Consider the following 113970-nt stretch of genomic DNA (forward strand, 5'->3'; position numbering starts at 1 on the left):
ACCGCCTGCGAACAGGCAGATGGTTGCAGCAAGGAATACCAGGGAAAAACGCCGGGCAAGTTGCCGGACCCAATGCTTGAACATGAAGGCTCTCCTTTCCTGTGGATGGTCTGAGGTACCACCCCCGCCGGGGCGGCGAGGTCAGGTCAGGATAGGGGCGGGCCGCAGCGGCGGCCCATGCGGCAACAAAAGTTGACACCGGCCGCACGAAAGCGTGTCGGCCGGCTGCGCGCCGATTGTCAGCCGGCGCGTTCGATCAGCCAGCGGCAGTAGCGCGCCACGCCTTCCTCGACGCTCAGGAACGGCTCGCTGTAGCCGGCGCTGCGCAGCTTCGACACATCCGACTGCGTAAAGCACTGGTACTTGCCGCGCAGCGCATCGGGGAACTTGACGTACTCGAGCAGGCCTTCCTGCACCAGTTCATCGAGCGACAGGCGCGGCTTGCCTTCGGCCTCGCGCAGGGTGTTGACCACGGTGGCGGCGATGTCGTTGAACGGCTGCGCGCGGCCGGTGCCGAGATTGAAGATGCCGGACTTGTCCGGATGGTCGAAGAAGTGCAGGTTGACCTTGACCACGTCCTCGACCGAGATAAAGTCGCGGCTCTGCATGCCGGGGGCATAGCCACCGTACTCGCCGAACAGCTTCACCGTGCCGTCGGCGCGGAACTGGTTGAAGTTGTGGAAGGCGACCGAGGCCATGCGGCCCTTGTGCGTTTCACGCGGGCCGTACACGTTGAAGTAGCGGAAGCCCACGATCTGCGACAGCGCCGACGGCAGCCGGCGCCGCACGATCTGGTCGAACAGGAACTTGGAGTAGCCGTACACGTTCAGCGGGCGCTCAAACTCGCGGTCTTCGCGGAACACCTGCGAAGCACCGTAGGTAGCCGCCGACGACGCATACAGGAACTGCGTGCCCTGTTCCAGGCAGCTCTCCATCAGCGACAGCGTGTAACGGTAGTTGTTCTCCATCATGTAACGGCCGTCGGTCTCCATGGTGTCGGAGCACGCGCCCTCATGGAATACCGCCCGCACCTTGCCGAACTCGCCGCGGGCAAAGCGCGCGAGGAAGTCCTGCTTGTCCAGGTAGTCGGAGATCTCGCAGTCGACCAGGTTGTGGAACTTGTCGGCACGGGTCAGGTTGTCGACAGCGATGACGTTGGTCTCGCCGCGGTCATTCAGGCCTTTGACGAGGTTGCTGCCGATAAAGCCAGCGGCGCCGGTGACGATGATGGTCATGGTCGGATCAGGATGGGGGCGCCACGCCTCACGGGGCGGCGCCGAACAATTCAGAATAAGAGACGACGGCGGTACCAAGCTTGCCCACCACGATGGCGCCGGCACGATTGGCATGCTGCACGGCTTCCTTGAGCGGCACGCCGGCACCCAGCATGGTGGCGAGCGTGGCGATCACGGTATCGCCCGCACCCGATACATCATAGACCTCGCGCGCCTGGGCGGAGACGTGCAGCACCTCGGCCTCGGTGTAGAGCGTCATGCCCTCTTCCGAGCGCGTCAGCAACAGCGCCTCCAGCTGCAGCCCGCGGCGCAGGTTCTGCGCGCGGATGGTCAGGTCGGCCTCGGTCTTCCAGGCGCCGACCACGGCACGCATCTCGGCCCGGTTGGGGGTGATCAGGGTGGCGCCGCGGTAGCGCGAGTAGTCGTCGCCCTTGGGATCGATCAGCACCTTGCGCCCGGCCGCGCGGCTGGCGTCGATCATGCGCGTGACGTGGGTCAGACCGCCTTTGCCGTAATCGGACAGCACCAGCACCTGGTAGTCGTTGATCAGGGCCAGGAAGCGGTCCTGTACCGCGGCCAGCACTTCATGCGCCGGCGCGCTCTCGAAATCCACGCGCAGCAACTGCTGCTGGTGCGCCACCACGCGCAGCTTGATGGTGGTGTTGAGCTTGGGATCGCGGTGCAGGTAGGGCTGCACATGGCTCTCGCCCAGCAGCGCTTCAAGCGTGCGGGCCGGCTCGTCGTCGCCGACCACGCCCAGCATGCCCACGCGTGCGCCCAGTGCCGCGGCATTGCGGGCCACGTTGGCGGCGCCGCCCAGGCGCTCGTCGCTGCGCTTGACCTGGACCACCGGCACCGGTGCTTCCGGCGAGATGCGCTCCACATCGCCGAACCAGTAGCGGTCCAGCATCATGTCGCCGACCACCAGGATATGGGACTGCCGGATCTGCTCCTGCGGAATGACGGTCTTGTTCATGAAGATCCTTGGCAATATCGCGCCGGCCGCGGCCGCCGCGTTAGCTTATCGGTTGATGAGTCCGTTGACCCGCCGGCGCCTCATTCGTTCACGGCCTGCCGGGTCGGGCGGCCGATGGCGTGGTACTCCACGCCGGTCTCGACCATGGCCTCAGGCTCATACAGGTTGCGCCCGTCGAAGACCACCGGGGCCTTCAGGCGCCGCTTGATCTGACCGAAGTCTGGGCTGCGGAACACCTTCCATTCAGTCACGATCACCAGCGCGTCGGCGCCGTCCAGCGCATCCATCTGGTTCTCGTGGAAACTCACGCGCGCGGCGCCGCCCGGCAGGTCGGCCAGGTCGGCATCCAGCACGCGCCGGGCTTCGGCCATCGACACCGGGTCGTGCATGCGCAGCGACGCGCCGCGCGACACCAGTTCGCGTGCCAGCACCCGCGACGGTGCCTCGCGCATGTCGTCGGTGTTGGGCTTGAAGGCCAGGCCCCACACCGCAAAGGTGCGGCCAGTCAGGTCATCGCCGAAGCGGCGCACGACCTTGTCGCCCAGCACGCGCTTCTGTGCGCCGTTGACCGATTCCACCGCTTCCAGCACGCGCATCGGCTTGCCATGGTCGGCGGCGGTGCGCATCAGCGCCTGCACGTCCTTGGGGAAGCATGAACCGCCATAGCCGGCGCCGGCATACAGGAAGCTGTAGCCGATGCGCGGGTCCGATCCGATGCCCATGCGCACCAGTTCGATATCGGCGCCGACCTCGTCGGCCAGGTTGGCCAGCTCGTTCATGAACGAGATGCGCGTGGCCAGCATCGAATTGGCGGCGTATTTGGTGAACTCGGCCGAGCGCACGTCCATGTAGAAGGTGCGCTCGTGGTGCCGGTTGAACGGCGCGTAAAGCTGGCGCATGGTGGCCTGCGCGTGGCGGCCGGCGACGTCGGCGTTGCAGCCCAGCACGATGCGGTCCGGGCGCATGAAGTCCTCGACCGCGGCGCCCTCCTTCAGGAACTCGGGGTTCGACACCACCGAGAACTGCAGGTCTTCCAGGCTGCGCGCGGCCAGCTCCGCGCGGATCGTGGCGGCCACGCGGTCGCCGGTGCCAACCGGCACGGTGGACTTGTCGACCACGACCTTGAAGCCGGTCATATGGCGGCCGATATTGCGCGCCGCCGCCAACACGTACTTCAGGTCGGCAGAGCCGTCTTCGTCCGGGGGCGTGCCCACGGCGATGAACTGCACGTCGGCGTGCTCGACGCTGGCCGCCACGTCGGTGGAAAAGGTCAGCCGCCCGGCGGCCCGGTTGCGCTGGATCAGCTCCTGCAGGCCCGGCTCGTAGATCGGCACCCCGCCTGCGTTAAGCAGCGCGATCTTCTGCTCGTCCAGGTCCAGGCAGAACACGTCGTTGCCAAGTTCCGCCAGGCAGGCGCCGGTGACAAGGCCGACATAGCCGCTGCCGATGATCGTGACTTTCATAGCGTCAATTCAATTCTGTTGCACAGGCCGCCCGGGATCAGCCGAGCGTCTCGGAACGCCGCGGGGCGTAGGTTTCCCAGCGGTTGCATCCCGGGCATTGCCAATAGAAAAGCCGGGCGCGGAAGCCGCACTCGCGGCAGGTGTAGCGCGCGAGGTTGCGCGTGCGCAGCTGCAGCAGGTCACGGATGGCGGTGGTTTCCTGCGCTTGCTCGCCGTTGCCGTCGGCGCCCTCGGCACCCTCTGCCGGGGCATCGGCACCCGCCGGCTGCGCGGACGGGGCGCCGGCCGTGACCACCGCCGCCTGCGCCTCGAAATACTTGGTCAGCGCCAGCAGCGTGGGCTGGCGGCGCAGCTGTTCGCGCATCAGGCGCGCGGCGGCTTCCGGGCCGTTTACTTCCAGCTCTGCCTTGTAGGCGGTATCGAGCACCTCCGGCGCCAGCTTGCCCTTGAGCAGGCCGCGCAGCCATTCCAGTGCGGCGCCCTCCTCCTGCAGGCTGGCGTAGGCCTTGACCACGCGGTCCGCCACCAGCGGCAGAAAGGATGCATCCTGCCGTTCGATGCCAAGCCAGTGGCCAAGCGCCGCGCGGGCATCGCCCGCCGCCGCGGCCACGTCGCCCAACAGGATCGGGGCACGCACGTTGGCAGGATTCTCGGCAACGGCCTGGTTCAGCCACTTCACCGCATCTTCGGGGCGCTTGCGCTGCAGCGCGTCCTGCGCCAGCTCGCAGCAGAACTGGGCAATCTGCAGGCTGTAGCTGGTCTGCTCCAGCGTCTGCAGCTCGCGCGCAGCCTCGATCGCCTTCTGCCACTCCTTTTCCACTTCATAGAGCTCAAGCAGCACGCGCTTGGCCGACGCCGCGTAGGGGCCCGACATCAGCCGGCGCAGCGATTCCTCGGCGCGGTCCAGCAGGCCGGCGCGCAGGAAGTCCTCGCCCAGTTCAAACAAGGCATGCTCACGCTCGGGCTCGGGCAGGTCGGGGCGGGTCGCCAGGTTCTGGTGCACGCGGATGGCACGCTCGGTTTCGCCGCGGCGGCGGAACAGCGCGCCCAGCGCGAAGTGCAGCTCGGTGGTTTCCGGGTCCAGCCGCGCGACCTCGATAAAGGCGTCGATGGCCTTGTCGGGTTGCTCGTTGAGCAGGAAGTTGAGGCCCTTGAAATACGAGCGCGGCAAGGCGCCCTGCTCGCTGATCAGCTGGCGCACATCGAAGCGCGCCGCCATCCAGCCAAGGCCAAAGACAAGTGGCAGCGCCAGCAGCCACCAGGTTTCAAACATCATGGATCAGACCTTCGGGCCGACTACGTTATAGGGAACAGGTTTGCCGTCGCGCGGCGCGGCGGCGGCTGCCGACGTTGGCGACGGCGGCGATGCCGCTGACGCGCTCGCCTGCGCGCCGGCATCGGCCAGGGCGCGGCGCAGCCGGGCAAGCTCCATGCGCTGGCGCATCAGGTTGGGCGCGATCGATGCCAGTGCCGCGACCGCGCCGAGCACGAAGGCCGCGAACAGGATCAGGATCAGCGGGGCATGCCAGACGGCGTTGAAGAACAGCTGCAGCGAGGCTTCGGCGGTATTGCGCAGCGCCAGCACGAACAGCAGCACGAATACGACGATGCGGACGATCCAGGCGAACAGTTTCATGCGGTTGGCAGCGTTTCAGCGTGACGTGGAAGCGGCACCGGCGCACTCGCGCGAGGTCCGGCAAAGACCCCGGCATTGTAACGGATACGCTTCACCTATTCGGTAACCGGGCCGTAATGCGGCCCGGGCTGCGGCCCGGCGCCAGACGCCGGCAAGCCGCTTGCGCACGATGCGCCACCCGTCTCGGTGCGCACGCAAGGCCGGCAGCAATAAAAAAAGCGCCCCTAAGGGGGCGCTTTTTTCAACCACACAAGCAGCAGGCAAAACCCGGCAATCAGGAAGAGCGGACAAAATTCAGCCCACCCTCGTGCAATCCCGCCGCTGCGGCGGGAGCGCTGCCCTGGCCTACCTTGCCCGGCACGGCCTGGGCCGTGCCGGCGGCATGACCGTTGCCATTGGCGCCCGGAGGCGCCGGCTGGCTGCGGTCAACCCGTTCGCGCAATTCCTTGCCCGCCTTGAAGTGCGGCACCCGTTTTTCGGGCACCAGCACACGCTCGCCGGACTTGGGATTGCGCCCCACGCGAGGCGGACGCTTGTTCAGACCAAAACTGCCGAATCCGCGAATCTCGATGCGGTGGCCATCGGCCAACGCCTCGGACATCGCGTCGAGTATCGTTTTGACCGAGATGTCCGCGTCCCGCAGCAGCAGCTGGGGGAAGCGGGCAGCCAGTTTTTCGACGAGCTCCGACTTGGTCATGGGCATACGCGCAAGCGCGGGGGCCTGCGATTACTGGTTGTCCTGGCCGAGCTTGGCCTTCAGCAGGGCGCCGAGGTTGGTCGTGCCAGCCGTGCCAGTGTCAGCCTGGAACTTCTGCATCGCTTCTTGCTGCTCTGCGCTGTCCTTGGCCTTGATCGACAGGTTGATGTTGCGCGACTTGCGGTCGACGTTCACCACCAGGGCGGTGATCTGCTCGCCTTCCTTCAGCACGTTGCGGGCGTCTTCCACGCGGTCAGCGGAGATTTCCGAAGCACGCAGGTAGCCTTCCACATCGTCAGCCAGCTGGACCACGGCGCCCTTGGCGTCAACCGCCTTGATGGTGCCCTGAACCAGCGAACCCTTGTCGTTGGCCGAGATGAAGTTGTTGAACGGATCGCCCGACAGCTGCTTGATGCCCAGCGAGATGCGTTCCTTGTCGACGTCGATGCCCAGAACCACGGCTTCGACTTCGTCGCCCTTCTTGTACTTGCGAACGGCTTCTTCGCCAGTCTCTTGCCACGACAGGTCCGACAGGTGCACCAGGCCGTCGATGCCGCCCGGCAGGCCGATGAACACGCCGAAGTCGGTGATCGACTTGATCTGGCCGGCCAGCTTGTCGCCCTTCTTGTGGTTACGCGAGAAATCGTCCCACGGATTGGCCTTGCACTGCTTCATGCCCAGGCTGATACGACGCTTGTCTTCGTCGATATCCAGCACCATGACTTCGACTTCGTCGCCCAGCTGGACAACCTTGGACGGGGCAACGTTCTTGTTGGTCCAGTCCATTTCCGACACGTGCACCAGGCCTTCGATGCCGGCTTCGATCTCGACGAACGCGCCGTAGTCGGTCAGGTTGGTCACCTTGCCGAACAGGCGGGTGCCTTGCGGGTAGCGACGCGAGATGCCGACCCACGGATCTTCGCCCAGCTGCTTCACGCCCAGCGAGACGCGGTTCTTTTCCTGGTCGAACTTGAGGATCTTGGCGGTGATTTCCTGGCCAACCGACAGCACTTCGCTCGGGTGGCGGACACGGCGCCAGGCCAGGTCGGTGATGTGCAGCAGGCCGTCAATGCCACCCAGATCCACGAACGCGCCGTAGTCGGTGATATTCTTGACGATACCGTTGACGATGGCGCCTTCCTTCAGGGTTTCCATCAGCTTCTGGCGCTCTTCGCCCAGGGTCGCTTCGACCACGGCGCGGCGCGACAGCACCACGTTGTTGCGCTTGCGATCCAGCTTGATGACCTTGAATTCCAGGGTCTTGCCTTCGTACGGGGTGGTGTCCTTGATCGGGCGCACGTCAACCAGCGAACCCGGCAGGAACGCGCGGATGCCGTTGACCATCACCGTCAGGCCGCCCTTGACCTTGCCGGTCACGGTACCCGAGATGATCTCGCCGTCTTCCAGCGCCTTCTCGAGGTTCAGCCACGATGCCAGGCGCTTGGCCTTGTCGCGGGAGAGGATGGTGTCGCCATAGCCGTTCTCGAGCGCATCGATGGCCACGGAGACGTAGTCGCCGGCCTGCACTTCGAGTTCGCCCTGGTCGTTCAGGAACTCCTCCACCGGCACGAATGCCTCGGACTTGAGGCCGGCATTGACGACCACGAAATTGTGGTCGATGCGCACGACTTCAGCGGAGATCACTTCGCCAGCCTTCATATTGGAGCGGGCGACGGATTCCTCGAACAGTGCGGCAAAGGATTCGTTAGTTTGCAGGTCGGACATAAACGTAAGGTGAAATCCGCAATACGCTGGCCGGCGCGACTATCGCGCTCAGTCTGCCAGTGCAGCGGGGTCAGGTTTGACACAAGCCAGCCACAAGTCTTGCCCGGGCTGGCGCCATCTGGTGCCGTCGGGGTACGCCGCTTCTACTGATGCGCCCGCATGCATCTCATGCATCGGGCCGCACAGCGGCAAACCACTCCAGCACCTGCGCCACTGCCTGGTCCACCGTCATATCGGAGGTATCCAGCAGCTTTGCATCCTCGGCGGGACGAAGCGGCGCGGCGGTGCGGGTGCGATCCCGTACATCGCGCGCTTCAAGGTCACGCAAAAGGTCTTCAATATTAGCAGAAATTCCCTTATCAATCAATTGTTTATAGCGCCTGCGAGCGCGCGCCTCAACACTTGCGGTCAGGAACACCTTGAGCGGCGCATCCGGGAAGATCACGGTGCCCATGTCGCGGCCGTCGGCGACCAGCCCGGGCAGCTTGCGGAAGCTGCGCTGCAGCTGGGTCAGCGCATCGCGCACCGGCTGGTGCACGGCGATGGCCGAGGCCCGGTTGCCGATCGCCTCGGCACGGATTGCCAGGCTGACTTCCTCGCCTTGCAGCCAGACGCGGTCAGGGCCGAACTTCACATCGAGGCGGGAAGCGATCTTTGCAAGCGCGTCCACGTCCGCCAGGTCAATCCCGGCGCGGTCGCTGGCCAGCGCCACGAGCCGGTACAGGGCGCCGCTGTCGAGCAGGTGAAAGCCCACGGCGTCCGCAACCTTGTGCGCGACAGTGCCCTTGCCCGAGGCAGTCGGCCCGTCAATGGCGATGACGTTGACGATAGTCATTGTTTATAAAGCCAAAAGAAACGATTGATTGTGAATTCAATTGAGAATCATTATTATTTGATTCATGGCGCTTGACCGCAGCCGCGGCACGGTGCCCTTCCCGTCCCAGTCGCGAGGCAATCTAACATGGCAAAAACCCTGACGTTCGGCATCATGCACCTCGGCATCGCGTTCAGCGTGACGTATGCGCTGACCGGCAGCCTCGCCATCAGCGGTGCCATCACCTTCATCGAGCCGGCCGTCAATACCGTGGCCCACTACTTCTTCGACCGCTACTGGGAGAAGCGCGAGCGCCGCCAAGCCGGGACTGCCCGCAATCATGCCCCGGCGCAGCGCAACCACGCCAACCTGGCCGGCGCCTAGCCGGTCACGCCCGCAAACACGCTGAAGTAATCCGGGAACGTCTTCGCCACACAGCCCGGATCATTGATCCGCACCGGCAGCGGCCCGAAGGCTGCCAGCGAGAAGCACATCGCCATGCGATGGTCATCATAGGTGCCAATGCCGTCGGCCGGAGTCTGCCACGGCTGCGGCGGCGTCACACGCAGGTAGTCTGCCCCCTCTTCCACGACTGCGCCGAGCTTGCGCAGTTCCGTCGCCATCGCCGCGATACGGTCCGTTTCCTTGACGCGCCAGCTGGCGATATTGGTCAGCGTGGTCGTGCCTTCGGCAAACAGTGCTGCCACCGCCAGCGTCATCGCCGCATCGGGGATATGGTTGCAGTCCAGTTCGATGCCGTGCAGGCGCCCGTCGTCGCGTTCCGTGCCGCGCACTTCGATCCAGTTGTCACCTGCCATCACATTGGCGCCCATGCGGTTGAGCGCCTCGGCGAAGCGCACATCGCCCTGGATGCTGGCCATGCCCACGCCTTCCACCCGGACCGGGCCACCGCCGATCGCGCCGGCCGCCAGGAAGTAGGAAGCGGACGACGCATCGCCCTCGACAAAGATCTCGCCCGGCGAGCGGTAAGCTGCGCCGGCCGGCAGCACGAAGCGTTCCCAGCCCTGCCGCTCGATCTCGATGCCGAAGCGCGCCAGCAGGTTCAGCGTGATCTCGATATACGGCTTGGAGATCAGCTCGCCCACCACCTCGATCTCGATGCGGCCGCTGTCGGATTGCGCCATCGGCAGGCTCATCAGCAGCGCGGTCAGGAACTGGCTCGACACATCGCCGCGCACGCGGATCGGCGCATCGATGCGAATGCCGGCCGGCTGGATATGCAACGGCGGAAAGCCTTCATTGCCAAGGTAGTCGATCACGGCGCCCACCTGGCGCAGGCCGTCGACCAGGTCGCCGATTGGCCGCTCATGCATGCGCGGCACGCCCGACAGCTTGTAGTTGCCGCCCTGCAGCGCAAGCGCGGCAGTCAGCGGGCGGATCGCGGTGCCGGCATTGCCCATGAACAGTTCGGCCGACTTGTTCGGAAAATTGCCCCCGGCGCCGGTGACGATGTAGTCGTCGCCCTCCTGCCGCCACGCCACGCCGAGTGTGCGCAACGCTTGCAGCATCACGCGGGTGTCGTCGGAATCGAGCAGGTCGCGCACGCGGGTTTCGCCCGTGGCCAGTGCGGCCAGCAGCAGCACGCGGTTGGAGATGCTCTTCGAGCCCGGCAGCCGGACGGTGCCGTTGGCGCGGGTCAGGGGGCCTAGCGTCAGGTGTTCCATGGTTTTCGTAGGCGCCGGGGCGCCGCGGTCAGGCGATTGGTTCAGGGTTCGGTATGGTTGCCCGCGGCACGCTCTGCGCCCCAGGTCAGCCGGGTCTTGCTGGCGCGCGCGAAGATGCGTTCGAGCGCGTCGCCGTCGCCCTTCTCGATCTGCGTCTTCAGGTGCGCCAGCACCGACTGGTAGGTATTCAGCTCACGCAGCAGCGCGTCGCGGTTGGCCACGCAGATGTCGCGCCACATCTCGGGCGACGAGGCCGCGATGCGCGTGAAATCGCGGAAACCGCCGCCGGCGAAGCCCAGCTTCAGCGCGGCATCTTCCGCATTGGCGACCTGCGCCACCAGCGCGTACGACAGCACGTGCGGCAGGTGGCTGACCGCGGCAAACACCGCGTCGTGCTGCACTGCCGACATCACATGGCATTCTGCGCCGGCGCTTTCCCACATGGCGCGCACCGCGGCGACATCGGCGCGCGAGTTTTCCTGCAGCGGGCACAGCACGGTCTTCTTGCCGAGGTACAGGTCCGGCAGCGCCGCCTCCACGCCGTTGAGCTCGCGCCCGGCGATCGGGTGTGCCGGCACGAACTGCGCGACCTTGTCGCCGAGCGCCGTCTTGGCCGCCATGATCACGTCTGACTTGGTGCTGCCGGCATCGGTGACGATGGTGCCCGGCTGCAGGTGCGGCTCCAGCGCGTGCAGCAGCGCAAAGTTCTGCGCCACCGGCGCGCACAGCACGATCACGCTGGCGCCGCGCGCGGCATCCGCCAGCGTCGCGGCCTCGTCGATCACGCCAAGGTCCAGCGCCTTCTGCAGCGACGCCGGCGAGCGCCCCACCCCGACCACCGTGCCCACCACGCCGGCGCGCTTGAGCGCCAGCGCGAGCGAGCCGCCGATCAGGCCGACACCGACAATGACAACACGGGAAAAATGCAATGCACTCACAATCTCAGGCCGCTAGGGGCAGTGGCTCGGACCAGGCCGAGGTAAATCGATGATTGGCAACGAGGCAGGCAAGCAGCCTGCAGCGAAACGCCGCGATTGTAGCCGCGCTCACGCCAGCGCCCGCTCCAGCGCCGCGATGAAGGCCGCGTTCTCCTCGGCCAGGCCGATGGTCACGCGCAGCCAGCGCGGCAGGTTGTAGTTGCCCACCGGCCGCACGATCACGCCCTGCTTCAGCAACGCCAGGTTGACGCGCGCGCCGGCGCCGTCGTCATCGCCCACGCGCACCATCACGAAGTTGCCGGAAGACGGCACGTATTCCAGCCCGAGCCGGTCGAAGGCATCGGTCAGCTGGCGCTTGCCGGCACGGTTCAGCTCGGCGCTGCGGCGCAGGAACCCGGCATCGCCCAGCGCGGCGATGGCCGCGGCCTGCGCCACGCTGTTGACGTTGAACGGCTGGCGGATGCGGTTCAGCAGGTCCGACAGCTCCGGCTGCGCCACCGCGTAGCCGATGCGCAGGCCCGCCAGGCCATAGGCCTTGGAGAACGTGCGCGACACCATCAGGTTCGGGTAGCGGCGCACCCAGGCGAGCGAATCGTATTGCTGGTCGGCATCCAGGTATTCGTTGTACGCCTCGTCCAGCACCACCACCACATTGGCCGGCACCCGCTGCAGGAAGGCTTCGATCTGCGCGGCCGGCACGAACGTGCCGGTCGGGTTGTTCGGGTTGGCGATAAAGACCAGGCGCGTATCGGGCGCGATCGCCGCGGCCATCGCCTCCAGGTCATGGCCGTAGTCGCGCGCGGGCACTTCGATGGCGCGTGCGCCGATCTCCTGCGTGGCCAGCGCGTAGACCGCGAACGAGTACTCGGCATAGACGATCGACTGACCCGGCTCCACCAGCGCATGCGCGGCCAGCTCCAGGATGTCGTTGCTGCCATTGCCCAGCGTCAGCCAGTCGGCGGGCACGCCGAAGCGCGCCGACAGCTCGCCCTTCAACGCAAAGCCGTTGGAATCCGGGTAGCGGCCGAGTTCAGCCACCGCATCGGCCACCGCGCGGCGGGCCGACTCGGGCATGCCGAGCGGATTCTCATTGGAGGCGAGCTTGACGATGCCGGCCTCGTCCAGGCCGAACTCGCGCGCGACTTCCGAAATCGGCTTGCCGGCCACGTACGGCGAAATCGCCCGCACATAGCCGGGTCCGAACACCGTGCCGCCTTGCTTACCCTGCTCTGCCATCTCGTCTCCTTGTTCTTGCCTGGCTGCCTTACTTGCTCGACGGATACGAGCCCAGCACCTTCAGGTAAGCCGCGTTGCGCCGCAGCTCTTCGATGGCGCGCGCCACTGCCGGCTCATGCTGGTGCCCTTCCACATCGACGTAGAAGTAGTACTCCCACGCGCCGCTGCGCGCCGGGCGCGACTCGAAGCGGCACATCGACACACCGTTCTCCGCCAGCGGCGCCAGCAGCTGGTACACCGCGCCGGCCTTGTTAGGTACCGACAGGATCATCGAGGTCTGGTCGCTGCCCGACGGCTCGGTCTCATAGCGGCCAATCACGGCAAAGCGCGTGCGATTGTGCGGATCGTCCTGGATATGCGTGCGCACGATATGCAGGTGATAGCGGTTGGCGGCGGACTCGCCGGCAATCGCGGCCACGGTCGGGTCTTCGCTGGCCATGCGCGCGGCCTCGGCATTGCTCGACACCGCCTGGCGCTCCAGGTGCGGATAGTTGGCGGTCAGCCAGTGCTGGCACTGCGCCAGTGCCTGCGCATGCGCGCGCACCACCGTGACGCCCTGCATGTCGGGCGTGGATGCCATCAGGTTGTGGTGCACCTTGAGCGCGATCTCGCCGCTGATCTTCAGCGAGGTCTGCAGGAACAGGTCGAGCGTGCGCGACACCGCGCCCTCGGTGGAGTTCTCGACCGGCACCACGCCGTACTCGACCGTGCCCGCCTCGACGGCACGGAACACCTCGTCGATGCTCGGGCAAGGCACGCCCGACACCTCATGGCCGAAGTGCGCATACAGCGCCTGCTCGGAGAACGTGCCGGCCGGGCCGAGGAAAGCCACTTCCAGCGGCTTTTCCAGCCCGCGGCAGGCGGACATCACCTCGCGCCAGATCGCCGCAACGCTTTCGCCCAGCAGCGGGCCGGGGTTGGCGCCCTGCACCTTGCGGATCACCTGCAGCTCGCGCTCCGGGCGGAACACCGGCGCACCGTACTTCTTCTTGACCTCACCGACCTCGAGTGCCAGTTTGGCGCGGCGGTTCAGCATCGCCAGCAGTTCGCGGTCAACGGTGTCGATCTGCTCGCGCAGCGGGCTCAGCTCGACCGACAGCTTGCGCTCGGCTTCGCTCAGGTGGCTGTCGTTCTGCTGCTCGTTGGGCGGCGTCTCCTCGCGCGCGGGGGTGCGGTCTTGGCTTGTCATTTTGTATGAATCCGGTGGGCCGCCGGGGCGCGGCGGCCGGAGAAAAACTGACCTCTGCCTGCCGGCGCACTGTGCCTGAGGTGCGCGGGCAGCCAGCGGGAATGCGCGTCAGGCGGACGTACGCTCGAACTCGCGCATGAAATCGACCAGCGCCATCACGCCTTCCAGCGGCATCGCGTTATAGATGCTGGCGCGCATGCCGCCAACGGTCTTGTGTCCCTTGAGTTGCACCAGGCCGTTGGCCCGCGCCTGTTGCAGGAACACTTCATTGCGCGATTCGTCGCCCAGGAAGAACGGCACGTTCATGCGCGAGCGGCAGCTCGGATGGATCTCGTTGCGATAGAAATCGCTCTGGTCCAGGTAGTTGTACAGCGCCGACGCCTTGGCGATATTGCGCTGCTCGATCGCGGGCACGCCGCCCTGGCGCTTGAGCCACTTGAAGACCAGGCCGGCGATATAGATCGCATAGGTCGGCGGCGTGTTGTACATCGAGTTGTGCTCGGCCACCAGGCGCCAGTTGAATGCCGACGGGCACAGCGGGTGGGCATGGCCGATCAGGTCGTCGCGCACGATCACGATGGTGACGCCGGCCGGGCCGATATTCTTCTGCGCGCCGCCGTAGACCACCTGCACGCGCGACCAGTCGATCGGGCGCGACAGGATATGGCTGGAAGCATCCGCCACCACCACGCGGTCGCCCTTGACCTGGCCGATATCGGGAATGTCCTGAAACTCCACGCCGACGATGGTCTCGTTGGTGCACAGGTGCACGTAGCCGGCATCGTCCGACAGCTTCCAGTCAGCAATGTCGGGGATGCGGTGGAATTTCTCCGCCTCGCTGGTGGCCGCGATATTGACCGCGCCATAGCGGCGGGCTTCCTGCTCGGTCTTGACCGACCAGGTGCCGGTGACGACGAAATCGGCCTTGGGCTGCTCGGCGCTGCGCAGCCGCATCAGGTTCAGCGGCACGATGGCGTTTTCGCCAATGGCGCCACCTTGCAGGAACAGCACCTTGAAATTGGCGGGGATGTGCAGCAACTCGCGCAGGTCAGCGATCGCTTCGTTATGGATGCTTTCGAATTCGCGGCTGCGGTGGCTCATTTCCATCACCGAAACCCCGGTCCCGTGCCAGGACAGCATCTCCTCGGCAGCCTGCTGCAGCACTTCGGCGGGCAGCGCCGCCGGGCCAGGGGAGAAGTTGTAGACACGTTCGGCTAATGCACGCTGCATCATGCCGGCAAGAGCGGGATTCTGGGGATCGTTCATGAGACGGGGAATGGAAAAATGGCTGCCGGTGTTACCCAAGCAGCCATTATCCCTCAAACCCGCGCCCCGTTGGGCACCCGGGGCCAGGCCCCGGGGCCGCACTTGCCTGCAAGGCTGCAGGCGGACGGCGGTCTGATTCAGTGGCGGATCACGCCAGCATCACTTCGAAGCGGCGGTGATTTCCTTCTCTGCGGCGTCGCGCATCGACTTGCCGACCTGCGGGCCGTACTTCTGCATCATCGAACCCCAGATCTCCTGGGTCGCCTTGCCCTGGTTGGCCATGAACTTCTGGCCGGTCGGCGACTTCAGGAAGGTGGTCAGGTCCTTGAGTTCCGCCGTCGAGTAGTACTTGCCGAAGGCATCGTAGTGCGCCTGGATCGCGTCCTTGCGGAAGCCATCGGTGCTGAAGGCCGAGCCGGCGCCGTCAACCATGCGCTGGACCGCGCCGTTCTTCTTCAGCTTTTCGACAGCGGCCTGCTTCTGCTTGTCGTTCAGGGTCTTGTTCTCGACCAGCACTTGTTCCAGCACCAGCGGAGCTTCCTGCTTGGCGCCTTGCTGCCAGTTTTCGGCCTGGCCCTTGACAGCCTGGTCTGCCTGCATGACGGAAAGCAGTTCCTTGATGGCTGCTGTCTTTTCCGCATCCTGCGCATGGGCGTGCTGCGCCATCATGAAGGTCGGAACGAAAGCGGCCAGAACTGCGATACGTCGATAGGTTTTGAGCATTGTGACTCCCTGGTAAATACGTCCGTTTTAGTCCGGACAGCCGCGACGCGAGTTCCGGCGGGCGTCCTATTGTTGCAACAATTTACGATTTGTCTTACGGATTAGCGTCCAAGTCGGCCCCGGCAGCACCTTCTGCACCGTCGGCGTCTTCAGCCTCGTCGCCACCGGCACCGTTATCGGCATCGCTTTCGACGATGCGCTGCAGCCCGGACAACTTGGTGCCTTCGTCAACGTTGATCAGCGTGACACCCTGCGTGGCGCGGCCCATTTCGCGGATTTCAGCCACGCGGGTACGGATCAGCACGCCACCGGTGGTGATCAGCATGATCTCATCCTCGGGCGAAACCAGTGCTGCCGCCACCACACGGCCATTGCGCTCGCTCGTCTGGATCGCAATCATGCCCTTGGTGCCGCGACCGTGTCGAGTGTACTCAGCAATGGGGGTGCGCTTGCCGTAGCCGTTCTCGGTCGCGGTCAGCACGCTGCCGCGCATGCCCGCCTCAGCCTCTTCGGCGGTCTCGGCCGGCGCCACCAGCATGGCGATCACGGTCTGGCCGTCTTCCAGGTTCATGCCGCGCACGCCGCGCGCCTGGCGGCCCATCGGACGCACGTCGTTCTCGTCGAAGCGCACGGCCTTGCCGGCATCGGAGAACAGCATCACATCGTGCTGGCCGTCGGTCACGGCCGCGCCGATCAGGTAGTCGCCCTCGTCCAGGTCGACCGCGATGATGCCGGCCTTGCGCGGATTGGAGAACTCGGTCAGCGCGGTCTTCTTGACCGTGCCGCGGGCGGTGGCCATAAAGATGAAGTGCTCGGCGTCAAACTGCTTGACCGGCAGGATCACATTGATCTTCTCGCCTTCGGACAGCGGGAACATGTTGACGATCGGGCGCCCGCGCGAGTTGCGCGAGCCCTGCGGCACCTCATACACCTTCAGCCAGTAGAGCCGGCCGCGGTTGGAGAAGCACAGGATGTAGTCGTGGGTATTGGCCACGAACAGCGTGTCAATCCAGTCGTCTTCCTTGGTCGCTGCCGCCTGCTTGCCGCGTCCGCCACGCTTTTGCGCGCGGTACTCGGAAATCGGCTGGCTCTTCATATAGCCGCTGTGCGACAGCGTGACCACCATGTCCTGCGGGGTGATCAGGTCTTCGGTGTCCAGCTCGGTCGCGTTCAGCTCGATCTGCGAACGGCGCTCATCGCCGAATTCGGCGCGGATAGCGGTGAGTTCGTCGACGATGATTGCAGTAATACGCTCCGGCCGCGCCAGGATATCCAGCAGGTCGGTGATTACCGCCATGATGTCGCGATATTCCTGGACGATCTTGTCCTGTTCGAGCCCGGTGAGGCGTTGCAGGCGCATTTGCAGGATTTCCTGCGCCTGGCCATCCGACAGGCGGTACAGGCCGTCTGCCTGCATGCCGAACACCGGCGGCAGCCCGTCCGGACGATAGGAGGCGCGGCCGCCCGGGGTCTCGCCTTCGGCGCGCGCAAGCATTTCGCGGACCAGGGCCGAATCCCATGCCTTCGCCATCAGTTCCTGCTTGGCGATCGGCGGAGTCGGTGCGGCCTTGATGATGGCGATGAATTCGTCGATGTTGGCCAGCGCGACGGCCAGGCCTTCCAGCACGTGGCCGCGCTCGCGCGCCTTGCGCAGCTCGAATACCGTGCGGCGGGTGACGACTTCTCGCCGGTGCGCCAGGAAGTACTCCAGCATCTGGCGCAGGTTCAGCAGGCGCGGCTGGCGGTCGACCAGCGCCACCATGTTCATGCCGAAGGTGTCCTGCAGCTGGGTGTTCTTATATAGGTTGTTGAGAACAACCTCGGGCACCTCGTTGCGCTTGAGCTCGATCACCACGCGCATGCCGGACTTGTCCGACTCGTCGCGGATGTCGGAAATGCCCTCGATCTTCTTTTCAGTGACCAGTTCGGCGATGCGTTCGAGCAAGGTGCGCTTGTTGACCTGGTAGGGCAGCTCGTCGACGATGATCGCCTGGCGCTGGCCGCGGTCGATGTCCTCGAAGTGCGTCTTGGCCCGCATCACCACGCGGCCGCGGCCGGTGCGATAGCCTTCGCGAACGCCCTGGATGCCATAGATAATCCCGGCGGTCGGAAAATCAGGCGCCGGAATCAATTCAATCAGTTCATCCACCGTCGCCTGCGGGTTGCGCAGCAGGTGCAGACAGCCATCGACGATTTCATTCAGGTTATGCGGCGGGATATTGGTGGCCATGCCCACCGCAATACCGGACGAACCGTTGATTAGCAGATTGGGAATACGCGCCGGCAGGATCGAAGGCTCTTTTTCAGAGCCGTCGTAGTTGCTGTCGAAATCGACGGTTTCCTTGTCGATGTCGAACAGCATCTCGTGGGCGATTTTCGCCAGGCGGATTTCGGTATAACGCATGGCCGCGGCGTTATCGCCGTCGACCGAACCGAAATTACCCTGGCCGTCGACCAGCATGTAGCGCAGCGAGAAGTCCTGCGCCATGCGGACGATGGTGTCGTAGACTGCGGTATCGCCGTGCGGGTGATACTTACCGATCACATCACCGACGATACGGGCCGACTTCTTGTAGGGTCGGTTCCAGTCGTTGTTAAGCTCGTGCATCGCAAACAGCACGCGCCGGTGCACCGGTTTCAGGCCGTCCCGCACATCAGGAAGCGCCCGGCCCACGATCACGCTCATGGCGTAATCGAGATAGGAGCGGCGCATTTCCTCTTCGAGGGAGACCGGAAGGGTTTCTTTTGCGAATGGATCCATTGCGGCGTGGTTTATGCGGCAGGTTTAAGCGAATGACAGGCCCTTTAGCGCGCGGCACAGTGGGCGCCTGACGGCTGGGCAACGTGTCATTCTAACATGCCGCCACCCCCCGCCTGCCGCTCTCCGGACAGCCCTTGCGCACACCTCCCGAGGCCCTCGCTGAAACCCGGAATCCCTGATGCCACAAGGCTTTGCGGGCGACACAAGACCTATGTTGCACAAACACCACAGGCCCAAAACCCATGCGGCGAATCGAATATATTTACTTCTTAGGAAACGACCCTTGTGGCACAATTCCCCAGCGAAGAGCCAGACATTGTTCGAAGTGGAGCATCCACCACATCGAGAATGTTATACTCCGAAGAATGTATGACTTGTTTTCGTCCATTTGCTCGCAGTAACCCTGCGGTGATCTCATCCTGAGAGGAGAAATATGAAAAAATTTGCCAAGCTCGCGCTCGTTGCAGCTACCGCAGTAATGGCTGCATCCGCTCAAGCTCAGTCCGTCCCTTATGAAAAGAAGGCAGTGAACGACAACTGGGGCAACGGTACGAGCGAGTACGTGTGGAAGAATGGCACGAACGAGCTCTGCTGGCGCGACAGCTCCTGGACCCCGGCCACCGCCAACGCGCTGTGCGACGGCGCCCTGGCCCCGGCCGCACCGGCACCGGCACCGGCTCCGGTGGCTCCTCCGGTCGTCTCGAGCGAGAAGGTCACTTTCGCTGCTGACACCCTGTTCGACTTCGACAAGGCTGTCCTGAAGCCGGAAGGCAAGGCCAAGCTGGACGACCTGGTCTCGAAGCTGCAAGGCATCACCCTGGAAGTCATCATCGCCGTTGGCCACACCGACTCGTTCGGTTCGGACAAGTACAACGATCGCCTGTCGATCCGTCGTGCTGAATCGGTCAAGGCTTACCTGGTGAGCAAGGGCGTTGAAGCCAACCGCGTCTACACCGAAGGCAAGGGCAAGCGCCAGCTGAAGGTCGATCCGAAGTCGTGCAAGGGCAACCGCAAGTCCCAGATCGCCTGCCAGCAGCCGAACCGCCGCGTGGAAGTCGAAGTGGTCGGCACCCGCAGCGCACGTTAATCGGATTCTTTCCGACGACGAAAGGCCCAGCGCAAGCTGGGCTTTTTTTTTGGTACAGTTGCCCGGACTGTCCCTCTCTTCCCTTCACACCGCCGGCGCGGCTAGTGCCGCCGGCCCCGCATACGATGACGTTGCAATCGCAAACCCTTTCCGCAGCCGGCGCCGCCAATCAGGACCTGCCGCGCGGCAATGCCGATCCGAAGGAAATCGACAAGTTCAGCGAACTGGCCCACCGCTGGTGGGACCCGGAAAGCGAGTTCAAGCCGCTGCATGAGCTGAACCCGCTGCGCCTGCGCTGGATCGACGGCATCGCCGGTCTGGCCGGCAAGCGCGTGGTCGACGTGGGTTGCGGCGGCGGCATCCTGTCCGAAAGCATGGCACGCCTGGGCGCCACGGTGCGCGGTATCGATCTCTCGACCAAGGCACTGAAGGTAGCGGACCTGCACAGCCTGGAGACCGGGGTTGCCGTGACCTATGAAGAGATCGCCGCAGAAGCGCTGGCCGCACGTGAACCGGCCAGCGTCGATGTGGTGACCTGCATGGAGATGCTGGAGCACGTGCCGGATCCGGCGTCGATCGTGCAAGCCTGTGCCACGCTGGTCAAGCCCGGCGGCTATGTGTTCTTCTCGACCATCAACCGCAACCTGAAGGCCTACCTGCTGGCCATCGTCGGCGCGGAATATGTGCTCAACATGCTGCCGCGCGGCACGCACGACTACGACAAGTTCATCACGCCGTCCGAGCTCGCGCGCTTTGCCCGCCAGGCCAGGCTGGACCTGGTGGAAATGCGCGGCATGACCTACAACCCGCTGTCGCAGGTGTATGCGCTGGGCAGCGACACCGATGTGAACTACATGATGGCGTTCCGCCGGGTGGCAGCATGAGCGCCGGCATCGCAGGGGTCTTCTTCGACCTGGACGGCACGCTGGCAGATACCGCGCCGGACCTGGCGGCGGCGGCCAACCGGCTGGTCGTCGAGCGCGGCCAGGCGCCGGTGGCCTATGAAAAACTGCGTCCCGTCGCCTCGCACGGCGCGCGTGGACTGCTGGGTGCAGCCTTCGGCCTGCGTCCGGAGGATGCAGAGTTCCCGGCGCTGCGCGATGTCTTCCTGGACTACTACGAGGCCGACATCGCGGTGCACACGCGCCTGTTCGACGGCATGCCGCAAGTGCTGGCCGCGCTCGAGGCAGCGGGCATCCCGTGGGGCATCGTCACCAACAAGATCGCCCGCTTCACCGTGCCGTTGGTCGCCGCGATCGGCCTGGCCCCGCGCGCCAGCGCGGTCGTCAGCGGCGACACCACGCCCCACGCCAAGCCGCACCCCGCCCCGCTGCTGCATGCCGCGGCAAGCGCCGGCGTCGACCCGCGCCAGTGCGTCTATGTGGGCGATGACCTGCGCGACATCCAGGCCGGCAAGGCCGCCGGCATGATCACCGTCACAGCCGCCTATGGCTATTGCGGCGACGCCGAGCCGCCCGAGACCTGGGGCGCCGACCACCTGATCCGCCACCCGGCCGAGCTGATCCCGCTGCTGTTGCCCGCCGTGGTCGCCTGATTGTGTCGCAGGGGTATCCTGGCCGTTCCCGGAACTCCCCGCGACAGCTTGCGTCCAACCGGGTACAATCCAGCTTCCTCACTGGGGCCGACCTGGTTTCGACGTGGGTTACAAAGCAGTGGAGGGCATACCGAGGACCCGTCACCTCGTTAATCAATGGGAATGCAATAACTGCTAACGACGAACGTTACGCACTGGCCGCTTAATTGCGGCCGTCCTCGCACTGGCTCGCTGACGGGCTAGGGTCGCAAGACCACGCGAGGTCATTTACGTCAGATAAGCTCCGGAAGGGTCACGAAGCCGGGGACGAAAACCTAGTGACTCGCCGTCGTAGAGCGTGTTCGTCCGCGATGCGCCGGTTAAATCAAATGACAGAACTAAGTATGTAGAACTCTCTGTGGAGGGCTTACGGACGCGGGTTCGATTCCCGCCGGCTCCACCAGTATTCAGTCCGATGCAGCACCTGCAGGTCTAGAAACCCGCGATAGCCGAAGGCTTCGCGGGTTTTTTCTTTGGCAGCGGATACCCCGCCATCTGTTTTCCAGGACGGTAACCAAATCGCACCGCAGCCTTTGCAGTTGTTTACAGTCATGTCCCCAGCCCTGGCCTACGCTGGAATCGCTGCAGGCCGGGCCATGCACGGCATCAGCATCACAGTGCTCCACAGGCGGACGCCTGGCACCGGCTCCCCGTTGCCAGGCCCTTTCTCCACGCCGGCGCGACCGCACATCGTCCACAAGAAACGGAGTTGGCGATGCCAATCAAGTCCATCGAGGTCATCCTCACCCGAGACGCGCAGTGGGCCCTCGAATACGACCCCGACAACCCGGGACCGGTCTACCCGTCACGCGATGCCGCGATTGCCGCAGGCCTGCAGCTGGCGATGACCCACGATGCCGTCCTGACCATTCATGGCATCAATGACAAATCGGACGCGTTCGATTTCAGGGAATTGCACGTCCCTTTGCTCCATTGATGGTTGGTGCTGTCAGCGCGCAGTGGAAAGCAACATCCCCAGAATTGGGGATGCCCGGATCGCGTAGCGGCGCCATCATGGTATGCGGGCGTACTGCGACTCGCCCGCTACCACTTGTGGCCCTCGTCCTCCCTGGCCGAGGGCTCTTTCTTTGGGTGACGCACCGGTACAACGCAGCGTCACCGGGAAGCGCCGCCGGCGCCGGGCGCCGCGCGCTATACCCCCAGCGCCCGGCCATCGCTGCGCGGGTCGTGCGCGCCGCTAAGCTGCCCGCCGGTATCGATCCGGATCGCGCCCGGATGACCGGCCAGCTGGCTTTGCGCAGGGATCGGGCTCAGTTGATGGCCGCGCGCGGCAAGCTCGTTGAACACCGGCAGGCCGGCATCCTGTTCCAGCTTGAGGCTGTCGCGGCTGTCCGAGAAGGTCTTGCCCAGCAGGAAGCGCGGGCGGCGCAGAGCCGTCAGCGGATCCATGCCGTAGTCGATCATCCGTGTCAGCACCGCGGCCAGTGTCTGCGGCTGGCCGTCGGCGCCTTGCGTGCCGTACAGCAGGTGCGGCCGGCCCTGCTTGAGGTAGATGCCGGGATTGAGGGTATGGAATGGCCGCTTGCCGCCGCGCAGCACGTTGGGGCTGGCGGGATCGAGGCTGAACGATGCGCCGCGGTTGTGCCAGAGCACCCCCGTGTCGCCGACGACCAGGCCGCTGCCCCAGTCGAAATAGACGGTCTGCAGCATGCTCACGCAGCGGCCCTCGCGGTCGGCGGCGCCGATGTAGACGGTGTCGCCGGGCTTGAACACATGCGGCCACGCCATGGCGCGGTCCATGCGGATGCGGCGCGCGTGGGCGTCGAGATTGGACCTGGACAACAGCCGCTCCAGCGGCACGTCGACAAAATCGGGATCGGCGACGTAGCGGTTGCGGTCCAGGAACGCCAGCTTCACGGCCTCGACCAGCAGGTGGTAATAGTCTGCGCTGCCTTCCTGGATACCGGACAGATCGAACCGGTCGAGGATGCCCATGATCTCCAGCGTGGTCACGCCTTGCGTGGGCGGACGCAGGCCGAGCAGTTCGCCGTCGCGGTAGGCCACGCGCAGCGGCACTTCTTCGCGCGCCTGGCAGCGCGCCAGGTCCTGTTCGCGCAACGGCGAGCCGGCCTTGGCCAGCCCGGCGGCAAGGCGACCGGCGAGGTCGCCCTCGTAGAATTCGCGCCCGCCCTGTGTCGCCACCCGGTCCAGGGTGCGGGCCAGCTCAGGCTGGCGGAACATTTGGCCGGGCCTGGGCATGCGCCCGTCTGGCATGAAGACCTGTCCGAAGCCATCCCAGCCTGACAGGTCCGCCGAGCGGAACTCCTGCCAGAAGCACTGTGACGGCGTGACCGGGAATCCGTTGGCGGCGTACTCGGTGGCCCGCGCCAGCAGCGCCGACCACGACTGCGTGCCGCCCCACTGGTCCCGGCTGAAGGCAAAGGCGCGGTCCCAGATCGCAACGGTGGCGGCGGCAGTGAGTGCCGCTGCCGGGCCCCGCAGCGGAATCGTGCCGGCATAGCCCGAGGTCTCGGACGCCGCCTGGCCGATGCCGGAGAACGTGCGCACATTGCCGCCGCGGTCGCTGACCACCAGGAAGGCGTCGCCCCCCAGGCCGGTAAAGTGCGGGTATGTCACGCTCAGCACCGCGCCGATGGCAATCGCCGCCTCGATGGCGTTGCCCCCGGCCTTCAATACCTCCAGCCCCGCCTGGCTGGCCAGTCCATGCGGGCTGGTGACCATGCCCGCGGACGAATGCGCCAGCCCTGCGCGCCCGGATTGCGCCGGCTCCTGCGCCAGTTCCTGGCCGACGGCAGGCAATATGGTGCTGCCCGCCAGCGCGGCCGAGCCGGCCAGGAATGCCCGGCGCGACGTGCCGGTGCCGCAAGGATCCACTTCACCCAGAAATTCCATACCCACTTCCCCCGGATACGCGCGGCCGGCCCACGCTGGCAGCCGCGATAACGATTCGATGATGGCGCCGGGTCATGCTGCGCCTGGCACGCAAACCCGGCAGGACGCGTCGGCTCAGGTCTCGGTCTTCCAGCCTTGCCATGGGCGTTCGGCAACGGATTCCGGTGCCGCGTAGTGATGCTTGATCCAGGCATAGGCCGGTCCGAGCGCATTCATGGCGATCACCGCGCCAAGCGCGACAACGGGATCGCCCGGCACCGGGCCGAAGCCGCCGAACAGCGTGGCGAAATACGAGGCAAAGCCAAAGAACATGCCGGGGATGAAGCGCAGCGTGACGAACACGCGAGCGAGATACATCATCGAAGCGTTGAGCGCGAACAGGATCACCATCTCCGCCACGATCAGCGCTGGCCCGGAGAACTGCTCGGCCGCCTGGCGGAAGCAAAGCACGATGACAAAGGCAAAGAGCGAGCCCACCGGCAGTGTCGGCCAGATCTTCTTCAGGTTCTCCGGCGTGGGACCGCCCATGGCAAAGGTCGCGGCCCAGCTGATGAAGATGGCCCATGGCGGCAGGTGCGAGGCATGCGCGGCGATGGGAACGGTTGTGATGGCAAGCAGTGAAGCCACGACTTCGGCGGGCAGCTTTCTCATGATCGACTCCTTGATGGACGGGGAACGGGCATTGCGGTCAGTGTGGGCAGCACCGGTGCCGATGGATCTCGCAGCGATGCTGCGTGACTACGGTGATCTTGCCGCGCTTGACCACCCACAGCCGCGGCGGGATGTCGATCAGCGCATCGGCCACCTGGAAGGTATCGAGCACGACCAGGTCAGCCTGGCGCCCGACCTTGAGGCCATAGGTGTCGTGCAGGCCCATCGCGCGCGCGGCGTTGTGCGTGCCCATGTCGAGCACCGCGAGCTGGTGCTCGGGCACGCCGAACTGGGCCACGTGCGCCAGCATGTTGCCGATCTGCAGCATGTCGGCCTTGCCGAACGGCGTGAAGGCGTTGCGGATATTGTTCGAGGAATACGCCACGTTGACGCCGCCGCTGTGCAGGGCCTTCACCGGCGCCAGCCCGCGGCGCTGGTTCTGGACGTCCTTGCGGCCGCCGAGATAGAGATCGGTGGCGGGCAGCGTGACGATGTTGATGCCGGCCTCGCGGATCTGCTCGATCAGCGGCTGCAGCTGCGCCGCGTCAAGCGCGCCCAGGCTCGTGACATGGCCCAGCGACACGCGCCCCTGGTAGCCGGCTTCGATGGTCTTCTGCGCGATATATGACACTGCGGCAAAGCGCTGGTCGCCGGTGTCGTCGGCAAAATCGGCATGCATGTCGACCGGCGCGTCATAGCGTTGCGCCAGTTCGAAGACCATGTCGATATGGCGCATGGTGTCGGCCCAGCTCAGCTCGTTGTACGGGCAGCCGCCGACCACATCGGCGCCCATGTCCATGGCTTCTGTCAGCAGCTCGCGGGTGCCCTGCGATTTCAGGATGCCCTCTTGCGGGAAGGCCACGATCTGCAGGTCGAGCAGATCGTGGTACTCCGATTTCAGTTCAAGCAGCGTCTCCACCCCGATCAGCCCCTGGATCAGGTCGACATCGGGATGCGCGCGGATCGCCACCGTGCCGTTCCTGACCGCCATGTCCAGCACCTGGCGCGAGCGGTCCAGCACATCCTGGCGCTGCTGCTTGCTTTTCAGGATGCCGGTGACGCGGATGGCTTCGTCCAGCGTGCCGAAGCGTGCCGGCAGGCGGCGGTGCAGCAGAGCCTTGTCCAGGTGCAGGTGCGCTTCGACCAGCCCCGGGATGACCGCGCGGCCGCCGGTCTCGATCACTTCATGCGCCGGCACGTCGATGCCGGGCTCGATGGCGGCGATACGGCCGTCGCGGATGGCGATATCGGTCAGGGGCGCGTCGTCGCGTACACAGGCGTCCCGGATCAGCAGGTCCAGCTGCATGGCTTGTCTCCTCAGGTCTTGTTATGCAGGCGAAGTCAGGGCTTCGCTACCTGAAGCGTAGGTGCCGGGGCGGCATCACTACATCAGGATTGGCTGAATTCGACCTAAGGATTTTCCTAGACGCACCGCAGCAGACTAGGCCGCGTCCCCGGCTTCGGCGAGCAGGCCGTGGCGGATGGCGTAGTGCACCAGCCCGGCCGTCGAAGCGATATCCATCTTGCCGAGAATGTTGGCCTTGTGGGTGCTTACCGTCTTGGCGCTGAGCGACAGCGCCGCGGCGACCTCGTTGATGCCCAGCCCCTCGGCCAGCATCTGGAACACCTGCAGTTCACGCGCCGTCAGGCGTGCATGCGGCAACATGGCATCGGGCTGCCGGGCCTGGCTGAGGAGCTTGTCGGCAATCGCCGGCGAGACCGCGGTACCGCCGCGCGCCACCTTGCGGATGGCACCGAGCAGCTGGTCGGACTCCACATTCTTGGTCAGGTAGCCAGCCGCGCCCGCGCGGATAGCCTGCACCGCATATTGCGACTCGCGGTACATGCTCAGCACCAGGATCGGTAGCGCCGGATAGCCGGCCCGTATCTGCTGGATCAGCAGGATGCCGCTGCGCCCCGGCATCGACATGTCCAGCAACAGCACGTCCGGCGTCTGCGCGCGCAGCAGCGCCAACACTTCGCAGCCGTCGGCGGCTTCGGCCACCACCTGCATGTCGGGCACGGTGGAGAAGATCTTCTTGAGCCCGTCGCGGATGATGGTGTGGTCGTCGGCAAGCATCAGGCGGATCATCTTGCGCCTCCGTTGCCGGCAGCGCCGGCATTGGGGATCTGCGCCTCGACCCGGGTGCCGCCGCCCTTCTCGCTGGTTACCGCCAGCTTGCCGCCCAGCATCAGCGCACGCTCGCGCATCCCCAGCAAACCCAGGCTGCGGCGATGCCCGGCCCTGGACGCATCGATGCCGCGGCCGTTGTCGGCAACCACCAGCCGCAAGGTCCCGCCGGCCGCGCTCAGCTCCACCCGCACGCGATCGGCGCGGCCATGGCGGCAGGCATTGGTCAGCGCTTCCTGCGCGATGCGAAAGACCGCGGTGCTGAGTTCGGCGCTGAGCTCGCCGACGGGCTGCAGCGCCAGCTCGCAGGCGATGCCGCCGCGCTCGGAAAAAGACTCGGCCAGCCACTCGATCGCCGCGGTCAGCCCCAGCTCATCCAGCAGCGGCGGGCGCAGGTCTGCCGCGATGCGCTGCACCGCGTCCACCGTCGAATCCGCGATCTGCTTGAGCATCTGCAAATGCTTGCGGCACGCGTCGCCGGCATCGGGGCCCTGCTGCGCTTCGATAAAGCTGAGTCCCAGGCGCAATGCCGTCAGGGACTGCCCAAGCTCATCGTGCAGCTCGCGTGAGATCCGGGTGCGCTCCGCCTCGCGCACGGACTGCAGGTAGGCGGACAGCTCACGCAGCTGCGCGCGCGATTCCAGCAACTCCTGCTCGGAGCGCTTGCGGTCGGTAATGTCGCGCGAGATGCCAACCGTGCCGACGACCGCGCCGTCCTGGCCCCGAATCGGCATCTTGATGGTATCGAACCAGCGCAGGCTACCGTCCTGGCCGTGACGGCATTCCTCATAACGCCGGCGGATGCCGCTGGCCACCACCGCCTTGTCGGTGTCCAGGTAGACCTGTCCCCATTCCTCCGACCACACCTTGTCCGGCGTGCTGCCCAGAATCTCGGCCTCGGACCGCCCGCATGCGGCCATGAAGGCGTCATTGACCAGGACGTAGCGGGAGCCGGCGTCCTTCAACCAGGCCTGGTCCGGTATGTTGTTCAGTATGGCCCGCTGCAGGTCGACATACGTATCCATGACTTCTCCTTGCCGGGCTTTTGCCTTGTCGGCAGGCGCCCGATTCATGACGGGCAAGAATTGATTCATGCCTTGCACGCATCAGACCGCATGGCCTGCCTGCAGCCCCTCGCAGACTATAGCCAGCAACCGGCGGCAATGCGCTTGTCGTTTTCCTCAATGCCTGCACGAAAGCGGGAAGTCCGGATCACAGAGCCTTGCGACACGGTGTGGATCATGGGGTTGTTGGGCAGTTCTTCCGTTCCGGTGGCATGAAATCTCTGACCCAGATTTAAGGCAAGCCTTATTGCTGCCGGGAATGCGCCACACGTATCGTAGTAGCGCAACTTTAACCGGCATGCCGGAAAGCCGGAAAGCCGGAGGGCCGCACAACCTGGCCGTTTGTGCGCGCCGCACATGCCATCACCGCGAGCCCTGCCATGAACGGAAAACAGCTAATCAGCACCCTGCGCCACTGGCTGGTGGTACTTGCATGCTTTGCGGTCCCGCATTTGGCTCATGCGGCCTGCAGCTCCACGCCGGCGATGCCATATCTGCAGGCACTCAGCAACATGGCAGTCGCCGCCAACCTCGCCGTCGGCAGCACCATTCCCGGAACAGTGCATTACTACTCATTCAGCGGCACCTGTACCAACGTGCCGCCGTACGTGGTGGCCGGTGCTCCCATCATCTCCTGCTACTACGGCAGCGGCACTGAAGTCATGCCCGGCGTCTACTCCACCGGAGTCGCCGGCATCGGCATCCGGCTGCGCAATGCAGCGGGCCAGCCCATGACCAACGCAGCCGGCTTGAACTGCGATACCCGCAGCGCAAACCTTGGCTACCTGGACGCCAGCCTGAACTATTCGGTGTCGGTATCGGTGGAATTCGTGAAGACCGGGACGATCACTTCAGGCAATCTTGATCCCACCCAGACCCGCTTCGGCTTCGGCGTCTACAAGGGCAGCACGGCAGGGGGACTGGGTGGCGTCGACAACTATATCGGCTTCAGCGGCAACGTGACACCGCGGGAAATTGCCTGCAACACCAACTATCCCCCCGTGGTCAACCTGCCTGCAATCAGTGCCACGACGCTCGCAAACCAGGGCGCGGGCGGCAATACGCCCTTCGCCATCCAGCTGACCTGCAGTGGCGCGGCGATTGTTGGCATGACACTGGACGGGGCCATAGGCACGCCGGTAGCCTCGGCCGCGAATGGCATCCTTGGTATCGTCACTGCCGGGACGGGCGGCATGGCCAGCGGCGCAGGCGTGCAGATCGTCAATGCGAGCGGCACCGAGCCTGTACCCCTGCAGGTGCGCAATGCGATGGGCAACATCACGGCCAACGTCCCCGCCACATACCGCTTCGGCGCGCGCTACATCGGCCTTGGCGGCACGCCCTCCCCGGGGACGGTATCAAGCGCGATGATCTTTACCATGGATTATCAGTAGCGCGCACGGAAGCCGCACGGCGAAGGACTACAATAGGCGGTTGCAGTCCTTGAAGGCTTTCGCCATGTCTGACCATCCCCGCTTCACCATCAACCGTTCCATGGTCGCGCTGGTCCCGGAACAGCCGTTCCTGGACTGGATCCAGGCGGTCGATCCCCAGCCGGTGGCCGGCCTCACGCTAGAGCAGGTGCGCGAGGACCAGAGCGTGTTTCTGCTGCCGGAAGAGCTGGCCGATACGCACGACAACGCCTTGCGCTGGGTCGAGAAGCGCTGGCAGGAATTCTTTGAATTCATGCTGGGCGAGTGGTTCGATGACTCGATGTGGCCCGAGGAACTGTCGCTGCAGATGTTCCGCGAGTGGTTCAGCGTGCGCTACCACTCGATGGTGTTCGACATGGCGCCTGACGTGCCGGTCATGCACGATGACTGGGACGACGAAGACGACGCATCCGAGATGCTGCACTAGGAACAAGGATCAGGAACCCGGCCGGCAGCGCGCCGGCCCGGGTTTCGGCGTCGCCAGCGACGCCTCAGAGGAAGCGGTCGAGGATCTTGCGGCTGTGCTTGTCCAGCGCCGTCAGGTCGCGGATCAGGTAGTGGATGCCGTGCGTGTCCGATATCAGCAGCGTGCTGCCGGCCAGGCGCCGGATTGCCTCTTCGCCGCGCAGCACCAGCTCGGTCTTGCCGCGATCGGTTTGCACCGTCCACACGCTGGGCGTGGCGTAGGTCGACACGCTGACGATACGCTGGATCTCCGGCATGAACTCGCGCGAGGCGAGTTCCGCTTCGATCATGTCGCGCTCTGCCTGCGGCACATCCTCCAGCCGCGGAATCCACACCACCTCATGCCCGTCGGTGCTCATCAGGCCGATGCCGCCCTGCGGCGCGGAAATCGGGAAGGCGCGCACCGGCACCACGCCTTCGTGGACGGTGCCGTCTTCGGCGATCAGGACCAGGCGGCCAAAACGATTGCGATCTAGCGTAAACATGGGTGTCGGCGTGGTGGCGGGAACGTCATTGGGCATTGGCGGCCTCCGGCGTTTCGATCGCTTCGTCTTCGCCGTCCTCGGTGTCGACATTGCGCGCCTGCGCCTGGTACAGCTTGTAGTATGCGCCTTCGCGCAACAGCAGATCATCATGGCTGCCGACTTCGACGATCTGGCCGCGGTCCATCACCACCAGCCGGTCGGCCTTGCGCAGTGTCGACAGGCGGTGCGCGATGGCGATGGTGGTGCGGCCCTGCACCAGGTTGTCGAGCGCCTTCTGGATTTCCTTCTCGGTGGCGGTGTCGACCGACGAGGTGGCCTCGTCCATGATCAGGATGCGCGGGTTGATCAGCAGCGCGCGCGCGATCGAGATGCGCTGGCGCTCGCCGCCTGACAGCGCCTGGCCACGCTCACCGACCAGCGAGTCATAGCCGTGCGGCAGGCGCAGGATGAACTCGTGCGCATGCGCGGCGCGCGCGGCGGCGATGATCTCCTCGCGCGTGGCGTCGGGCTTGCCGTAGGCAATATTGTCGGCAATCGTGCCGAAGAACAGGAACGGCTCCTGCAGCACCAGGCCGATATGGCGGCGGTACTCCGACACCGGCAGCGAGCGGATATCGACGCCGTCGACGCGGATCGCGCCCTCGGAAACATCGTAGAAACGGCAGATCAGGTTGACCAGCGTGCTCTTGCCCGAGCCGCTGTGCCCCACCAGGCCAATCATCTCGCCCGGCTCGATCGACAGGTTCAGCCCGCGGATCACCGCGCGGTTGCCGTAGCGGAAGCCCAGGTCGCTCATGTCGATGGCGCCTTCGACCTTGTCCAGCTTCGCCGGGCGCACCGGCTCCGGCACGCTCGACACATGGTCGAGGATGTCGAAGATGCGCTTGGCGCCGGCAGCGGCCTTCTGCGTCACCGAGACGATCCGGCTCATCGAATCCAGCCGGGTATAGAAGCGGCTGATATAGGTCAGGAACGCCACCAGCACACCCACCGTGATGGCGCTGTGCGACACCTGCCAGATACCGAACACCCACACGATCAGCAGGCCGATCTCGGTCAGCAGGGTCACCGTCGGCGTGAACAGCGACCATACCGCGTTGACGCGGTCGTTGATCGCCAGGTTGTGCTTGTTGGCCTCGCGGAAGCGCGACACCTCACGCTTTTCCTGGGCAAAGGCCTTGACCACGCGGATGCCGGGGATGGTATCGGCCAGCACATTGGTGATCTCGGACCAGATCCGGTCGATCTTCTCGAAGCCGTGGCGCAGGCGGTCGCGCACCAGGTGGATCATCCAGGCGATGAACGGCAGCGGCACCAGCGTGACCAATGCCAGCCACGGGTTGATCGACACCAGGATCACCGCCGTCATGAGGATCATCAGCACGTCGGTGGCAAAGTCCAGCAGGTGCAGCGACAGGAAGACGCAGATGCGGTCGCTTTCCGAGCCGATGCGCGCCATCAGATCGCCGGTGCGCTTGCCGCCGAAGTATTCCAGCGACAGCTTTAGCAGATGTTCGTACGTGGTAGTGCGCAGATCGGCGCCGATACGCTCCGATACGCGCGCAAGCAGGTAAGTGCGCGCCCACCCCAGCGACCAGGCCACCAGCGCCGCCCCCAGCAATCCCGCGAGGTACAGACGCACCAGCCCGTAGTCGATCGGCACCCCGTTCTGGAACGGGATCAGCACCTTGTCCATCAGCGGCATGGTCAGGTACGGCGGCACCAGCGTGGCCGCGGTGGACAGCAGCGTCAGCAGGAAGCCCGCCAGCAGCTGCCACTGGTACGGCCGGGCAAAGCGCCACAGGCGCAGCAGCGCCCAGGTCGACGGCGGGGTTTCCAGCTCCCGGCTGCATTGGGGGCACTGTTCCTCGTCCGGCGGCAGCGGCGCCTTGCAGGTCGGGCACAGCACTTCGCCCGCCCCGCCCGCCGGGCGCGCGCCGGCGGCATCGCGCTGGAATTCGAACTGGTCGGCCAGCCGCAGCGCGGCCGGATTGTAACCAAGCGTGTATCGCCAGCTCGCCAGCCGGCCTTCTGGACCGCTCAGTTCCAGCGCGCCCACGCCCGCGTGGTCGGTGTGCGACAGGCACAGGGAGGTCCCGATGTTCCATTCCCGCACATTTTTTTCACCGGGAGCCCGGGCAACGATGCGCTGGTCGGTCACAACCAGCCACCCTTGGGTAAAATGCAGCTTCGCGTCGAGGTCCAGAGCCAGTCCGGCCAGGACGGTCTCGCCGGGTCGGAGCCACGATCCGGATTCGGTACGCCAGGGCTCGTCGGCAGCAGGGGCGGTAGGGACAGGCAGGGAGGACTGGGTCATGGATGGCGCGGCGTGCGTCCAGGGGGTACGGACATAACTTGAAACAAATTTAGGCCGGGCACGCTCTGGCGGCCCGCGAATTCGCCCGCAGTATACATAACGACGAACGCGCGGGTACTCCTGATGCACTGCACAATCACTTTTACACGAAGAAAGTCAACCCGCTCTGTGCTGTAACGTTACTGAAAGGTTAGGCTTCCATTTCTCGGGCGGTTCCGCCCACTGCCTCAAGCTAATTCAATGAAAAAGAAGGACATTGAGATTTTCGATGTCATGTCGCTGCGCGGCCCGAATATGTGGACATATCGGCCCGTACTGGAGGCATGGGTCGATATCGGGGAACTGGAGGACTTTCCCTCCAACACGATTCCGGGGTTCCACGAGCGCCTGTCGGCCTGGCTGCCGTCGCTGATCGAGCATCGCTGCAGTATCGGCGAGCGCGGCGGCTTCCTGCAGCGCGTGAAGGACGGCACCTGGCCCGGCCATATCCTGGAACACGTGACGCTTGAGCTGCAGAACCTGGCGGGCATGCCCGGCGGCTTCGGCAAGGCGCGCGAGACCCCGGTGCGCGGCGTCTACAAGGTGATCGTGCGCGCCTGGCACGAGCAAGTCACCCGCGTCGCCCTGTTCACCGCCCGCGACCTGGTCATGGCCGCGATCGAGGACCGTCCCTTCGACGTCCCCGCCGCCGTGGACAACCTGCGCCGCCTGGTGGACGAGCATTGCCTGGGCCCCAGCACCGCCTGCATCGTCGATGCCGCGGACGACCGCGACATCCCGGCGATCCGCCTGTCGGACGGCAACCTGGTGCAGCTGGGCTACGGCGCGCGCCAGCGCCGCATCTGGACCGCCGAGACCGACCGCACCAGCGCCATCGGCGAAAGCATTTCGCGCGACAAGGACCTGACCAAGAGCCTGCTGGAGTCCTGCGGCGTGCCGGTCCCCGAGGGCCGCATGGTCGATTCCCCGGCAGACGCCTGGGACGCCGCCGAGGACATCGGCGTGCCGGTGGTGGTCAAGCCCTATGACGGCAACCACGGCCGCGGCGTGTTCACCAACCTGATGACCCGCGAGGAAGTCGAGACCGCCTACGGCGTGGCCATCGACGAAGGCAACGGCGTCATCGTCGAACGCTTCATCCCCGGCAACGAGCACCGCCTGCTGGTGGTGGGCGGCCGCCTGGTGGCCGCCGCCATGGGCGAGACCGCGAGCGTGGTCGGCGACGGCAAGTCCACCATCGACGAGCTGATCGAGCTGCAGATCAATTCCGATCCGCGCCGCGGCACCACCGAGGATCATCCGCTGAACCGTGTGCGGCTGGACTCGGCCGCGCGCCTGGAACTGAAGCGCCAGGGCATGGACGCCAGCTCGGTACCGCCCGAAGGCCGCACCGTGCTGATCCAGCGCAACGGCAATGTCGCCTTCGACGTCACCGACCGTGTGCACCCGAGCGTCGCCGCGCATGCGGCGCTCGCCGCGCGCGTGGTCGGGCTGGACATCGCCGGCGTGGACCTGGTGGCCGAGGACATCTCGCGCCCGCTGGCCGAGCAGCGCGGCGCCATCGTCGAGGTCAACGCCGGCCCCGGCCTGCTGATGCATATCAAGCCGGCCGAAGGCACGCCGCGCCCGGTCGGCCGCGCCATCGTCAACCACCTGTTCCCTGAGTCCGATGACGACCAGGGCCGCATCCCGGTGGTGGGCGTGACCGGCACCAACGGCAAGACCGTGGTCGCGCGCCTGGTGGCGCGCCTGCTGCAGCTGTCGGGCAAGCATACCGGCCTGGCCTGCAGCGACGGGCTGTTCCTGGACCGCCGCCAGGTGGAAAGCGGCGACCGCGCCAACTGGGAATCGGGCCATCGCATCCTGATGAACCGCGCGGTCGAGGCCGCCGTGTTCGAGAACGACAGCGGCAGCATCCTCTCCGAAGGCCTGGCCTATGACCGCTGCCAGGTCGGCGTGGTCACCAATTTCGACCAGCCCGACCACCTCGGCGACTACTACGTCGAGGACGAGGACCGCATGTACAACGTGCTGCGCACGCAGGTCGACGTGGTGCTGGAGACCGGCGCGGCCGTGCTCAACGCGCGCGACGAACGCCTGGTGGAGATGGCCGGGCTGTGCGACGGCGACGTGATCTTCTTCGGCCTGACGCCGGAACTGCCTGCTATCGTGTCGCACCGCGCCGCCGGCAAGCGCGCGGTGTACCTGCGCGAAGGCAAGATCGTGCTGGCCACCGGCAGCAGCGAGACCGCGCTGGTGGACGTGGCCGCGGTGCCACTGACCTATGCCGGGCGCGTCGCGTTCCAGGTCGAGAACGTGCTGGCGGCCGTGGCCGCGGGCTGGGCGCTGGGCATTTCCAACGACCTGATCCGCGCCGGCGTGGTGACCTTCGATGTCGGCCAGGTCGACGTGCCGGGCCGCTTCACGCTGTTCGAGCGCAACGGCGCCACCGTGGTGGTCGACGACGCCCACAACGCGCCCGCGCTGGAAGCCCTGGCGACCGCGCTGGAGCGCTTCCCGGCCGAGCGCCGCATGGTGGTCTACGGCGCCGGCATGCAGCGCCGCGACGAAGACCTGGTGCGCCAGGGCATGGCGCTGGGGCAGCATTTCGACCGCGTCTTCCTGTGCGAGGACCGCAGCGTCAAGCGCGCCCTGCCCGATGCCGAGGCGCGCGCGCTGCTCAAGCAGGGCCTGTACGAAGGCCGGCGCGTGACCAAGATCATCGACGAAGGCACGCGCGCCAGCGCCATTGAAACCGCGCTCAGCCAGCTGGTGCCGGGCGACCTGCTGGTTCTGCAGTGCGACGAGGCCGCCACCGGCGCCACCGTCGACCTGGTGCACCACTGGATGGGCCAGCCTGCGCGCCGCGCCTGACGCGGCCCCAAGCTCAACCGCGCATAGAAGACACGGAAACCGTTCTATGGAAGTCTCACGTATCCGGGCCCTGCGGGGCCCGAACCTGTGGTGCCGCCACACCGCCATCGAGGCGATCGTGGCCTGCCAGGATGCCACCAACATGCTGTCGGCGCTGCCCGGTTTTGAAGACCGGCTGCGCGCCCGTTTCCCCGAAATCGGGCCGCTGCGCCCGGACGAGGAGTCGGGTGAGCTGTCGCTGGCCCACGTGCTGGAAGTGACCGCGCTGCGCCTGCAGGCCGCCGCCGGCTGCCCGGTCACCTTCAGCCGCACCGCGCAGACGGTCGAGCCCGGCACCTACCAGGTGATCGTGCAATACAGCGAGGAAGAAGTCGGCCGGCTTGCGTTCGAGCTGGCCGAGGCCCTGTGCCGCGCCGCGCGCAACGACACCCCGTTCGACCTGGCAGACGCGCTGCACCGCCTGCGCGAGCTGGACGAGGACGTGCGCCTGGGGCCCAGCACCGGCTCCATCGTCTACGCCGCCGTGGCGCGCGGCATCCCCTACCGGCGCCTGACGCAGGGCTCGATGGTGCAGTTCGGCTGGGGCAGCAAGCAGCGCCGTATCCAGGCCGCAGAGACCGACCGCACCAGCGCCGTGGCCGAATCGATCGCGCAGGACAAGGACCTGACCAAGACCCTGCTGCACGCCGCCGGCGTGCCGGTGCCGCTGGGCCGCTCGGTGCGCAGCGCCGAAGAGGCCTGGGCCGCAGCGCAGGAAATCGACGCCCCGGTGGTGGTCAAGCCGCGCGACGGCAACCAGGGCAAGGGTGTGGCGGTGCGCATCCGCACCCGCGAGGAAGTGATGACGGCCTACGAGGTCGCCTCGGACATCAGCTCGGACGTAATCGTCGAGCGCTATATCCCGGGCCATGACTTCCGCCTGCTGGTGGTCGGCAAGCAGCTGGTGGCGGCCGCGCGCCGCGACCCGCCGCAGGTCATCGGCGACGGCGTGCATACCGTGCGCCAGCTGGTCGAGGAAGTGAACCGCGACCCGCGCCGCGGTGAAGGCCATGCGACCTCGTTGACCAAGATCCGCTTTGACGACATCGCGCTGGCCACGCTGGCCAAGCAGAACCTGACCGCCGATTCCGTGCCGGCCAACGGCACGCGCGTGGTGTTGCGCAACAACGCCAACCTGTCCACCGGCGGCAGCGCCACCGACGTCACCGATGACGTCCACCCGGACATCGCCGCGCGTGCCGTGGCGGCGGCGCAGATGGTGGGCCTGGACATCGCCGGCGTCGACGCCGTGTGCGAGACCATGCTCAAGCCGTTCGAGGAACAGGCCGGCGGCATCGTCGAGGTCAACGCCGCGCCGGGCCTGCGCATGCACCTGCAGCCGTCGTACGGCAAGGGCCGCGCGGTCGGTGAAGCCATTGTCTCGACCATGTTCTCCGATGGCGACGATGGCCGCATCCCGGTGGTGGCCGTGTCCGGCACCAACGGCAAGACCACCACGGTCCGGCTGATCACCCACATCATGGCCACCAGCGGCCTGCGCATGGGCATGACCGGCACCGACGGCGTGTATATCCAGGGCGAGCGCATCGACACCGGCGACTGCAGCGGCCCGCGCAGCGCGCGCAACGTGCTGTTGCACCCGGACGTGGACGCCGCCGTGTTTGAAACCGCGCGCGGCGGCCTGCTGCGCGAAGGCCTGGCCTTCGACCGCTGCGACGTGGCGGTGGTGACCAACGTGGGCGAAGGCGACCACCTGGGCCTGTCCTACATCAATTCGGTGGAAGACCTGGCGGTGCTCAAGAGCGTGATCGTGCAGAACGTCGCGCCGCACGGCATGGCGGTCCTGAACGCAGCCGACCCGATGGTGGTGCGCATGGCCGACGCCTGCCCCGGCAGCGTCACCTTCTTCGCCCACGATCCCAACCAGCCGGCCATGGCCACGCACCGCGCGCAGGGCAAGCGCGTGGTGTTCGTGGACGGCGCCGACATCGTGGCGTCCGAAGGCGATACTGAAGTGCGCATCGCGGTAGCCGAGATCCCGCTGACGCGCAACGGCACCATCGGCTTCCAGGTCGATAACGCGATGTCGTCGATTGCCGCCGCGTGGGCGCTGGGCATCGACTGGCCGACCATCCGCCGCGGCCTGGCCACCTTCGTCAACGACGCGCAGACCGCCCCGGGACGCTTCAACGTGTTCGACTACCGCGGCGCCACGCTGATCGCCGACTACGGCCACAACCCGGATGCCATCCTGGCGCTGTGCAACGCTGTCGAGACCATCCCGGCCAAGCGGCGCATGGTGGTGATCAGCGGCGCGGGCGACCGCCGCGACGACGACATCCGCCGCCAGACCCAGATCCTGGGCGGCGTGTTCGATGAAGTCATCCTGTACCAGGACCAGTGCCAGCGCGGCCGCGCCGACGGCGAGGTGCTGGCGCTGCTGCGCGAAGGCCTGCAGGGCGCGCAACGCGCCGGCCAGGTCGAGGAGATCCGTGGCGAGTTCCTCGCCATCGATACCGCGCTGTCGCACCTGCAGCCGGGCGACCTGTGCCTGGTCCTGGTGGACCAGGTGGAAGAGGCGCTGGGGCATATCGCCAGCCGCATCGCGCAGGGCTGACCGGCCCGGCGATAAAAAAAGGCCAGCTCCGCAGAGCTGGCCTTTTTCTTTGCGCGCCGATCAGTGGCGTCCGGGCAGCGACAAGCGCCGCTCCAGCATATGCTGCACCCCCGACAGCCCCGTGCTCAGCACCCAGTAGATCGCCGCCACCGCCAGGTACAGAGGCAGCGGCTGGTAGGTGGCCGCGATCACCTCCTGCGCCGTGCGCAGCAGCTCGGTCACGGTGATGACCGATACCAGCGAGGTGTCCTTGATCAGGCTGATCAGGCTGTTGGACAGGCTTGGCACCGCCAGCCGCAGCGCCTGCGGGCCGATCACGTAGCGCAGTGCCTGCGCCGGCGTCAGGCCCAGGCTGTAGGCTGCCAGCCATTGGCCGCGCGACACGCCCAGGATGGCCCCGCGCATGCTCTCGGACAGGTAGGCGCCGACGTTCAGGCTCAGCGTCAGCACGCCCGCGGGCGTGGGCTCCAGCGCGATGCCGATGCCCGGCAGCCCGTAGTAGACGACAAAGATCTGCACCAGCAGCGGCGTGCCGCGCATGATGCTGACGTAGGTGCGCGCCGCCGCCTTGAGCACACGGCTATGGCTGATGCCCATCAGCGCCACCACCGTGCCCAGCATCAGCCCGAACACCATCGACCACAACGCGAACTTGATGGTCAGCAGCGTGCCCTGCAGCAGCACTGGCAGGGAATCGGTGACAAGCTGGAGAGCGGACATGGGCGTGGCGGCGGCAGAAGAATGAAAAAGAAAACGGCGCGGCAGCCATGCAGACCGCGGCGCCGCGACATGATACCGCCCGGCTTGCTGGCCGGCTTACCTGACTGGCTTACTTGATTGGCTTACCGGCGGGCCTGGTCACGTCGGTGCCGAACCACTTCACCGAGAGCTTGCCAAGCGTGCCGTCCTTGCCCAGGTCATCCAGCGCGTGGTTGATGGCCTGCGCGAACTTGGGGTTGTCCTTGCGGAACGGGATGGCCACCTGCGTGGTGGCACCCGCCACGATCGCGCCCGGTCGCAGCGGCAGGTTGGCGGTCTTGACCAGGTAGGCGACCATCAGCCGGTCGTTCAGCGCGGCGTCGACGCGCTGTGCCGCGAGGTCGCGCAGGTACTCAGGCGCGCCGGGATAGGTCTTGACGTCGATGCCCGGCACCGACTTGGCCAGGTCGTTGAAATTGCTGCCCAGGCTGACGCCGAGCTTGTGGCCCTTCAGGTCTTCCAGCGACTTGAACTGGCGCTTGTCGTCCTTGCGCTGGATCAGCTGCGCATCCGAGTAGACGTAGGGCGTGGAGAAGTCCAGCACTTGCTGGCGCTGAGCCGTGACGTTGACCTGGTTGACGATCACGTCGAACTTGCCCGCCTGCAGGCCGGCAATGATGCCGCTCCACTCGGTGGTGACGAACTCCGGCTTCACCCCCAGCTTGCCCGCCACCGCACGCGCCACGTCCACGTCAAACCCTTCCAGCTCGTTCTTCGCGCCGCGGAAGCCGAACGGCGGATACGTGCCCTCCAGGCCGATCTTTAGCACGCCGGCCTGCTTGACGGTATCGAGCAGGTCGGCGGCCTGCGCCGCGGTGGACGCCAGCCCGGCGCCGGCAAGCAGCGAGGCAGCCAGCAGGGATTTGAGCCAGCCAGTACGAATCGATCGCATATGTTCTCCAGTGGATGCGGATAAGCAGTGTGGGGGGCAGACAGCGCCGGAGGCCGCTTGTGAGGGCCGCCGGCCAGTTGTGCTGCTATGAGCCTATATCGGGCTCAACACTACCGCAAACACTATCGAGCGCTAAATACTGATTCATTATGGCTAAATAACCGCCGGACCTGATACGGCCCGGCCGTGGCGCCCTGCCCTTACTGGTAGGCCTTGTCGTTGGGCGCCGCGAACAGCGCCTTCATGTCGGCCGAGAGCGGGTAGTTCATGTTGATGCCGCGCGGCGGGATCGGCGACATGAACCACTTGTTGTACAGCTTCTCGGCACGGCCGCTGGTCTGCAGGTCTGCGATCACGCCGTCGGCCAGCTTCTTGAACGAGGGATCGTCCTTGCGGAACATGCAGGCGTAGTTCTCGGTCTGCAGCGGCACGCCGACCACCACCCAGTCGGCCGCGCTCTTGGCCTTGGTGCGCTCGCCGTACAGCAGCGGCTCGTCCATGACGAAGGCAGCGGCGCGGCCGGTCTCCAGGATCAGGAAGGACTGGCCGTGGTCCTTGGTGCTGATCAGGTTCATGTTCATGGCCTTCTCGCCGTTCATCTTGACCAGCAGGCGCTCGCCGGTGGTGCCGGCGGTGGTGACCACATTGCGGTCCTTCAGGTCGGTGAACTCCTTCACGCCCGAATCCTTCCTGGTCAGCATCTTGATGCCGTAGACGAACATGCTGTTCGAGAACGCCACCTGCTTCTGGCGCTCCAGGTTGTTGGTGGTGCTGCCGCATTCGATGTCGATGGTGCCGTTCTGCACCAGCGGGATGCGGTTCTGCGAGGTGATCGGGGTCAGGCGCATCTGCAGGCCGGGCATCTTCAGTTCGCTCTTCACCTTGTCGACAATCTGCAGCAGGATCTCGTGCGAATAGCCCATGACCTCCTTGCCGTCGGTGTATGAGAACGGGATCGACGATTCGCGATAGCCAAGCGAGATCACGCCGCTGTCCTTGATCTTCTTCAGCGTGTCGCCATCGGCGGCATGGGCGCCGGCGGCGGCCAGCAGCAGCGTGGCGGCCGCAAGCGCGCGGCGGGTGGCGGATCGGTGGGGGTGCAGTGATTGCATGTGGCGCTCCTTGTAGTGGGGCTTGGTCATTGAGGCATGTTTCGTGGACGGCGTCGTGGCTTGCGGACGCACGGGTACGGCATGAGCCAACACTTGCCTGCGGCGCTAGCGGGACAGGACGCTAGGCGCACGCAGCATCAAAATCCTCTGCTTCGATGGCCGGACGGCGCCCTGCCAGCCGGTCGGCCAGCAGGCCGGCGCTGCCCATTGCCAGCGTAAAACCGAGCGCGCCATGGCCCAGGTTCAGCCATAGCCCGGACACCCGCGACGGCCCCACCAGCGGCAGGCCGTCCGGCGTGGCCGGGCGCAGCCCGGCCCACGGCTGCAGCTGCGCCAGCGGCAGCTCGGGCACGATGCCCTCGAACAGCGCGCGTGTCTGTGCCACCAGCGTGCCGACCCGCTCCGGGTCGATGCGGGTGCCGCCGCGCACCAGGTCGGCCATGCCCGCCACCCGCAGTGTATTGCCGATGCGCGCGTAGACGATCTTGTTGGCAAAGTCCGTCACGCTGATATGCGGCGCGCGCGTGCCGCTGGCCAGCGGCACCGTGATGCTGTAGCCCTTGAGCGGCCACAGCATCGGCCGCACGCCCAGCGGGCGCAGCAGCGGCACGCTGCCGATGCCGCCGGCCACGATCACTACGTCGGCCGGCACCACGCCGCTGGCGGTCCGCACGCCGGTCACGCGCCCACCCTGCTGCACCAGCTCTTGCACGACGGTGCCGAAGCGCATCGACACCCCGGCGTGCGCCCCGTCTTGCAGCAACCGTGCCAGCGACAGGCAGAAGCGGTGGCAGTCGCCCACTTCCTCGCTCGGCGTGTAGATGGCGCCGGCAATCTCGTTGCGGATGCCGGCCAGCGCGGGCTCCAGCGCCACGCAGGCATCGCGGTCCAGCGCCTGCTGCTCGCAACCCAGGCTGGCCTGGTAGTCCAGCAGCCGGCAGGCCGCATCGAACGCCGCCGCATCGCGGTGCACAACCAGTTTGCCGCGCCGCGCAAAATCGAAACCGGCGCCAACATCGTCATGCTGGTGCCGGGCCACGAAAGCCTGCATCAGGTCGCGTGAATAGAACCCCAGCCGCAGCAGCTTGCGCGTGGTGGCTTCACTGGTGGCGGCATTGCAGGCGCCCATGAAGGCTGCCAGCCAGCGCCACTGCGCCGGGTCGGCCGCGGGCCGGAAGCGCATCGGCGAATCGCGCCGCAGCAGCCAGCCCGGCACCTTGGCCATCACGCCCGGCCCGGCCAGTGGCGCCACATAGCTGTAGCTGAGCTGCCCGCCATTGGCAAAGCTGGTCTCCTCGGCCGGCCCGTCGTGGCGCTCCAGCACCATCACCTGGTGGCCGTCCTCGGCCAGGCGCCACGCCGTCGTCATGCCGACCACGCCGGCGCCCACGATCACTACCTGCATTGCCATCCCTTGATTGCTTTTTCCCGATCCGGCAAAGCGTAGTGCAGGCGGCGCGGATTGCCCAATGCGAATACGTGCCAGAATATGTCATCAGGCTATGGATGCCTGCCCGCTTCCCGGATTGCCATGCGCTTGCGCCAGATCGAAGTCTTCCGCGCCGTGATGCTGACCGGCACCGTCAGCGAGGCCGCGCGCCTGCTGCACGTGTCCCAGCCGGTGGTCACGCGCGTGCTGCAGCACGCCGAGGCCTCGCTCGGCTTTCGCCTGTTCGAGCGGGTGCGCGGCCGGCTGCAGGCCACGCCCGAGGCCAATGCGCTCTATGGCGATGTCGAAAGGCTATATGGCGAGATCGAGCGCGTGCGCCGGGTCTCGGAAAGCCTGCGCCACAAGGGCGCCGGGCGGCTGCGCGTGGCCGCCACCCCCAGCCTGGCCAACCCGCTGCTGGTGCCGGCGGTGCGGCGCTTCTGCGCGCGCCACCCGGACACGCAGGTGCAGGTGCTGACCCACCATACCGACGAGATCGTCGGGGCGCTGCTGGCCAACCAGATCGACCTGGGCTTTGCCTTTGCGCCGCCGGGCCACGAGGCCATCGCCAGCGAGCCGGTGGCCAGCGGCCGCATGCTGCTGGCGGTGCCGCGCGGCCAGCCGCTGCCCGCCGGCGGGCGCCGCCAGGTGGTGCCGATGCAGCGGCTGATGGAGCGCGCCTTCATCGGCTATGACGACAACAGCTCGCTCGGGCTGCTGGTGCGCCAGACCCTGGCCCGGCACGCGCTGGAGCCGCGCTCGACGCTGGAGGTGCAGACCTATTCGCTGGCGCTGGCCCTGGTCGATGCGGGGCTGGGCGTGACCCTGCTGGACCAGTACACCGCGCTCAGCGCCAGCCCCGAGCGGGTCGCGCTGCACGACGTGGCGCCAGTGCTGCCGTTCGAGGTCCAGATGCTGCGCGCCAGCCATCGCGCCGGCTCCAGCCTGGCCGACGACCTGCGCGCGCAGTTTGCGCTGGCCGCCGCGGAACTGGCCGCAACGCTGCCGCAGCGGCTGGAAGCGCCAGCCGCCAGCTTTGACGCCACGCCCCGGAGCCGCGATCGAGGTCCGCCTGATGTCTGACTGATGTCCGATTGACAGCCGCGCGCGGCGTGCACCATCATCAAGCCGCCTGCAGGCACAACCTGCGTGCGCCAAACCGCCTATGTTCGTCCTGACCCTGATCGCCCTTGTCCTTGTCAGCGCCTTTTTCTCGGTCTCCGAGATCGCGCTGACCGCCGCGCGCCGCACCAAGCTGCAAGTCCTGTCGGAGCGCGGCGATGGCCGCGCCACGCGCGTACTGCGGCTCAAGGAAGAGCCCGGGAATTTCTTCACGATCGTGCAGATCGGCGTCAACAGCGTGGCCATCCTGGCCGGTATCCTCGGCGAGAAGCATGTATCGGACCTGCTGCTGGAAACGCTGTCGCCCTATATGCAGGTGGTCCACGCCCAGCGCGTGGCCAATATCGGCTCGTTCCTGATCGTGACGCTGCTGTTCATCCAGTTTGCCGACCTGATCCCCAAGCGCATCGCCATGACCTTCCCCGAGCGGTGCGCGGTGGCGGTGATCGACCCGATGCTGACGCTGCTGCGCGTGCTCAAGCCGCTGGTCTGGATCTTCAACGCCGCCGCCGATGCCACGCTGCGGCTGCTGCGCCTGCCGACCAAGCCGGTCGACCAGATCACCACCGAGGACATCGCCGCGATGGTCGATGCCGGCGCCGAAGCCGGCGTGCTGCACAAGCATGAACTCCACCTGATCGAAAACGTGTTCGAGCTCGAGTTCAAGAGCATTACCGCGATCATGACGCCGCGCGACGACGTGGTCTACCTGAGTCTCGACGAACCCGCCGACAGCGTGCGCCGCAAGCTGGTCAACCAGCCGCACGCGCAATACCCGGTGTGCGGGCACGACCTCGACGACGTGCAGGGCTATATCGATTCCAAGGACATCCTGCAGCTGCTGCTGGCCGACGAGAGCGCCACCGTGATCAACAATATCGGCCGCCACCACGACAAGAACGTGCTGGTGATCCCCGACACGCTGACCCTGTCCGAGGCGCTCACGCGCTTCCGCGAGATGCACCAGAACTTTGCCGTGGTGATGAACGAATACGGGCTGGTGGTGGGCATCGTCACGCTGGACGATATCGTCGGCGCGCTGATGGGAGACATCCTGTATTCCAGCGAGGACGAGCAGATCGTGCGGCGCGACGACAGCTCCTGGCTGGTCGACGGCCTCACCCCGCTGGTGGACCTGAAGAAGGCGCTGGATCTCGACACCCTGCCCGGCGAGGACTATGTCGACACCGCGGCCGGGCTGGTGATCTATTCGCTCAAGCGCATCCCGAAGAAATCCGAGTCGATCACCGTGGCGGGCTATCGCTTCGAAGTGCTGGACATCGACCATCACAAGATCGACCAGCTGCTGGTGTCGCGCCTGCCGCAGGCGCCGGAAGCCGAAGCGCCGCCACGGCTGGCGTAGGCGCGACGGCCTGCCGGTAGCGCTCCAGCGTATCCGGCAGCCGGAACCACGCCACATAGCTGAACGCCACCACCACCGCTGCCGCCGCCACCGCGCCCAGCCGCCATGGCGCCACCGATTCCTTCGGCGCCGGCACGTGCAGCGTGCGGTAAGCCGTGCCGAGCAGCGCGATCCATGCCAGCCCCAGCGCATAGCCTGCAGCGACATCCGACAGCCAGTGCATGCCCAGGTACAGCCGCGATACCCCGATCGCCGCCACCGCCACCACGGTCAGTGCCAGCACCGGGATGCGCACGCGCCACGGCTGGCGCAGGCACATCAGGAAGGCCAGGAAGCCATAGGTGACCATGCTGCTGGTGGCGTGCCCGCTGGGGAAGGAATACGATTCCAGGCCGCTGTAGATGCTGGCCGGGCGCATGCGCGCCATGCCCAGCTTGAGCGCCATCACGCAGGCGCGCGCCCCTAGCAGCGCGGCGGCCCAGTACAGGGCCACGGTCCAGGCGCGCCGCCAGCACAGCCACGCGAACACCGCCACGCCCACCGTCAGGGAAATGCGCGCGCCGCCCAGTTCGGTCACTGCCACCATTGCGATATCGAGCCAGTCGGTACGCAAGGCACGCAGCCATGCAAACACGATCTGGTCGATGCGCACCACGCCCCCGCTTTCTGCGACCTCGCCGGCCAGCCAGAACAGGGCGCTGCCGCAGGCCAGCAGGACCACCAGCAGCTCGGCCATGTCGCGCTCGAGCATGCGCAGCGTGAGCGTGCTCAGCCGGCGCGGCTGTGCGGCCACGCGCGCGGACAGTGCGCCGGCCCCCCACACGCGCCACCGGTCCAGCCAGCGCACCACCGGCCGCAACAGCGCCACCAGCAGCGGCACCAGGCTCAGCAGCAGCACCGTCACCAGCGTGAACAGCGCCAGCAGCCCGAGCGCCGTGCCCGGCGTGAGCCAGGCCTCGGCGAAGGCGCTCGCGCCTGCCGGCACGTCAATCACGGGACCCACCCGCGGCGCCGACGATGCGGGCGATATTGGCGCGCGCCGGCGCCTCGCAGTCGGCAAAGGCGTCGGTCAGGAATAGTCGCGGGCGCTGCGCCAGCTTGCCCAGGAACGCCGCGCGGCGGCGCATGAATTCAGTCTCCAGCGCCTCCCCCTGGAGACCGGTGCGGGCGGCCAGCATGGCGCGGTTCTCGGCGAACACATCCAGGCTGTGGGCATCGAACATTTCCGAAGCCGCGGCCAGCCTGAGCAGGTCGAGATCGAGCACGGTGTCGGCGCCGGCAATGCTCGGGCCATGGCCGCGCGTATCGAGCACGATCTGCGCGGCACGCTCCAGCACCGCGCGGTCCTCGCCGGGCGCCACCGTTTCGATCAGCGCGGCTGAGGCGGCTTCGTTGTGCTCGCACCCCGCCACATAGACCGCGTCGTGGCACAGCACCGCCAGCGCCTGCGCGCGGTCCAGCGCAATGCCGCGCGCGTGGGCGGTCTCGAACATCTCCAGGATATGGCGGCTGTCGTGGTAGTGCCGGTACGGCGTATCGTGCAGCGCCAGCACATCGAGCACCGCCTGGCGCGGCAGGAAGTCCAGGCACGCCAGCGCCGCGGGCCAGGCGGGCGCAAAGCGCGGCACCTCGCCCTGCGGCGTGGCCACCGGTTCACTGAACACATCGGCGCGGCGCACCCACAGCAATGAGGGATCGCGCATCGCGCGGTAGACCACCACGGGCGCGAGATCGGCCTCGAAGCGGCCGATGCCGACTGCCGTGTAGGCGCCGCCCTTGTAGTGCCGGTACGGCATGCCGGCGACCAGGTTGGGGTCGGCCGGCAGTTCGGCCGGATCGCCGTGGAAGGCCGGTGCTGGGGGTTGGCTGGCGGGTGGCTGTGTCATGGTGCGGCATCCTGCGTTGCGGATCGCCATGATAGTGCACCCGGCAGCGCGTCCGGTACGCGGGCCAGTGCCGCGGCCCATGCCCGCCGCATGAAAAACCGGCCGCGGAAAAAACAAAACCGACGCGCACTGTCGTGGGCGTCGGCCTGAGTTTTACTACACTGTTGTTGCCTGCCGGTGGTCGATTCCGACAGCTTCTTGTTTTGGCGGAGAGGGTGGGATTCGAACCCACGGTACCGTCGCCGGTACGCCTGATTTCGAGTCAGGTACATTCGACCACTCTGCCACCTCTCCGGTAACTTGTTGCCGTGTGGCGAAACCGAAATTATAGCCATGTCCGGCCAGCCGATGCAATAGGCTGGCAGCGGATTTTTTCGGTTCGCTTTACATCTCCGGTTCCAGGCGGGTGATGCCGCCCATGTACGGCTGCAGCGCGGCCGGCACGGTGACCGAGCCGTCTGCGTTCTGGTAGTTCTCAAGGATCGCCACCAGCGTGCGGCCCACGGCCAGCCCGGAGCCGTTGAGGGTGTGCACCAGCTCCGGCTTGCCCTGCCCCGCGCGCATGCGCGCCTGCATGCGGCGCGCCTGGAAGTCGCCCATATTCGAGCACGAGCTGATCTCGCGGTAGGTGTTCTGCGCGGGGATCCACACTTCGAGGTCGTAGGTCTTGGTGCTGCCGAAGCCCATGTCGCCGGTGCACAGCACGATGGTGCGGAACGGCAGCTCCAGCTTCTTCAGGATTGCCTCGGCGTGGCCGGTCAGTTGTTCCAGCGCCTCGAACGACTGCGCGGCCGGCACCACCTGCACCAGCTCGACCTTGTCGAACTGGTGCTGGCGAATCATGCCGCGCGTGTCCTTGCCATACGAGCCGGCCTCCGAGCGAAAGCACGGCGTATGCGCGACAAAGCGCAGCGGCAGCTTCTCGCCGGCGACGATGGCGTCGCGCACGATATTGGTCAGCGGCACCTCGGCGGTCGGGATCAGGTAGAAGTTCTCGATGCGCTCGCCGTCTTCGCTGCCGACCTTGCGCGGCACCTTGAACAGGTCTTCCTCGAACTTGGGCAGCTGGCCGGTGCCGCGCATCGAGGCGGCGTTGACCATGTACGGCACGTACATCTCGGTGTAGCCGTGTTCCTGCGTATGGGTGTCGAGCATCAGCTGGACCAGCGCGCGGTTCATGCGCGCCAGGCCGCCGCGCAGCATCGAGAAGCGCGAACCGGTGACCTTGACCGCGGTGTCGAAGTCCAGGCCCAGCTTCTCGCCCACGTCGACGTGATCGCGCACGGCGAAGTCAAACTGGCGCGGCTCGCCCACGCGGCGCACTTCAACGTTCTGGGTTTCGTCGTTGCCCACCGGCACGCTTTCATGCGGCAGGTTGGGGATGGCCAGCATCAGCTCGGCCAGGTGCGCCTGGATCTCGTCCAGCCGCGCGGCCGAGGCCTTGAGCGTGTCGCCGATGCCGCCAACTTCCGCCATCACGGCCGAGGCGTCCTCGCCCTTGCCCTTGAGCATGCCGATCTGCTTGGACAGGCTGTTGCGGCGCGCCTGCAGTTCCTCGGTCTGGGTCTGCAGTTGCTTGCGTTCGGCCTCAAGTGCCTGGAACGCCGCAACGTCGAGTTGGTAGCCGCGCGTGGCAAGGCGTTGCGCCACGGCGTCGATGTCTTTGCGGAACAGCTGGATGTCGAGCATGTTGCTTTGGTGAAGTGCAGGGCCAGCGACATGCCGGCGGACCCGCCATTTTACTGCACCGGCCCCGTCCGGCGCGAACCGGGCGATGCCAGGCCAGCGCCGTGTTGCCGGCTCACGCCACCGCTCACTCCCCGCCCTTGCCGCCGTCCTTTGGCTTGGCCACGCGCTGCTCGCGATGCCAGGCGGCATCCAGCTCGCGCAGGTGGCGCAGCTTCTCGGCGATCTTGCCCTCCAGCCCGCGCGGCACCGGCTGGTACCAGTCCTGGGCCTTGAGGTCGTCCGGGAAGTAGTGCTCGCCGGCGGCGTAGGCCTCGGGCTCGTCGTGCGCGTAGCGGTAGGCGTGGCCGTGGCCAAGCTCCTTCATCAGCTTGGTCGGCGCGTTGCGCAGGTGCACCGGCACCGCGCGCGACTTGTCCTTGGCGACGAAGGCGCGCGCCGCGTTGTAGGCGTTGTAGCCGGCGTTGGACTTGGGCGCCACGGCCAGGTAGATCAGGGCCTGGCCCAGCGCCAGCTCGCCCTCGGGCGAGCCAAGGCGCTCATAGGTCTCGGCCGCGTCCAGCGTGATGCGGGCGGCACGGGGATCGGCCAGGCCGATATCCTCCCATGCCATGCGCACGATGCGCCGCGCCAGGTAGCGCGGGTCGGCGCCGCCGTCGATCATGCGGCAGAACCAGTACAGCGCCGCGTCCGGGTCCGAGCCGCGCACGGACTTGTGCAGCGCGCTGATCTGGTCGTAGAAGGCGTCGCCGCCCTTGTCGAAGCGGCGCAGGTTTTCCGACAGCGCGCTGCCCAGCAGCGCGGTATCGATCTGCGCGGCGCCGGCGGTGCGCGCGGCACGCGCCACGATCTCGATATTGTTCAGCAGCTTGCGCCCGTCGCCATCGGCCGAGGCCACGATCAGCTGCAGCGCTTCGTCCTGCCAGCTCAGGTCGCCCGCCTGTGCGCCGAGTTCTTCGCTGGCGCGCAGCGCCAGCTGGGTCAGCTCGGCATCGTCCAGGCTCTTGAGCACATAGACCGCAGCGCGCGACAGCAAGGCGCCGTTGACTTCGAACGAGGGGTTCTCGGTGGTGGCGCCGATAAAGGTGAAGAGCCCGCTTTCCACATGCGGCAGGAAGGCATCCTGCTGGCTCTTGTTGAAACGGTGGACTTCGTCGACGAACACCAGCGTGCGCCGGCCGTGCGCGCGAAACTGCTCGGCGCGCTCGACCGCCTCGCGGATGTCCTTGACCCCCGACAGCACCGCCGACAGCGCGATGAACTCGGCGTCGAAGGCACTGGCCATCAGCCGCGCCAGCGTGGTCTTGCCCACGCCCGGAGGGCCCCACAGGATCATCGAATGCGGCTCGCCGGACTCGAACGCCACGCGCAGCGGCTTGCCCGCACCGAGCAGGTGCTGTTGCCCGATCACCTCGTCGATGGTGCGCGGGCGCAGGCGCTCGGCCAGCGGTTGCCGGGAACGGTCGGGAGTATCGGAAAACAGCGTGTCCGCCACGGTATTCAAGCCTTGTGAATGCAGAACGCCACAGTGTAGACCATCGGCGCCCTGCCCCTGCGTGGCACGCTAGGCGGCAAATGCCACCACATCCTCGATCTCGACACGGATGCCGATGCGCTCGCCCACGGCATGGTTGTGGTGGGACGGCACCAGCGCCAGTACGCGGCCGCCGCTGGCCAGGCGCAGCGTGTACAGGATCTCGGCGCCGCGGAAGGCCTTGTGGACCACCTCGGCGCGCATCGGGCTGGCGTCGTCGTGGATGATGTCATCGGGGCGCACCAGCACGTCTACGGCGGCGCCAGCGGGCAGCGCCAGCGGCGCCGCGGGGCGCAGCAGGCCCAGTTCCAGTTCAATCTCCGCGGTCTCGCGCAACCGCCCCGCCATCAGCACGCCCTGCCCGATAAAGCCCGCGACAAAGCGCGATATCGGCCGGTGGTAGAGGTCGTGCGCGCTGCCCCACTGCTCGATCACCCCGTCGTGCATGACCCCGATCTCGTCGGCCATGGCAAAGGCCTCGTGCTGGTCGTGGGTGACCAGGATCGCGGTGGTGCCCTGCGCCTTCAGGATCGCGCGCACCTCCAGGCTCAGGCGTTCGCGCAGGTCGACATCGAGGTTGGAGAACGGCTCGTCGAGCAGCAGCAGCTCCGGGCGCGGTGCCAGCGCGCGCGCCAACGCCACGCGCTGCTGCTGGCCGCCGGAAAGCTCATGCGGATATTTGCGGCCCGCGCCGGCCAGTCCGACCAGCTGCAGCACCTCGTCCACGCGCGCCGCGCGCCCGGCGCGGCTGGCGCGCACCAGGCCGAAACCCACGTTGGCCGCCACGTCCAGGTGCGGGAACAGTGCATAGTCCTGGAACACCATGCCGATGCGGCGCTGCTCCGGCGCCAGCATCGCCCCGGACGACGACACGACCTGCCCGTCCAGCACGATGCGGCCGTCCTGCAGCGGCTCGAAACCGGCGATGGCACGCAGCACCGTGGTCTTGCCGCAGCCGCTGGGCCCCAGCAGGCAGGCGATATTGCCGCGCGCCACCGAGAACGACAGCCCCTTGACCACCACATGGCGGCCAAAAGCGTGACGGATATGGTCGACCTCGATGACAGCGGCGCCAGCGCCAGTGACGTCAGCAACGCCTGCGCGAGTCGCCGGCCGGCTGCGGGCCTGGGCGCCGGACAAGCGTGAATAGGAATCGGTTCGCATGTGCGCATTATAGGGACGCGGCCGGGGGCCGTGAGCGCCTTTCGGGGCAAATGCGTGCCCCACATTGCTAGAATGCGGCAGCCCGCACGCTGTGCGCGGCACTTCCGCCCACTTTCCGACGCATGCTCCTGTCCAGCCGCCGCCGCTTCCATCCCCTGACCCTGGCCACCCTGGTGATGGCGCTGCTGATCGCCGTGCCGGTGCTGGTGATCGCCTCGGCCGTGCTGCTGCCCGCCGGCGACACCTGGCGCCACCTGATCGACACGGTGCTGGCGGAATACGTGCTCAACACCGTCTGGCTGCTGTGCGGCGTCGCCGTGGGGGTATTGCTGCTGGGGGTGACCACCGCCTGGCTGGTATCGACCTACCGTTTCCCGGGCCACGCCGTGATGGAATGGGCGCTGGTCTTGCCGATGGCGATGCCCGCCTACGTGATCGCCTATGCCTACACCGACGCGCTGCAGTTTGCCGGGCCGGTGCAGGGCTGGTTGCGCGAGCTGACCGGCTGGAAGGCGCGCGAGTACTGGTTTCCAGATATCCGCTCGCTGGGCGGCGCCATCGCCCTGTTCTCGCTGGTGCTGTATCCCTACGTCTACCTGACCGCGCGCGCCGCCTTCCTGCAGCAGACCCAGAACACGCTGGAGGCCGCGCGCCTGCTCGGCCACGGCACCTGGAGCCGGCTCTGGCGCGTGGTGCTGCCGCTGGCGCGCCCCGGCATCGTTGCCGGCACCGCGCTGGCAATGATGGAAACGCTGGCCGACTTCGGCACCGTCGCCTACTTTGCCATCCCGACTTTCTCCACTGGCATCTACCGCGCCTGGTTCTCGCTTGGCGACAAGAACGCCGCGGCGCAGCTGTCGGCATGCATGCTGCTGTTCGTCGCCGCCATCCTGCTGATGGAGCGCGCCAGCCGCGGCCGCGCGCAGGTCTACGGCAACCAGCGCCGCGCCGTGGCCTGGACGCTGGACGGCGCGCGCGGCTGGCTGGCGCTGGCCGTATGCATGGTGCCGGTGCTGCTGGGCTTCCTGATTCCCGCGCTGATGCTGTGCCGCATGGCCTTCACCGACGGCGATGCGCAGTTCGGCGCGCGCTTTGTCGGGCTGGTGCGCAACAGCTTCCTGCTGGCCAGCGCCACCGCGCTGGCTGCGGTGACGGTCGCGCTGGCGGTGGGCTACGCCGCGCGCGCGGCCAACGGCAAGCGCAGCTGGCTGATGCGCGGCCTGACGCGACTGTGCGGCATGGGTTATGCGCTGCCGGGCTCGGTCATTGCCGTGGGCGTGCTGGTGCCGGTGGCGCGGCTCGACAACGCGCTGTCGGCCTGGCTGCAGCAGCAGTTCGGGCTCTCGGTGGGGCTGCTGCTGACCGGCGGCATCGCCGCGCTGGTCTATGCGCTGCTGGTGCGCTTCCTGGGCGTGGCGCTGCAGACCGTCAATGCCGGGCTGGGCAAGATCACCCCCAGCATGGATGCGGCCGCGCGCAGCCTGGGCCACGGCCCCGGCGCCACGCTGCGGCGCGTGCATTTCCCGATGCTGCGCGGCAGCCTGCTGACCGCGGCACTGATCGTCTTTGTCGACGTGATGAAGGAGTTGCCGGCCACCTTCGTGATGCGCCCGTTCAACTTCGACACGCTGGCCGTGCAGGCCTACAACCTCGCTGCCGACGAGCGCCTGACCGAGGCCGCCACCGCCTCGCTGGTGATCGTGGCCGTGGGCCTGCTGCCGGTGATCGTGCTGTCGCGCACGATCCGGCGCGAAGCGCAGCGCTGAGCCTCCCACGCTTCTTGCCCTAAAGTCGCGCCACAACGCGCCGATAGCCTTTTATGGCCCGGCGTTCGCCCGGGAGCGAACAGCGGCATGCCTGCCGCGCAAGAACCTATGCTGCGATATCACATCCTGCTGTTCAAGTTGAACCGGCTGAGCCGCAACAAGCTGAGCGGCGTGGAAGAAGTCTCGCTGGCCGGACAGCTGGCCGAGATGGTCGATTCGGCCGACACCGCCGCGCGCGTCATCGCCGACCTGTTCGATCACGCCAACCCGCAGGTGCGACGCATCGCGCTCAACGCGATCCGCCGCGCGCGGCAGTTCTCGTCGCCCGAACTGCAGCCCGCGCTGGTGCGCCGCATGGCCGATGCCGAAGCGGTGCTGCGCCATGACGCCGTCTGGATCGTGCAGGAAACCCGGATGGATGGCGCCGAACTGCGCGCCGCGCTGCGCCGCGTTGCCGGCAAGGTGCAACTGCCGTGGGACGCCGAGCGCGCCCGCGCCAATCCCGGCGACATCGCGCTGGCCGCGCAGGTGCGCGCCCGCATGGCGCTGGACAAGCTGCTGGAAAAGAGTGCGGCCGAACGCAACCAGGCACTGGCCGCGATGGCGCTGGGCGGGACCTCGGACCAGCCTTATGCCGAAGGCACGGTCGGCCACAAGGGCCTGCTGCACCGCGCACTGGTGCGGCGACAGGCGGGGCGGCGGCTCAACAGCAGCGTGAAGCTGACGTTCCGCAAGCTGGAGCCCACGCAGGTGACTGGGAACAAGCGGTTCCTGCTGTAGCAGGAACCGCCCCTACTGCAAAGGCCGTGGCGGCTTACTTGAAACCGGCGCGGTCCACCAGCTTCTGCGCTTGCGGCTGGTACTTGCCCAGCTCGGCCACGTTGATGGTGTCGGCCTTGAACGTGCCCAGCGCTTCCAGCGCCGGGTTGCTGACCTTCACGCCCTGCACCACCGGCCATTCGTTGTTGCCGTCGGCAAAGTAGCGCTGCGCCTCGTCGCTGGCCAGGTACTCCAGGAACTTGACCGCCGCTTCCTTGTTGGGCGCATGCTTGAGCATGCCGCCGCCCGAGACGTTCATGTGCACGCCCTGGCTCGACTGGTTCGGCCACAGCACGCCCAGCTTGTCGGCCACGGCCTTGTCTTCCGGCTTGGTCGACTTCAGCAGACGCGCGATGTAATAGGTGTTGGCGATGGCCACGTCGCACTCGCCGGCGGCAACCGCCTTGAGCTGGTCGGTGTCGCCGCCCTTGGGCACGCGCGCCAGGTTGGCGGCCACGCCGCGCGCCCACTGCTCGGTGCGTGCCTCGCCATCGTGGGCGATCAGGCTGGAGACCAGCGACAGGTTGTAGACATGGCCGCTGGAACGCGTGCAGACCTTGCCCTTCCACTTGGGATCGGCCAGGTCTTCATAGCTGGCGATATCGCCGGCCTTGACCGCGGTCTTGTTGTAGGCAATCACGCGGCCGCGCGCCGAGAAGCCGAACCATTCGCCATTGGGGTCGCGATAGTTGGCCGGGATGCGCGATTCCAGCGCCTTCGACTTTACCGGCGCAAACACGCCAGCCTGCTGGGCGCGCCACAGGCGGCCGATATCCACCGTGATGAACACGTCCGCCGGGCTGTTGGCGCCTTCATTGCGGATACGCTCCAGCAGCGGGTCTTCCTGGCCTTCGATGCGGTTGATCTTGATGCCGGTCTGCTTGGTGAAGTTGGCGTACAGCGCTTCGTCCGTCTGGTAGTGACGCGCGGTGTAGAGGTTGAGCACCTTTTCCTGCGCCGCAGCGGCGAGCGGCAGGGTCAGCAGGGCCAGCGCCGCAGCGCGCGGCAGCAAGGTTCGGATAGTGGTCTTCACGCGGATGGCTCCCCAGCATGGTTTGGGCAGCCGCCGGGGACCCCGAGGCCGCCCGGTTATTGGATTCCGGTCAGCGGGAAACAATATTGATTCTTGTTCAGGCGGTCAAATTACATTTCTGTCATGTTGACGCCCGTTGACCGATCAATACCAGGGAGATGCCCGCACTAACCTAATCGCCCCCTGTGCGAAGACGAACCGGCAAGGCGGGCGCCGAAATCTCAGCCGCGGCGTACCCAGACCACCTTGCCAGCCTTGACGCCCAGCGTGCGGCGTTGCGGGTTGTAGTCCATGGTGCCGGGGAACTGCTGGCCGTCGCGCTCGCCCAGTCGCCACGCGCAGCCCTGCAGCAGGCCGATGGCTTCGGCCTCGGGCTTGCCGACCAAGGCATCGTCGGCCAGCTTGTCGGCGGCACAGCCCTCCGGCGTGCCACGCGCGCCTTGCGGGCCGGTCGGCGCGGGCGCCGCGCAAGCCGCCAGCAGGGCCCCGCCCGCCGCCAGCATGGCGGACTGGCGCAGCCAACGCCGGATGGTTCGCTTCGCAATCATGTCGTTCTCCTGATGGATTTGGCGAGTATGAGGATGCTGGGACACGCGGCACACCGCGGCGTTCAGCTTCTTTGCACACCGATATGAAACTTTTGCCAGATTACGCTGTATTGCGCACATTTTCAGTGTGGCTTCGGCTTGATCTGGATAAACCGAGCTATAAGCCATGCGTGCTATCAGTGAGTAAGCGGGCCGGCAACGTCCCGCACCACTCCACCCACCGCGCATCCCTCTGCGCCTTCCCTGGGAGCAACGCATGACCGCAATGATGAAAGCCGCCGTTTTTGTCGAGCCTGGCCGGATCGAACTGGCAGACAAGCCGATCCCGGATATCGGCCCCAACGATGCCCTGGTGCGTATCACCACCACCACCATCTGCGGCACCGACGTGCACATCCTCAAGGGTGAGTACCCGGTGGCGAAGGGCCTGACCGTGGGCCATGAGCCCGTCGGCATCATTGAAAAGCTCGGCAGCGCGGTGACGGGATACCGCGAAGGCCAGCGCGTGATCGCCGGCGCAATCTGCCCCAACTTCAACTCCTACGCGGCGCAGGACGGCGTGGCCTCGCAGGATGGCAGCTACCTGATGGCCAGCGGCCAGTGCGGCTGCCACGGCTACAAGGCGACCGCGGGCTGGCGCTTCGGCAACATGATCGACGGTACCCAGGCGGAATACGTGCTGGTGCCCGACGCCCAGGCCAACCTGACGCCAATCCCCGATGGCCTCACCGACGAGCAGGTGCTGATGTGCCCCGACATCATGTCCACCGGCTTCAAGGGCGCGGAAAACGCCAATATCCGCATCGGCGACACCGTGGCCGTGTTCGCGCAGGGCCCGATCGGGCTATGCGCGACCGCCGGCGCGCGGCTGTGCGGCGCCACCACCATCATCGCCATCGACGGCAACGACCACCGGCTGGAGATCGCGCGCAAGATGGGCGCGGACGTGGTCCTGAACTTCCGCAACTGCGACGTGGTGGACGAGGTCATGAAGCTGACCGGCGGGCGCGGCGTGGATGCCTCGATCGAGGCGCTGGGCACGCAGGCAACCTTCGAGCAGTCGCTGCGCGTGCTCAAGCCCGGCGGCACGCTGTCCAGCCTGGGGGTCTATTCAAGCGACCTGACCATTCCGCTGTCGGCTTTCGCCGCGGGGCTGGGCGACCACAAGATCAACACCGCGCTGTGCCCCGGCGGCAAGGAACGCATGCGGCGGCTGATCAATGTGATCGAGTCGGGGCGGGTCGACCTGGGAGCGCTGGTGACGCACCAGTACAGGCTGGACGACATCGTCGCGGCCTACGACCTGTTCGCCAACCAGCGCGACGGCGTGCTGAAGATCGCCATCAAGCCGCACTGACGGCGGCGCCTCGGGTTCAGCCCTTGGCCCGGGCGGCCAGCGCCTGCATGGCGTCGGCCGGCAGCGGCCCATGGCAGGTGCGCTCGCCGCCGGACTCGCTGACCACCAGCCATACCTGGTCCGGCTGGCCCTTCGGATGCAACAGCCAGGCCGGGCCGCGCGCATTGCTGCTGGGCGGCAGGTCTTCCAGCACGCCGGTGCTGGCCGACTGCAGCATCACCGCGCACTCGGTGGCGGACACGCGCGTGGCCTTGAGAAAGCCCGGATTGCCCAGCACTTCGGGCAATCCCGAGTCCGGTGCGCGCAGGAAGGAATCGACATCGAACTTGCTGGCGCCGCCGCCGCTGCTGGCACATGCCGCCAACAGCAGCGCGCCGGCACTGGCCAGCAACACGGCGTGCTGGCTGCGCCGCGAACGGATGGTGACTGCGGGACCTTCCTGCGGATCGTTCATGGCGGGCCTCACTGCTTCATCACATCGGCGCCCTTGGGCACCGTAAACCGGAATGCATCGGCCGCCAGCGGCGGGTTCTTCTGCATGCCCGTGAAGGTCAGCAGGGTGGTGTTGCCGAACGCGTCGCGCAGTTCCATGGCTTCAAGATTGCCGGCCTTGAAGCCGATGCCGATGCGCTCGAACTGCGTGTCCTTGGCCTTGGGCGTCAGCTCCAGCCACTCTACGCCGTCGCGCGTCGGGCCGTTCTTGACCACGAAGTTCTTTTCCAGGTCGTTGCTGCCGAACAGGATCGCCGCCGGGCTGGAGCCGAGTGCGCCGTCGAGCTTGCGCTCGGTGACCTGGTTCAGGTCCTTGTCATAGATGTACAGGGTCTGGCCGTCGGCCTGCAGCAGCTGGTCGTAGGGCTTGGTATAGCGCCAGGTGAACTTGCCCGGGCGCGAGAACACAAAGGTGCCGCTGGAGGTGCCGGTCACCTTGCCGTTGGCGCCCTGCCCCTTGACCTGGCGCTGCGTGAATTCGCCGCGCGCGCTCTTCACGCCGGTGACAAAGCTCTGCAACTGGTCAGTGGCTGCGGCATGGGCCGGCGCCTGGATGGCAAACATCGCCAGCGCGGCGCAGGCCGACACGATGATGCGGTTGCGCATGGTTCGGGTCCTGGTAGTTATGGAGGGCGTCGCCGCGTGTGCTGCGCCCAACGCTGTAGGCCGCTGCACGGGCAACTTGTCTGTTTAGAGCAGGCGGCAGCCGGAGGATTCCACACGGCCCGCGCTCGCGGGTAACCGGATATTACGGCAGACACCGCGGGAACCGCGCCTGTTCTGCGGCGATGTTGTCTTTTCCGTGATGACATGGCTGAATGAGACCACGCAAGACAAGGTCGACAAGGCCACCGCGCCGCTCGCCACCGGGATGACCGAGATGGACCGCCGCCTCACGGATCGCCTCGATGCGGCCGATGCGCGCATCGAGCGCCTGGAAGTGCGCTTCGACAAGCAATTTGAAACCATCAACACGAAGCTCGACGTGCTGCTCAAGCGCCGCTAGCACACATCACAGGCCGCATGGGAGGAGCGCTGGCAGCGCTCAGTCATCGTCACGCGCGGCCGCACCGCCACCCTGCGCCAGAATGTCACGATTGCCGTTGCCCGACATCGCCGACACCAGCCCTGCCTTCTCCATATCCTCCAGCAGCCGCGCGGCACGGTTGTAGCCGATGCGCAGGTGGCGCTGCACCAGCGAGATTGACGCGCGCCGGTTCTTCAGCACCACCTCGACCGCCTGGTCGTACAGCGGATCGGCCTCGCCGCCGCCGCCGCCAATGCCGGCACCGCCGCCAAACCCGTCGCCGCCGCCGGCGTCATCGGTCAGGCCGCCTTCGAGGATGCCCTCGATGTAGTTGGCTTCGCCGGATTCCTTGAGCTTTTCCACCACGCGGTGGACTTCCTCGTCCGAGACAAAGGCGCCGTGCACGCGCACCGGCAGGCCGGTGCCCGGCGCCAGGTAGAGCATGTCGCCCATGCCCAGCAGCGCTTCGGCGCCCTGCTGGTCGAGGATGGTGCGCGAGTCGATCTTGCTGCTGACCTGGAACGCGATCCGGGTCGGCACATTGGCCTTGATCAGGCCGGTGATCACGTCCACCGACGGACGCTGCGTGGCCAGCACCAGGTGCAGGCCGGCCGCGCGCGCCTTCTGCGCGATGCGGGCGATCAGCTCTTCCACCTTCTTGCCGACCACCATCATCAGGTCGGCCAGCTCGTCGATGACGATGACGATGGTGGGCAGCCGGTCCAGCGGCTCCGGGGCGTCCGGGGTCAGGCTGAACGGGTTGGGGATCTTTTCTTCGCGGGCCGCGGCCTCGTCGATCTTTTTGTTGTAGCCGGCCAGGTTGCGCACGCCCAGCTTGCTCATCAGCTTGTAGCGGCGCTCCATCTCGCCGACCGCCCAGTTCAGGGCATTGCCGGCCTGGCGCATGTCGGTCACCACCGGGCACAGCAGGTGCGGGATGCCCTCGTAGACGCTCATTTCGAGCATCTTCGGGTCGATCAGGATCAGGCGTACGCTTTCCGCCTTGGCCTTGTACAGCAGCGACAGGATCATCGCGTTGATGCCGACCGACTTGCCCGAGCCGGTGGTGCCGGCCACCATGCAGTGCGGCATGCGGGCCAGGTCGGCCACCATCGGCTTGCCGGCGATGTCCTTGCCCAGCGCCATGGTCAGGCTGGACGAACTCTCGTTGTAGACCTGCGAGCCGAGGATTTCCGACAGGCGCACGGTCTGGCGCTTCGGGTTGGGCAGCTCCAGCCCCATGTAGTTCTTGCCCGGGATGGTCTCGACCACGCGGATCGACACCAGCGACAGCGAGCGCGCCAGGTCGCGCGCCAGGTTCACCACCTGGCTGCCCTTGACGCCGGTGGCCGGCTCGATCTCATACCGCGTGATGACCGGGCCCGGGTAGGCCGCCACCACCTTGACCTCGACGCCGAAGTCCTTGAGCTTTTTTTCGATCAGGCGCGAGGTGAACTCCAGGGTCTCGGCGCTGACGGTTTCCTGGTGCGGCGGAATCGGGTCCAGCAGCGACAGCGGCGGCAGGTCCGAGTCCTGGATATCGGCAAACAGCGGCTGCTGCTTCTCACGCTCGACGCGCTCATGCTTGGGCACTGCCTGCGGGCGCACGATCTGCACCGGCGCCGCCTCTTCGATGCGCACGCGCTGCACCTCGACGGTTTCTTTGCGCTCGGTCTTGGCGGCCTCGCCGATGATGCGGTCCTGCTTGCTCTCGCGGCGGGCCTTGAAGCCCAGGAACAGGGTCTCGACAAAGCCGCCGACGTGCTCGGCCACGGTCAGCCAGGAGAAATGGAAGAACAGCGACAGCCCGATCGCCAGCAGCAGCAACAACAGCAGGGTCGCGCCGGTGAAACCCAGCGCCACCTGCAGCCAGCCGCCCAGCAGATCGCCCAGCACCCCGCCCGGCGCGCGCGGCAGCGCGGCGCGCAACGGGTACATGCGGATCGCCTCCAGGCCCATGCTGGAGAACAGGGTCAGACCAAAGCCGATCCAGCTGACGGTCACGCCCTGGCGGTGCAGGCCGGGGTCCGCGCGCTCGGGCAGCTCGGCGGTCAGCGTGCGCCAGCCGCGCCAGCAGCGGCGCACCAGCAGCACCGCCAGCCAGTAGGCGGAAAAGCCGAAGATGAAGAACAGCACGTCGGCCACCCAGGCGCCGACGCGCCCGCCCAGGTTGTGGATATCGGCCACCTGGTTGGCATGCGACCAGCCGGGATCGGTCTTGCTGTAGCTGGCCAGCACGCACAGGAAACCCAGCGTGACGGCCAGCAGCAGGAACCAGCGGACCTCTCCCAGCAGTTTGCCGATGCGGGATGGCAAGGCTGAGGGATCGGTGCGGGTGGTCGTGGTAGCTCGGGCCATGCCTGGTTAAGACTCGCGTGTAAGGTGATTCCGGATGCGTTTCGGGCCGATGCCGGCAGCGGTCAGTGGTTGCTCACCAGGTGACTGACGGTCATCGTGGCGGCCATTTTAACGTGGCCCGAGACTATCGCACTCATTGGAATTTGCAACAGTGAGCAAATGCGGCTCCTCTTATAATGTCGCTTTCGAGCAATGCCGGTGGGCAGCATGCCGCACCGGCCACAGGAACGCATCATGGCAAAACACGCAAAAGTGCTGATTCTCGGTTCTGGTCCCGCCGGCTATACCGCCGCGGTCTACGCGGCCCGCGCCAACCTGGAACCGGTGCTGATCACCGGCCTGGCACAGGGCGGCCAGCTGATGACCACCACGGACGTCGAGAACTGGCCGGGCGATGCCAAGGGCGTCCAGGGTCCTGAACTGATGCAGCGCCTGCTGGCGCACGCCGAGGAATTCAAGACCGAAATCATCTTCGATCACATCCACACCGCCAAGCTGGTGGACGACAACGGCCAGCCGGCCCGCCCCTTCCGTCTGATCGGCGACGCCGGTGAATATACGTGCGACGCGCTGATCATCGCCACCGGCGCCTCGGCGCAGTACCTGGGCCTGCCGTCCGAAGAGTCCTTCATGGGCCGCGGCGTGTCGGCCTGCGCCACCTGCGACGGCTTCTTCTACAAGAACCAGGAAGTGGCCGTGGTCGGTGGCGGCAACACCGCCGTGGAAGAGGCGCTGTACCTGTCGCATATCGCCAGCAAGGTCACCGTGATCCACCGCCGCGACAGCTTCCGCGCCGAGCCTATCCTGGTCGACCGCCTGCTGCAGCGTGAAAAGGAAGGCCGCGTGGTGATCCGCTACGACAGCGTGCTGGACGAGGTGCTGGGCGATGAATCCGGCGTGACCGGCATCCGCGTGCGCGGCACCAAGACCGGCCAGGCCGAGGACCTGAAGCTGGCGGGCGTGTTCATCGCCATCGGCCACAAGCCCAACACCGACCTGTTCGAAGGCCAGCTGGCCATGGAAAACGGCTACCTGGTGACCAAGTCGGGCCTGCAGGGCGACGCCACCGCCACCAGCGTGCCGGGCGTGTTTGCCGCCGGCGACGTGCAGGACCATGTCTACCGCCAGGCCATCACCAGCGCCGGCACGGGCTGCATGGCCGCGCTGGACGCCCAGCGCTTTGTTGAAGCCCTGAAGTAAGCACGCCCCTCCGCCGGCCGGGCCGCCACGGCCCGCCGGCGCGTCCCCTGCGGCATCTCCTGCCGCCCCGCCAGTCGATATAATCTGCGCCGAGCCCCCGGAGATTTTTCAATGACGCACGGCGCCAGCAAACCCGACCGACCGCCCCAACGTTTCGGCCTGAACGACCTTGCCAGGCTGCGCGACACCCTCAAGGCCGATACCGAGCGCCGCGAAGCCGAGCGCGTGGCCGCCGAGCAGGCCGCCCGGCGCGCCCGTGAAGAGGCCGACGTCTTCCGTACCAGCGTGGGCCAGGTCAGCCAGCTGCGCGACCGCAACCGCGCCCCCCTGCCCGCCAGCAAGCCCGCCCCGGTGCCGGTGCAGTCGCGCCGCAACGACGAAGCCGTGCTGGCGGCCTCGCTGTCCGATGATTTCGACGTGGAAAGCCTGCTGGAAACCGACGAGACCCTGTCGTTCCGCCGGCCCGGCATCGGCATGGACGTGATCCGCAAGCTGCGCCGCGGCGAATGGGTGGCGCAGGACAAGGTCGACCTGCACGGCCTGCGCAGCGACGAGGCGCGCGAGGCGCTGGCCGAGTTCCTGCGCCGCTCGGTGCGCAACGGCGTGCGCTGCGTGCGCGTGATCCACGGCAAGGGCCTGGGCTCGCCCGACAAGCTGCCAGTGCTCAAGGGCAAGGTGCGCAGCTGGCTGGTGCAGAAGGAGGAAGTGCTCGCCTTCGTGCAGGCGCGCGAGGCCGAAGGCGGCGCCGGCGCGCTGATGGTGCTGCTGCGCCAGCCGCGCACCTGACGCATCGCCACGGATGCACGTTCCGCTTGAATTGCTGATGGGGCGGCTGCCCCTGATCCTCCACATCATGGAGGTGATCGGCGTGCTCGCCTTCGCGGTCTCGGGCGTGGTCGACGCGCGCAAGCAGCGCCTGGACGTGGTCGGCACCTTCGTGGTGGCCTTTGCCACCGCCTTTGGCGGCGGCACCGTGCGCGACGTGCTGCTGGACCGGCGCCCGTTCTACTGGGTCGACCACGAAGGCTACGTGCTGCTGATCTTCGTGATGTCGTTCGGCGCCTCGTTCGTGCTGCGCGTGGTCAGCCGCGTGGCCTCGGACCGGGCCATGATCGTGGCCGACGCGATCGGGCTGGGGCTGTTCTCGGTGACCGGCGCCTCGCTGGCGCTGGTGGCGCAGATGACGCCCACCGTGGCGGTGATGATGGGCATCATCTCGGCCGTGTTCGGCGGCGTGGTGCGGGACGTGCTGTGCAACGAGGTGCCGATGATCCTGCGCGACCGCTCGCCCTACGCCACCTGCTCCTTTGTCGGCTGCTGGATCTATGTCGGCATGACCTGGCTGGCGGTGCAGCAGGAAGCGGCGCTGCTGACCGGGGCAGTGGCGATCATCGCCATGCGGCTGGTGTCGGTGCGCTACGGGTGGAAGCTGCCCAGCTGAACCGCACCCACCAATGAAAACGCCGCCCTGCAAGGCGGCGTTTCTCTATCCTGGCCCGAGGCTCAGACCGCGGCTTCGTCCTGCTCGCCGGTGCGGATGCGGATCACACGCTCGATCTCGGTGACGAAGATCTTGCCGTCGCCGATCTTGCCGGTGTGGGCGGCCTTGACGATGGCGTCCAGCACGGTGTCCAGCTGGTTCTCGGCCACCACCACTTCGATCTTGATCTTGGGCAGGAAGTCGACCACGTACTCGGCGCCACGGTAGAGCTCGGTATGCCCTTTCTGGCGGCCAAATCCCTTCACTTCGGTCACCGTCAGACCGGTCACGCCGACGTCGGCCAGGGCTTCACGCACCTCGTCGAGCTTGAACGGTTTGATGATGGCGGTAATCTGCTTCATGACTGGCCCCTGTTTATCGTTTGTTCACGCGCCTGGCGGCGCATCGCCGCGGTCGCGGCGCTCTCCGGGTGGCATTTTACCAGCCCTTGGCCGCTTGCATTTCCGCCTGCCCCACAGCCAGCGCGGCCGCAGCGTTGGCTAGCGCGCATCCGGGCAGGCCCCGGCCCTGTGGATAAACCTGTGGACAGCCACTGGAGAAACTGTGCACAAGCCGCCACCCAAGAGCCGGAGCTCGACCGGCGCTGCGCTCAGTCCGGCACCTTCTCCAGGTCCGCCAACCACACCACCGACTCTGAATCGCTCGGCGCGCGCCAGTCACCGCGCGGCGACAGCGATCCGCCCGAGCCCACCTTGGGCGCGTTCGGGATGCATGAGCGCTTGAACTGGCTGGTGCGGAAGAAACGGTCCAGGAAGATCGCCAGGTTGCGCTTGATCTCCGGCAGCCCGTACTGGTTGCGTACCACATGCGGGCCGTTGGGCCAGACGCCGCGCTCGCGGTCGCCCCAGGCATGCAGCGCCAGGAAGGCGATCTTGGACGGCGTGAAGCCGAAACGCAGCGTGTAGTAGAGGTTGAAGTCCTGCAGCTCATACGGGCCGATGGTGCTCTCGGTCTTCTGCTCGGGGCCGTGGTTGCTGTCGCCCGGGACCAGCTCGGGGCTGATGTCGGTGTCGAGCACGGCCAGCAGCACGTCGGAACCGCCCTCGCCCACCTGCCCGGTCTCGGCCACCCAGCGCACCAGGTGCGAGATCAGCGTCTTGGGCACGCTGGCATTGACGTTGTAGTGCGACATGTGGTCGCCCACGCCATAGGTGCACCAGCCCAGCGCCAGTTCGCTCAGGTCGCCGGTGCCGATCACGATGGCGTGGTGGAAATTGGCCAGCCGGAACAGGTGGTTGGTACGCTCGCCGGCCTGCACGTTCTCGAAGGTCACGTCGTAGACCTTCTCGCCGGCGGCGTATGGGTGGCCCAGGTCCTTCAGCATGGCCAGGCACGACGGCCGGATATCGATCTCGGTCGCGGTGCAGCCCACCACCTGCATCAGCTGGCGCGCCTGCAGCAGCGTGCGGTCGCTGGTGGCGAAGCCCGGCATGGTGAAGGCCAGGATATTGGCGCGCGGCAGGCCCAGGCGGTCCATCGCCTTGGCGCAGACCAGCAGCGCGTGGGTGGAATCCAGCCCGCCCGACACGCCGATCACCACCTTGCTGATCTTGCTGGCCGACAGGCGCTGCACCAGCGCCTGCACCTGGATGTTGTAGACCTCCATGCAGCGTTCGTCGCGCTGGCGCGGATCGGCCGGCACGTACGGGAAGCGCGCCACGTTGCGCGCCAGCGGCAGCGACTTTTCCAGGGTCAGGTCGAGCGGGAAGCGCACCACGCGGAACTTGTCCACTTCTGCCTTGTGCCGGCGCACCGAGTGGCCGAAGGTGACCTGGTGCATGCGCTCGCGCGACAGCCGCTCGACGTCGATATCAGCGCAGAGCAGGTGCGAGGTATCGGCAAAGCGCTCGGATTCGGCCAGCAGCTCGCCGTTCTCGCAGATCAGCGCCTGGCCGTCCCAGGCCAGGTCGGTGGAAGACTCGCCCTTGCCGGCCGAGGTGTACAGGTAGGCCGCCAGGCATCGTGCCGACTGCTGCGAGACCAGCTGGTGCCGGTACCCGGCCTTGCCGACCACGATATTCGAGGCCGACAGGTTGACCAGCACCGTGGCCCCGGCCAGCGCCGCGAACGACGACGGCGGGATCGGCACCCAGACGTCTTCGCAGATTTCTGCGTGGAAGCGGAAGTCGGGGATGTCTTCGACATCGAACAGCAGCCCGGCGCCGAACGGCACGTCCTGGCCCAGCAGCCGGATCGACTCGACCGCGGCGTTGTCGGCGGCGCTGAACTGGCGCGCCTCGTAGAACTCCCAGTAGTTCGGCAGGTAGGACTTGGGCACCACGCCCTGGATACGCCCGCGCGCGACCACCACGGCGCAGTTGAACAACTGGTGCTCGACCCGCAGCGGCATGCCGACGATCAGCGCCGCCGGCAGCTTGCGCGAGGCCTCGACGATGGTGGCCAGCGCCGCCTCGCAGGCGTCCAGCAGCGCGCGCTGGTGGAACAGGTCGTCGCAGGTGTAGGCGGAGATGCCCAGCTCCGGGAACGCAACCAGCACGGCGCCCTTCTGGGCCGCCTGCGCCGCCAGGGCAATGGTCTCGGCGGCGTTGAAGGCCGGGTCGGCCACCCGGCAGACGGGCACGCCCACCGCGACACGCGCAAAGCCGTGGGAATACAGGTTGAAAAACGGGTTCTTCATATCGGGCCTTGGTTATCGAACCATGCGGACCATGCCGCCGCCTGAAGCATCCCGGGATGCCTCGGCAAGCACTGGTGACGAGGATGCTCCATTTTACGACGCCCGCCCCTGCCGTGCGGCGCAGCAACGGCGCATCGTTTCCGGTAGACTCGATCGATCCACAGACGGGAACTGGTGCAATGCAGTCTGAATCATGCGTGCCCGGCGAGGGCAAGGACCAGCGCCAGCCGGCACGGCACAAGCGCAAGTCGGCAGGCGACCCTGCGCAGGAATACCGTACCGAAATCATCTCCGACCTGGGCGAGATCGATGCCGCCGCCTGGGACGCCCTGGTGGCGCACCACGCCGACGCCACGCCGTTCCTGAAGCATGCCTTCCTGCACGCCCTGCACACCAGCGGCAGCGCCTGCGCCGAGACCGGGTGGAACCCGCGCTACCTGACTTTGTGGGCGCCGGCCAAGGACGGCCGCCCGGAACGGCTGGCCGCGGCCATGCCGCTTTACGCCAAGGCGCATTCCTATGGCGAATATGTCTTCGACTGGGCCTGGGCCGACGCCTATGCCCGCAACGGGCTCGAGTACTACCCCAAATGGCTGGCGGCAATTCCCTTCACGCCGGTGCGCGGCGCGCGGCTGCTGGCCGAAGACGCCCATGCGCGCCGCCTGCTGCTGCAGATGGCGCTGGCGCTGGCCGCCGAAAGCCAGATGTCGTCGCTGCACATCCTGTTCCCCGACGAGGCCGAGGCCGCGCTGATGCAGCAGGCCGGCATGCTGATGCGGCACGGCGTGCAGTTCCACTGGACCAATGACGGCTATGGCAGCTTTGACGACTTCCTGGCCACGCTGTCGCAGAAAAAGCGCAAGAACATCCGCGCCGAGCGCCGCCAGGTCGCGCAGGCCGGCATCAGCTTCCGGCGCCTGCGTGGCGCGCAGATCGACGACGATGCGTGGAAGTTCTTCAACCGGTGCTATCGCCAGACTTACCGCGAGCACCATTCCACGCCCTACCTGAACCTGGACTTCTTCCGGCGCATCGGCGCCGCCATGCCGCAGCACCTGCTGCTGGTGATCGCCGAGCGCGAGGGCCAGCCTATCGCCAGCTCGCTGCTGGTCTATGACGATACGCCCGAAGTCAGCACGCTCTACGGGCGCTACTGGGGCGCACTGGAGTACCACGCCTGCCTGCACTTCGAAACCGCGTACTACCAGCCGCTGGAATTCTGCATCGAGCAAGGCATACGCACCTTCGAAGGCGGCGCCCAGGGCGAACACAAGATGGCGCGCGGCTTCCTGCCGGTGGCGACGCGCTCGGCCCACTGGCTGGCGCATCCCGCCTTTGCCGATGCCGTCGAGCGCTTCCTTGAGCGCGAGCGCCAGGGCATCGACGCCTACCTGGACGAACTGAGCGAACGCAACCCGTTCGCCCGCGCCTGAACACGCAAGCCGGCGCTCAGCGCCACATCCGCCGCAGCGTGTTGTCGCCCAGCATGTAGTGGTGGAACAGCGACGCCATCGCGTGCAGGCCGATCACCAGGTAGAAGGCGGTGCCCAGGGTCTCGTGGACCTCCTTGACGGTGTCCTTCAGCGCCGGGTCGGCCGCCACCATCGCCGGCACTTCCAGCCCCAGCGAAGGCAACGCCAGCAGGTGGCCGCCAGCGTTCATCGCCAGCAGCCCCAGCAGCGGCTGGGCCAGGATATACAAGTAAAGCACCCAGTGCATGGCCTCGCCGGCCAACTGCATCCAGCGCGCGCCCGGCTCCGGCGCGGGCGCGCCGCGCACCAGGCGCCACACCAGGCGCGGCACCGCCAGCACCAGCACCAGCGCCCCCGCCCATTCATGGACTGTCATGGCCAGCGCGCGCGGCGGCGTGCCCTTGGCAAAACTGCCCTTCAGCTCGATCGCGGAATAGGCCAGCGCCACCAGCAGGAACACCGCCCAGTGGAAGCACACCGCCAGCCGGTCATAGCGGCGCAGCGGCGACAAGGCCTGCGGCAATGCCTGGATTTCGGTGATGGGATTCATAGGGGACTCCTCTTGTCAGCACCCGCATAGCGTAGCGCAAGGCACTTGCCCGGATGCTGCCGTACATCAAGCGCGCGGCAACAAAAAACCCCGCCGGAGCGGGGCTTCTTCAGCGGCGGTTCAGCTTACTTCTTGTAGTTGGCCACGCCGTCGGTGATTTCCTTGTGGGCTTCCTCGATGCCAGCCCAGCCTTCGACCTTGACCCACTTGCCGGCTTCCAGTGCCTTGTAGTGCTCAAAGAAGTGCTTGATCTGGTCCAGCTGGTTCTGCGGCACGTCCGACAGGCCCTTCATGTAGGCCGTGGCCGGCGACAGCTTGTCCAGCGGCACGGCGACCAGCTTGGCGTCCACGCCCGACTCGTCGGTCATCTTCAGCATCCCGAGTGCACGGCAGCGCACCACGGCGCCGGCCAGGATCGGGAACGGCGACAGCACCAGCACATCCACCGGGTCGCCGTCGCCCGACAGCGTCTGCGGGATGTAGCCATAGTTGGCCGGATAGCGCATGCCGGTGCCGATAAAGCGGTCGACGAACAGCAGGCCGGTTTCCTTGTCTGCCTCGTACTTCACCGGATCGCTCTGGGCCGAGATCTCGATGATGACGTTGAAATCGTTGGGGATGTCCTTGCCCGGGGTTACGAGGTTGAAGCTCATGCGGTTCTCCAGATGCCTGCGCGGTGTTGTTGGATGGCGGGCATTATAGCGGCTCATGCCTGACCGCAGGCTGACAGCTGGGCCAGGCACGGCGCATTGCACGCTGGCCAGTGTCGGCGATAATGGCGCATTCTTCAGCCGTCACTGAAAAGCGCAGCCGCCGTGCTGCCCCCTGTTGCACCCGCTGCCCCGGAGCCACCCATGCACGCCCAGCACTTCGTCGCCAACCGCCTGATCGCGCCCGACAACGGCCTGCGCATCAAGGTCTTCGATCCGTCCAACGGCGAGCCGTTCGCCGAGATCGCACGCGGCAACGCCACCGATATCAACGTCGCCGTCCATGCGGCCCGCCAGGCCGCCGAAGGCGCCTGGGGCCAGATGGCGCCAGCGGAGCGGGTGCGCCTGCTCAACCGCGTCGCCGTGGCGCTGATCGCGCACGAGGACGAACTGGCCGCGCTCGAGGCCCGCGACACCGGCAAGCCGCTGCGCCAGGCGCGCGCCGATGCCCGCGCCGTGGCCCGCTATTTCGAGTTCTACGCCGGCGCGGTGGACAAGCTGCACGGCCAGACCATCCCCTACAACCCCGGCTACACCGTGCTGACCGTGCGCGAGCCGCACGGCGTGACCGGCCACATCATCCCGTGGAACTACCCGCTGCAGATCTTCGGGCGCAGCGTGGGCGCGGCGCTGGCCACCGGCAATGCCTGCGTGGTCAAGCCGGCCGAGGACGCCTGCCTGTCGCTGCTGCGCGTGGCCGAGATCGCCGCCGATGCCGGCCTGCCCGAAGGCGCGCTCAATATCATCACCGGCTACGGCCATGAAGCCGGCGCCGCGCTGGCGCGCCACCCGGGCATCAACCATATCTCGTTCACCGGCTCGCCCCAGACCGGCAAGCAGGTGGCCCAGCTGGCCGCCGAGAACCACGTGCCGGTCACGCTGGAGCTGGGCGGCAAGTCGCCGCAGATCGTCTTTGCCGATGCCGACCTGGATACGCTGGTGCCGGTGGTGGTCAACGGCATCGTGCAGAATGCCGGCCAGACCTGCTCGGCCGGCAGCCGCCTGCTGGTGGAGCGGCCGGTCTATGACGCGCTGCTCGACCGGCTGGCGTCGGTGTTCGAGTCGCTGCGCGTAGGCCCGTCCGAGCTGGACCTGGAATGCGGGCCACTGATCAGCCGCAAGCAGCAGCAGCGCGTGTGGGACTTTGTCTCGGATGCGCAGCACGCCGGCGTGGCCGTGATGGCGCAAGGCCAGATCGTGGCCGACGCGCCCGAGGCCGGCTACTACCAGGTGCCGATGCTGTTCCGCGACGTGCCGCCGGCGCACCGGCTGGCGCAGGAAGAAGTGTTCGGCCCGCTGCTGGCGGCGATGCCGTTCGACACCGAGGCCGAAGCCATCGCACTGGCCAACGGCACGCCCTACGGGCTCGTGGCCGGCGTCTGGACCCGCGACGGCGGGCGCCAGCTGCGCCTGGCGCACAAGCTGCGCGCGGGCCAGGTCTTTATCAACAACTACGGTGCCGGCGGCGGCGTTGAACTGCCCTTCGGCGGCACCGGCCAGTCTGGCTACGGCCGCGAGAAGGGCTTCGAGGCCCTGTACGGATTCACCACCCTGAAAACCATCGCCATCCAACATGGGTAACATCAATTTCCTGTCCGTCGCCTTTGCCATCTTCTTTTTCTGGATGGCATGGCATGTCCGGAACAAGCGCGCCACCAATCCTTCCGGCATGCCGCGGCTGCAGGTCTTCAAGCGCAAGTGGGGCGACGTCGTCGGCGACCGCGTGCACTGGTGCCTGTATGTGGCACTGCCCTTCCTGCTGGCACTGATGATGGTTGCCAATGCCCTGCGCGGGCGGGGGCCGTTCTCGCACTAGGCATTGAGTACCCCGCAGCACGGAACACCAGAACATAACCACGACACCAGGAGACAAGCCATGAGACTGGCCAACAAGGTAGCGATCATCACCGGCGGCGGTTCCGGGTTCGGCGAAGGCATTGCCCACACCTTTGCGCGCGAAGGCGCCAACGTGGTGGTCGCCGACCTGCGCGAGGAAGCCGCCGAACGCGTCGCCGCCGCGATCCGCGACGCCGGCGGCCGGGCCCGCGCGGTGCGCGCCGACGTTTCGCGCGAAGCCGGCACCGAGGCCATGCGCGAAGCCGCGCTGGCCACCTTCGGCGACGTCCATATCGTGGTCAACAACGCCGGCACGACCCATCGCAACAAGCCCATCCTCGAAGTCACCGAAGAGGAGTTCGACCGCGTCTACGCCGTCAACGTCAAGAGCATCTACTGGTCGGCGCGCACCTTTATCCCGCATTTCCGCCAGCGCGGCGGCGGCGTGTTCGTCAATATTGCCTCCACCGCCGGCATCCGGCCGCGCCCGGGCCTGGTCTGGTACAACGGCAGCAAGGGCGCGGTGATCACCGCCAGCAAGGCCATGGCCGCGGAACTCGGCAAGGACAATATCCGCGTCAACTGCGTCAACCCCGTGATCGGCGCCACCGCCCTGCTCGAAGAATTCATGGGCATGCCCGATACGCCCGAGAACCGCGCCAGATTCCTTGCCACCATCCCGATGGGCCGCATGTCGACCCCGCAGGACGTGGCCAACGCCTGCCTGTACCTGGCCTCGGACGAAGCTGCCTTTATCACCGGCACCTGCATCGAAGTGGACGGCGGCCGCTGCGTCTGAGCCGGTGCCGGCCACCTGCCTTCCCCGTTAGTCGTAGCTGTAAACGCATCATACAGAAGCGCCATATCCTCAGGAGACAGCATGACAACAACCGCAGTAAACCCCGGCATCAGCGACGCCGCCTTTGAAGACGCCACCTACCGCAAGGTCAGCTGGCGCCTGGTGCCCTTCCTCTTGCTGTGCTACGTGGTGGCCTACCTGGACCGCGTCAACGTGGGCTTTGCCAAGCTGCAGATGCTCAACGACCTGCAGTTCAGCGAGACCATCTATGGCTTGGGCGCCGGCATCTTCTTTATCGGCTACTTCCTGTTCGAAGTGCCCAGCAACGTGATCCTGCACAAGGTGGGCGCGCGCATCTGGATCGCGCGCATCATGATCACCTGGGGCGCGATCTCGGCGGCGATGATGTTCGTCACCACGCCGACCATGTTCTACGTGCTGCGCTTCCTGCTGGGCATTGCCGAGGCCGGCTTCTTCCCCGGCATCATCCTGTACCTGACCTACTGGTACCCGGCCAACCGGCGCGGGCGCACCACCACCTACTTCATGACCGCGGTCGCGCTGGCAGGCGTGATCGGCGGGCCGCTGTCGGGCTGGATCATGCAGTCCTTCCACGGCCAAAACGGCTGGTCCGGCTGGCAGTGGATGTTCCTGCTCGAGGGCATTCCGTCGATCCTGGTGGGGCTGTGGGTGCTGGCCTACCTGGACGACCGCATCGCCCACGCCAAGTGGCTGTCGCCGGAAGAGAAGGCGCTGCTGGAGCGCAATATCGCCAGCGAGGATGCGCACAAGGAAGACCCGCCGATCCGCACCGTGATGTCCAGCCCGCGCGTCTGGCTGATGAGCGCGATCTACTTCTGCTTCGTGATGGGCCTGTACGGCGTCAGCTTCTGGCTGCCGACCATCATCAAGCAGACCGGCGTCAGGGGCGCGCTCGATATCGGCCTGCTGACCGCCATCCCCTATGGCTGCGCAGTGGTCGGCATGGTGCTGGTGGCCTACAGCGCAGACCGCAGCGGCGAGCGCCGCTGGCATATCGCGCTGCCCGCGCTGGCCGGTTCGCTGGGCCTGCTGCTGTCGGTGCAATGGCATAGCGACACCACGCTGGCAATGGTGGCGCTGACGCTGGCCACCATCGGCATCCTGACCACGCTGCCGCTGTTCTGGAGCCTGCCGACTTCCTTCCTGGCCGGCACTGGCGCGGCCGCGGGCATCGCGCTGATCAACTCGCTGGGCAACCTTGCGGGCTTCCTCAGCCCCTATGCGGTGGGCTGGCTCAAGGACCTGACCCACAGCACCGATTCGGGCATGTACCTGCTGACCGCCTGCCTGGTGGTGGGCGCGGCGCTGACGCTTTCGGTGCCCAAGCGGCTGGTGAGCCGGAAATAGCCCGTCCGCCAGGATCAGACGCCGTCAACGGCCCTTCCCTTTGCGGGCGGGGCCGTTTTTCTTCCTGCACCTGCGAAGTCGCTCACACGCCGCCTGCGGGCCACAATGCGCCGTCGGCTGACGCGGATGTAGGACCAAGCCCGGCAGTGTCGCCCACCCTTGGGCCCTAGGATGGAAAAGAGAGACCCGGAGTGATCCCACGGGGTCCTCCGGGGCATCTGATTCCGAAGCTCGCCCAAGGAGGCCACGATGCTGCACCTGCCCCCGTTTGCCCCTACCCGTTCGCTGGAACTTGTCGAAGCGCGCCTGGCACGCCGCTCGCGCGTCAAGCGCCTGGTGATCGCGCTCAGCGCCGGCGTGGTCGCACTGCTCGCCCTGGTGCCAGCGGCCAGCCATGCGCAGGCGCCGGTGGTGGAGGCCAACCCTGCGCCTGCCGCCCCGGCACCCGCTGCTCCGGCCGGCACCATGGCGCCGACCCCGGGTGCCACGATGCCGGCCGCGCCGCCGGCCGACACCATGCCCCCTGCCACACAACCCGCGCCGGGCATAGCTGCGCCTGCCACGGCAGCACCGCCGCCGACGGCATCCCCGGCACCCGCGCCCACCGGCACGCCACCAGCCGCGCCGGCGCCAGCGCCGATGGCAGCGCCCGCGCAGCCACGCCCGCCGCTGACCACTCCGCCCCCGCCGCCGCCGCGTGATGCGATGGTCCAGCGTACGGCCGGCTCGGTCGCCTATATCTGCGGCGGTGTCGCCGAAGACGAGCAGGTCGCGTTGCAATCGGAGGCGCGCAAGTACAACATGAGCCTGCTGTTCACGCAGGGCGCGCGCGGCGAGTACCTGTCCGACGTGGACGTCAAGCTGATGCGCGGCGGCAAGGAAGTCGCCAGCTTTGTCGCCGACGGTCCGCGCTGCCTGGTGAAGGCGCCGTCGGGCACGTACAACGTGCGGGCGACTTACCAGGGCCGGACCAAGACTGCCACGGTCAGCACCGGCGGCAAGAACGCGCAGATGCGCTGGTAGTCAGCTGGAGTCAGCTGGAACGGCGCGCCGTGCGGCGCGCCCATGGAGGAGGAAAAAAGGCTCGGCATCTTGCGATGTCGAGCCTTTTTGTCTTGAAAGTCATTGGCAGGCTTCCGCACAGCATCCGCTTACCGATTGGGTGCTCCCTCTCCCGCAAGCGGGAGAGGGAGCAAACCGTCAGTCCGCCTGGCCATCCCCCAGCATCTGCCCCACCGACCCCGCCGTACCGGCCGCCCGCTCACCCAGCAACCGATGCAGCGTGCCCAGCAGCTCATCCTCGTTGTAAGGCTTGCCCAGGTACACGTTGACGCCGATCTCCTCGGCATAGCGGCGGTGCTTGTCGGCCGTGCGCGAGGTGATCATCACCAGCGGCATATGCGCGGTGCGCGCTTCGGAGCGCACGTTGCGGGTCAGGTCGAAGCCGTCCATGTGCGGCATCTCGATGTCGACCAGCATCGCGTCCGGCATGACATCCTGCAGTTGCTTGAGCGCATCCACACCGTCGCGCGCCAGCACCACCTGGTAGCCGGCGCGGCTCAGCAGGCGCTGGGTGGCCTTGCGCACGGTCAGCGAGTCATCCACCACCATCACGGTCGGCTGCACCGCCAGGCCGCGCACCGGCTCGGTGGTGCCGTCGCTCGCCAGTTCCGCAACCGCGCCCATCCGCGCCTGCACGGCAGGCGTCTGCGGCAAGGCCTGCGGCACCGGCTGGCCGCGTTCGCGCACCAAGCGCTGCGCCAGCACCACCGGGTTGTAGATCAGCACGATCTCGCCATCGCCCAGCGTGGTCGCGCCGGCAATGCCTTCCAGGCGTGCCAGGTGCGGGCCGATATGCTTGACCACCACTTCGCGGTTGCCGACCACATCGTCAACATGCACCGCCACGCGCTCGGCGCCGCTGCGCACCAGCACCACCGGCGAATACTTGCGCCCGGCCGCGACCGCGTTGCCTTCCTCCAGCAGCGCGCCGAAGTAGAAGAACGGCACCTCGGCGCCGGCCACAGTGAGGCGGCCCTGGTTGTAGGCATCCAGCAGTGCCGGGGCGCGCAGCTGCTGGACCTGGTCGATCATGCCGCTGGGAACGGCATAGCGCCGCGCGCCCAGCGAGATCACCAGCACCTGCGTGATCGCCGTGGTCAGCGGCAGGTGCACCGTGAAGGTGGTGCCCTGCCCGGGCTTAGACTCCAGCGTGATGCGTCCGCCCAGCGCCACGGTCTCGGCGCGCACCACGTCCATGCCCACGCCGCGGCCGGCCAGCTCCGACACCGCGTCGGCGGTGGAGAAGCCCGGCGCAAAGATCAGCTCGGTCAGGCGCGCTTCGCTGGCGTCGTCGTCCGGCGCCAGCAGGCGGCGCTCGACCGCGCGCGCGCGGATGCGCTCCAGGTCCAGCCCGCCGCCGTCATCGACGAAATGCAGCACCACCTCGTTGCCTTCCTGCTGCACCTCCAGCGTCAGCGCACCAGTGGCGGCCTTGCCCGCGGCGCGGCGCGGCGCGGCGGCCTCGATGCCGTGCACCACCGCGTTGCGGATCAGGTGCTCGATCGGGCCGGCCATGCGGTCCAGCACGGAGCGGTCGATTTCCACGGTGCCGCCCTTGATCAGCAGGCGCACTTCCTTGCTGGTCTCGGCCGCGGCCTGGCGTGCCACGCGGTAGAGGCGCTCGGCCAGCGCGTCGAACTGCACCATGCGCGCCTGCATCAGCCCGCGCTGCAAGCCGCGCGTCAGGCGCGCCTGCGCCGCCAGGTCGCCGGCGGCGCGGTCAAAGCCGCGCTGCAGGTTCTGCTCGACGGTGGCCACGTCGTTGACCGACTCGGCCATCATCCGCGTCAGCTCCTGGAAGCGCGTGAAGCGGTCGAACTCAAGCGGGTCGAATTCCTGCTTGTGCTGCGCGTCGGCAATGCGCGACGCCATCTGCGATTCGGCCTGGATCTCGATTTCACGCAAGTGCCCGCGCAGGCGCGCGACGTTGTCGTTCAGTTCGCCCAGGTAGGCGCGCATCGCCTCCAGTTCGCTGTCCAGGCGCGCGCGCGTGGCGCCGACTTCGCCGGCTTCGTTGATCAGCGTGTCGAGCGCGCGCGCCTGCACGCGCACCAGCGCGCGTTGCGGCTCGGCGGGCACGGCCGGCGGCATCGCCACCATCACGTCTGCCGGCCCCGGCATGGCGGGCAGGCTGGCGGCGGGCACCGCCTCGACGACGGTATCCGCCTGCGGCAGCGGCGCATCGGCCTGCCCTTGCTCGGGCACCTCGGCCAGGCCGTTGACCACGTCCGGATCGTCCGCGGGCAGCAGGCGGCCAGTCGGCAGCGCCTCGACATGCGCCAGGATGCGGTCGTACCAGGCATAGAGCCGCTCGAACAGCTTTGGCCCGACGGCCTGCTGCCCCTGCCCGCGCAGGCTGGCGTCGAGCAGCGTCTCCATTTCATGCGCGGCCTGGCCCAGCGCCATGGCACCCGCCATGCGCGCACTGCCCTTGAGCGTATGCAGCGCGCGCAGCACCAGGCCGCCGTGGCGCGAGTCTTCCGGGGCGGCTTCCCAGCCGCGCAGCAGCTTGCCCAGCTCGGGCAGCGTGCCTTGTGCCTCTTCCAGGAAGATCTGGACCAGCGCGGGATCCGGCGCGGCGCCCTCGTCCGCTACCGGCGCAGCGGGCGCCCGGTGCGGGGTCGGCAGCGCGATAACCACCGCGTCATGCGGCACTGCCGGCGGCTCCGGCTGGTCTTCCTGCGCGGGCGGCAACTGGCCCAGCAGCTGCGCCACCGAACCGTCCGGCTCGGCCGGCGCCTGCGGCGCGGGCACCGCCACGCGCGGACGCAGCAGCGCGCGCTCGCCAAACTCAACCAGGCTGCGGCGCAGGCCGGCATCGGCATCCGGCCAGACGCCCGCGGCAAACTGGTGCAGCATGCCGCGCAGGCGCTCGACCGCCTGCTCCAGCAGGCGGAAATCGCCCGGGTGCATCGCCACCGGGTGCGAGCCCAGCTGCAGCAGCAGGGCCTCCAGCGCCTCGGCGATCTCACGCACGGGTTCCAGGCCGACGGTGGACGCACTGCCCTGGAGCGTGTGGGCAACGCGCAGCCCCAGCTCGCTCGGGCACGGATGGCCTTCATGCCGCCATTCGGAGATGTCGGTGGCGAACTGGCGCAGCAGGTCATCGGCCTCCTGCAGGTAGACGTTGTAGAGCGCCAGGCCGATGCGCACCGGCCCGATCACCTTGTAGTGGTCGTCCTCGCCCGACAGGCCGCCGGACAGGCGGAACGGGATCACATTGTCTTCGCCGTGCCCGACCGCATCGGCGCCGGTGTGACCGGCGGCGTCGACGGCCGGCCCGGGCGGCGCTTCCGCAGCCGCGCCGGGCAGTACTGGCAGTTCATCCGCGGCCTGCGCGGCGCCTGGGTCGCGCACCGCTTCGGCGGCTGCCACCAGCGGCGCGATGTCGTGCCAGGTTGCCGCATCGCGATGCAGCTGTGCCGCCCATGCCGACAGCTCGGCATGGGCGCGGCGCAGCAGCGCCAGCAGCGCGGGCACCGGCTCGCGCGCTTCGGCAATCCACAGGTTCATGACCTGCTCGACCGCCCACGCCGCTTCGCCATAGCGATGCAGGCCGACCATGCGGCTGGAGCCCTTGAGCGTGTGGAAGGCGCGCCGCACGCGGCTGAGGGTATCGGCATCATGCAGCGCCTCAACGCCCGAGCCGAGGTCGCCGGCGATGCCGCCCAGGACCTCGTCGGCTTCGTTCAGGAAGATGTCGAGCAGTTCGGCGTCCAGCGCCGACTTGTCGCCGTCAGCCGGCAGGCCTTGCGCCGCGGGCGGCGCGGCTGCGGGTGCCGCAGCCCGTGCCGGCTCGGCCAGTGCCAGTGCCAGCCTGCCGGCCGCATCATCGCTGCCGGCCAGCCAGGCATTGCATTGCATGGTGGCTTCGGCGGCCTGGCGGCGCAGCGCGGCATCGTCGTCGATGGTGGCCTGGTCGGCCAGCGCCTGCAGCGCGGCACGCAGGCGCTGCACTGGCGGCGCATCGGGAACGGGGCCAGCCTGGATCGCCTCGGCCGCGGCGGCGCGCGCGGCGGCCAGCGGATGCTGCGCAGCGCGCGGCGCATCGGGCTCGCCGGCCTCGGCAAGCGTATCGGCCCGACGCACGCGGCCGAATTCCAGCGCATCGGCAAAGGCATGGACCGCGCCCAGCTCGGCTGCGACCTCGCCCAGCAGCGCGGCGCGCGCACTGGCATCAGCGAGTTCGCCCGAAACGGCCAGCCGCGCATTGACGGACTGCACCGCGGCGGCGGCCTGCGCGGCATCGTCCACCAGCGCTGCAGGCAGCGCGGCGGACGACTGCAATTGCGCCAGCGTGGCGCCAAGCGCGGCGAAGGCCTGGCAGGCATCGCGCAGGTGGCCTGCGCCTTCGGCGCGGGCCGCGTTGCGGTCGAAGCTGTCCAGCCACGATTCACCGCTGTCCAGCTGCGCCCGCAGCTGCGTCACGGCCTCGCTGCGCAGCGCCTGGGCGCGCGCCTCGTCGACCATGCCCGCAAGCCACGCGGGCGCGCTCGCGGCGGGATCGGCCAGGCATGTCGCCAGCGCCTCGCACTGCGCGGCAAAACGCGCCGCCGCCGGATGGGCGGATTGCCCGTGCACGCGCCACGGCAGCGCCAGCGCGCGCGCCAGGAACAACGCGATGCCGGCGGCGCCCAGCGCCTCGCCGCGGTGGTGCTGCCCGCCGTGCATGGCCGCCTGCGCCAGGCAGCGCTGCAGCGCCGGCTGCCCGAGCGGCTGCGCGGCTTCGGCCAGCGCGGCCAGCGCGGTTTCCCAGCCGGCCGGCTCGCCCGCGGCGGCGTGCTCGAGCCCAGCGGCGGCGTGCTGCAGGTTGCGCGTGTCGATCGGGTCGAGCCAGCCGTAATAGCGCTGGCGGAAGTCCGCATTGGCAAGCGCGTGCGCGGGGTCGAGGCGGAATGCCGCGAGCGTGCGCGCAATATCGGCACGCAACGCGGCACGCGGCTCAGCCACGCCATCGTCGTCACCGGCCCCGTCGCGGGCCAGGCCGGTGCAGACCAGCAGGAACACCGCGTCGTTGAGCAGCGCCTGCGGCACGCGCACATGGCCCTGCAGGTACTGGCGCAGCAGCAGGTTGGCGCGGCCGGCAAAGCGCTTGGCCAGCAGGTCGGAAGGCAACAGGCCAAGCCCCAGCGCGCGGAACACCAGCCCCAGCACATGCCAGACCCCGCGATCCGGATGATCCGCCGCGCGGCGCGCCTCCTGCTCATTGGCGCGCACCTCGTCCAGCGCAGCGCACAGCGGCAGCCAGGCTTCGCGCAGCAGCGCCGCGTCGGTGCACGGCGCAGGCAGGCGCAATGCCTTGAGCAAGGCCGATTCAAACTGCTGGCGCGCACGCATGACCGGCGCCGGGCCCTTCGCCGGCAGCAGCATGCCGGGCAGCATCTGCAGCTCATCGAGCCACAGGTCGGCCGGATGCACGCGCTCTTCGCCCAGGTGCGCCAGCACGCCCGCGTAGGGCTGGAACAGGCGCAGCGGCGCTTCATCGTCACCGGCCATCAGGTCGTCGACATACTCGGCCAATGCCTGCACGCCGGCGCGGAATACCGCCAGCGCCTCGGGGCCGGCGGCAATGGTGCCGGCGTCGATGGCTTCGAGCAGGCGGCGCAGGGCCTGGCAATACGGATCGGTGCCGTGCAGCCCGACGATATGCACCGCGCCGGCGGCCTGGTGCAGGTGCTGGCCGGCCAGCCGCAGCGAGGTGGTGTCGCGCGCGCCCAGCGCTTCGGGCGCCTGGCGGACCTCGTCGACATAGTGGCCAAGCTCGGCGGCGGCGTCTTCGAGCGCGCTGCGCAGGCTGGGCGCAAGCCACGCCAGCCCGGACAGGTCGCGCGCGGGGGCGCCTGGGTCGGGAACAGCTGGCGCGCTGGCGGACGGCGGCGTCGGAGCCGGCTCGGGCACGGCGCTGGCTTCAGCCGGTGCGCCGGCTGCGGCGCCATCGCGCGGGACAGGGAAATTCAGGGACATGACGGCTTCCAGTGCGGCGCCCGATGGGCGGCCGCGGGCAACCTGCCGCAACAGGCGGCAGGCGCGGAGTTGGCATGGAGCGCGTGGCCGCTAAGCCCGGTCGGGCCGCGGTGCGCGGAAGCGGTCGCGGGCGTCATCCGGCCACTCAGGCGATCTTGAATCGCGACACGGAGTTGCGCAGCTCTTCGGTCAGCAGCGTCAGCTGGCGCACCGACTGCGCAGTCTGGCGCGTGCCGGTGGTGGTCTGCTCGGTGACCTGCAGGATGCGTTCGATATGGCGGGCCACGGTGGTGGCCAGGTCGGCCTCGTGCGAGGTGGACTGCGAGATCTGCTCGATCAGCTCGGCCAGCTGGCGCGACACGCGCCCGATCTCGACCAGTGCGGCGCCGGCGTTGTCCGACAGCCGCGCCCCTTCGACCACGCCCTGCGTGCTGCGCTCCATGGCGTGCACCGCGTCCTGGGTATCGGTCTGGATGGTGCGGATCAGCGCGCCGATCTGCTTGGTGGCCTCGCCGGAGCGTTCGGCCAGCCGCTGCACTTCTTCGGCCACCACCGAAAAGCCGCGCCCGGCCTCGCCCGCGGACGCGGCCTGAATGGCGGCGTTCAGTGCCAGCACGTTGGTCTGCTCGGTAATGTCCGAGATCAGCTCGACGATTTCACCGATCTCCTGCGACGACTCGCCCAGGCGCTTGATGCGCTTGGAGGTTTCCTGGATCTGCTCGCGGATGTCGTTCATGCCGGTGATGGCGTTCTGCACCGCCTGCTGGCCCTGCTCCGCGGCAGACAGCGAGGCACGCGCCACGTTGGCGGACTCGGCCGCGCCGCGCGACACCTGCGTGATGCGGTCGGCCATCTCCACCACCGATTCGCCGGTCTGGCGGATCTGGCGCGACTGCTCTTCGGTGGTCGACACCAGCTGGGTCGAGGTGGACTGCACCTGCCCCGAGGCCTGCGTCACCTCGCCGGCGGTCTGCTGCACCCGGCCGACCAGCTCGCGCAGTTCTTCCACGGTGTAATTGACCGAGTCGGCAATGGCGCCGGTGATGTCCTCGGTCACCGTGGCCTGGCGCGTCAGGTCGCCGTCGGCGATGTCCTGCAGTTCGTTCATCAGCTGCAGAATCGCCTTCTGGGTATTGTCGTTGTTGCGCTTTTCGTCCAGCCGGCGGGACTCGGCCTCGCGCTCGCGCGCCTCGGCTTCCAGCGCGCGCACGCGTGAGTCGCGCAGGTACAGCGCCGCCAGGCCTACCAGGCACAGCAGCGTCATGGCCGCCGACACCACGGTCGCGCCCAGCGTCACCGGGCGCACGCGCGCCGATTGCGCGTAGGCGCGCTGCAGCGCCGAGAGTTCGCCGCGCAGCGCCTCGTTGTCGTTGAAGATCTGCTGCTGCGCGCGCTTGGCGGCAATCAGGCCGGGCAGGTTCTGCAGGATGGTCTGCGTGGTTTTCTGCACCGCTTCAAAGCGCTGCGACAGCTGCTTCAGGTAGCCGCGCGTTTCTTCGTCGGCGGCCGCCGACAGGCGCAGCGCCTCGCTGCCGTTGAGCAGGCCGTCCAGCGATTCGCGGAAGGTGTTGGTGTCCTTGCCCAGCAGGAACGCGGTTTCGGGGTTGACGCCTTCGCCGGCCAGGAACTCGTTCAGGTTCTTGCCCAGGCGCTGCGTCAGCATCACCAGCTGCGCCGACGCCGCCACCTCGCGCGCGTTGGCGCCGGACTGCAGCTTGATTGCCGCGACCTGTTCGGCGGATTCCAGCAGCTCGGGGTTGGAAGCATTGAAGATCTGCAGCGTCTGGCCAATGGTGTTCAGCACCGGCTGCTGCGCCAGCACGTCGGCGGCGCTTTTCTCGGAGCGCTTCCACGATTGCATCGCGGTCTCGAGCAGCGGTCCGGCCGCGCCGGTGGTGGCGCGCACGCGCTTCTCGTCGCTGCCTTCCTGCAGCGCCTTCAGGTCGCCCGCCAGCGCGTCTTTCGACTGGCGCAGCTGCGTGAAGGCCTGCGCATTGCCCAGCAGCGCCACCGGCACCGCCTTGCCCAGGCGCTGCGAGTGCATCAGCATGTCGCCGGCGATCTCGATCTGCGCGGCGGCGTTGTTGGCGATGCGGTTGTCCAGGTACACCGAGCCCAGCAGCGCCACCAGCGACACCACCACGCCCACCGTCAGCAGCCGCTGCTGCGACGAGAACGGCATGCGCCCAAGCCAGCGCGTGACATGCTCCATTGGCGTGGCGCCCAGGCCGTCGGCGGATGGGGGTGCCGGTGCGGGTTCCGGGCCGCCGGCATAGGCCATGCCGGGCCCGCCCGCCAGGCCGGTGGCTGCTTCGGCTGCCGGCGTGCGCCGGCCCAGGCTGAATTTCTTGAAACCCATGGCACCCTCTTCCATTTAATCGTTGTCATGCCCGGCGGCTCGTGCCGGGTGCGGCAGGCAGTGGCCTGCGCGTCATTCTTGTTTCTTGTTATTGGCGGCGCGGTGGCGGGCCTCAGGCCTCAGGCCGTAACCCGTCCCACCTGCAGGAAGGCCGGCGCGTCCAGCAGCGCGCGCACGTCCAGCACCTGCCAGTCACGCCCGTCGCGGTCGGCAAAGCGTTGCCCTTCCCATGCCGGCGTGCCGGCCGGCGGCGCCGCCGCATCGCCGTGCGGCAGGCTCAGGTCGGCGGCATGGCGCAAACCCGCCACGCGCGTGGCCAGGATCGCGCAGGCGCGCTCCACCTGGCGCGACAGCACCACGATCTTGCTGCCGGGCTGCAGTGGCGTTGGCGCGCCGCCGCAGAACAGGCTGAAATCAATCACGCCCAGCAGGCTGCCGCGCGCATTGACCAGGCCGCTGTACCACGGCTGCGTCAGCGGCACCGGGCTGGGCGGGCGCATGTCGAGCACTTCGCCGGTATCGGCCAGCGGCAGCAGCCAGTTGCGCGCGCCCACCTGCAGCGCCAGGTAGCTGTCGGCCGCGGGCAGGCTGCGCGCCTCGCGCAGGCGCCGGGCCAGCATGGCCTGGTAGTCCTGCAGGCGAGTCTGGCGGGCGCGGAGGTCTTGGCGTGGCGCGTTCATCTGGCGGTCCCCGGAACAGGTGGCAGTGGCTTCCCGTACGGCCTGCGCTGGCAGCTCAGTGCGCCAGCGCGGCAATCTTGCCCAGCAGCTCTTCGCCGTCGACGGGCTTGACGATGTAGTCCGACGCGCCCTGGCGCATGCCCCAGATGCGGTCGGTGTCCAGGCCCTTGCTGGTGCACATGATCACCGGGATGTCCTTGAAGCGGTCGTCGCGCTTGATCGCGCGGGTGGCCTGGTAGCCGTTCTGGCCAGGCATCACCACGTCCATCAGGATCAGGTCGAAGCTCTCGGCCTGCAGGCGCGCGAAGGCCTGGTCGCTGTTGCTGGCAACCGAGACCTTGAAGCCGCGCTTGCCGAGCAGGTCGGACATGAACAGGGCTTCGGTGGGGGAGTCGTCGACGATCAGGATCTTGTTGATGGCAGTCATGAGGTTTTCCTTCGATTCGTACATGGCGTCGCGTGCATGCGCGTCAGGCAGGCAGCACGTGGCCCGCGGCCTGGCATGGCAGGCAGGCCTGCACGGCGTGCAGCAGCGCTTCGCGGGTAAAAGGCTTGGCAAGATGGTCGTGCGCGCCGACCAGGCGGCCGCGCGAGCGGTCGAACACGCCGTCGCGCGAGGACAGCATGATCACGGGGATGGCGTGAAAGCGCGGACTCTTCTTGATCAGGGAGCAGGTCTGGTACCCGTCCAGGCGGGGCATCAGGATGTCGCAAAAGACCAGGTCCGGGTGCAGCTCGCCCACCTTGGCGAGCGCCTCGAAGCCGTCTTCGGCCAGCACCACCTGGTATCCCGCCTGCGACAGGAAGATCTCCGCGGTGCGGCGGATGGTGCTGGAATCATCGATGACCAGCACCTTGCGGCGCGGCTGCGCCGTGGTGTCCGGAATGGAAACGCCAGGCGCCAGACCCTGGGCGCCGGCGGTATTGACCCGCTGGTTTTCTTCTGTTTGAGCGACCCGCATTGTTGTTCCCGCGACCAGCTGCCCCTTGCGGAGCGCCGGCAAGCACTAGAGAACACCCGCGCGGAGCAGCGCGACCCATGCGCGCCCCGACGGACCCCCGACAATTCTTGTTTCCCTTCCAAGGCCGGGCTGTGCCCGGCAGTGGCGGTGCGTGGAACCCGCACCTGCCTACCGTCCTCCCCACCAGCGGCAGAGGGACGGGCAGTCATTTTGCAACAGAGTGTGACAAGACGCCGGGGGGCCGTCAATCGGGGCCGGCCGCGGCCAGCCAGCGTTTTGTCGCATCGGCGCGACGCGCGCCCGGTTATTGTTGTTCTGGGGACGTCGCCTCAGATGGCGACCATCTCGAAATCTTCCTTGCGCGCACCGCATTCCGGGCAGGTCCAGTTGATCGGCACGTCTTCCCACCGGGTTCCGGGGGCGATGCCGTCTTCCGGCGCGCCTGCGGCTTCATCGTAGATCCAGCCGCAGATCAGGCACATCCAAGTCTTGTATTCCATAACAGGCTCTGGCCACTCTCCATTAAAATCCAGCGCAGATGGTACCGAAACCGTGCCGCCGGCGCCAGCCGGCGGCCGCCAGAATCGTGCCAGATCCGCCGTGTTCGCGCATGTTAGCGCCCTGTTAGCGCCTGATTGGCCGGCAATTGCAGCGAATTTCCGCTGTTTTTGCCGCATGTCAACGATAAGTCCCGGGCCGCCGCACACGATCCCTGCAGTCCTTGTCCTCACCTCAACGCCATGTCCCGTAATCAGCAGCTCTTCGACCGCGCCCAGCAGACTATTCCCGGGGGCGTCAACTCGCCCGTGCGCGCCTTCCGCTCGGTGGGCGGCACGCCGCGCTTCATCACGCGTGCCGAAGGCGCCTATATGTGGGACGCCGACGGGCAGCGCTATATCGACTACATCGGCTCCTGGGGCCCGATGATCGTGGGCCACGCCCACCCCGAAGTGGTGCGTGCGGTACAGGAAACCGCCGCGCACAGCTTCTCGTTCGGCGCCCCGACCGAGGCCGAGATCACCATGGCCGAGGAAATCTGCAAGCTGGTGCCGTCGATCGAGCAGGTGCGGCTGGTCTCCTCCGGCACCGAAGCCACCATGAGCGCACTGCGGCTGGCGCGCGGCTTCACCGGGCGCGACCTGATCATCAAGTTCGAAGGCTGCTACCACGGCCACGCCGACAGCCTGCTGGTCAAGGCCGGCTCCGGCCTGCTGACCTTTGCCGACACCACCCAGAACGCGCCGTCGTCGGCCGGCGTACCGGCCGACGTGACGCGCCACACCATGGTGCTGGAGTACAACAACGTCGAGCAGCTGGAACAGGCCTTCGCCAGGCATGCCGGCGAGATCGCCGCGGTGATCGTCGAGCCGGTGGCCGGCAACATGAACCTGGTGCGCGCCAGCGATGCCTTCCTGAAGGCCATGCGCGAGCTTTGCACCCGCGACGGCGCAGTGCTGATCCTGGACGAGGTCATGACCGGCTTCCGCGTGGCGCTGGGCGGCGCGCAGGCGCACTACGGCATCCGGCCCGACCTGACCTGCCTGGGCAAGGTGATCGGCGGCGGCATGCCGGCGGCGGCCTTCGGCGGGCGCCGCGACATCATGGCCAGGCTGGCGCCGCTGGGCGGCGTCTACCAGGCCGGCACGCTGTCGGGCAACCCGCTGGCGGTGGCCGCGGGCCTGGCCACGCTCAAGCTGATCCAGGCTCCCGGCTTCTATGACCGCCTGGCCAGCCAGACCCGCAAGCTGGCCGACGGCCTGGCCGAGGCCGCCAAGGCTGCGGGCGTACCGTTCGCGGCGGACGCCATCGGCGGCATGTTCGGGATCTACTTCCGCGAGGGCGTGCCGGGCAGCTTCGCCGAAGTGACCAGGAGCGACACCGCGCGCTTCAACCGCTTCTTCCACGCCATGCTGGATCACGGCGTCTACCTGGCGCCGTCGGCCTTCGAGGCCGGCTTTGTCTCGGCGCAGCATGACGACGCCATCCTGGCGGCCACGCTCGAGGCCGCGCGCAAGGCGTTCGCGGCGGGCTGAGGCCTTGCCAGGCAGGCGGCGCACCAGTGCGCCGCCTGCACCTCTGGCGACAAGGGCGGTGCGCTACACTTGGGTTTTCGTCCAACCCGCGGAGTCTCCGATGCGCGCTTCTTCGTCCCCCTCCTTGCCCGGCAGCTCGCCGATGCCGGTCTTGCGCTGGCTGCTGCTGGCGGTCATGGCCAGCCTGCTGTCCGCCTGCGGCTACAACGACTTCCAGGCCAAGGACGAGGCGGTCAAGGCAGCCTGGGGCGAAGTCATCAACCAGTACCAGCGCCGCGCCGACCTGATCCCGAACCTGGTCAACACGGTCAAGGGCTACGCCACGCACGAGCGTGAGACCCTCGAGGCCGTGACCAAGGCGCGCGCCGCCGCCACCAGCATCCAGGTCTCGCCCGAGACCCTGAACGACCCCGAAGCCTTCAAGCGCTTCCAGCAGGCCCAGGGCGAGCTGTCCAGCGCGCTGTCGCGCCTGCTGGCGGTGTCCGAGAACTACCCGCAACTGAAGGCCGACGCCTCGTTCCGCGACCTGCAATCGCAGCTCGAGGGCACCGAGAACCGCATCACCGTGGCCCGCCAGCGCTATATCGCGGCGGTGCAGCAGTACAACGTGCTGGCGCGCAGCTTCCCGACCAACCTGACGGCGATGATCTTCAAGTACCCGGTCAAGCCGTCGTTCACGGTGGACAACGAGAAAGCCATCTCCACGCCGCCCGCAGTCAAATTCTGAGGCGGGCCACTCCATGGGCCACACCCTGCGCTCGCCCTGGCGGCACGCCTGGCTGGCGGCCGCCCTGCTCTGGCTGGCGGCATTGCTGGCCGGCCCGGCGCTGGCGGCAGACGGCTTCGTCGCGGTGCCGCCGCTGACCCAGCGCGTGACTGATCTGACCGGCACGCTGACGCCGCAGCAGCGCGGCGCGCTCGAGAACGTGCTGGCGGAATACGAGCAGCAGCGCGGCAGCCAGATCTTCGTGCTGATGGTGCCCACCACCGATCCAGAGCCGATCGATGCCTACAGCATCCGCGTGGCCGACGCCTGGCGCGCCGGGCGCAAGGGCATCGACGACGGCGTGATCGTGCTGATCGCCAAGGACAACCCGCCCGGGCTGCGCAAGATGCGGCTGGAGGTCGGGCGCGGCGTGCAAGGGTCTCTGACCGATGCCATGTCCAAGCGCATCCTGCAGGACGTGATGGCCCCGCACTTCCGCCAGAACGACTTCTACGGCGGGCTGGCGGCGGGGATCTCGGCGATCCAGGCCACCATCGACAAGGAAGGCCTGGCGGCACCGCAGCGCAGGGCGCAGCAATCGTCCGCGCTGGCCGAGTGGCTGCCGGCACTGCTGCCGCTGGCGATCATCGTGTTCTTCCTCCTCAGTGCCATCCTGCGCCGGCGCGGGCCGCAGATCGTCACCACCCGGCGCGGACGCGACATGATCGCCGGCGGCCTCGGCGGACTGGGTGGCTACACCATGGGGCAGGACTGGGGCCGCCGCGGCGGCTGGGGTGGTGGCGGAGGATTTGGCGGGGGCGGTGACAGCGGCGGCGGTTTTGGTGGCGGGGGCGGCGGCGGCTTCGACGGCGGCGGCGCCTCGGGCAACTGGTGACAGCACAAGGAACGAAGACAATGCCGAATCTCCGACGTGCCCTGCACCATATCGCCACCACGGCCAGCGCAGCCCGCAAGCACTTTCCAGCCGAAGCCCAGCAGCAGCTGCATGCAGCCGTGCATGCCGGCGAAGCCAGCCACCGCGGCGAGATCCGCGTGGTGATCGAAGCCAGCCTGCCGGTGGGCGATGCCTGGTCCGGCGTCACGCCGCGCGAGCGCGCCCGCTTCCTGTTTGGCGCGCTCGAGGTCTGGAACACCGCGGACCATACCGGCGTGCTGCTCTATATCAACCTGGCCGACCATGCGGTCGAGCTGCTCGCCGACCGCGGCATCGACGCCAGCGTGGGGCCCGCCACCTGGCGCGAGCTGTGCGACGAACTGGTGCTGGGACTCAGACAGGACCTGTCGGTACGGCCGGTGCTGGCCACCGTGGCGAGCATCCATGCACTGCTGGCCACGCACTTCCCCTCCGACGGCGGGCACAACCCGAACGAGCTGGACGACCGTCCGGTCTTTCTCTAGCCGACCGGCTCAGCGGGCGGCAGCCGCCTCGCGGCGGGCGCGCCGCCCGCCCATCGCGTACCACACCGCCGCCAGCGCCTGCAGCGCCACCAGCACGGCCCACGCCGTCAGGTGCGCCTCCTTCGGGTAATGGCCACCAATAACGGGCCACAGGTCCAGTACGAAGCCGATACCCACCTGGCAGGCAAAGGTCGACAGGAACACGGTCAGCGTCAGCGCCGTGGTAGCCCTTCCGATCAGCGCATCCGGGAAGCTGCGCGCCAGCACCGCATAGGTCAGGATGCCGCTGGAGCCGAACACGCCATAAGCCACCCACAGCAGCACCGGCGGCAGCGGGACCTGCGCCATCAGCAGCAGCTGGACCATGATAAAGGCGGTCATGCCAGTGCCGGCAAAGGCATACAGGCTTACGCCGATACGCTCCAGGTGGCGCGCGGCCCAGCCCGCGCCGACGCAGCCGGCCATCATCGCGAAGCCGATCACCGAGACCAGTTGTGCGCTGCTGGCTGGATCGAAGCCGGGCACGTCGCGCAGGAACGCACCCACCCATAGCGTCTGCACCGCCATGAACACGCCCTGGTTGAGCAGTGTCAGCGGCACCACGCGCCAGAAACGTTCGCTGGCCAGGATCTGGCGCGTGCCGCGCAGTTGTTCGCGCAGGCTTTCCTTGCCGGCGCGCGGCTTGTCCGGCACGCCGAACCACAGCAGCACCGCCATCGCCAGCGATATGCAGGTCAGCCCCATGCTGACCGTGCGCCAGTCAGTCAATGACAGCAGCCACGACAGCGGCGCGCCGACCAGCACCGCGCCCAGGCCGCCGATGGCCATCACCACACCGTTGAGCAAGGGCATGCGCGACAGCGGGAACCACATCGACAGCGCCTGGATGGTGGCGCCCAGGCACACCGACACGCCTACCCCGATCAGCAGCCGGCCGGCGGCCAGCCCGCCCATGCCGGGCGCCAGCGCGAACACCATCGAACCGGCCACCGCCACCAGCAGCATCACGGCCTCGGTGCGGCGCGGGCCGTAGCGGTCCAGCAGGATTCCCGCAGGCAACTGGGCGCAGGCGAAGCCGAGGAAGTAGAAGCTGGTGAGCAGGCCCAGGTCGCCGGCATTGAGCCCGAGCTCGCGCGTCAGGTTCGGCGCAAAGCCCAGGTTGACGCCGCGGAACAGATAGGACACCAGGAAGCCCAGCGAGAATACCGCCAGCACGCGCCAGCGGGCGCCGGCAGCAGCACCAGGGGCAAATCGCGCTTGCGAGGGCGCGGAAGACAAGTTTGAAGTCGTAGTCGTCATGATGGCCCGAATTGTCGTTCCTCCGGCAAACCAAAGCCAACGAAAGATACCCGCGGCAATTGTGAGTAGAATTTGACGGCCATGGCCAAATCCCCCGCCAAACCCGCCCAACGCCCCGTCCACCTGCCGCCGCTGCAAGCGCTGCGTGCGCTCGAGGCCGCCACGCGCCACCGCAGCTTCTCGCGCGCGGCCGAGGAACTGGCCCTGACGCACAGCGCCATCAGCCACCATATCCGCGCGCTCGAGACCAGCCTGGGCACCAAGCTGTTCCAGCGCACCGGCAGCCAGATGACCCCCACCAGCGTGGGCGCGCGGCTGGCGGAACAGGTGCGCGGCGCGCTCGACAGTATCGAAAGCGCGCTGCGCGAGGCCGGCAACAGCGCCGCGCCGCCGGTAACACGGCTGCAGGTCAGCGTGATGGCCGATCTGGCCAATGCCTGGCTGATCCGGCGCCTGCCCAGCCTGCACGCCCAGGTGCCGTCGCTGGACCTGCACCTGCGGCTGCATGCGGAGATCACGCCGCCCGACCCGTACAGCGTCGATGTCGGCATCTGGCACCAGCGCATCGACCTGCCCGGTTTTGAATGCCACAACCTGATCGAGGACCATGTGATCGCGGTGGCCAGCCCGGCGCTGCTGGCGCGCTACCCCGGCTTCACGCTGGCCGACGTGCCGCGCATGCCGATGCTGCGCTTTGCGTTGCGCCCGTGGCGCGACTGGCTCGAAGCCGCCGGCCTGCCAGGCGACGAGCCCGAACGCGGCCCGATCTTCCAGGATGCCGGCCTGATGCTGCAATCGGCCGTCGCCGGGCTCGGCGTAGCCACTGCGCGCGCCCAGCTGGCGCACGATTACCTGGCCAGCGGCGAACTGGTGCAGATCGGGCCCACCCGCATCCCGTCCAGCCTCCATTACTGGGTCACCTGGCGCGAAGGCAATCCGCGCGAGAAGGCCATCCAGCAGTTCCATGCCTGGCTGGAGGAACAGGTCCGGCAGGAAGCCGGCCACGTCCACCCTGGCGCCGACGGCAGCACGCCCGCCAAGCGGTTTCATGCATGAAATTGTTTGAGGCGCAGATGTTGGCAATACGAATCATTTTCGTCTAGACCAGTGAAATCAAGGGCTTGGCGGGTGCCGCACGCCCTGCGATGGCCTGCCGTACGCGGTGCCGCGGCGTTGCCAGAGCGGTCCGAGTTTCACCAATGCAACCAGATCGCACACCGTGCCAGCGTCCGTGAAAAATCTACCCGCCCCATCCAAAGAGATGAGATACGGCCGGGCCCGCCCGGCGCCGCATCGTGCAAACGCTTGTCAACGCGTCGATTCCGTCCACCCAACCGCGCCCGCAACCGCGTGCGCGGCGCCAAAAGGCTGAAGACAACCGCGGCACGCCGGGGTGGCTACCGAGGTACAGAGTTCAAAACGTTGTAACGGAAATGAAACTACCTGGCAGCTTCATTCGCGTGCTGCATTCGAGCCCTGACGCCTGTCCGTTTGAAATTTTGCTCTCCCTCCTTCGGATGGGCATTGCCGGTGAAAAGTAGGCTTGTCGACACTCGCTTGCCACGCACTGTGATCCATGCGCCTAATTACCCGCTCGCCGAATGCTGCGCTGCAATATAGAAATCCCGCCAGATGTATCAGAAGCGGAACGTTATTGATCGCCAGCAATTGCCCAAGGCCAGCCGAAAATTTCCTTTTCCTTTTGTTATCAAAGGATTAGCCATATCTGGCACGTTCGTCGCACATATGTCCGCGCGAACAGAAGCCCGGAACAGGGGGACGTCTGAAACCGAAGCGGCAACACACTGGCACGCGTTCGCCGAAGATCAGTTTCAGGACGACCCCGCATCCCAGGGCGGGATTCGGACTGGCGCTGTAAGCGTGGGCCACGCGGCAGGAACTGGTCCGCATCGGCTGGCCAGGTGCAGGGGTCGTCGACAAGATTAGCGGAGGTCGTTCAGGAACACGGGCCGCAAGCGGACGAAAAGCGGCCCGTGGTACCTGGACTATGCGGCACGCCACGGCTGACCGGGGCGGCACGCAGACAACAAGCGGACGCATCGGCCGAGCCGGCGCATCCGGACAAGAAACGGGGTGAAGCAACAGCCTGCCATGCAGGCGATGCGAAGCGGCAGCCGCCGCGACCGATGCCAGGGAGGTGAGGTCGCGGCGGCGGCGAAAACGGGCCCACCGGCCCGCGCAACGCAGCGCCGCGGGCAGCAATTTTGGGAGAGCGCCAGGCCGTGGCATTGACATGTTGCGGCAGGCGCAAGCCTTAGAGCCAACGAAACCAGTGACCCGCAACAGCAGGCCACCGGCTTTGTAAAAGCAAAAGATCCGGGGAAATTTATGAGCGCGTACACCAACCGCCCGCTGCTGTACCTGTCGCAGCACCACGACGCCATGCTCTGCAGGATGCTCGCACAGCGTGGCTGGAAGATCAGCTTCGCCTCCAACCTGCAAGACCTCCACGCGCTACCCCCGGGCAACCAGCCGCTTGCGGCGATGCTCGACCTGCAAGGCGGCTTCAGCGATGCGGACCTGGAATCGTTCGAGCCCTGGCTCTCGCTGCCGCATATCGGCTGGATCGGCATCATCGCCGGCCAGGAGTCCCTGACCGAATCCGCGCGCCGGCTGCTGGGCCTGTACTTCGTCGACTATTACACCGCACCGGTCCAGCACCCTCGCCTGGCGGAATCGCTCGGCCACGCGCTCGGCATGGCGCAACTGCGCCCGGGCGCGCAGCATGCCCGCCCCGGCACCGCACGCCCGGACGGCATGATCGGCAGCTGCCCGGCCATGCAATCGCTCTTCCGCGGTATCGAGAAGGTGTCGCGCTGGGACACACCCGTGCTGATCTCCGGCGAGTCCGGCACCGGCAAGGAACTGGCCGCTCATGCCATCCACCGCGCTTCGGAGCGGGCCTCGCGCCCCTTCGTCGCGGTCAACTGCGCGGCGATCCCGCCCACGCTGCTGATGTCAGAGCTGTTCGGCTATGAGCGCGGCGCCTTCACCGGCGCGACCAAGCGCAAGCCCGGCCGCATCGAGATGGCACAGGGCGGCACCCTGTTCCTGGATGAAATCGGCGACATGCCGATCGAAAGCCAGACCAGCCTGCTGCGCTTCCTGGAAACCGGCCGCATCGAGCGGCTGGGCGGCACGGAATCGGTGGAGGTCGATGTGCGCATCATCTCCGCCACCCATGTCGACCTGGAAGCCGCGATCGCCGCCGAACGCTTCCGCGGCGACCTCTACCACCGGCTGTGCGTGCTGCGCGTGCGCCAGCCACCGCTGCGCGAACGCGGCAGCGACATCCTGCTGATCGCCGAACACGTGCTGGACAACGTGCGCAAGCAGTCGCCGGCACGCATCCGCGGCTTCTCGCCGATGGCGCTGCGCGCGATCCAGCAGCACAACTGGCCCGGCAACGTGCGCGAGCTGATCAACCGCATCCGCCACGCCGCCGCCATGTGCGAAGACGGCGTGATCCAGCCCGACGACCTGGAGCTGGCCACCCCCGCCGACGACCGCCCGCTCACGCTCGCGGCCATCCGCGAAGCGGCCGAGCAGACCGCGATCGTCGAGGCGCTGCAGCGGCATCATGAACGGCTGATTGACGTGGCGGCGGAGCTGGGGATTTCGCGGGTGACGCTGTTCAGGTTGATGCGGGATTACAAGCTGCAGGTGAAGAAGGGGGACCTGGGGTTGATCTGCGTGCAGGGCTAGCCGATCCATCGCGGAGGAAGCGACCGATGTCACCTGATGCCTACCTTGAAATGGCCGAGACCGAAGCCAGCCACTGGTGGTTCCGGGGGCGGCGCGAAATCGTCGGCACGATCCTTTCCAGCCTGGCGTTGCCGCGCGACGCGTCGATCCTGGAGATCGGCGCGGGCACCGGCGGAAACCTTGAGATGCTGTCACGGTTCGGCAACGTCAGCGCCGTGGAAATGGATGGCACCGCCCTGCGGCTGGCGCGGGAGAAGACCCTGGGAGCCTGCGACATCCGCAGTGGCAGGTGCCCCGACGACATGCCATTCCCCGAACACAGCTTCGACCTGGTCTGCCTGCTTGATTGCCTGGAACACATCGCCGACGATGCCGGGGCACTGGACTGCACCGCAAGGATGCTGAAAGCCGGCGGCGCTGCACTCATTACCGTGCCCGCCTACCAATGGCTATGGAGTTCCCACGACGTCTTCCTGCATCACCAGCGCCGCTATGGCAAGCGGTCGCTGCATGCACTCGCCACCCGGTGCGGCATGCGCGTGGAACGGATGTCCTATTTCAACACGCTGCTGTTCCCGCTTGCGGTGGCGGCCCGCATCAGCGACCGGCTGAGCGGCAGCCGGAAGGCAACGGGAGCGGGTCTCCCGCCCCAACCCGTCAACCAGGCATTGCACCGCCTGTTCAGCACGGAACGCCATTGGCTGGCACGCGGATCGCTGCCGTTCGGCATTTCCCTGATGGCTGTCGTGCGCGCATCGTGAGCGCCAGCATCACCACGCCCGAACTTCGCCGGGTCACGCGCTTCCTGGTATCGGGCGCCGCCTCGACGGGCGTGCATGTCGCCATCACCGCGACGCTGGTCACCACCCTGGCGACCTCACCGGTCGCGGCGAACTGCGTGGCCTTCGTGTGCGCGACCGCCTGCTCCTATCTTCTCAACACCTTGTGGAGCTTCTCGTCGCGGCTGCGCAACCGGACCCTGGGCCGCTTTGCCGGCGTATCGCTGCTTGGGCTGGGCCTGACCATGGGCATTTCCTGGACGGCGCAATATCTGGGGGCCAGCTATTGGGCTGGTTTGGCCGGCGTGGTCCTGACGGTGCCGGCCTTCAGCTACCTTGCGCACCGGGCCTGGACTTATCGGGACTAGGCATCGTCCCGCGGCCAGGCCGGGCACGCATCAGCGGCCACTGCTCACATGCCCGCGGTCGATCCGGATCACACGCCTTCCCGAGGCGATGAGCCTGTCCTGGCCGGTTTCCTGGTAACGGCGCCGCACCAGATAGATCGGCCGTCCCTTGGCTTCATCATAGATGCGGCCGACGTACTCGCCGACCACGCCCAACCCGATCAGCTGGATGCCTCCCAGGAACAGCAGTACCGAAAGCAGCGACGCATAGCCAGGGACATCAATACCGAGGATCAGGGTACGTGCCACGATGAAGGTGCCGTAGCAGAACGCGCCAAGCGCAATCAGGACTCCGATGTATGTCCAGCTGCGCAGCGGGATGGTGCTGAAGCTGGTAATGCCTTCAAGCGCGAGGTTCCACAGACGCCAGCCCGAAAACTTGGAACGCCCGGCGCTGCGCGACTCGCGCTCATAGGGCACGATCACGGTCCGGTAGCCCACCCAGGCAAACAGTCCCTTCATGAAGCGCCGCCGTTCCGGCATCTGCTTGAGCGCGTTGATCACGACCCGGTCCATCAGGCGGAAGTCCCCGACGTTCACGGGAAGCTTCTGCTCGGACAGCTTGTTATGGATGCGGTAGTAGGCGCCCGCGGTCACGCGCTTGAGCCAGGAGTCGCACACGCGGCTGCTGCGCTGGGCAAGCACCACCTCTGCCCCTTCCCGCCAGCGCATGACCAGCTCAGGGATCAGTGAGGGCGGGTCCTGCAAATCAGCGTCCATGGGAATCACCGCGTCGCCAAGGGCTTCGTCGAGTCCCGCAGTCAAGGCAGCTTCCTTGCCAAAATTCCGCGTCAGGTCCACGACTCGCACCCGTGCATCCCGGCGCGAATATGCAATGAGCTTGTCCAGCGTGTCGTCCGAGCTGCCGTCGTTTACCAGCACGATCTCGAAGCGGATCGCATCGATGGATTCGAGCACTGGAATGACGCTGGCGAAGAATTTGCTGATGCTTTCGGATTCGTTGTAGCAGGGCACAACGAGGGAAAGCAGTCTGACATCGTATGGACCCGACATGATCCCCTCCCGAGACGGGGTGGCTTGTGCACACACACCGTCGTGATTGCGCTGTCATGCGCCTTGTTATTTACCTGGTGCGAACCGCTCCCCGGCCCGCGCCCTGCGCAGGATTGCCATCAGCAGCAACAGCGTCACCAGCGGCCCGGCAGGTGGCAGATGACCCGCCTGATTCATGCTCAGGGCAAACGGCAGCAGCCATGCCACCACCAGCAGTTCCCGCTCCCCTTTCATCCAGCCGTGCTTCACACCCTCGACTGCCAGGCCTGCGATCGCCAGTCCCACCCAGGTCAGTTCGTAGTACCAGAGGTAGGGGCTTACCATCACGGTGGACGCGGCCAGCGTGGCAATACGCAGTGCCGTCGAACTCCGGCCGCGCCAGGCTCTGACCAGCACCCAGATCGCAAACACCGCGCCCAGCCCATGGGCCAGGTACGCGACCGTCACCGACGCCCCGGCCCGGCGCATCATGGCGAAGACGGTCGGACAATGGCGCCATCCAATCTCGCCCTGCTCAAGTACGATCTGCCTGAAGAGCGTGCCGCTTTCCAGGAACGCGGGTACGGTTTCCCATCCCCAAAGGGCAATGCTGCAGGCAGCGATCGCAGCCGCGGTTGCCGCAGCGGTAAAGAATGCCTTCCATGCGCGGTCCACCACCAATGCTACGGGGAGCAACGCCGCCAGTTGCGGCTTCACGCTCAGCAAGCCAATCAGCACGCCCGCCAGCACCGGCCGGGTTCTCAACTGGATCAGCGCCCATGCCGCCATGCCGGCCGTCAGTAACGAGTTCTGCCCGATCAAGGCGGCCTCATGGATTCCGGGAAAAGCCAGCACGGGCAGCCACACCACGTGGCGCGGCACACCGGGAAAAGCCAGGATCCTGAGTACCGCGGTGATGTACACGACTGCCGTGCTGCCGATGAAAAGCAGATAGCTCGCTGCAAACGGCAACAAGGACAGCGGCATCACGAACAGCAGGAAGGTCGGCGGGTAGACCCATGGCAGGAAAAACTTCCCCTCGCCCCGGACTGCACCGAACGCCGCTATGACGTGCCGCAGCGTCTCGTAGTCATAGACCTTGGCAGCCTGACCCTTCATGACCAGATACGACGCACTCCAGAAGGCCGAGAAATCCACGCCAGGGCGACCCAGCGAATCCGTGGTGAAGCCCCTCGTTTTGAATGCCCATGCCACGATCAAGGCACCATAGATGATCAGCACGGCAACGCTGTAGGCCCGGAGACGCTCCAGGTCCAGCCAATGCCGCGACATCACTGACCCCGGCGTTGCTGCCGGGCTATGGTCCAGGCTCATCGCTCCCCATCCCCCTGATATTCTGTGGCAGCGCCGGCCTGATTTCTTCTTGGCAATGCAGCGGCGATGCATCGATGTACTGGCTCCATTCTGGTCAGGCGCCCACCGATGTACAAGCAGAACCAAGGCCTGCGCGGGGGCGCTGAAATCCGGCTCGTGCGAGCGTTTCCAAACTGAATCGCGACCCGCTTCGACCGCAATCCCGTGTGCCATTCCGGTTCTCCCGACATTGACCGGGGGCGCAGCCAGTCCGCGGCGACAGCGCGCGTTTCCCCGCTGAAACGTTCGCGTTCGGGCGGCTTACTCCCGGCGACTCATCCCGCGCGGACGCACAGCGGCGCCATTGCGCGTCGGTCTCCGCCAAATGCACTGTGTGCCGCACGCTCCGACTCATACTTTTGGAGCAGGGATGGCCGCACGCGCGCGCTGCCTCGCATGCGGCCGCGAGCTTCAAAGAATTAAGCACGATTCGTCGTGGAAACGGGAGCACGGGCACGTTGTCGCCATCTCGGCAACGCGCTCACCCAGGCGGCGCCCTCTCCCCGGGAAAACAAGCGCACCTGCGGCGATGGCGCGGTTATTGCGACAGCCTGGCAACTGCGCCCCCGGCGGCGCCGGGCCAGCCGCGCGCCCTTCCCGCCTGATCCGGATGGGTAACCATTACAGCCACCGCGAGACGCCATGAAAATCATCACGACCTGGGTGGAGACGACCAGCAGGGAAAGCCTGCTCCAGCAGTTCGCCACGAAGCAATGGTTCTGGCTCGCCCTCTTCGGACTCAGCCTGTTCTCGATCCTCTCATTTATCGGTGGCCGCTTGCTAGTGGATGCCGACACCCTCTGGCACATCGCCGCCGGCAAATGGATCCTTGCCAACCACGCAGTGCCGGCGACCGATCCGTTCTCATTCTCTTTTCACGGCGCAAAATGGGTTCCGCATGAATGGCTGGCCGAAGTCATCCTTGGCGCATCCCATGCCTGGCTCGGCTGGGCCGGGCCGGTGCTGGTCACCGCGCTGGCGACTGCCGTCACGCTGACCGTACTGTTGCGGTTCCTGCTGCGCTATATCGAACCACTGCATGCGTTCGCCGTGACACTCCTGGCCTTCCTCACGCTGGCCCAGCATCTGCTCGCCCGCCCCCATGCGCTGGCCTGGCCGCTGATGGTGATCTGGGCCGCCCACCTTGTGCTGGCGCGTGAGCAAGGCAAGCGACCCAGCCTGTGGCTGCCGGTCGTCATGCTGGCCTGGGCCAACCTGCATGGCAGCTTCCTTCTCGGTATCGGGCTGGCCGGCGCGCTGGCCGTCGAGGCCTTCCTGACTGAAGGACATCCACGCCGGAGCGCGCGGGCATGGGCACCATTCCTGGCACTGACCGTCCTGGCGGCCCTGCTGACACCGAACGGCGTGGACGGCCTGCTCTTCCCCTTCCACGTTTCCGGCATGAGTTTTTCGCTCAGCATCATCAGCGAATGGAAGTCACCGGATTTCCGCTTGATCCAGCCAATCGAGCTGTGGCTTGGCTTTGTGCTGTTCGGCGCGCTCTACTTCGGGTTCCGCCTGCCTGCAACCCGGATCCTGATGTGCTTCGGGCTGGTTCACCTTGCCCTGGCCTTCGCGCGCTATGCCGAACTGCCGGGGTTGCTGGCCCCGCTGTTGCTGATGCCCAGCGTAGGCCCCCAGCTACGCGCAGCCATCCGTCCGGAAATCAAGCCACGCCTGTCACCACGGAGTATTCGAACCATTACCGCGTTGTGCATGGCCTTGTTCATGGGCAGCATCGCCTTCCTTGCCAAAGGCATCCAGCACGACCAGAGCCGGGTACTGCCCCGTGAGGCCGTCAACGCGGCCATGGCGGCAGGTGCCGCCGGGCCGGTCTTCAACAGCTACAACTTCGGCGGCTACCTCATATTCTCCGGCATTGCGCCGCTCATCGACGGCCGCGCCGACCTCTACGGCGACGATTTCGTGCGAAGGTATATGGCAGCCTATTCTGGCGATGCCAAGGTCCTGCACGCCCTGATCCAGGAATACAAGATCCGATGGGCCGTTCTGGAGCCCTCTAGTCCTGCATCAAAGCTGATCGACGGCCTACCGGGCTGGCGAAAAGTGCATGAGGATACCAATGCCGTCGCCTATATCCGCGGACAATAGGGCCGTCACCCGCCCGCCCGTGCCCATTTCCGGCTAGCCTGCAGCGCGCGTCGCACATTGCGGCATGGCGGGCGTCCCGGCCCACCTGCGTGGCCGTGGCGGGCCACGCCATGGCACTGCATGGCTGCAGGCAGCGTTGGGCTGAGCTTCCGCGCTCATGCGATGCCCCGCTCCGCAGGGCGCATCGGATCACAGCTTATAGCGCAGCCCCTGCGGCCATCGGCAATGCGAGGTGGCTGCCTTGCCCCCCGCACCTGCCACGGCTCTCGCCCACGCGCGAACTCCAATCGCGATACACACCCAATACCCCGCAGCGCCGCCCCCCCCGGCAGGCCGTCGACAAGACGCGAAGCCTGCGTGAACCGCATGCCTTGTCGCGCGGCTCCCCCTTCGCAAGTCGATTGCGCCCACCCCTGCGCACGCCTGCGATTGCAGCGAAGAACAGCCATCTCACATGCCATGTTTCCAACGTGAATCACGCGCCCGCGCGAGCCTGCAGCCCCCTGCACACAAGGGTTTGCAGGGAGTGTCTGTGAAACCTGCAGGCACTCTCGCGGCCCTGGCGTACTTTGCAATGTTTCGATCCGGAAACGTTGCCTCGGCAGAAGGCGTTCTCATCCGTCAGTCTGGCCGTCACCGGAAAAAAGGGAGCGAAGCAGCCAGGAGGACTACCGACTGCGACGAATGCCGATCTTCGGCGCGAACGTTGCCTCATGCTTTTGGATGAAATTGCCGCCCTCTTTCGTCAGCGCGGCCCACTTGAGCACTTCCCGCGATCTAGGACATCTGTAGCGGGGTCCGGAATGGCTTGCAAGACCCGCGTTTCCACCCAGCAACGAAGCGTGGCCGAAAAGCCGCTTGCAGGCCCGCCGAACCTGCGGCCACCGCGCATCGCTACCCGCAAACCCTTGTGGCACAACGGTTTCCGCTGGCCTGGCCTGGCGTTTGCCTATGTCAGGCACGCGGCACCGCAGTCCTGACTGCCGCGATGCCGGCGCAACGTTCGCCGGCATCAGTTCCAGAAAGATAAGGGGAGTTTCACCATGCCAGTCGCACGCCAACCTGCGATGCCACACCGGAATATCGGCCACGCTGCTGCTGCCAGGGGCACCAGCAGCGCGCAGTTCCGTTGCATGGCGCGTGCAGGCCATGTGCAGCACGCCGCGCGGTGCATGCATGCGTCGGCACAACGCCGGCTGCAGTCACGCAACCCACGCGGTGTGCACGGCGGTCCCGGCCAGTGGCCATTTCACGCCTGCGCAATCTGCGCGCCGCCCTGCTGCCGGATTTCCAAGCATTGATATCAGATGCCGTTGTTGCCCTATCTGCAGTTCCAAAGTTCTGCAGTGCTTGTTCCCAACCAAAGGAGTTTGTCATGCAAAACCTGACCACCATGATCAAGCAGTTCATCCGTGATGAAGACGGTGTGACCGCCATTGAATATGGCCTCATCGCCGCACTCATCGCAGTTGTCATCATCGTTTCGGTGACGCTTATTGGCACGAACCTGAACCTCATCTTCAAATACATCGGCGATACCCTCACCAACGCCGTACCGGCCTGATAGCCGATCCGCACGCATGGCCGCCCTGTTCCGGACGGCCATGCGGCACGGACTCCCGCCCGACACGCCAACACAGACACCGGAGACGCCAAATGCCGAAGCTCCTCGCCAGGTCAAAAGATTTTTTGCGCGACGACTGGGGTGTCTCCTCTATCGAATACGCATTGCTCGGCAGTCTGATCGCAATGGCAATTGTCGTTTCCGTCGCCACGCTCAGCAATGCCGTGAAAGCCATGTACGAGTTGATCGCCTCCAGGATGCCCTGATCTATCCGACCAGCGCACGCCCCGGACACAAACCAAGCTACCTTCCACTATCGCCATGCAAGCCGCCACTGCCCTCGCCCCCCTCGTTGGCCCCGCCACGATCGGCATCGTGCTCACAGCCGCGGCCATCGACCTGGACCGCCGCCGCATTCCCAACTGGCTGACCTTCGGCGCCTGGATCGCTGCGCTGCCCTTGATGGCAACAATTCATGGCCCTGCCGCCGGTTCGCTGGCGTGGCTCTATGGCTGGACGGTGGGCCTGGTGCTGTTTCTGCCGTTCTATCTGATGCGCGGCATGGCGGCCGGCGACGTCAAGCTGATGGCAGCCGTGGGCGCCTGGCTCGGCGGCAGCATGGCGCTGAAGATCGCACTGGCAACCTGCGTGATTGGTGGGGCCTGGGCGTTGGTACAGGTGCTTGCCACAGGACAGGGACGCTCGACCCTCGCCCGAGTGGGCCACATGCTGATCGCCGCCCTGGTGCCGGGTTCCCGGCCGGTGCAACCGCAAGCCGAGGCGTCAGCCGGCTCCTTGCCTTACGGCGTAGCGATTGCCGCCGGGACGCTGACGATGCTCTTTGCCGGCACATGACACAAGCCACAAGCGACACAACGCGCCGACCAGTCACGGGCGCCTGCAGGAACGAGAACACACTGACCAGCGAACAGGGGATGGCAATGAACGAGCATCACGACTCAGGTCACGCACCACGGCTCCTTGAGCCCGTCGCGACCGGCAGGAATGTCCATGCCGAGCATGGCACGCTGCCGGTGCCGCCCTGGCACGTGCTGCCGCGCACGATTGCTGATACCGGCCTGGAGATCGCACAGTTGCTCGGGCTGCTGATGAAGGCCGCCTACCAGCACCGCACCGTCACGCTGGCAGTACTGACCGACACGCTCAAGCTGCCGGCACTGGTGGTCAATGAAATCGCGGCCGTCGCCGTGCGCGAGCGCCTGCTGGAGATCGCGCACCGCGGCGCCAGCGACCTGGATGTGCGCTTCCGGCTCACTGACGCCGGCTATACCCGCGCGGCGGAAGCCTCGGCGCGCTGCAGCTATGTCGGCACTGCGCCGGTCACGCTGGATGCGTACCTCGATGCCATCAAGCGCCACTCGGTCAACCAAGCTTCCGTGACCAAGGCGGACGTTACTGCCGCCTTCCATGACCTGGTGATCCCGGTCCATCTGCTCGACGCAATCGGCATGGCGCTGAACACCTGCCGCGCGCTGATGATCTACGGCCCGCCCGGAAGTGGCAAGACTTACCTGGCGCAGCGCCTGGGCACGCTGCTGCCTGGCGCGGTACCAGTGCCGCATGCCATCACCGTCGCCGGCGAAATCATCCAGGTGTTCGATCCGCTGGTCCATGTGCCGTTCGACGACAGCGAAGCCTCGCTGGCGCGCCGCTCGCTGGACCGCCGCTGGGTCCTGTGCCATCGCCCGGTGGTGCTGTCCGGCGGCGAGCTGACGCTATCCATGCTGGACCTGCGCTATGACCGCGTCTCCGGCTTCTACCAGGCGCCTCCTCACATGAAGGCCAACAATGGCATCTACATCATCGATGACCTGGGCCGCCAGCTGGTTGGCGTCAGCGACCTGCTGAACCGCTGGATCGTGCCGCTGGATCGCAGCATTGACATGTTCACGCTGCAAACCGGCGTGCGCTTCTCGGTGCCGTTCGATGTCTGGCCAGTGTTCTCGACCAACCTCGAACCGTCGGAGCTGGGCGACGACGCCTTCCTGCGCCGGCTCGGCAGCAAGCTCTACGTGGGCCCGCTGTCGGTCGACGACTACCGCGAAGTCTATCAACGCACCGCCGCTGGCTTCGGACTGACCAGCACGGATGCGATGTTCGATTTCCTGGTCGACAGCCTGCACTACGCCAGCGATACGCCGCTGCTGGCCTGCATCCCGCGCGACCTGCTGCGCCTGGTGGACTCGGGCGTGCGCTACCACGGCCATGCCGCACAGGTTACCGAGGCAGGCCTGGTGTCTGCATGGCAAGGCTACTACGGGCTGCGCGCTTCGGCCGATGCCATGCCATCGCTAGGCGCTGGCCATCGATGGTCGGATGACCATCGCGCCGCAAGCTGAACTGCACCACCGAACCATCGGACAACTGTAGGGGGAGAATCATCATGAAAAACACACGCGCAATCCTGATGCTGCTGATTGCCCTCGTCGCCGGCGTGGCGGCAGTGGTATCCGCGTCGCGATGGCTGGTCCAGCAGTCGTCCAGCTCGGTCAGGCAGGTGGTCGTCGCCGCCAACGACCTCAACCTCGGCCAGCCGCTCAACGGCAGCCAGCTGCGCATGGTCAGCTGGCCGACAGGCAGCGTGCCGCCCGGCGCGTTTGAGGACATGAAGGCGCTGGAGGGCCGCGTGGTCCGCACCAGCCTGCAGCGCGGCGAGCCCGTCCTCGACGCCAAGCTGGCGCCGGTGGGCACCAAGGGTGGATTGTCCGCCGTGATCAATGACGGCAAGCGTGCCATCACGGTCCGCGTCAACGACGTGGTGGGCGTGGCCGGCTTCGCGCTGCCGGGCAACTACGTCGACGTGATCGTCAATACCAACGAAGAAGCCAAGACCACGCAGAGCGGCAGCATCTCGAAGATCGTGCTCGAGAAAATCCTGGTGCTGGCGGTAGCGCAACAGGTCAGCCGCGACGACACCCAGCCCAAGGTGGTCAATGCGGTGACGCTGGAAGTCACGCCCGAACAGGCCGAGAAGCTCGACGTGGCGCGTAGCGTCGGCACGCTGTCGCTGGTGCTGCGCAACCAGCTGGATGTGGCCGACATCAGCACCGGCGGCGCCACCAAGGGAACGCTGCTTGGCAAGACACCGGAGGCACCGGCCAAGGTGGTGACCAAGACCGAGACGCGCACCGTAGTCAAGACTCGTACGGTAGCGGCGGCGCCCGCACGCTCGGGCAATTGCATCGGCGTGCTGGCAGGCATGCAGGGTGGCGTCGAGTGCTTCTGAGCACCTACGCCAGCCATCCAACAAATCCTGAGCTGCAACAGCCTCTCCGGGGGGAGATTCAAAATGAACCAGAAACGATCCGAAGCTGCAGGCGGCACCCGCATCCTGGTGCTGGCCGCCATCCTCTGCACGCCGCTGGCTGCTGCGGCGCAGGCCGCCATTGAGGCTGGCAACCTGACCAAGGCAACCGCACCGGCTGCCGCCAAGGCCCCCCAGGGCCCGATGCAGATGACCATCAGCATGACGCCCGGAGCCGCCGCACCGGCCGCGTCGGCGCCGCCCGTGACTTCAGGCGAGGCGCGCGGGCCCAACTGCACCGGCGCGATCCGCAGCGAATCAAGCGTGATGGTGCCGGTCGGCAAGTCACAGCTGATCACGCTGCAGGAGCCGGTGCGCAACCGCACGCTGGGCAATCCCAATGTGGTGCAGGCGACCATGGTGTCGCCGCAGACGCTCTACGTGCTCGGCCGCGCGGTGGGCACCACCAACATGATCGTGCAGGGCCGCAGCGGCTCTTGCAGCATCATCAACGTGGTGGTGAATGCCGACGCCGGCGGGCTGCAGACTTCGCTGGGTCAGCTGTTGCCCGGCGAGCCCGGCATCCGCGTCATGACCGCCGCCGATAACCTGGTGCTGACCGGCAGCGTCACCAATGCGCAGACCGCGCAGCAAGCCATGGAAATCGCCCAGGCCTATGCCAATGCCGCGCAGGGCGGCGACGGCAACAAGAAGGGCGGCGTGCTGAACATGCTGTCGGTGGATACCCCGCAGCAGGTCATGCTGGAAGTGAAGGTGGCAGAGGTGTCCAAAACGCTGCTGAACCAACTCGGCTCGACGGTGAACCTGCAGGGCGGCTTCGGTTCCTGGAGCGGCGGGCTGGTGACTTCGCTGCTGACCGGCGCCTCGTCCGCGATCTTTGCCAGCAAGGCCAACAACCGGCCATTCGACATCGCCATCGATGCGCAAAAGAATGACAGCCTGGTCAAGATCCTGGCCGAGCCGAACCTGGTCACCATCAGCGGGCAGGAAGCCAGCTTCCTCGCAGGCGGCAAGATCTATATCCCGGTGGCGCAGGCCAATGTGCTGAACGGGGCCGGCACTGTCACCCTGCAGGAAGAAGAGTTCGGCGTCGGTCTGAAGTTCACGCCCACTGTGCTGGCCAACGGCCGCATTCACCTGAAGGTATCGCCGGAGGTGTCCGAGTTGTCGCCCACTGGCGCCACCATCCGCGGCGGCACCCTGGCCGGCCAGTCCATCTTGCCGGTGATCACCACCCGCCGCGCCTCCACCACCGTGCAGATGCGCGACGGCGAGAGCTTTGCCATCGGCGGCTTGCTGACGGACAGCGCGCGCGGCTCGCTCAAGGCGCTGCCGGGTGCGGGCGAAGTGCCGGTGCTGGGCACGCTGTTCCGCAGCACCCAGTACCAGCAGGACCTGACCGAACTGGTGTTCGTCATCACGCCGCGGCTGGTCAAGCCGATGCAGACCAGCAACTACCCGCTGCCCACCGACAGCTTCTCCACACCCAACCCGCTGTCGCTGTACTTCATGGGCAATATGGAAGGCAGCGGCAAGCGTCAGCCGCAACCCGTGCCGGCACCGTCGCAGCCCGCCGCGCCGGCCGCAGCACCCGCCACGCCGCCCACGGCACCGCGCAGCGAAGGCGCGCCCGGCACTTCGGTATCGGCCGTGCCGAACGGCAAACCGCTGGATGAGCCCGCGCCGGCCGCACCGGAACCTGCACCCGCCGCAAGCACGCGTCCTGCCCTGCCGGCCCCGGCGCCCGCCCGCAACACGGCGGCCGCGCCCCCGGCCGAGGACACTACCGCGCGCATCGCCCGCATCGAAGCCACCGCCGCCCGCCTGGCCCAGGCCAGGGCCGCGGCTACTGCCGGCCGCACCGCATCGGGCGGCAACTGATCCGCCGCGCCACCAGCAGAACCGGAGAACGACCATGAACAAGACACTGAAGCTTTCGCGCGGCGCCGCCGTCCTGGTGCTCGGCAGCCTGGCCTGCCTGGGACTGTCGGCCTGCATGACCTCGACGCCGGTGTGGGACGGCCAGCGCGGCGTAGCGCTGGCAACCGTCACACAAATGCAGATCATCAATCCCGACGCGCCCGCCGGGCTGCCCACTGTCACCGGTACCGATGGCAAAACGGCTGTGGCAGCGATGAAGAACTTCGACCGTTCGCTGTCAGGGGGCCAGCAAGGCGGCGCACCCTCCATGACTATCGACTTCGGCGCCGGCGGCTATGGCGGCGTGGGCATGGGTGGCAACGGCCGCTGAGCACCAGAACCGCAGGAGACCATCATGTCTACATCGGGCTTCACACGATCCAGGCTGACGCGGCGCGCGCGCCAGCGTGGCGCGGTTGCCATCATCGTGGGACTGTCGCTGGCGGTGCTGATCGGCTTTGTCGGGCTGGCGCTCGATCTGGGCAAGCTCTATGTAACCAAGAGCGAGCTGCAGAATAGCGTCGATGCCTGCGCGCTGGCTGCTGCGCGCGATGTAACGGGCGCCACGCCGCTGCTCGTGTCCGAGGCGGCCGGCCTGGCCACCGGCACGAGCAACGCTGCCCTGTTCCAGGGCAAGGCAGTGGAAATGTTCGAAAATCTCAACGTCTCATATAGCGATACACCTGACAGCACCTTCTACACCAAGAACAACGTTCCGTTCTCGCTCGACAAGGTGAAGTACGTGAAATGCACCGCCGAGCGCAAGGGCATTGCCCACTGGTTCATCCATATGCTCAACCTGCTGCCGGGGATCGATATCAAGGCCAGTACCGTCAATGCCATGGCTGTCGCCACCACCACCAGCGCGCAAGCCGCCTGTGCCATCCCGGTTTATGTCTGCTCGCCGCCAACGGCGAATCCGGCGAAAACCGCGTACAACCGGGGCGACTGGATCAAGTCCAGGGTCGATCCGAGCGACCCATACGGTCCTGGCAGCTTTGGCTGGGCTGACCTTTCGCCTCCGGCAGGCGGCGCTTCCGAACTGGCCGATCTGCTTGCCGGCAGCGGACAGTGCGACCTGCCGGTCGTGGGCTCCAAGGTGGGCGAGCCAGGCAGCATCGCATCGCTGATCGCGGCGTGGAATACCCGCTTCGGGATCTATACCGGCTCATATAAGGACCCGAAGGACGGGGCGCCCGACTTTACCGGCTATGCCTACACCACGACCACGTGGAATGCGCCGAACGGTGGCAACGCCTACCCTGACTTTATCCAGAAGCGGGCAGTCAACGAGCCATTCCAGACTGACAGTGGGTTGGACGTCAAGGGCACGCCATCACCCAGGCAGGTGCATCAGGCCGGCGCCGATCGCAGGTTGGTACAGGTGCCGATGGTGAACTGCAATGACCTTGCCGAGGACAAGCAAGCTACGGTGATCTCCTGGACCTGCATGCTGATGGTAGAGCCAATGCAGGAACAGAGCGCAAAGGCTGTGACCACCCTCGAATATCTGGGCGACTCGAAGGACCCCACCAGCCCGTGCGCGACCCAGGGCGTGCCTGGGTCCAGTACGGGCTCAGGCCCCCGTGTGCCGGTGCTGGTGCAATAGGAGCGAATCATGGCGCAATGCAGGCAGCACAGGAGCAAGCTGCGCGGGGTGGTCGCGGTGGAGTTCGCACTGGTCCTGGTGCCCTTGCTAATCCTGGTGACCGGGGTGGCGGAGTACGGGCGCGCGATCTACCAGTACAACGCCCTGACCAAGGCCACGCGCGATGCGGCACGCTTCCTTTCGCAATATGCGCCCAGCGAGCCGAACTACCCAGTTGACCAGGCGAAATGCATCGCCGTCTATGGCAAGACCACTTGCGGTGGCGCGGCACTTGTGAATGGCCTCAGTCCGTCGATGGTAGTCGTCTGTGACCGCATTGACTCGACCGGCTGCGGCAGCAAGCAGTTTGCCAACGTCGCCATCTACGAGGGGGGCGACAGTTCACGCCCGCCGGCGGGCACCATCAACCTGGTTGAAGTGAAGATCTCGGGCTTTACCTACTCGCCAATCCAGTCCTACCTCAATGTGGGAGCCCTGGCGTTCTCCGATATCGCAACGGTAATGAGGCAGGTGCTATGACTCCAATCCGTGCCATGCACCAGCGTTCACGCCAGGCCGGCGCAACCGCCATCGAGTTCGCCCTGGTTGCCAGCATCTTCTTCATGCTGCTGATCGGCATTGCAGAATTTTCTCGCGTGCTGTTTTACTGGAACACCGCCGGCGAAGCCACCCGACTGGGTGCACGCATCGCGGTGGTGTGCGACGTCACAGACACAGCCATCAAGGACAGGATGACGTATCTGATGCCCTTGCTGAAGGACACCAATATCCAGGTCGCCTACGAGCCAAGTGGCTGCGACGCCGACGCCGACACCGCGCGCAATTCTTGCCGCTCCGTCACCGTCAGTGTGGCTGACGTCTCGGTCAAGACCTTCATTCCGGTCGTTCCGATCACGGTATCGATGCCTCCGTTCTCCACCACGCTGCCGCGGGAGAGCCTTGACTCTGCCACCAGCGGCAAGATCTGCAACTAGCGCGCATGAACCAGGAGCACACCATGCTCAGAATTCTGATCGTTTCCGAAGACGCCGACCGGCTGGCCGAGATCAACCGGCTCAGCACCGTAGTTGGCAACTTCCAGGCCATGACGCTGCAGGAAGGCCTGTCTCGTTTCCCGTTCCATGCCAGCCGGCTGCGCATGGCCGACCTGCTCATCCTGGAACTGCCGGCCATCAATGCCTCGCAGATGCACGCCATCGAGACCCTGCGCCAGCAACACCCTGAACTGCCCTGCATCCTGATCACGCAGGCACCCAGCTCCGAGGTGCTGATCAAGGCCATGCGTGCCGGCATCCGCGATGTGCTGTCGTGGCCGCTGGACAAGGGGCAACTGGCCGAGGCGCTTAAGCGCGTGGAAGTCGGCCACGTGCCGCGTGCGCAAGAAACCGGACAGGTGATTTCGGTAATCTCGTGCAAGGGCGGCGCGGGTACCAGCTTCGTGGCGGCCAATCTGGGCGACGCGCTGGCCCGGCACCTTGACAAGCGCGTGCTGGTGGTGGACCTAAACCGGCACTTCGGCGACCTGACCTATATCGTCAGCGACAAGACCCCGCCCTCCACACTGCCCGATATCTGCAGCCAGATCGACCGTATGGATGCCGCCTTCCTGGAAGCCTGCCTGGTGCATGTGGACAACGGCTTCGACGTGCTGGCGGGTGCGGCCGATCCAATCAAGGCCAGCCAGATCCAGAAGGACAAGCTGGAGTGGATCCTCTCGGTGGTGCAGCCGGCCTATGACTTCGTGATCTTCGACCTGGGCCAGAGCATCGACCCGTTGTCGATCGGCATGCTGGATCACAGCGACCGCATCTGCGTGGTGGCCGAGCCAGCCCTCTCTTTCGGCCGACCGGGCCGTCGCCTGCTCGATATCCTGCGTGCGCTGCACTACCCCACCGACAAGGTCCGCCTGGTGCTGAACCGCACCGGCCGCAAGAACGAGATGCCGCGCGCAACGATGGAGGAGATCTTCGGCATGAAGGCCGCCTTTACCCTGCCCGACGACCCCGCTGCCGTGGATGAGGCCGTCAGCCACGGCGAGCCTGTCGCCAAGCTGAGCCGGCGCAGCGCCATGGCGCGCGCGCTGCAGGCCATGGCCACGCAGCTGTGCGCCACGCCGGAAGCCGAGCGGCGCAGCAGGCCCGAATCGGTATCGCCGCTGCGCAGGCTGATGCTGCGCGCGCGGAGCACCTGAATACCCTGACAACGGCCAGCCTGGGCGGCGGCCAACCGAAGCCGATAACGAGGAGTTCATCATGTCCATTCGCGAGCAGCTGGCCAATGCCGGGCCTGCCTTCACTGCCAACGGCCACGCCGCAATCCAGTTTGCGACGTCGGCAGCCTCCGTGTCGGGCGGCTACCACCAACTCAAGCGCGACGTGCACGAGACCGTGCTGGACCGCGTGGAGCTGGAGCGGCTGGCGCGCTATCCGCAGGAGCAGGTGCGACAGGAGATCGCTGCACTGGTCAACCTGATCATCGACGAACAGAAAGTGCTGCTCAACGAAAACGAGCGGCGCCAACTGACGGTTGAGATCTACGACGAGATGTTCGGCTTCGGCCCGCTCGAGCCCCTGCTTCATGACCCCACCGTGTCGGACATCCTGGTCAACACCGCACGCCAGACCTATGTGGAGCGGCGCGGCAAGCTTGAACTGACCGACGTGGTGTTCTACGACGACGCGCACCTGATGAAGGTGATCGAGAAGATCGTGTCGCGCGTGGGGCGCCGCATCGACGAGACCAGCCCGATGGTCGACGCACGCCTGCCCGATGGCTCGCGCGTCAACGCCATTATCCCGCCCTCTGCCATCGACGGGCCGCTGCTGTCGATCCGCCGCTTTTCCGTGAATCCGCTGCAGGTGTCCGACCTGGTGAACCTGCGCAGCCTGACGCCGCCGATGGCACAGCTGTTGCAGGCGCTCTCGCAGGCCAAGGTCAACGTGCTGGTGTCGGGCGGCACCGGCAGCGGCAAGACCACGCTGCTGAACATCCTGTCGGGCTTTATCCCGGAAGACGAGCGCGTGGTCACAATCGAGGATGCGGCCGAACTGCAGCTGCGCCAGCCCCATGTGCTGCGGCTGGAAACGCGACCACCCAATATTGAAGGCAAGGGCGAGATCACCCAGCGCGCACTGGTGCGCAACGCACTGCGCATGCGCCCCGACCGCATCATCCTGGGCGAAGTGCGCGGCGGCGAGGCGCTGGACATGCTCAACGCAATGAACACCGGCCACGAGGGCTCGCTCACCACGATCCACGCCAACACCCCGCGCGACGCGCTGACGCGCCTGGAGAACATGGTCAGCATGGCCGGCCTGACCATGCCGGCCAAGGCCATGCGGCAGCAGATCTCCTCGGCCATCACGGTGATCGTGCAGGCGGCGCGCATGACCGACGGCCGGCGCAAGATCATCAGCATCCAGGAGATCACCGGCATGGAGGGTGACATCATCAATATGCAAGAGATCTTCACCTTCCAGCGCACGGGCGTGGACAAGGATGGCACGGTCCGCGGCAATTTCCGGGCGACCGGGGTCTATCCCAAGTTTGCCGAGCGGCTGCGCGTGTTCGGCGTGGGGCTGCCGGATGAGACCTATGACCCGGCCAAGCGCTTCGAAGTCTGATCCGCCTGGCACGATACAACAACAAACAATCCCGGGGAGCTACACATGAGCACGATCTTCTACGCCTTCGGCATCCTGCTGTTCGTGGCCGTGGTGCTCTGCGTCGAGGGCATCTACCTGTGGTGGAGCAACGCCCATGGCCCCGCGGCCAAGCGCATCGAGGCGCGGCTGCGGGCGCTGTCGGCGGGCGGACATGTCAGCGCAGAGCAGTTGTCGATCCTGAAGAAGCGCATGCTGGCAGGCTCGCCGCGCTTGCAGAAGTGGCTCATGAGCGTGCCCCGCGTGGGCGCGCTGGACCGGTGGCTGGAGCAATCCGGCAGCACCTGGTCGGTGGCGCAACTGCTGGGCTACTGCGCGATGGTGGCGCTGTGCACGGTGGCACTGATTCCGCTGTTGCCGATCCCGGTACCGCTGGTGCTCGCCGGCGCGGCGCTGGCCGCCCTGCTGCCAGTGCTGCATGTGATGCGCCAGCGCGCCAAGCGGATCAAGCGGATGGAGGCACAGCTGGCTGATGCCGTCGACATGATCAGCCGTGCCCTGCGCGCCGGGCACTCATTCAGTGGCGCGCTCGGCATGGTCGGGCAGGAAATGAAGGCCCCGATCGGGCCGGAGTTCCGCACCACCTTCGAGGAAATCAATTATGGCGTGGCACTGGACGAGGCCATGACCAACCTTGCCATCCGGGTACCGGTGGGCGACCTGCGCTATTTCGTCATCGCGGTGCTGATCCAGCGTGAAAGCGGCGGAAACCTGGCGGAGATCCTCGACACCATCGGCACGATGGTGCGCGAGCGGCTGAAGCTGTTCGACAAGATCCGTGTGCTGTCGGCGGAAGGCAAGATGTCCGCGTGGGTGCTGGGGCTGTTGCCCTTCGGCACTGCCGGGCTGATTCTGGTGGTGAATCCAGGCTTCATGAAGGTGCTGTGGGAGGACCCGATTGGCTTGCGCATGATCGGCGGCGCGCTGGTATCAATGACCTTCGGTGTGCTGTGGATGCGCAAGATCATCCGTATCCGGGTATGAATGTGCAGCGTGCGGTTCCACAAGTACATGCAGTGCTCGAAGAAGCAGGGCTTGGACAGCTATCCTGACGGGAGTCCATCATGCAAGGCATTATCCAGGGGTTTCAGGCGGACCAGTTTGTCGTGCTCGCGCTGATCTTCGTGGCGGCGTTCGGCACGGTGTTCGGGGTGCTCTACGTGTTCTCGCCCAACCGCTTGCGGGGGCGGGCGGAGCAGATTGCAGGCCAGGCGGGTCAGCTCGGGGCTGATCCTGGCAAGCAGAATCCGCTATACGAAAAGCTGGTGCAATGGGCGCAGCCGGTATCGCGGCTGTCACTGCCCAAGGAGGGGTGGGAGAGCTCGCAGCTGCGCGTGCGCTTCATGAACGCCGGCTGGCGCAATGCCAGTGCCGCACCGCTGTACTTTGCGGCCAAGACCGTTCTGGCCATCGCCCTGCCGATGATCGGGCTGCTGGCAGCCGCCGGCCAGCCCGGCCTGCAGGACCGGAATATCATGTTCGCGTTGCTGGCAGTGCTGGGGGCAATCGGCTACTACCTGCCCAACGTCGTTCTCGCGCGCAAGGTCGCGCAGCGCCAGCGTACGGTGTTTGAAGAGTTTCCGGACGTGATCGACCTGCTGACCGTCTGCGTGGAGGCCGGCCTCGGGCTCGATGCAGCGCTGATGCGCGTGGCCGACGAGCTGGCGCTGCGCTGCCCGGTGCTGGCCGATGAGCTCCAGCTGATGCTGCTGGAGCTGCGCTCGGGCTTCTCGAAGGAAAAGGCGCTGTCTAACCTGTCGCTGCGTACAGGCGTGGAGGACGTGGACAAGTTCGCCTCCATGCTGATCCAGGCCGACCGCTTCGGCACCAGCCTGGGCGAGTCCCTGCGCGTGCTGTCCGACATGCTGCGCACCAAACGCCGCATGCGGGCCGAGGAGCAAGCCGCCAAGATCGCGCTCAAGCTGTTGTTCCCGCTGATCTTCACCATCTTCCCGTCGCTGTTGCTGGTGCTGCTCGGGCCAGCCTTTATCCAGATCTATCGCGTTCTCCTGCCCACCATGGCCGGACAGGGAGGGTAATACTTCCGGGAAACCGTGATCGTTTCCCCCGGCTGTCTCCCGGTGCAATGCCGGCTAGACAGTCACTTGCCCGGACCTGGTTCCGGGCTTTTTTGCTTTTCGTCGGGATTCGCGGGACTTGACCAGACGGGCTGGCTTATTAAGAATGCAGGCAACCACCCGCCGCCGTAGCGGCCCATGCAGCGAGCCCCATGCGCCTCCGGAGTCCCCATGAAGCTACGCATCCTGAGCGACCTCCACATCGAGCACAACATGCCGCAGTCCGTGCCTGCCTGCGATGCCGACGTCGTGGTGCTGGCCGGCGACATCGCCAACGGGCGCGACGGCATCGACTGGGCCGCGCGCACCTTCAGCCAGCCGGTGGTCTATGTGCCCGGCAATCACGAATACTACGAAAGCAACTTCGATACCGTGGATCGCCTGATGGCCGAAGCCACCGAGGCGCACCCGGGCATACAGGTGCTCAATGGCACCGTGGCCGAATTCAATGGCGCGCACGGACGGGTACGCATCATCGGCACTACCTGGTGGACTGACTACACCCTGTTCGGCACTGACCGGCGCGATGACGCGATGCAGGCTTGCGCGGCTGTGATGCTGGATCACCGCCTGATCGAACTCCACGGCGACGACGGCCGTCCGCGGCATTTCACGCCCCAGGACGCGCTGGCGCGCCACCAGGCCGCGTCGGCCTGGCTGGCGGCGCAACTGGCGCAGCCCTACGATGGCAAGACCGTGGTGGTCACGCATCACGGCCCCGACCTGGGCAGCCTGGACCCGCGCTACTCGCACGACCTGGTCTCGGGCGGCTTCCTGTCGCGCCGGCCCGACCTGGTAGCAAAGGCGGACCTGTGGATCCACGGCCATACCCACACCAGCTTCGACTACTGCATCGACGATTCGCGCGTGGTCTGCAACCCCCGCGGCTACGTCAGCCGCCGCACCGGCGAGCTGGAAAACAAGCGCTTCGACTGGTGCTGCGTGGTTGTGGTCTGACGCGCGCCGGAGCCGGCCTCAGCCCTTGCCGCGCGCATCCCTCAGTTGTAGTTGAAATTGACCGTTGCCACGCTGTCGACCGTGCCTGGCGTGACCGGGCCTACCCGGTAGTACCTCACCCCCAACGGAATGGCCATGGTCATTGCCGCGCCGACATTGCCCATGCCGACATCGGCGTTGAGCGGCAGCGGGGTGCCCGCCGGGCCGCCATTCAGCATCTGCAGGCCAACGCCTTGCGCCGAGCCGTTGTTCCGCAGGACGCTGCCCACGGCGGTGGCATCGCCGCTGATGTTCATCGTGACGATCGACTGGGTGACGCAATTCTCGAGAGTGAGCCCGAATCTCGTCGCGCCCGCGGTCGAGCCGATGGTGGGCAGGGACGAGGCGCTGATCTTGGGCAAGGTAATGACCTGGTTCGCCGTGCCGGCGCTGAGGTTGCAGCTTGGCGGAATGAAGCGGAAGGTCACTGGCGAAGTCATTTGCTCGCCGAACTGGGCCGTCCACGGCCCCGGTCCCGAGCCCCCCGTCCAGCTGTCCTGGTAGCCGAAGCGCATCAGGCTGTCACTGAACGTGCCGCTGGTCAGCACCGTGCTGGTCCGCACCAGGTCCAGCCGGAACCGGAAGGTCTGGGTCGAGGTGCC

General features: G+C 66.8%; 100 protein-coding genes, 1 tRNA gene and 1 other RNA gene (2 of these 102 only partly in view). 49 read left to right on the forward strand and 53 right to left on the reverse strand.

Features of this window, described 5'->3' with window-relative positions:
* The 9 genes from C265_RS08435 to cmk all read right to left on the reverse strand — a co-directional run.
* On the reverse strand, positions 1 to 84 hold the 5' portion of the coding sequence (locus tag C265_RS08435; RefSeq protein WP_010812947.1) for a helix-hairpin-helix domain-containing protein. 285 nt of this gene lie to the left of the window's left edge; the window shows 84 of its 369 coding nt (coding positions 1-84); the start codon lies at positions 82 to 84; its stop codon lies beyond the left edge, outside the window.
* Between the two features lie 155 nt (positions 85 to 239).
* Complete coding sequence (rfaD, locus tag C265_RS08440) at positions 240 to 1235, reverse strand: ADP-glyceromanno-heptose 6-epimerase (protein ID WP_010812948.1); 996 nt, start codon at positions 1233 to 1235, stop codon at positions 240 to 242.
* Positions 1236 to 1263: 28 nt separating this feature from the next.
* Positions 1264 to 2211 carry a D-glycero-beta-D-manno-heptose-7-phosphate kinase gene (rfaE1, locus tag C265_RS08445; protein ID WP_010812949.1) on the reverse strand — a complete coding sequence of 316 codons (948 nt, stop codon included), beginning with the start codon at positions 2209 to 2211 and terminating at the stop codon, positions 1264 to 1266.
* Between the two features lie 80 nt (positions 2212 to 2291).
* The gene (locus tag C265_RS08450; RefSeq protein WP_010812950.1) at positions 2292 to 3674 is read right to left on the reverse strand and encodes a UDP-glucose/GDP-mannose dehydrogenase family protein; all 1383 of its coding nucleotides are present in this window, start codon (positions 3672 to 3674) and stop codon (positions 2292 to 2294) included.
* Positions 3675 to 3711: 37 nt separating this feature from the next.
* Entirely contained in the window at positions 3712 to 4950 is a 1239-nt protein-coding gene (gene lapB, locus C265_RS08455; protein ID WP_010812951.1) for a lipopolysaccharide assembly protein LapB, read from the reverse strand.
* A 3-nt stretch (positions 4951 to 4953) separates the two neighbouring features.
* Positions 4954 to 5310: a lipopolysaccharide assembly LapA domain-containing protein gene (locus C265_RS08460; protein ID WP_010812952.1), complete on the reverse strand. Its 357-nt coding sequence runs from the start codon at positions 5308 to 5310 to the stop codon at positions 4954 to 4956.
* 274 nt (positions 5311 to 5584) lie between these two features.
* Complete coding sequence (locus C265_RS08465; RefSeq protein WP_010812953.1) at positions 5585 to 6007, reverse strand: integration host factor subunit beta; 423 nt, start codon at positions 6005 to 6007, stop codon at positions 5585 to 5587.
* A 30-nt stretch (positions 6008 to 6037) separates the two neighbouring features.
* Positions 6038 to 7732, reverse strand: coding sequence for a 30S ribosomal protein S1 (gene rpsA, locus C265_RS08470; protein ID WP_010812954.1), 1695 nt, complete (start codon positions 7730 to 7732; stop codon positions 6038 to 6040).
* Between the two features lie 166 nt (positions 7733 to 7898).
* Complete coding sequence (gene cmk / locus C265_RS08475) at positions 7899 to 8567, reverse strand: (d)CMP kinase (RefSeq protein WP_010812955.1); 669 nt, start codon at positions 8565 to 8567, stop codon at positions 7899 to 7901.
* A gap of 126 nt (positions 8568 to 8693) precedes the next feature.
* Here cmk and C265_RS08480 point away from each other — a divergent pair, with 126 nt between their 5' ends.
* Positions 8694 to 8930: a DUF2061 domain-containing protein gene (locus C265_RS08480; protein WP_010812956.1), complete on the forward strand. Its 237-nt coding sequence runs from the start codon at positions 8694 to 8696 to the stop codon at positions 8928 to 8930.
* Here the strand turns inward: C265_RS08480 and aroA are convergent.
* The 7 genes from aroA to gyrA all read right to left on the reverse strand — a co-directional run bounded on the left by aroA (position 8927) and on the right by gyrA (position 18344).
* A complete protein-coding gene (gene aroA, locus C265_RS08485; RefSeq protein ID WP_010812957.1) occupies positions 8927 to 10231 on the reverse strand; it encodes a 3-phosphoshikimate 1-carboxyvinyltransferase in 1305 nt (434 codons plus the stop codon). The genes C265_RS08480 and aroA overlap by 4 nt on opposite strands.
* A gap of 41 nt (positions 10232 to 10272) precedes the next feature.
* Entirely contained in the window at positions 10273 to 11169 is an 897-nt protein-coding gene (locus tag C265_RS08490) for a prephenate dehydrogenase/arogenate dehydrogenase family protein (RefSeq protein ID WP_099045599.1), read from the reverse strand.
* 108 nt (positions 11170 to 11277) lie between these two features.
* Entirely contained in the window at positions 11278 to 12405 is a 1128-nt protein-coding gene (hisC, locus tag C265_RS08495) for a histidinol-phosphate transaminase (RefSeq protein WP_010812959.1), read from the reverse strand.
* 28 nt (positions 12406 to 12433) lie between these two features.
* Positions 12434 to 13594, reverse strand: a complete 1161-nt coding sequence (gene pheA / locus C265_RS08500) for a prephenate dehydratase (protein ID WP_010812960.1) — start codon at positions 13592 to 13594, stop codon at positions 12434 to 12436.
* A gap of 108 nt (positions 13595 to 13702) precedes the next feature.
* Positions 13703 to 14860, reverse strand: coding sequence for a 3-phosphoserine/phosphohydroxythreonine transaminase (gene serC, locus C265_RS08505; RefSeq protein WP_051398460.1), 1158 nt, complete (start codon positions 14858 to 14860; stop codon positions 13703 to 13705).
* A gap of 159 nt (positions 14861 to 15019) precedes the next feature.
* Positions 15020 to 15583, reverse strand: a complete 564-nt coding sequence (locus C265_RS08510; protein WP_010812962.1) for a DUF2059 domain-containing protein — start codon at positions 15581 to 15583, stop codon at positions 15020 to 15022.
* A gap of 94 nt (positions 15584 to 15677) precedes the next feature.
* A complete protein-coding gene (gene gyrA / locus C265_RS08515) occupies positions 15678 to 18344 on the reverse strand; it encodes a DNA gyrase subunit A (protein WP_011614697.1) in 2667 nt (888 codons plus the stop codon).
* A gap of 433 nt (positions 18345 to 18777) precedes the next feature.
* Here gyrA and ompA point away from each other — a divergent pair, with 433 nt between their 5' ends.
* From ompA to ssrA, 4 genes are all read left to right on the forward strand, one after another.
* Positions 18778 to 19431, forward strand: coding sequence for an outer membrane protein OmpA (gene ompA / locus C265_RS08520; protein ID WP_010812964.1), 654 nt, complete (start codon positions 18778 to 18780; stop codon positions 19429 to 19431).
* Positions 19432 to 19556: 125 nt separating this feature from the next.
* The gene (ubiG, locus tag C265_RS08525) at positions 19557 to 20315 is read left to right on the forward strand and encodes a bifunctional 2-polyprenyl-6-hydroxyphenol methylase/3-demethylubiquinol 3-O-methyltransferase UbiG (RefSeq protein WP_010812965.1); all 759 of its coding nucleotides are present in this window, start codon (positions 19557 to 19559) and stop codon (positions 20313 to 20315) included.
* The gene (gene gph / locus C265_RS08530; RefSeq protein ID WP_010812966.1) at positions 20312 to 20986 is read left to right on the forward strand and encodes a phosphoglycolate phosphatase; all 675 of its coding nucleotides are present in this window, start codon (positions 20312 to 20314) and stop codon (positions 20984 to 20986) included. Before ubiG ends, gph begins: the two co-directional genes overlap by 4 nt.
* Positions 20987 to 21069: 83 nt before the next feature.
* Positions 21070 to 21428: a transfer-messenger RNA gene (gene ssrA / locus C265_RS31300) on the forward strand.
* On the opposite strand, the gene C265_RS32485 is transcribed toward ssrA, so the two are convergent.
* Positions 21393 to 21578, reverse strand: coding sequence for a hypothetical protein (locus C265_RS32485; RefSeq protein ID WP_153018154.1), 186 nt, complete (start codon positions 21576 to 21578; stop codon positions 21393 to 21395). The two genes, ssrA and C265_RS32485, sit on opposite strands and share 36 nt — an antisense overlap.
* A 162-nt stretch (positions 21579 to 21740) precedes the next feature.
* Here C265_RS32485 and C265_RS08535 point away from each other — a divergent pair, with 162 nt between their 5' ends.
* The gene (locus C265_RS08535; protein ID WP_010812967.1) at positions 21741 to 21962 is read left to right on the forward strand and encodes a hypothetical protein; all 222 of its coding nucleotides are present in this window, start codon (positions 21741 to 21743) and stop codon (positions 21960 to 21962) included.
* 215 nt (positions 21963 to 22177) lie between these two features.
* Here C265_RS08535 and C265_RS08540 read toward each other — a convergent pair whose 3' ends face one another.
* The 5 genes from C265_RS08540 to C265_RS08560 form a co-directional block, all read right to left on the reverse strand.
* On the reverse strand, positions 22178 to 23899 hold the full coding sequence (locus C265_RS08540) for a gamma-glutamyltransferase family protein (protein WP_010812968.1): 1722 nt from the start codon (positions 23897 to 23899) through the stop codon (positions 22178 to 22180).
* Between the two features lie 114 nt (positions 23900 to 24013).
* Positions 24014 to 24550: a DUF1097 domain-containing protein gene (locus C265_RS08545; RefSeq protein WP_010812969.1), complete on the reverse strand. Its 537-nt coding sequence runs from the start codon at positions 24548 to 24550 to the stop codon at positions 24014 to 24016.
* Between the two features lie 37 nt (positions 24551 to 24587).
* The gene (locus C265_RS08550) at positions 24588 to 25856 is read right to left on the reverse strand and encodes an amidohydrolase family protein (protein ID WP_010812970.1); all 1269 of its coding nucleotides are present in this window, start codon (positions 25854 to 25856) and stop codon (positions 24588 to 24590) included.
* A gap of 135 nt (positions 25857 to 25991) precedes the next feature.
* The gene (locus C265_RS08555; protein WP_010812971.1) at positions 25992 to 26642 is read right to left on the reverse strand and encodes a response regulator transcription factor; all 651 of its coding nucleotides are present in this window, start codon (positions 26640 to 26642) and stop codon (positions 25992 to 25994) included.
* Complete coding sequence (locus tag C265_RS08560; protein WP_010812972.1) at positions 26639 to 27706, reverse strand: PAS domain S-box protein; 1068 nt, start codon at positions 27704 to 27706, stop codon at positions 26639 to 26641. Before C265_RS08560 ends, C265_RS08555 begins: the two co-directional genes overlap by 4 nt.
* Positions 27707 to 28125: 419 nt before the next feature.
* Here C265_RS08560 and C265_RS08565 point away from each other — a divergent pair, with 419 nt between their 5' ends.
* On the forward strand, positions 28126 to 29139 hold the full coding sequence (locus tag C265_RS08565) for a fimbrial protein (protein WP_010812973.1): 1014 nt from the start codon (positions 28126 to 28128) through the stop codon (positions 29137 to 29139).
* Positions 29140 to 29203: 64 nt separating this feature from the next.
* Positions 29204 to 29605, forward strand: a complete 402-nt coding sequence (locus C265_RS08570) for a hypothetical protein (RefSeq protein WP_010812974.1) — start codon at positions 29204 to 29206, stop codon at positions 29603 to 29605.
* Positions 29606 to 29669: 64 nt separating this feature from the next.
* On the opposite strand, the gene C265_RS08575 is transcribed toward C265_RS08570, so the two are convergent.
* Together C265_RS08575 and C265_RS08580 are read right to left on the reverse strand one after the other, a co-directional pair.
* Positions 29670 to 30164, reverse strand: a complete 495-nt coding sequence (locus C265_RS08575; protein ID WP_010812975.1) for a DUF1854 domain-containing protein — start codon at positions 30162 to 30164, stop codon at positions 29670 to 29672.
* Complete coding sequence (locus tag C265_RS08580; protein WP_037023922.1) at positions 30154 to 32445, reverse strand: ABC transporter ATP-binding protein; 2292 nt, start codon at positions 32443 to 32445, stop codon at positions 30154 to 30156. The genes C265_RS08575 and C265_RS08580 overlap by 11 nt, the downstream gene beginning before the upstream one ends.
* A 240-nt stretch (positions 32446 to 32685) precedes the next feature.
* Between C265_RS08580 and cphA (C265_RS08585) the strand changes: the two genes are divergently transcribed.
* A complete protein-coding gene (gene cphA, locus C265_RS08585; protein ID WP_010812977.1) occupies positions 32686 to 35319 on the forward strand; it encodes a cyanophycin synthetase in 2634 nt (877 codons plus the stop codon).
* 46 nt (positions 35320 to 35365) lie between these two features.
* The gene (gene cphA, locus C265_RS08590) at positions 35366 to 37936 is read left to right on the forward strand and encodes a cyanophycin synthetase (protein WP_010812978.1); all 2571 of its coding nucleotides are present in this window, start codon (positions 35366 to 35368) and stop codon (positions 37934 to 37936) included.
* A 60-nt stretch (positions 37937 to 37996) separates the two neighbouring features.
* Here the strand turns inward: cphA (C265_RS08590) and C265_RS08595 are convergent, their stop codons facing one another.
* From C265_RS08595 to C265_RS08610, 4 genes are all read right to left on the reverse strand, one after another.
* On the reverse strand, positions 37997 to 38656 hold the full coding sequence (locus tag C265_RS08595; RefSeq protein ID WP_010812979.1) for an amino acid ABC transporter permease: 660 nt from the start codon (positions 38654 to 38656) through the stop codon (positions 37997 to 37999).
* Between the two features lie 109 nt (positions 38657 to 38765).
* Positions 38766 to 39587 (reverse strand): transporter substrate-binding domain-containing protein, encoded by an 822-nt coding sequence (locus C265_RS08600; RefSeq protein ID WP_010812980.1) that lies wholly within the window; start codon positions 39585 to 39587, stop codon positions 38766 to 38768.
* 200 nt (positions 39588 to 39787) lie between these two features.
* Positions 39788 to 40699: a glutamate/aspartate ABC transporter substrate-binding protein gene (locus C265_RS08605; protein WP_010812981.1), complete on the reverse strand. Its 912-nt coding sequence runs from the start codon at positions 40697 to 40699 to the stop codon at positions 39788 to 39790.
* 121 nt (positions 40700 to 40820) lie between these two features.
* Entirely contained in the window at positions 40821 to 42104 is a 1284-nt protein-coding gene (locus tag C265_RS08610; RefSeq protein ID WP_037023958.1) for a D-amino acid dehydrogenase, read from the reverse strand.
* 126 nt (positions 42105 to 42230) lie between these two features.
* Between C265_RS08610 and C265_RS08615 the strand changes: the two genes are divergently transcribed.
* Complete coding sequence (locus C265_RS08615) at positions 42231 to 43211, forward strand: LysR substrate-binding domain-containing protein (RefSeq protein ID WP_010812983.1); 981 nt, start codon at positions 42231 to 42233, stop codon at positions 43209 to 43211.
* An 82-nt stretch (positions 43212 to 43293) separates the two neighbouring features.
* The gene (locus C265_RS08620; protein ID WP_010812984.1) at positions 43294 to 44613 is read left to right on the forward strand and encodes a hemolysin family protein; all 1320 of its coding nucleotides are present in this window, start codon (positions 43294 to 43296) and stop codon (positions 44611 to 44613) included.
* Here C265_RS08620 and C265_RS31305 read toward each other — a convergent pair.
* From C265_RS31305 to C265_RS08650, 6 genes are all read right to left on the reverse strand, one after another.
* Entirely contained in the window at positions 44495 to 45607 is a 1113-nt protein-coding gene (locus C265_RS31305; protein ID WP_143010659.1) for a phosphatase PAP2 family protein, read from the reverse strand. The genes C265_RS08620 and C265_RS31305 overlap by 119 nt on opposite strands.
* Positions 45600 to 46529, reverse strand: a complete 930-nt coding sequence (locus C265_RS08630) for a DUF1653 domain-containing protein (RefSeq protein WP_037023924.1) — start codon at positions 46527 to 46529, stop codon at positions 45600 to 45602. Before C265_RS08630 ends, C265_RS31305 begins: the two co-directional genes overlap by 8 nt.
* A gap of 174 nt (positions 46530 to 46703) precedes the next feature.
* A tRNA-Ser gene (locus C265_RS08635) sits at positions 46704 to 46793 on the reverse strand.
* Positions 46794 to 46883: 90 nt separating this feature from the next.
* Complete coding sequence (gene serS, locus C265_RS08640; protein WP_010812988.1) at positions 46884 to 48188, reverse strand: serine--tRNA ligase; 1305 nt, start codon at positions 48186 to 48188, stop codon at positions 46884 to 46886.
* Between the two features lie 124 nt (positions 48189 to 48312).
* Positions 48313 to 49680 carry a replication-associated recombination protein A gene (locus tag C265_RS08645; RefSeq protein WP_011614682.1) on the reverse strand — a complete coding sequence of 456 codons (1368 nt, stop codon included), beginning with the start codon at positions 49678 to 49680 and terminating at the stop codon, positions 48313 to 48315.
* A gap of 69 nt (positions 49681 to 49749) precedes the next feature.
* Positions 49750 to 50883, reverse strand: coding sequence for an ABC transporter ATP-binding protein (locus C265_RS08650; RefSeq protein ID WP_081645112.1), 1134 nt, complete (start codon positions 50881 to 50883; stop codon positions 49750 to 49752).
* A 122-nt stretch (positions 50884 to 51005) separates the two neighbouring features.
* Here C265_RS08650 and C265_RS08655 point away from each other — a divergent pair, with 122 nt between their 5' ends.
* Together C265_RS08655 and C265_RS08660 are read left to right on the forward strand one after the other, a co-directional pair.
* Positions 51006 to 52649 carry an iron ABC transporter permease gene (locus C265_RS08655; protein ID WP_010812991.1) on the forward strand — a complete coding sequence of 548 codons (1644 nt, stop codon included), beginning with the start codon at positions 51006 to 51008 and terminating at the stop codon, positions 52647 to 52649.
* A gap of 108 nt (positions 52650 to 52757) precedes the next feature.
* The gene (locus C265_RS08660; protein ID WP_010812992.1) at positions 52758 to 53429 is read left to right on the forward strand and encodes a hypothetical protein; all 672 of its coding nucleotides are present in this window, start codon (positions 52758 to 52760) and stop codon (positions 53427 to 53429) included.
* A 34-nt stretch (positions 53430 to 53463) separates the two neighbouring features.
* On the opposite strand, the gene C265_RS08665 is transcribed toward C265_RS08660, so the two are convergent.
* Complete coding sequence (locus C265_RS08665) at positions 53464 to 54501, reverse strand: Fe(3+) ABC transporter substrate-binding protein (RefSeq protein ID WP_011614680.1); 1038 nt, start codon at positions 54499 to 54501, stop codon at positions 53464 to 53466.
* 221 nt (positions 54502 to 54722) lie between these two features.
* Positions 54723 to 55049, reverse strand: coding sequence for a hypothetical protein (locus C265_RS08670; protein WP_010812994.1), 327 nt, complete (start codon positions 55047 to 55049; stop codon positions 54723 to 54725).
* Positions 55050 to 55305: 256 nt separating this feature from the next.
* On the opposite strand from C265_RS08670, the gene C265_RS08675 reads away from it, so the two are divergent.
* A complete protein-coding gene (locus C265_RS08675) occupies positions 55306 to 56406 on the forward strand; it encodes an NAD(P)-dependent alcohol dehydrogenase (RefSeq protein ID WP_010812995.1) in 1101 nt (366 codons plus the stop codon).
* A gap of 16 nt (positions 56407 to 56422) precedes the next feature.
* Here the strand turns inward: C265_RS08675 and C265_RS08680 are convergent, their stop codons facing one another.
* Complete coding sequence (locus tag C265_RS08680) at positions 56423 to 56860, reverse strand: hypothetical protein (protein WP_010812996.1); 438 nt, start codon at positions 56858 to 56860, stop codon at positions 56423 to 56425.
* Between the two features lie 8 nt (positions 56861 to 56868).
* Positions 56869 to 57504 (reverse strand): outer membrane lipoprotein chaperone LolA, encoded by a 636-nt coding sequence (lolA, locus tag C265_RS08685; protein ID WP_010812997.1) that lies wholly within the window; start codon positions 57502 to 57504, stop codon positions 56869 to 56871.
* A 199-nt stretch (positions 57505 to 57703) separates the two neighbouring features.
* On the opposite strand from lolA, the gene C265_RS08690 reads away from it, so the two are divergent.
* Complete coding sequence (locus C265_RS08690) at positions 57704 to 57904, forward strand: hypothetical protein (protein ID WP_010812998.1); 201 nt, start codon at positions 57704 to 57706, stop codon at positions 57902 to 57904.
* Between the two features lie 39 nt (positions 57905 to 57943).
* Here C265_RS08690 and C265_RS08695 read toward each other — a convergent pair whose 3' ends face one another.
* Positions 57944 to 60283, reverse strand: coding sequence for a DNA translocase FtsK (locus C265_RS08695; RefSeq protein WP_011614678.1), 2340 nt, complete (start codon positions 60281 to 60283; stop codon positions 57944 to 57946).
* Between the two features lie 234 nt (positions 60284 to 60517).
* Here C265_RS08695 and trxB point away from each other — a divergent pair, with 234 nt between their 5' ends.
* From trxB to C265_RS08710, 3 genes are all read left to right on the forward strand, one after another.
* Complete coding sequence (trxB, locus tag C265_RS08700; protein ID WP_010813000.1) at positions 60518 to 61483, forward strand: thioredoxin-disulfide reductase; 966 nt, start codon at positions 60518 to 60520, stop codon at positions 61481 to 61483.
* Positions 61484 to 61594: 111 nt separating this feature from the next.
* Positions 61595 to 62269 carry a Smr/MutS family protein gene (locus C265_RS08705; protein WP_010813001.1) on the forward strand — a complete coding sequence of 225 codons (675 nt, stop codon included), beginning with the start codon at positions 61595 to 61597 and terminating at the stop codon, positions 62267 to 62269.
* A gap of 13 nt (positions 62270 to 62282) precedes the next feature.
* Positions 62283 to 62924, forward strand: coding sequence for a trimeric intracellular cation channel family protein (locus C265_RS08710; RefSeq protein WP_011614676.1), 642 nt, complete (start codon positions 62283 to 62285; stop codon positions 62922 to 62924).
* Positions 62925 to 62986: 62 nt separating this feature from the next.
* Here the strand turns inward: C265_RS08710 and glnK are convergent, their stop codons facing one another.
* Together glnK and C265_RS08720 are read right to left on the reverse strand one after the other, a co-directional pair.
* The gene (gene glnK, locus C265_RS08715) at positions 62987 to 63325 is read right to left on the reverse strand and encodes a P-II family nitrogen regulator (protein ID WP_006162803.1); all 339 of its coding nucleotides are present in this window, start codon (positions 63323 to 63325) and stop codon (positions 62987 to 62989) included.
* A gap of 248 nt (positions 63326 to 63573) precedes the next feature.
* Positions 63574 to 65622, reverse strand: a complete 2049-nt coding sequence (locus C265_RS08720; RefSeq protein WP_010813003.1) for an NAD(+) synthase — start codon at positions 65620 to 65622, stop codon at positions 63574 to 63576.
* Positions 65623 to 65801: 179 nt separating this feature from the next.
* On the opposite strand from C265_RS08720, the gene C265_RS08725 reads away from it, so the two are divergent.
* Positions 65802 to 67055: a GNAT family N-acetyltransferase gene (locus tag C265_RS08725; protein ID WP_010813004.1), complete on the forward strand. Its 1254-nt coding sequence runs from the start codon at positions 65802 to 65804 to the stop codon at positions 67053 to 67055.
* Between the two features lie 16 nt (positions 67056 to 67071).
* Here C265_RS08725 and C265_RS08730 read toward each other — a convergent pair whose 3' ends face one another.
* Positions 67072 to 67644, reverse strand: a complete 573-nt coding sequence (locus C265_RS08730) for a cytochrome b (protein WP_010813005.1) — start codon at positions 67642 to 67644, stop codon at positions 67072 to 67074.
* Between the two features lie 125 nt (positions 67645 to 67769).
* Complete coding sequence (gene ppa / locus C265_RS08735) at positions 67770 to 68297, reverse strand: inorganic diphosphatase (RefSeq protein ID WP_010813006.1); 528 nt, start codon at positions 68295 to 68297, stop codon at positions 67770 to 67772.
* Positions 68298 to 68498: 201 nt separating this feature from the next.
* On the opposite strand from ppa, the gene C265_RS08740 reads away from it, so the two are divergent.
* The 5 genes from C265_RS08740 (at position 68499) to C265_RS33160 (ending at position 73401) form a co-directional block, all read left to right on the forward strand.
* The gene (locus C265_RS08740) at positions 68499 to 69935 is read left to right on the forward strand and encodes an aldehyde dehydrogenase family protein (RefSeq protein ID WP_010813007.1); all 1437 of its coding nucleotides are present in this window, start codon (positions 68499 to 68501) and stop codon (positions 69933 to 69935) included.
* Positions 69928 to 70170 (forward strand): hypothetical protein, encoded by a 243-nt coding sequence (locus C265_RS08745; RefSeq protein ID WP_010813008.1) that lies wholly within the window; start codon positions 69928 to 69930, stop codon positions 70168 to 70170. Before C265_RS08740 ends, C265_RS08745 begins: the two co-directional genes overlap by 8 nt.
* Before the next feature lie 60 nt (positions 70171 to 70230).
* Complete coding sequence (locus C265_RS08750; protein ID WP_010813009.1) at positions 70231 to 70989, forward strand: SDR family oxidoreductase; 759 nt, start codon at positions 70231 to 70233, stop codon at positions 70987 to 70989.
* A gap of 81 nt (positions 70990 to 71070) precedes the next feature.
* On the forward strand, positions 71071 to 72378 hold the full coding sequence (locus tag C265_RS08755) for an MFS transporter (protein WP_010813010.1): 1308 nt from the start codon (positions 71071 to 71073) through the stop codon (positions 72376 to 72378).
* A gap of 639 nt (positions 72379 to 73017) precedes the next feature.
* Positions 73018 to 73401, forward strand: coding sequence for a hypothetical protein (locus C265_RS33160; protein ID WP_081225841.1), 384 nt, complete (start codon positions 73018 to 73020; stop codon positions 73399 to 73401).
* Between the two features lie 177 nt (positions 73402 to 73578).
* On the opposite strand, the gene C265_RS08765 is transcribed toward C265_RS33160, so the two are convergent.
* The 6 genes from C265_RS08765 to C265_RS08790 all read right to left on the reverse strand — a co-directional run bounded on the left by C265_RS08765 (position 73579) and on the right by C265_RS08790 (position 83905).
* Positions 73579 to 79404, reverse strand: a complete 5826-nt coding sequence (locus tag C265_RS08765) for an Hpt domain-containing protein (RefSeq protein WP_010813012.1) — start codon at positions 79402 to 79404, stop codon at positions 73579 to 73581.
* A 145-nt stretch (positions 79405 to 79549) separates the two neighbouring features.
* A complete protein-coding gene (locus C265_RS08770) occupies positions 79550 to 81763 on the reverse strand; it encodes a methyl-accepting chemotaxis protein (RefSeq protein WP_010813013.1) in 2214 nt (737 codons plus the stop codon).
* A gap of 119 nt (positions 81764 to 81882) precedes the next feature.
* Positions 81883 to 82443, reverse strand: coding sequence for a chemotaxis protein CheW (locus C265_RS08775; RefSeq protein WP_010813014.1), 561 nt, complete (start codon positions 82441 to 82443; stop codon positions 81883 to 81885).
* Between the two features lie 55 nt (positions 82444 to 82498).
* On the reverse strand, positions 82499 to 82870 hold the full coding sequence (locus tag C265_RS08780) for a PleD family two-component system response regulator (RefSeq protein ID WP_010813015.1): 372 nt from the start codon (positions 82868 to 82870) through the stop codon (positions 82499 to 82501).
* 43 nt (positions 82871 to 82913) lie between these two features.
* Positions 82914 to 83405 (reverse strand): response regulator, encoded by a 492-nt coding sequence (locus C265_RS08785; RefSeq protein ID WP_010813016.1) that lies wholly within the window; start codon positions 83403 to 83405, stop codon positions 82914 to 82916.
* 329 nt (positions 83406 to 83734) lie between these two features.
* A complete protein-coding gene (locus C265_RS08790) occupies positions 83735 to 83905 on the reverse strand; it encodes a rubredoxin (RefSeq protein WP_010813017.1) in 171 nt (56 codons plus the stop codon).
* A 240-nt stretch (positions 83906 to 84145) separates the two neighbouring features.
* On the opposite strand from C265_RS08790, the gene hemL reads away from it, so the two are divergent.
* From hemL to C265_RS08810, 4 genes are all read left to right on the forward strand, one after another.
* Entirely contained in the window at positions 84146 to 85438 is a 1293-nt protein-coding gene (hemL, locus tag C265_RS08795; RefSeq protein ID WP_010813018.1) for a glutamate-1-semialdehyde 2,1-aminomutase, read from the forward strand.
* Positions 85439 to 85538: 100 nt separating this feature from the next.
* Complete coding sequence (locus C265_RS08800; protein ID WP_011614669.1) at positions 85539 to 86165, forward strand: LemA family protein; 627 nt, start codon at positions 85539 to 85541, stop codon at positions 86163 to 86165.
* Positions 86166 to 86178: 13 nt separating this feature from the next.
* Positions 86179 to 87039: a YgcG family protein gene (locus C265_RS08805; protein ID WP_010813020.1), complete on the forward strand. Its 861-nt coding sequence runs from the start codon at positions 86179 to 86181 to the stop codon at positions 87037 to 87039.
* A gap of 20 nt (positions 87040 to 87059) precedes the next feature.
* Complete coding sequence (locus C265_RS08810; RefSeq protein ID WP_010813021.1) at positions 87060 to 87563, forward strand: TPM domain-containing protein; 504 nt, start codon at positions 87060 to 87062, stop codon at positions 87561 to 87563.
* 9 nt (positions 87564 to 87572) lie between these two features.
* On the opposite strand, the gene C265_RS08815 is transcribed toward C265_RS08810, so the two are convergent.
* Positions 87573 to 88862: a nitrate/nitrite transporter gene (locus C265_RS08815; protein WP_037023930.1), complete on the reverse strand. Its 1290-nt coding sequence runs from the start codon at positions 88860 to 88862 to the stop codon at positions 87573 to 87575.
* Positions 88863 to 88943: 81 nt separating this feature from the next.
* Between C265_RS08815 and C265_RS08820 the strand changes: the two genes are divergently transcribed.
* The 4 genes from C265_RS08820 (at position 88944) to C265_RS08835 (ending at position 93735) form a co-directional block, all read left to right on the forward strand.
* Positions 88944 to 89918 carry a LysR substrate-binding domain-containing protein gene (locus C265_RS08820; protein WP_010813023.1) on the forward strand — a complete coding sequence of 325 codons (975 nt, stop codon included), beginning with the start codon at positions 88944 to 88946 and terminating at the stop codon, positions 89916 to 89918.
* Positions 89919 to 91211: 1293 nt separating this feature from the next.
* Positions 91212 to 92588 (forward strand): sigma-54 dependent transcriptional regulator, encoded by a 1377-nt coding sequence (locus C265_RS08825; RefSeq protein ID WP_010813024.1) that lies wholly within the window; start codon positions 91212 to 91214, stop codon positions 92586 to 92588.
* 26 nt (positions 92589 to 92614) lie between these two features.
* On the forward strand, positions 92615 to 93349 hold the full coding sequence (locus C265_RS08830) for a bifunctional 2-polyprenyl-6-hydroxyphenol methylase/3-demethylubiquinol 3-O-methyltransferase UbiG (RefSeq protein WP_010813025.1): 735 nt from the start codon (positions 92615 to 92617) through the stop codon (positions 93347 to 93349).
* Positions 93346 to 93735, forward strand: coding sequence for a GtrA family protein (locus C265_RS08835; RefSeq protein ID WP_010813026.1), 390 nt, complete (start codon positions 93346 to 93348; stop codon positions 93733 to 93735). Before C265_RS08830 ends, C265_RS08835 begins: the two co-directional genes overlap by 4 nt.
* A gap of 30 nt (positions 93736 to 93765) precedes the next feature.
* On the opposite strand, the gene C265_RS08840 is transcribed toward C265_RS08835, so the two are convergent.
* Complete coding sequence (locus C265_RS08840; protein WP_010813027.1) at positions 93766 to 94788, reverse strand: glycosyltransferase family 2 protein; 1023 nt, start codon at positions 94786 to 94788, stop codon at positions 93766 to 93768.
* Positions 94789 to 94854: 66 nt separating this feature from the next.
* Complete coding sequence (locus C265_RS08845) at positions 94855 to 96102, reverse strand: glycosyltransferase family 87 protein (protein WP_052181605.1); 1248 nt, start codon at positions 96100 to 96102, stop codon at positions 94855 to 94857.
* Between the two features lie 681 nt (positions 96103 to 96783).
* On the opposite strand from C265_RS08845, the gene C265_RS08850 reads away from it, so the two are divergent.
* From C265_RS08850 to C265_RS08925, 16 genes are all read left to right on the forward strand, one after another.
* Positions 96784 to 98253, forward strand: coding sequence for a hypothetical protein (locus tag C265_RS08850; RefSeq protein WP_010813029.1), 1470 nt, complete (start codon positions 96784 to 96786; stop codon positions 98251 to 98253).
* 1375 nt (positions 98254 to 99628) lie between these two features.
* Complete coding sequence (locus C265_RS08855; protein ID WP_010813030.1) at positions 99629 to 99817, forward strand: Flp family type IVb pilin; 189 nt, start codon at positions 99629 to 99631, stop codon at positions 99815 to 99817.
* 92 nt (positions 99818 to 99909) lie between these two features.
* Positions 99910 to 100083, forward strand: a complete 174-nt coding sequence (locus C265_RS08860; RefSeq protein WP_010813031.1) for a Flp family type IVb pilin — start codon at positions 99910 to 99912, stop codon at positions 100081 to 100083.
* A 55-nt stretch (positions 100084 to 100138) separates the two neighbouring features.
* A complete protein-coding gene (locus C265_RS08865; protein ID WP_010813032.1) occupies positions 100139 to 100672 on the forward strand; it encodes a prepilin peptidase in 534 nt (177 codons plus the stop codon).
* Positions 100673 to 100758: 86 nt separating this feature from the next.
* Positions 100759 to 102177 (forward strand): ATP-binding protein, encoded by a 1419-nt coding sequence (locus C265_RS08870; RefSeq protein ID WP_010813033.1) that lies wholly within the window; start codon positions 100759 to 100761, stop codon positions 102175 to 102177.
* A gap of 44 nt (positions 102178 to 102221) precedes the next feature.
* Positions 102222 to 103064 (forward strand): Flp pilus assembly protein CpaB, encoded by an 843-nt coding sequence (gene cpaB, locus C265_RS08875; protein WP_010813034.1) that lies wholly within the window; start codon positions 102222 to 102224, stop codon positions 103062 to 103064.
* Positions 103065 to 103127: 63 nt separating this feature from the next.
* On the forward strand, positions 103128 to 104984 hold the full coding sequence (locus tag C265_RS08880; RefSeq protein ID WP_010813035.1) for a type II and III secretion system protein family protein: 1857 nt from the start codon (positions 103128 to 103130) through the stop codon (positions 104982 to 104984).
* A gap of 34 nt (positions 104985 to 105018) precedes the next feature.
* Positions 105019 to 105354: a hypothetical protein gene (locus tag C265_RS08885; RefSeq protein WP_010813036.1), complete on the forward strand. Its 336-nt coding sequence runs from the start codon at positions 105019 to 105021 to the stop codon at positions 105352 to 105354.
* A gap of 24 nt (positions 105355 to 105378) precedes the next feature.
* Positions 105379 to 106632, forward strand: coding sequence for a pilus assembly protein TadG-related protein (locus C265_RS08890; RefSeq protein WP_010813037.1), 1254 nt, complete (start codon positions 105379 to 105381; stop codon positions 106630 to 106632).
* Between the two features lie 9 nt (positions 106633 to 106641).
* Positions 106642 to 107151 (forward strand): TadE/TadG family type IV pilus assembly protein, encoded by a 510-nt coding sequence (locus C265_RS08895; RefSeq protein ID WP_010813038.1) that lies wholly within the window; start codon positions 106642 to 106644, stop codon positions 107149 to 107151.
* Positions 107148 to 107606 (forward strand): TadE/TadG family type IV pilus assembly protein, encoded by a 459-nt coding sequence (locus tag C265_RS08900; protein ID WP_010813039.1) that lies wholly within the window; start codon positions 107148 to 107150, stop codon positions 107604 to 107606. Before C265_RS08895 ends, C265_RS08900 begins: the two co-directional genes overlap by 4 nt.
* Positions 107607 to 107629: 23 nt before the next feature.
* Positions 107630 to 108823 (forward strand): AAA family ATPase, encoded by a 1194-nt coding sequence (locus C265_RS08905; protein ID WP_010813040.1) that lies wholly within the window; start codon positions 107630 to 107632, stop codon positions 108821 to 108823.
* A gap of 61 nt (positions 108824 to 108884) precedes the next feature.
* Complete coding sequence (locus tag C265_RS08910; protein WP_010813041.1) at positions 108885 to 110255, forward strand: CpaF family protein; 1371 nt, start codon at positions 108885 to 108887, stop codon at positions 110253 to 110255.
* Between the two features lie 45 nt (positions 110256 to 110300).
* Positions 110301 to 111278, forward strand: coding sequence for a type II secretion system F family protein (locus tag C265_RS08915; RefSeq protein WP_010813042.1), 978 nt, complete (start codon positions 110301 to 110303; stop codon positions 111276 to 111278).
* 80 nt (positions 111279 to 111358) lie between these two features.
* Complete coding sequence (locus C265_RS08920; protein ID WP_010813043.1) at positions 111359 to 112333, forward strand: type II secretion system F family protein; 975 nt, start codon at positions 111359 to 111361, stop codon at positions 112331 to 112333.
* Between the two features lie 210 nt (positions 112334 to 112543).
* Positions 112544 to 113329, forward strand: a complete 786-nt coding sequence (locus C265_RS08925; RefSeq protein WP_010813044.1) for a metallophosphoesterase — start codon at positions 112544 to 112546, stop codon at positions 113327 to 113329.
* Positions 113330 to 113370: 41 nt separating this feature from the next.
* On the opposite strand, the gene C265_RS30980 is transcribed toward C265_RS08925, so the two are convergent.
* On the reverse strand, positions 113371 to 113970 hold the 3' portion of the coding sequence (locus tag C265_RS30980; protein WP_011614663.1) for a fimbrial protein. Its footprint extends 360 nt past the window's final position; the window shows 600 of its 960 coding nt (coding positions 361-960); its start codon lies off the right edge, out of view; its stop codon occupies positions 113371 to 113373.

Origin of the sequence: Cupriavidus sp. GA3-3 (assembly GCF_000389805.1) — a bacterium.
GTDB classification, from domain to species: domain Bacteria; phylum Pseudomonadota; class Gammaproteobacteria; order Burkholderiales; family Burkholderiaceae; genus Cupriavidus; species Cupriavidus necator_D.

Excerpts from the sequence above, each read along its gene's own strand:
- gyrA (WP_011614697.1), bottom strand. The coding sequence starts at position 18,344 with ATGGATCCATTCGCAAAAGAAACCCTTCCGGTCTCCCTCGAAGAGGAA.
- cphA (WP_010812977.1), top strand. The coding sequence starts at position 32,686 with ATGAAAAAGAAGGACATTGAGATTTTCGATGTCATGTCGCTGCGCGGC.
- C265_RS08620 (WP_010812984.1), top strand. The coding sequence starts at position 43,294 with ATGTTCGTCCTGACCCTGATCGCCCTTGTCCTTGTCAGCGCCTTTTTC.
- aroA (WP_010812957.1), bottom strand. The coding sequence starts at position 10,231 with ATGGAACACCTGACGCTAGGCCCCCTGACCCGCGCCAACGGCACCGTC.
- C265_RS08740 (WP_010813007.1), top strand. The coding sequence starts at position 68,499 with ATGCACGCCCAGCACTTCGTCGCCAACCGCCTGATCGCGCCCGACAAC.
- ompA (WP_010812964.1), top strand. The coding sequence starts at position 18,778 with ATGAAAAAATTTGCCAAGCTCGCGCTCGTTGCAGCTACCGCAGTAATG.
- C265_RS08460 (WP_010812952.1), bottom strand. The coding sequence starts at position 5,310 with ATGAAACTGTTCGCCTGGATCGTCCGCATCGTCGTATTCGTGCTGCTG.
- C265_RS08730 (WP_010813005.1), bottom strand. The coding sequence starts at position 67,644 with ATGAATCCCATCACCGAAATCCAGGCATTGCCGCAGGCCTTGTCGCCG.
- C265_RS08865 (WP_010813032.1), top strand. The coding sequence starts at position 100,139 with ATGCAAGCCGCCACTGCCCTCGCCCCCCTCGTTGGCCCCGCCACGATC.
- rpsA (WP_010812954.1), bottom strand. The coding sequence starts at position 7,732 with ATGTCCGACCTGCAAACTAACGAATCCTTTGCCGCACTGTTCGAGGAA.
- C265_RS08565 (WP_010812973.1), top strand. The coding sequence starts at position 28,126 with ATGAACGGAAAACAGCTAATCAGCACCCTGCGCCACTGGCTGGTGGTA.
- gph (WP_010812966.1), top strand. The coding sequence starts at position 20,312 with ATGAGCGCCGGCATCGCAGGGGTCTTCTTCGACCTGGACGGCACGCTG.
- C265_RS08920 (WP_010813043.1), top strand. The coding sequence starts at position 111,359 with ATGCAAGGCATTATCCAGGGGTTTCAGGCGGACCAGTTTGTCGTGCTC.
- C265_RS08925 (WP_010813044.1), top strand. The coding sequence starts at position 112,544 with ATGAAGCTACGCATCCTGAGCGACCTCCACATCGAGCACAACATGCCG.
- C265_RS08670 (WP_010812994.1), bottom strand. The coding sequence starts at position 55,049 with ATGATTGCGAAGCGAACCATCCGGCGTTGGCTGCGCCAGTCCGCCATG.
- C265_RS08910 (WP_010813041.1), top strand. The coding sequence starts at position 108,885 with ATGTCCATTCGCGAGCAGCTGGCCAATGCCGGGCCTGCCTTCACTGCC.
- hemL (WP_010813018.1), top strand. The coding sequence starts at position 84,146 with ATGTCCCGTAATCAGCAGCTCTTCGACCGCGCCCAGCAGACTATTCCC.
- C265_RS08680 (WP_010812996.1), bottom strand. The coding sequence starts at position 56,860 with ATGAACGATCCGCAGGAAGGTCCCGCAGTCACCATCCGTTCGCGGCGC.
- C265_RS08780 (WP_010813015.1), bottom strand. The coding sequence starts at position 82,870 with ATGACTGCCATCAACAAGATCCTGATCGTCGACGACTCCCCCACCGAA.
- C265_RS08690 (WP_010812998.1), top strand. The coding sequence starts at position 57,704 with ATGACATGGCTGAATGAGACCACGCAAGACAAGGTCGACAAGGCCACC.
- C265_RS08860 (WP_010813031.1), top strand. The coding sequence starts at position 99,910 with ATGCCGAAGCTCCTCGCCAGGTCAAAAGATTTTTTGCGCGACGACTGG.
- C265_RS08510 (WP_010812962.1), bottom strand. The coding sequence starts at position 15,583 with ATGCTCAAAACCTATCGACGTATCGCAGTTCTGGCCGCTTTCGTTCCG.
- C265_RS08905 (WP_010813040.1), top strand. The coding sequence starts at position 107,630 with ATGCTCAGAATTCTGATCGTTTCCGAAGACGCCGACCGGCTGGCCGAG.
- C265_RS08770 (WP_010813013.1), bottom strand. The coding sequence starts at position 81,763 with ATGGGTTTCAAGAAATTCAGCCTGGGCCGGCGCACGCCGGCAGCCGAA.
- rfaD (WP_010812948.1), bottom strand. The coding sequence starts at position 1,235 with ATGACCATCATCGTCACCGGCGCCGCTGGCTTTATCGGCAGCAACCTC.
- C265_RS08705 (WP_010813001.1), top strand. The coding sequence starts at position 61,595 with ATGACGCACGGCGCCAGCAAACCCGACCGACCGCCCCAACGTTTCGGC.
- C265_RS08545 (WP_010812969.1), bottom strand. The coding sequence starts at position 24,550 with ATGAGAAAGCTGCCCGCCGAAGTCGTGGCTTCACTGCTTGCCATCACA.
- glnK (WP_006162803.1), bottom strand. The coding sequence starts at position 63,325 with ATGAAGCAGATTACCGCCATCATCAAACCGTTCAAGCTCGACGAGGTG.
- C265_RS08745 (WP_010813008.1), top strand. The coding sequence starts at position 69,928 with ATGGGTAACATCAATTTCCTGTCCGTCGCCTTTGCCATCTTCTTTTTC.
- C265_RS08630 (WP_037023924.1), bottom strand. The coding sequence starts at position 46,529 with ATGGCGATCCGCAACGCAGGATGCCGCACCATGACACAGCCACCCGCC.
- C265_RS08790 (WP_010813017.1), bottom strand. The coding sequence starts at position 83,905 with ATGGAATACAAGACTTGGATGTGCCTGATCTGCGGCTGGATCTACGAT.
- serC (WP_051398460.1), bottom strand. The coding sequence starts at position 14,860 with ATGAACGATCCCCAGAATCCCGCTCTTGCCGGCATGATGCAGCGTGCA.
- hisC (WP_010812959.1), bottom strand. The coding sequence starts at position 12,405 with ATGGCAGAGCAGGGTAAGCAAGGCGGCACGGTGTTCGGACCCGGCTAT.
- C265_RS08695 (WP_011614678.1), bottom strand. The coding sequence starts at position 60,283 with ATGGCCCGAGCTACCACGACCACCCGCACCGATCCCTCAGCCTTGCCA.
- ubiG (WP_010812965.1), top strand. The coding sequence starts at position 19,557 with ATGACGTTGCAATCGCAAACCCTTTCCGCAGCCGGCGCCGCCAATCAG.
- C265_RS08815 (WP_037023930.1), bottom strand. The coding sequence starts at position 88,862 with ATGACGACTACGACTTCAAACTTGTCTTCCGCGCCCTCGCAAGCGCGA.
- C265_RS08880 (WP_010813035.1), top strand. The coding sequence starts at position 103,128 with ATGAACCAGAAACGATCCGAAGCTGCAGGCGGCACCCGCATCCTGGTG.
- C265_RS08560 (WP_010812972.1), bottom strand. The coding sequence starts at position 27,706 with ATGGATACGTATGTCGACCTGCAGCGGGCCATACTGAACAACATACCG.
- C265_RS08540 (WP_010812968.1), bottom strand. The coding sequence starts at position 23,899 with ATGGAATTTCTGGGTGAAGTGGATCCTTGCGGCACCGGCACGTCGCGC.
- C265_RS08765 (WP_010813012.1), bottom strand. The coding sequence starts at position 79,404 with ATGTCCCTGAATTTCCCTGTCCCGCGCGATGGCGCCGCAGCCGGCGCA.
- C265_RS08785 (WP_010813016.1), bottom strand. The coding sequence starts at position 83,405 with ATGCGGGTCGCTCAAACAGAAGAAAACCAGCGGGTCAATACCGCCGGC.
- lolA (WP_010812997.1), bottom strand. The coding sequence starts at position 57,504 with ATGCGCAACCGCATCATCGTGTCGGCCTGCGCCGCGCTGGCGATGTTT.
- C265_RS08845 (WP_052181605.1), bottom strand. The coding sequence starts at position 96,102 with ATGAGCCTGGACCATAGCCCGGCAGCAACGCCGGGGTCAGTGATGTCG.
- C265_RS08870 (WP_010813033.1), top strand. The coding sequence starts at position 100,759 with ATGAACGAGCATCACGACTCAGGTCACGCACCACGGCTCCTTGAGCCC.
- C265_RS08615 (WP_010812983.1), top strand. The coding sequence starts at position 42,231 with ATGCGCTTGCGCCAGATCGAAGTCTTCCGCGCCGTGATGCTGACCGGC.
- ppa (WP_010813006.1), bottom strand. The coding sequence starts at position 68,297 with ATGAGCTTCAACCTCGTAACCCCGGGCAAGGACATCCCCAACGATTTC.
- C265_RS08595 (WP_010812979.1), bottom strand. The coding sequence starts at position 38,656 with ATGTCCGCTCTCCAGCTTGTCACCGATTCCCTGCCAGTGCTGCTGCAG.
- C265_RS08915 (WP_010813042.1), top strand. The coding sequence starts at position 110,301 with ATGAGCACGATCTTCTACGCCTTCGGCATCCTGCTGTTCGTGGCCGTG.
- C265_RS08550 (WP_010812970.1), bottom strand. The coding sequence starts at position 25,856 with ATGCAGCTGGACCTGCTGATCCGGGACGCCTGTGTACGCGACGACGCG.
- C265_RS08660 (WP_010812992.1), top strand. The coding sequence starts at position 52,758 with ATGCTGCGATATCACATCCTGCTGTTCAAGTTGAACCGGCTGAGCCGC.
- C265_RS08850 (WP_010813029.1), top strand. The coding sequence starts at position 96,784 with ATGAAAATCATCACGACCTGGGTGGAGACGACCAGCAGGGAAAGCCTG.
- C265_RS08885 (WP_010813036.1), top strand. The coding sequence starts at position 105,019 with ATGAACAAGACACTGAAGCTTTCGCGCGGCGCCGCCGTCCTGGTGCTC.
- C265_RS08555 (WP_010812971.1), bottom strand. The coding sequence starts at position 26,642 with ATGATCCGCCTGATGCTTGCCGACGACCACACCATCATCCGCGACGGG.
- C265_RS08810 (WP_010813021.1), top strand. The coding sequence starts at position 87,060 with ATGCCGAATCTCCGACGTGCCCTGCACCATATCGCCACCACGGCCAGC.
- C265_RS08890 (WP_010813037.1), top strand. The coding sequence starts at position 105,379 with ATGTCTACATCGGGCTTCACACGATCCAGGCTGACGCGGCGCGCGCGC.
- cphA (WP_010812978.1), top strand. The coding sequence starts at position 35,366 with ATGGAAGTCTCACGTATCCGGGCCCTGCGGGGCCCGAACCTGTGGTGC.
- rfaE1 (WP_010812949.1), bottom strand. The coding sequence starts at position 2,211 with ATGAACAAGACCGTCATTCCGCAGGAGCAGATCCGGCAGTCCCATATC.
- C265_RS08895 (WP_010813038.1), top strand. The coding sequence starts at position 106,642 with ATGGCGCAATGCAGGCAGCACAGGAGCAAGCTGCGCGGGGTGGTCGCG.
- C265_RS08805 (WP_010813020.1), top strand. The coding sequence starts at position 86,179 with ATGGGCCACACCCTGCGCTCGCCCTGGCGGCACGCCTGGCTGGCGGCC.
- trxB (WP_010813000.1), top strand. The coding sequence starts at position 60,518 with ATGGCAAAACACGCAAAAGTGCTGATTCTCGGTTCTGGTCCCGCCGGC.
- C265_RS08725 (WP_010813004.1), top strand. The coding sequence starts at position 65,802 with ATGCAGTCTGAATCATGCGTGCCCGGCGAGGGCAAGGACCAGCGCCAG.
- C265_RS08650 (WP_081645112.1), bottom strand. The coding sequence starts at position 50,883 with ATGCGAACCGATTCCTATTCACGCTTGTCCGGCGCCCAGGCCCGCAGC.
- pheA (WP_010812960.1), bottom strand. The coding sequence starts at position 13,594 with ATGACAAGCCAAGACCGCACCCCCGCGCGCGAGGAGACGCCGCCCAAC.
- C265_RS32485 (WP_153018154.1), bottom strand. The coding sequence starts at position 21,578 with ATGACTGTAAACAACTGCAAAGGCTGCGGTGCGATTTGGTTACCGTCC.
- C265_RS08610 (WP_037023958.1), bottom strand. The coding sequence starts at position 42,104 with ATGCAGGTAGTGATCGTGGGCGCCGGCGTGGTCGGCATGACGACGGCG.
- C265_RS08465 (WP_010812953.1), bottom strand. The coding sequence starts at position 6,007 with ATGACCAAGTCGGAGCTCGTCGAAAAACTGGCTGCCCGCTTCCCCCAG.
- cmk (WP_010812955.1), bottom strand. The coding sequence starts at position 8,567 with ATGACTATCGTCAACGTCATCGCCATTGACGGGCCGACTGCCTCGGGC.
- C265_RS08755 (WP_010813010.1), top strand. The coding sequence starts at position 71,071 with ATGACAACAACCGCAGTAAACCCCGGCATCAGCGACGCCGCCTTTGAA.
- C265_RS08450 (WP_010812950.1), bottom strand. The coding sequence starts at position 3,674 with ATGAAAGTCACGATCATCGGCAGCGGCTATGTCGGCCTTGTCACCGGC.
- serS (WP_010812988.1), bottom strand. The coding sequence starts at position 48,188 with ATGCTCGACATCCAGCTGTTCCGCAAAGACATCGACGCCGTGGCGCAA.
- C265_RS08710 (WP_011614676.1), top strand. The coding sequence starts at position 62,283 with ATGCACGTTCCGCTTGAATTGCTGATGGGGCGGCTGCCCCTGATCCTC.
- C265_RS08900 (WP_010813039.1), top strand. The coding sequence starts at position 107,148 with ATGACTCCAATCCGTGCCATGCACCAGCGTTCACGCCAGGCCGGCGCA.
- C265_RS08800 (WP_011614669.1), top strand. The coding sequence starts at position 85,539 with ATGCGCGCTTCTTCGTCCCCCTCCTTGCCCGGCAGCTCGCCGATGCCG.
- C265_RS33160 (WP_081225841.1), top strand. The coding sequence starts at position 73,018 with ATGGCAGCGCCCGCGCAGCCACGCCCGCCGCTGACCACTCCGCCCCCG.
- C265_RS08720 (WP_010813003.1), bottom strand. The coding sequence starts at position 65,622 with ATGAAGAACCCGTTTTTCAACCTGTATTCCCACGGCTTTGCGCGTGTC.
- C265_RS08675 (WP_010812995.1), top strand. The coding sequence starts at position 55,306 with ATGACCGCAATGATGAAAGCCGCCGTTTTTGTCGAGCCTGGCCGGATC.
- C265_RS08600 (WP_010812980.1), bottom strand. The coding sequence starts at position 39,587 with ATGCGATCGATTCGTACTGGCTGGCTCAAATCCCTGCTGGCTGCCTCG.
- C265_RS08750 (WP_010813009.1), top strand. The coding sequence starts at position 70,231 with ATGAGACTGGCCAACAAGGTAGCGATCATCACCGGCGGCGGTTCCGGG.
- C265_RS08855 (WP_010813030.1), top strand. The coding sequence starts at position 99,629 with ATGCAAAACCTGACCACCATGATCAAGCAGTTCATCCGTGATGAAGAC.
- C265_RS08575 (WP_010812975.1), bottom strand. The coding sequence starts at position 30,164 with ATGCCCAATGACGTTCCCGCCACCACGCCGACACCCATGTTTACGCTA.
- C265_RS08605 (WP_010812981.1), bottom strand. The coding sequence starts at position 40,699 with ATGCAATCACTGCACCCCCACCGATCCGCCACCCGCCGCGCGCTTGCG.
- lapB (WP_010812951.1), bottom strand. The coding sequence starts at position 4,950 with ATGATGTTTGAAACCTGGTGGCTGCTGGCGCTGCCACTTGTCTTTGGC.
- C265_RS08840 (WP_010813027.1), bottom strand. The coding sequence starts at position 94,788 with ATGTCGGGTCCATACGATGTCAGACTGCTTTCCCTCGTTGTGCCCTGC.
- C265_RS08775 (WP_010813014.1), bottom strand. The coding sequence starts at position 82,443 with ATGAACGCGCCACGCCAAGACCTCCGCGCCCGCCAGACTCGCCTGCAG.
- cpaB (WP_010813034.1), top strand. The coding sequence starts at position 102,222 with ATGAAAAACACACGCGCAATCCTGATGCTGCTGATTGCCCTCGTCGCC.
- C265_RS08820 (WP_010813023.1), top strand. The coding sequence starts at position 88,944 with ATGGCCAAATCCCCCGCCAAACCCGCCCAACGCCCCGTCCACCTGCCG.
- C265_RS08480 (WP_010812956.1), top strand. The coding sequence starts at position 8,694 with ATGGCAAAAACCCTGACGTTCGGCATCATGCACCTCGGCATCGCGTTC.
- C265_RS08580 (WP_037023922.1), bottom strand. The coding sequence starts at position 32,445 with ATGACCCAGTCCTCCCTGCCTGTCCCTACCGCCCCTGCTGCCGACGAG.
- C265_RS08830 (WP_010813025.1), top strand. The coding sequence starts at position 92,615 with ATGTCACCTGATGCCTACCTTGAAATGGCCGAGACCGAAGCCAGCCAC.
- C265_RS08655 (WP_010812991.1), top strand. The coding sequence starts at position 51,006 with ATGCTCCTGTCCAGCCGCCGCCGCTTCCATCCCCTGACCCTGGCCACC.
- C265_RS08570 (WP_010812974.1), top strand. The coding sequence starts at position 29,204 with ATGTCTGACCATCCCCGCTTCACCATCAACCGTTCCATGGTCGCGCTG.
- C265_RS08535 (WP_010812967.1), top strand. The coding sequence starts at position 21,741 with ATGCCAATCAAGTCCATCGAGGTCATCCTCACCCGAGACGCGCAGTGG.
- C265_RS08825 (WP_010813024.1), top strand. The coding sequence starts at position 91,212 with ATGAGCGCGTACACCAACCGCCCGCTGCTGTACCTGTCGCAGCACCAC.